The sequence below is a fragment of the Pseudoalteromonas sp. SCSIO 43210 genome (assembly GCF_054133285.1).
Genome location: NZ_CP087225.1, coordinates 2,652,889 through 2,768,231 on the forward strand (window position 1 = coordinate 2,652,889; position 115,343 = coordinate 2,768,231).

Annotated in this window: 79 protein-coding genes and 2 pseudogenes (2 of these 81 only partly in view); 57 read left to right on the top strand and 24 right to left on the bottom strand. The window is 39.1% G+C overall.

Going from position 1 to position 115,343, the window contains the following annotated elements; genetic code table 11:
- The 4 genes in view from tkt to xylB are tightly spaced (at most 58 nt apart) and all read right to left on the bottom strand, a layout consistent with a single transcriptional unit that may run on beyond the window.
- A protein-coding gene (tkt, locus tag LOS73_RS11420) for a transketolase (RefSeq protein ID WP_457933666.1) crosses the window boundary here: on the bottom strand, positions 1 to 1,441 show its 5' portion. 578 nt of this gene lie to the left of the window's left edge; only the first 1,441 of its 2,019 coding nucleotides appear in the window; it begins with the start codon at positions 1,439 to 1,441; the stop codon falls past the left edge of the window.
- Positions 1,442 to 1,499: 58 nt separating this feature from the next.
- Positions 1,500 to 2,441 (bottom strand): transaldolase, encoded by a 942-nt coding sequence (gene tal, locus LOS73_RS11425; protein ID WP_457934962.1) that lies wholly within the window; start codon positions 2,439 to 2,441, stop codon positions 1,500 to 1,502.
- Between the two features lie 36 nt (positions 2,442 to 2,477).
- Positions 2,478 to 3,797, bottom strand: coding sequence for a xylose isomerase (gene xylA / locus LOS73_RS11430; protein WP_007375167.1), 1,320 nt, complete (start codon positions 3,795 to 3,797; stop codon positions 2,478 to 2,480).
- Positions 3,798 to 3,827: 30 nt separating this feature from the next.
- The gene (gene xylB, locus LOS73_RS11435; RefSeq protein ID WP_457933667.1) at positions 3,828 to 5,285 is read right to left on the bottom strand and encodes a xylulokinase; all 1,458 of its coding nucleotides are present in this window, start codon (positions 5,283 to 5,285) and stop codon (positions 3,828 to 3,830) included.
- Positions 5,286 to 5,447: 162 nt separating this feature from the next.
- Between xylB and LOS73_RS11440 the strand changes: the two genes are divergently transcribed.
- Entirely contained in the window at positions 5,448 to 6,404 is a 957-nt protein-coding gene (locus LOS73_RS11440) for a Gfo/Idh/MocA family protein (protein ID WP_457933668.1), read from the top strand.
- Between the two features lie 105 nt (positions 6,405 to 6,509).
- Here the strand turns inward: LOS73_RS11440 and LOS73_RS11445 are convergent, their stop codons facing one another.
- Positions 6,510 to 8,120 (bottom strand): glycoside hydrolase family 43 protein, encoded by a 1,611-nt coding sequence (locus LOS73_RS11445; protein WP_457933669.1) that lies wholly within the window; start codon positions 8,118 to 8,120, stop codon positions 6,510 to 6,512.
- Positions 8,121 to 8,331: 211 nt separating this feature from the next.
- Between LOS73_RS11445 and LOS73_RS11450 the strand changes: the two genes are divergently transcribed.
- From LOS73_RS11450 to LOS73_RS11460, 3 genes are all read left to right on the top strand, one after another.
- Complete coding sequence (locus tag LOS73_RS11450; RefSeq protein ID WP_341601465.1) at positions 8,332 to 9,372, top strand: LacI family DNA-binding transcriptional regulator; 1,041 nt, start codon at positions 8,332 to 8,334, stop codon at positions 9,370 to 9,372.
- A 59-nt stretch (positions 9,373 to 9,431) separates the two neighbouring features.
- On the top strand, positions 9,432 to 10,835 hold the full coding sequence (locus tag LOS73_RS11455) for a sugar porter family MFS transporter (RefSeq protein WP_457934963.1): 1,404 nt from the start codon (positions 9,432 to 9,434) through the stop codon (positions 10,833 to 10,835).
- Positions 10,836 to 11,417: 582 nt separating this feature from the next.
- The gene (locus LOS73_RS11460) at positions 11,418 to 14,174 is read left to right on the top strand and encodes a glycosyl hydrolase family 8 (RefSeq protein WP_457933670.1); all 2,757 of its coding nucleotides are present in this window, start codon (positions 11,418 to 11,420) and stop codon (positions 14,172 to 14,174) included.
- 517 nt (positions 14,175 to 14,691) lie between these two features.
- Here LOS73_RS11460 and LOS73_RS11465 read toward each other — a convergent pair.
- On the bottom strand, positions 14,692 to 15,552 hold the full coding sequence (locus tag LOS73_RS11465; protein ID WP_033028784.1) for an alpha/beta hydrolase: 861 nt from the start codon (positions 15,550 to 15,552) through the stop codon (positions 14,692 to 14,694).
- A 279-nt stretch (positions 15,553 to 15,831) separates the two neighbouring features.
- Here LOS73_RS11465 and LOS73_RS11470 point away from each other — a divergent pair, with 279 nt between their 5' ends.
- From LOS73_RS11470 to LOS73_RS11500, 7 genes are all read left to right on the top strand, one after another.
- Positions 15,832 to 16,209: a BlaI/MecI/CopY family transcriptional regulator gene (locus LOS73_RS11470; protein WP_033016230.1), complete on the top strand. Its 378-nt coding sequence runs from the start codon at positions 15,832 to 15,834 to the stop codon at positions 16,207 to 16,209.
- A 197-nt stretch (positions 16,210 to 16,406) separates the two neighbouring features.
- The gene (locus LOS73_RS11475; RefSeq protein WP_457933671.1) at positions 16,407 to 17,564 is read left to right on the top strand and encodes a peptidoglycan DD-metalloendopeptidase family protein; all 1,158 of its coding nucleotides are present in this window, start codon (positions 16,407 to 16,409) and stop codon (positions 17,562 to 17,564) included.
- A 42-nt stretch (positions 17,565 to 17,606) separates the two neighbouring features.
- The gene (locus LOS73_RS11480; protein WP_007375157.1) at positions 17,607 to 18,275 is read left to right on the top strand and encodes a hypothetical protein; all 669 of its coding nucleotides are present in this window, start codon (positions 17,607 to 17,609) and stop codon (positions 18,273 to 18,275) included.
- Between the two features lie 84 nt (positions 18,276 to 18,359).
- On the top strand, positions 18,360 to 19,382 hold the full coding sequence (locus LOS73_RS11485; RefSeq protein WP_457933672.1) for an acyltransferase family protein: 1,023 nt from the start codon (positions 18,360 to 18,362) through the stop codon (positions 19,380 to 19,382).
- A 439-nt stretch (positions 19,383 to 19,821) separates the two neighbouring features.
- Complete coding sequence (locus tag LOS73_RS11490; protein ID WP_237113700.1) at positions 19,822 to 20,238, top strand: alpha/beta hydrolase; 417 nt, start codon at positions 19,822 to 19,824, stop codon at positions 20,236 to 20,238.
- Between the two features lie 426 nt (positions 20,239 to 20,664).
- The gene (locus LOS73_RS11495) at positions 20,665 to 21,003 is read left to right on the top strand and encodes a MerR family transcriptional regulator (protein ID WP_008138200.1); all 339 of its coding nucleotides are present in this window, start codon (positions 20,665 to 20,667) and stop codon (positions 21,001 to 21,003) included.
- A 72-nt stretch (positions 21,004 to 21,075) separates the two neighbouring features.
- On the top strand, positions 21,076 to 21,546 hold the full coding sequence (locus tag LOS73_RS11500) for an NAD(P)H-dependent oxidoreductase (protein WP_457933673.1): 471 nt from the start codon (positions 21,076 to 21,078) through the stop codon (positions 21,544 to 21,546).
- On the opposite strand, the pseudogene LOS73_RS11505 reads toward LOS73_RS11500, so the two are convergent.
- The 4 genes and pseudogenes from LOS73_RS11505 to LOS73_RS11520 form a co-directional block, all read right to left on the bottom strand.
- Positions 21,513 to 21,851 (bottom strand): annotated as a pseudogene (locus tag LOS73_RS11505) (integrase core domain-containing protein); the annotation flags it as partial. The gene LOS73_RS11500 and the pseudogene LOS73_RS11505 sit on opposite strands and share 34 nt — an antisense overlap.
- A 17-nt stretch (positions 21,852 to 21,868) precedes the next feature.
- Positions 21,869 to 22,983 (bottom strand): IS3 family transposase gene (locus LOS73_RS11510; RefSeq protein WP_457933674.1). Its coding sequence is split into 2 segments (ribosomal slippage): positions 21,869 to 22,731 and positions 22,731 to 22,983, totalling 1,116 coding nucleotides; the frame shifts between segments, so codons are not numbered across the junction.
- Positions 22,984 to 23,053: 70 nt separating this feature from the next.
- A pseudogene (locus LOS73_RS11515) lies at positions 23,054 to 23,898 on the bottom strand (IS3 family transposase); the annotation flags it as partial.
- A 686-nt stretch (positions 23,899 to 24,584) separates the two neighbouring features.
- The gene (locus LOS73_RS11520) at positions 24,585 to 25,469 is read right to left on the bottom strand and encodes a LysR family transcriptional regulator (protein WP_033028778.1); all 885 of its coding nucleotides are present in this window, start codon (positions 25,467 to 25,469) and stop codon (positions 24,585 to 24,587) included.
- A 164-nt stretch (positions 25,470 to 25,633) separates the two neighbouring features.
- On the opposite strand from LOS73_RS11520, the gene LOS73_RS11525 reads away from it, so the two are divergent.
- The 13 genes from LOS73_RS11525 (at position 25,634) to LOS73_RS11585 (ending at position 48,596) form a co-directional block, all read left to right on the top strand.
- Entirely contained in the window at positions 25,634 to 26,134 is a 501-nt protein-coding gene (locus tag LOS73_RS11525; RefSeq protein ID WP_007375151.1) for a nuclear transport factor 2 family protein, read from the top strand.
- Between the two features lie 528 nt (positions 26,135 to 26,662).
- Complete coding sequence (locus tag LOS73_RS11530) at positions 26,663 to 27,103, top strand: hypothetical protein (protein ID WP_033022888.1); 441 nt, start codon at positions 26,663 to 26,665, stop codon at positions 27,101 to 27,103.
- Between the two features lie 159 nt (positions 27,104 to 27,262).
- Positions 27,263 to 27,778 (top strand): ClbS/DfsB family four-helix bundle protein, encoded by a 516-nt coding sequence (locus LOS73_RS11535; RefSeq protein WP_007375148.1) that lies wholly within the window; start codon positions 27,263 to 27,265, stop codon positions 27,776 to 27,778.
- 400 nt (positions 27,779 to 28,178) lie between these two features.
- Positions 28,179 to 29,327 (top strand): N(5)-(carboxyethyl)ornithine synthase, encoded by a 1,149-nt coding sequence (locus LOS73_RS11540; RefSeq protein WP_033022886.1) that lies wholly within the window; start codon positions 28,179 to 28,181, stop codon positions 29,325 to 29,327.
- Positions 29,328 to 30,483: 1,156 nt separating this feature from the next.
- Entirely contained in the window at positions 30,484 to 32,910 is a 2,427-nt protein-coding gene (locus tag LOS73_RS11545; RefSeq protein WP_007375145.1) for an alpha-amylase family protein, read from the top strand.
- 231 nt (positions 32,911 to 33,141) lie between these two features.
- Positions 33,142 to 34,665 carry a sulfatase-like hydrolase/transferase gene (locus LOS73_RS11550; RefSeq protein ID WP_457933675.1) on the top strand — a complete coding sequence of 508 codons (1,524 nt, stop codon included), beginning with the start codon at positions 33,142 to 33,144 and terminating at the stop codon, positions 34,663 to 34,665.
- A 68-nt stretch (positions 34,666 to 34,733) separates the two neighbouring features.
- Positions 34,734 to 36,176, top strand: a complete 1,443-nt coding sequence (locus tag LOS73_RS11555) for a sulfatase-like hydrolase/transferase (RefSeq protein ID WP_457933676.1) — start codon at positions 34,734 to 34,736, stop codon at positions 36,174 to 36,176.
- Between the two features lie 25 nt (positions 36,177 to 36,201).
- Complete coding sequence (locus LOS73_RS11560) at positions 36,202 to 38,073, top strand: CRTAC1 family protein (protein WP_457933677.1); 1,872 nt, start codon at positions 36,202 to 36,204, stop codon at positions 38,071 to 38,073.
- Between the two features lie 92 nt (positions 38,074 to 38,165).
- The gene (locus LOS73_RS11565; protein ID WP_007375141.1) at positions 38,166 to 39,296 is read left to right on the top strand and encodes a Vgb family protein; all 1,131 of its coding nucleotides are present in this window, start codon (positions 38,166 to 38,168) and stop codon (positions 39,294 to 39,296) included.
- A 603-nt stretch (positions 39,297 to 39,899) separates the two neighbouring features.
- Positions 39,900 to 43,610, top strand: a complete 3,711-nt coding sequence (locus LOS73_RS11570) for a TonB-dependent receptor (RefSeq protein ID WP_457933678.1) — start codon at positions 39,900 to 39,902, stop codon at positions 43,608 to 43,610.
- Between the two features lie 62 nt (positions 43,611 to 43,672).
- Complete coding sequence (locus LOS73_RS11575; RefSeq protein WP_457933679.1) at positions 43,673 to 45,460, top strand: Ig-like domain-containing protein; 1,788 nt, start codon at positions 43,673 to 43,675, stop codon at positions 45,458 to 45,460.
- Between the two features lie 151 nt (positions 45,461 to 45,611).
- The gene (locus tag LOS73_RS11580; RefSeq protein ID WP_165724994.1) at positions 45,612 to 46,655 is read left to right on the top strand and encodes a family 16 glycosylhydrolase; all 1,044 of its coding nucleotides are present in this window, start codon (positions 45,612 to 45,614) and stop codon (positions 46,653 to 46,655) included.
- A 12-nt stretch (positions 46,656 to 46,667) separates the two neighbouring features.
- Positions 46,668 to 48,596, top strand: a complete 1,929-nt coding sequence (locus tag LOS73_RS11585) for a CRTAC1 family protein (protein WP_457933680.1) — start codon at positions 46,668 to 46,670, stop codon at positions 48,594 to 48,596.
- Positions 48,597 to 48,672: 76 nt separating this feature from the next.
- On the opposite strand, the gene LOS73_RS11590 is transcribed toward LOS73_RS11585, so the two are convergent.
- The 4 genes from LOS73_RS11590 to LOS73_RS11605 form a co-directional block, all read right to left on the bottom strand.
- Positions 48,673 to 51,213 carry a TonB-dependent receptor gene (locus LOS73_RS11590; protein ID WP_457933681.1) on the bottom strand — a complete coding sequence of 847 codons (2,541 nt, stop codon included), beginning with the start codon at positions 51,211 to 51,213 and terminating at the stop codon, positions 48,673 to 48,675.
- A gap of 344 nt (positions 51,214 to 51,557) precedes the next feature.
- Positions 51,558 to 53,693, bottom strand: a complete 2,136-nt coding sequence (locus tag LOS73_RS11595; protein WP_457933682.1) for a multiheme c-type cytochrome — start codon at positions 53,691 to 53,693, stop codon at positions 51,558 to 51,560.
- A gap of 853 nt (positions 53,694 to 54,546) precedes the next feature.
- Complete coding sequence (locus LOS73_RS11600) at positions 54,547 to 55,161, bottom strand: GntR family transcriptional regulator (RefSeq protein WP_096793019.1); 615 nt, start codon at positions 55,159 to 55,161, stop codon at positions 54,547 to 54,549.
- A 172-nt stretch (positions 55,162 to 55,333) separates the two neighbouring features.
- Positions 55,334 to 57,673, bottom strand: a complete 2,340-nt coding sequence (locus LOS73_RS11605) for an agarase (RefSeq protein ID WP_457933683.1) — start codon at positions 57,671 to 57,673, stop codon at positions 55,334 to 55,336.
- A gap of 321 nt (positions 57,674 to 57,994) precedes the next feature.
- Here LOS73_RS11605 and LOS73_RS11610 point away from each other — a divergent pair, with 321 nt between their 5' ends.
- The 15 genes from LOS73_RS11610 (at position 57,995) to LOS73_RS11680 (ending at position 80,830) form a co-directional block, all read left to right on the top strand.
- Positions 57,995 to 59,590, top strand: coding sequence for an MFS transporter (locus LOS73_RS11610; RefSeq protein ID WP_457933684.1), 1,596 nt, complete (start codon positions 57,995 to 57,997; stop codon positions 59,588 to 59,590).
- Entirely contained in the window at positions 59,587 to 60,525 is a 939-nt protein-coding gene (locus LOS73_RS11615) for a sugar kinase (protein WP_033031699.1), read from the top strand. The genes LOS73_RS11610 and LOS73_RS11615 overlap by 4 nt, the downstream gene beginning before the upstream one ends.
- Before the next feature lie 9 nt (positions 60,526 to 60,534).
- A complete protein-coding gene (locus LOS73_RS11620) occupies positions 60,535 to 61,617 on the top strand; it encodes a glycoside hydrolase family 117 protein (RefSeq protein WP_457933685.1) in 1,083 nt (360 codons plus the stop codon).
- Between the two features lie 12 nt (positions 61,618 to 61,629).
- Positions 61,630 to 62,685, top strand: coding sequence for a UDP-glucose--hexose-1-phosphate uridylyltransferase (locus LOS73_RS11625; RefSeq protein ID WP_033039538.1), 1,056 nt, complete (start codon positions 61,630 to 61,632; stop codon positions 62,683 to 62,685).
- Entirely contained in the window at positions 62,682 to 63,836 is a 1,155-nt protein-coding gene (galK, locus tag LOS73_RS11630) for a galactokinase (protein ID WP_457933686.1), read from the top strand. The genes LOS73_RS11625 and galK overlap by 4 nt, the downstream gene beginning before the upstream one ends.
- Before the next feature lie 10 nt (positions 63,837 to 63,846).
- The gene (gene galE / locus LOS73_RS11635) at positions 63,847 to 64,875 is read left to right on the top strand and encodes a UDP-glucose 4-epimerase GalE (RefSeq protein ID WP_007376625.1); all 1,029 of its coding nucleotides are present in this window, start codon (positions 63,847 to 63,849) and stop codon (positions 64,873 to 64,875) included.
- Positions 64,876 to 65,068: 193 nt separating this feature from the next.
- Positions 65,069 to 68,542 (top strand): TonB-dependent receptor, encoded by a 3,474-nt coding sequence (locus LOS73_RS11640; protein ID WP_457933687.1) that lies wholly within the window; start codon positions 65,069 to 65,071, stop codon positions 68,540 to 68,542.
- A gap of 148 nt (positions 68,543 to 68,690) precedes the next feature.
- A complete protein-coding gene (locus LOS73_RS11645; RefSeq protein ID WP_033039547.1) occupies positions 68,691 to 69,965 on the top strand; it encodes a family 16 glycosylhydrolase in 1,275 nt (424 codons plus the stop codon).
- A gap of 4 nt (positions 69,966 to 69,969) precedes the next feature.
- Positions 69,970 to 71,655 (top strand): sodium:solute symporter family protein, encoded by a 1,686-nt coding sequence (locus tag LOS73_RS11650; protein WP_457933688.1) that lies wholly within the window; start codon positions 69,970 to 69,972, stop codon positions 71,653 to 71,655.
- Positions 71,645 to 72,859 (top strand): glycoside hydrolase family 117 protein, encoded by a 1,215-nt coding sequence (locus tag LOS73_RS11655; protein WP_007376621.1) that lies wholly within the window; start codon positions 71,645 to 71,647, stop codon positions 72,857 to 72,859. Before LOS73_RS11650 ends, LOS73_RS11655 begins: the two co-directional genes overlap by 11 nt.
- Positions 72,852 to 75,137: an FAD-dependent oxidoreductase gene (locus LOS73_RS11660; RefSeq protein WP_457933689.1), complete on the top strand. Its 2,286-nt coding sequence runs from the start codon at positions 72,852 to 72,854 to the stop codon at positions 75,135 to 75,137. Before LOS73_RS11655 ends, LOS73_RS11660 begins: the two co-directional genes overlap by 8 nt.
- 14 nt (positions 75,138 to 75,151) lie before the next feature.
- On the top strand, positions 75,152 to 76,300 hold the full coding sequence (locus LOS73_RS11665; RefSeq protein ID WP_457933690.1) for a lactonase family protein: 1,149 nt from the start codon (positions 75,152 to 75,154) through the stop codon (positions 76,298 to 76,300).
- 9 nt (positions 76,301 to 76,309) lie between these two features.
- Positions 76,310 to 76,894, top strand: coding sequence for an RNA polymerase sigma factor (locus LOS73_RS11670; protein ID WP_007583017.1), 585 nt, complete (start codon positions 76,310 to 76,312; stop codon positions 76,892 to 76,894).
- A 2-nt stretch (positions 76,895 to 76,896) separates the two neighbouring features.
- The gene (locus LOS73_RS11675; RefSeq protein ID WP_457933691.1) at positions 76,897 to 78,447 is read left to right on the top strand and encodes a LamG-like jellyroll fold domain-containing protein; all 1,551 of its coding nucleotides are present in this window, start codon (positions 76,897 to 76,899) and stop codon (positions 78,445 to 78,447) included.
- A 64-nt stretch (positions 78,448 to 78,511) separates the two neighbouring features.
- Positions 78,512 to 80,830 (top strand): beta-galactosidase, encoded by a 2,319-nt coding sequence (locus LOS73_RS11680; RefSeq protein WP_457933692.1) that lies wholly within the window; start codon positions 78,512 to 78,514, stop codon positions 80,828 to 80,830.
- Positions 80,831 to 80,832: 2 nt separating this feature from the next.
- On the opposite strand, the gene LOS73_RS11685 is transcribed toward LOS73_RS11680, so the two are convergent.
- Entirely contained in the window at positions 80,833 to 82,293 is a 1,461-nt protein-coding gene (locus LOS73_RS11685) for a helix-turn-helix transcriptional regulator (RefSeq protein ID WP_457933693.1), read from the bottom strand.
- Between the two features lie 252 nt (positions 82,294 to 82,545).
- Between LOS73_RS11685 and LOS73_RS11690 the strand changes: the two genes are divergently transcribed.
- Both LOS73_RS11690 and LOS73_RS11695 read left to right on the top strand, forming a co-directional pair.
- Entirely contained in the window at positions 82,546 to 83,958 is a 1,413-nt protein-coding gene (locus LOS73_RS11690; RefSeq protein ID WP_457933694.1) for a sulfatase-like hydrolase/transferase, read from the top strand.
- A gap of 15 nt (positions 83,959 to 83,973) precedes the next feature.
- Positions 83,974 to 85,416, top strand: coding sequence for a sulfatase family protein (locus LOS73_RS11695; protein WP_457933695.1), 1,443 nt, complete (start codon positions 83,974 to 83,976; stop codon positions 85,414 to 85,416).
- Positions 85,417 to 85,478: 62 nt separating this feature from the next.
- On the opposite strand, the gene LOS73_RS11700 is transcribed toward LOS73_RS11695, so the two are convergent.
- Positions 85,479 to 87,434 (bottom strand): CRTAC1 family protein, encoded by a 1,956-nt coding sequence (locus LOS73_RS11700; protein ID WP_457933696.1) that lies wholly within the window; start codon positions 87,432 to 87,434, stop codon positions 85,479 to 85,481.
- 291 nt (positions 87,435 to 87,725) lie between these two features.
- On the opposite strand from LOS73_RS11700, the gene LOS73_RS11705 reads away from it, so the two are divergent.
- Genes LOS73_RS11705 through aldA form a run of 3 tightly spaced genes read left to right on the top strand, consistent with a single transcriptional unit; the run spans position 87,726 to position 90,997 of the window.
- A complete protein-coding gene (locus LOS73_RS11705; RefSeq protein ID WP_033039573.1) occupies positions 87,726 to 88,748 on the top strand; it encodes a (R,R)-butanediol dehydrogenase in 1,023 nt (340 codons plus the stop codon).
- 31 nt (positions 88,749 to 88,779) lie between these two features.
- Positions 88,780 to 89,544, top strand: coding sequence for a 2,5-didehydro-3-deoxy-L-galactonate 5-reductase (locus tag LOS73_RS11710; protein ID WP_033016439.1), 765 nt, complete (start codon positions 88,780 to 88,782; stop codon positions 89,542 to 89,544).
- A gap of 4 nt (positions 89,545 to 89,548) precedes the next feature.
- Positions 89,549 to 90,997, top strand: coding sequence for an aldehyde dehydrogenase (aldA, locus tag LOS73_RS11715; protein WP_007376607.1), 1,449 nt, complete (start codon positions 89,549 to 89,551; stop codon positions 90,995 to 90,997).
- A gap of 80 nt (positions 90,998 to 91,077) precedes the next feature.
- Here the strand turns inward: aldA and yfaE are convergent, their stop codons facing one another.
- The 5 genes from yfaE to ubiG form a co-directional block, all read right to left on the bottom strand.
- Positions 91,078 to 91,350: a class I ribonucleotide reductase maintenance protein YfaE gene (gene yfaE / locus LOS73_RS11720; protein ID WP_008139206.1), complete on the bottom strand. Its 273-nt coding sequence runs from the start codon at positions 91,348 to 91,350 to the stop codon at positions 91,078 to 91,080.
- Positions 91,350 to 92,480, bottom strand: coding sequence for a class Ia ribonucleoside-diphosphate reductase subunit beta (gene nrdB / locus LOS73_RS11725; RefSeq protein WP_007376605.1), 1,131 nt, complete (start codon positions 92,478 to 92,480; stop codon positions 91,350 to 91,352). Before nrdB ends, yfaE begins: the two co-directional genes overlap by 1 nt.
- Before the next feature lie 66 nt (positions 92,481 to 92,546).
- Positions 92,547 to 94,829 (bottom strand): class 1a ribonucleoside-diphosphate reductase subunit alpha, encoded by a 2,283-nt coding sequence (gene nrdA / locus LOS73_RS11730; protein ID WP_008139207.1) that lies wholly within the window; start codon positions 94,827 to 94,829, stop codon positions 92,547 to 92,549.
- Positions 94,830 to 95,241: 412 nt separating this feature from the next.
- On the bottom strand, positions 95,242 to 95,922 hold the full coding sequence (locus LOS73_RS11735; RefSeq protein ID WP_033031672.1) for an HAD family hydrolase: 681 nt from the start codon (positions 95,920 to 95,922) through the stop codon (positions 95,242 to 95,244).
- Positions 95,922 to 96,632 carry a bifunctional 2-polyprenyl-6-hydroxyphenol methylase/3-demethylubiquinol 3-O-methyltransferase UbiG gene (gene ubiG / locus LOS73_RS11740; protein WP_457933697.1) on the bottom strand — a complete coding sequence of 237 codons (711 nt, stop codon included), beginning with the start codon at positions 96,630 to 96,632 and terminating at the stop codon, positions 95,922 to 95,924. Before ubiG ends, LOS73_RS11735 begins: the two co-directional genes overlap by 1 nt.
- Positions 96,633 to 96,808: 176 nt before the next feature.
- On the opposite strand from ubiG, the gene gyrA reads away from it, so the two are divergent.
- The 10 genes from gyrA (at position 96,809) to LOS73_RS11790 (ending at position 107,761) form a co-directional block, all read left to right on the top strand.
- Complete coding sequence (gyrA, locus tag LOS73_RS11745) at positions 96,809 to 99,508, top strand: DNA gyrase subunit A (RefSeq protein WP_007376601.1); 2,700 nt, start codon at positions 96,809 to 96,811, stop codon at positions 99,506 to 99,508.
- Between the two features lie 158 nt (positions 99,509 to 99,666).
- Entirely contained in the window at positions 99,667 to 100,749 is a 1,083-nt protein-coding gene (serC, locus tag LOS73_RS11750; RefSeq protein WP_033016435.1) for a 3-phosphoserine/phosphohydroxythreonine transaminase, read from the top strand.
- Positions 100,749 to 102,026, top strand: coding sequence for a 3-phosphoshikimate 1-carboxyvinyltransferase (aroA, locus tag LOS73_RS11755; RefSeq protein ID WP_008139215.1), 1,278 nt, complete (start codon positions 100,749 to 100,751; stop codon positions 102,024 to 102,026). The genes serC and aroA overlap by 1 nt, the downstream gene beginning before the upstream one ends.
- Before the next feature lie 106 nt (positions 102,027 to 102,132).
- Positions 102,133 to 102,843: a (d)CMP kinase gene (cmk, locus tag LOS73_RS11760; RefSeq protein WP_007376598.1), complete on the top strand. Its 711-nt coding sequence runs from the start codon at positions 102,133 to 102,135 to the stop codon at positions 102,841 to 102,843.
- 95 nt (positions 102,844 to 102,938) lie between these two features.
- Complete coding sequence (gene rpsA, locus LOS73_RS11765; RefSeq protein WP_002961176.1) at positions 102,939 to 104,606, top strand: 30S ribosomal protein S1; 1,668 nt, start codon at positions 102,939 to 102,941, stop codon at positions 104,604 to 104,606.
- A gap of 66 nt (positions 104,607 to 104,672) precedes the next feature.
- Complete coding sequence (gene ihfB, locus LOS73_RS11770) at positions 104,673 to 104,960, top strand: integration host factor subunit beta (protein WP_007376597.1); 288 nt, start codon at positions 104,673 to 104,675, stop codon at positions 104,958 to 104,960.
- 21 nt (positions 104,961 to 104,981) lie between these two features.
- Entirely contained in the window at positions 104,982 to 105,263 is a 282-nt protein-coding gene (locus LOS73_RS11775) for a lipopolysaccharide assembly protein LapA domain-containing protein (RefSeq protein WP_007376596.1), read from the top strand.
- 2 nt (positions 105,264 to 105,265) lie between these two features.
- Positions 105,266 to 106,402, top strand: coding sequence for a lipopolysaccharide assembly protein LapB (gene lapB / locus LOS73_RS11780; RefSeq protein WP_149614875.1), 1,137 nt, complete (start codon positions 105,266 to 105,268; stop codon positions 106,400 to 106,402).
- Between the two features lie 187 nt (positions 106,403 to 106,589).
- A complete protein-coding gene (gene pyrF, locus LOS73_RS11785) occupies positions 106,590 to 107,294 on the top strand; it encodes an orotidine-5'-phosphate decarboxylase (RefSeq protein WP_008139217.1) in 705 nt (234 codons plus the stop codon).
- Between the two features lie 92 nt (positions 107,295 to 107,386).
- On the top strand, positions 107,387 to 107,761 hold the full coding sequence (locus tag LOS73_RS11790) for a hypothetical protein (protein ID WP_033031666.1): 375 nt from the start codon (positions 107,387 to 107,389) through the stop codon (positions 107,759 to 107,761).
- A 107-nt stretch (positions 107,762 to 107,868) separates the two neighbouring features.
- Here the strand turns inward: LOS73_RS11790 and LOS73_RS11795 are convergent, their stop codons facing one another.
- Both LOS73_RS11795 and LOS73_RS11800 read right to left on the bottom strand, forming a co-directional pair.
- Positions 107,869 to 108,699, bottom strand: a complete 831-nt coding sequence (locus LOS73_RS11795; RefSeq protein ID WP_007376592.1) for a CvfB family protein — start codon at positions 108,697 to 108,699, stop codon at positions 107,869 to 107,871.
- A gap of 2 nt (positions 108,700 to 108,701) precedes the next feature.
- Positions 108,702 to 110,030 carry a DEAD/DEAH box helicase gene (locus LOS73_RS11800; protein ID WP_008139225.1) on the bottom strand — a complete coding sequence of 443 codons (1,329 nt, stop codon included), beginning with the start codon at positions 110,028 to 110,030 and terminating at the stop codon, positions 108,702 to 108,704.
- A gap of 208 nt (positions 110,031 to 110,238) precedes the next feature.
- On the opposite strand from LOS73_RS11800, the gene trhO reads away from it, so the two are divergent.
- From trhO to LOS73_RS11815, 3 genes are all read left to right on the top strand, one after another.
- Positions 110,239 to 111,246, top strand: coding sequence for an oxygen-dependent tRNA uridine(34) hydroxylase TrhO (gene trhO / locus LOS73_RS11805; protein WP_002961191.1), 1,008 nt, complete (start codon positions 110,239 to 110,241; stop codon positions 111,244 to 111,246).
- A 148-nt stretch (positions 111,247 to 111,394) separates the two neighbouring features.
- Positions 111,395 to 113,290 carry a DUF294 nucleotidyltransferase-like domain-containing protein gene (locus tag LOS73_RS11810; protein WP_457933698.1) on the top strand — a complete coding sequence of 632 codons (1,896 nt, stop codon included), beginning with the start codon at positions 111,395 to 111,397 and terminating at the stop codon, positions 113,288 to 113,290.
- Positions 113,291 to 113,293: 3 nt separating this feature from the next.
- Positions 113,294 to 114,004 (top strand): 3'-5' exonuclease, encoded by a 711-nt coding sequence (locus LOS73_RS11815; protein ID WP_007376590.1) that lies wholly within the window; start codon positions 113,294 to 113,296, stop codon positions 114,002 to 114,004.
- A gap of 90 nt (positions 114,005 to 114,094) precedes the next feature.
- On the opposite strand, the gene LOS73_RS11820 is transcribed toward LOS73_RS11815, so the two are convergent.
- On the bottom strand, positions 114,095 to 115,343 hold the 3' portion of the coding sequence (locus LOS73_RS11820; RefSeq protein ID WP_007376589.1) for a BCCT family transporter. 332 nt of this gene lie beyond the right edge of the window; 1,249 of the gene's 1,581 nt are visible here — the last part of the coding sequence; its start codon lies off the right edge, out of view; it ends in the stop codon at positions 114,095 to 114,097.

Here is a 115,343-nt window from a genome sequence, read left to right on the forward strand (position 1 = left end):
TAGGTTGGTGAGTTGGACCGTCTTCACCTTGGCCAATAGAGTCGTGGGTATACACAAATATATTTTGAATACCCATAAGTGCCGACATTCTTACTGCGTTACGGGCGTATTCCATAAACATTAAAAACGTAGCACCGTAATTAATAAAGCCACTGTGCAGTGATATGCCATTCATAATGCCGCTCATACCAAACTCGCGCACGCCATAAAACAGGTAATTACCGCTGGCGTCATCTGCGCTTATGCCTTTAGAGCCAGACCACAGCGTTAAGTTAGAACCGGCTAAATCGGCAGAGCCACCCAGTAATTCTGGTAAATGCGGGGCAAAGGTTTCAATGGTGTTTTGCGAGGCTTTTCGGCTGGCAATGTTAGCGGCGTCATTGTTGCACTGTGCAATATAGTTGTTTGCAATAGCTTCAAAGTTGTCAGGAAGGGTGCGTTTAATTACGCGTCGCTCAAATTCTTTGCCAAGCTCTGGGTGGCTTTTGGTGTAGTCGCTAAACAGTTGTTGCCATTGTTTTTGTTTTTTATCACCGCTTTGTTTAGCGTCCCAATGGGCGTAAATATCATCACTGATACTAAATGCTTCATTTGGGAGGTTTAAGAATTTACGTGCAGCAGTTATTTCGTCATTACCTAATGGCGAGCCATGGCAGTCGTGCGAGCCTGATTTATTTGGCGAGCCAAAACCAATCACGGTTTTACAACAAAGTAGAGTAGGTTTATCGTTCACTTGTTTCGCTTGCGCAATGGCGCTGGCAATTTGCTCTGGGTCGTGGCCGTCTATATCTTTTATTACATGCCAGCCGTAAGCGTCAAAGCGTTTTGCGGTGTCGTCGGTAAACCAGCCCTCAACGTGTCCGTCGATAGATATACCGTTATCGTCCCAAAAAGCAATAAGTTTACCCAGGCCTAATGTACCTGCAAGCGAACATGCTTCGTGCGATATGCCTTCCATTAAACAGCCATCACCCATAAAACAGTAAGTGTAATGATCTACAATATCAAAACTCTCTTTGTTAAATTGTGCTGCTAGGGCTTTTTCGGCAATAGCCATACCTACGGCATTTGATAAACCTGCGCCAAGCGGACCTGTGGTTGTTTCAACACCTGGGGTGTAACCGTATTCAGGGTGACCTGGGGTTTTTGAATGCATTTGTCTAAATTGTTTAAGTTCGCTAAGTGGTAGTTCGTACCCGCTTAAATGCAATAAAGAATAAATAAGCATAGATCCGTGACCGTTACTAAGTACAAAGCGGTCTCGGTTTGGCCAATTTGGATCGGTTGGATTGTGGTTTAATAAATCGTTCCACAGTACTTCGGCTATATCGGCCATACCCATAGGTGCGCCCGGATGCCCTGAGTTTGCTTGCTGTACCGCATCCATACTGAGTGCACGAATGGCATTAGCAAAAGGCGCACGAGAAGAAAGTTGAGTCATGTATTACCTCAAATAAAATTAAAAAAGCCCGCACGTTATGTAGCAGGCTTGAGGGAAATTAGTTTAGTAAGTCTTCAACCAATTTAGCCAAAATACGCTGATCTTTGGCAAAGTTACGAATACCTTCACCGAGCTTTTCGCTGGCCATTGGATCTTCGTTGTGCTGCCATAAAAATTGCTCGTGGGTGAGTGGGGTTATGTCGCTTTGCGGTGCTTTGGCAATGTTTGCAGCGTCAAGCTTTGTAACCAGTTCACCTTCTTGGCTTTGTAAATCATTGAGTAATGATGGCGAGATAGTCAGTAAATCGCAGCCAGCAAGTTCGATTATTTCCTGGGTGTTTCTAAAGCTTGCACCCATTACCACGGTTTTATAATCGTACTTTTTATAGTACTGATAAATACCTGTAACCGACTGCACACCAGGATCTTCGCTTGGGGTGTATTCTTTATTATCGCGGGCTTTGTACCAATCAAGAATACGCCCAACAAACGGAGATATAAGCGTTACGTTAGCTTGTGCGCACGCAATGGCTTGAGCCATCGAAAAAAGCAGCGTTAAGTTACACTTAATGCCTTCTTTTTCTAACTGCTCGGCGGCTTTAATGCCTTCCCATGTTGAAGCAAGTTTAATAAGTATGCGGTCTTTTGAAATACCCGCTTGCTCGTAAAGTGAAATAAGCTTACGCCCTTTAGCAATACTTGCTTGGGTATCAAACGATAAACGCGCATCTACTTCGCTCGATATACGCCCAGGTATTACTTTTAGTATTTCACAGCCAAAGTTAACAATAAGTTGGTCGCAAATAGCGTCAACGTTGTTGCCAGCTTTACTTATAGCGTCTTCAATTAAATGTTTATATTGAGGTAATTTTGCAGCTTGTAAAATTAACGAAGGATTGGTTGTTGCATCAACCGGTTGTAGGGCTTTGATTGACTCTACATCGCCACTGTCGGCAACGACTGTGGTTACTTTTTTGAGTTGTTCTAACAAGTTCATAATGATGTACGCCTCGGCTTTAAAACCGAGGCGATGTCCTTATACGTAGCGGTTAACAATATTCTCAAGCAGTTCTTGGCGACCAGAAACTTGCTTAGGATCGATGTTGTTCTCGTGCACTAAGGCTGAAAGGCTCTCAAGTGATTGCTCACCATTTAGAATGCTTTGACCTAGGTCTTCTTTCCAACCAGCGTAACGTTTTTCAACAAAATCAGTCAGCTCGCCACCTTCAATCATTGCTGCTGCATTGAGTAATGCTTTAGCCATCGTATCCATACCGCCAATGTGGCCAATGAATAAGTCATCTCGCTCACACGATTGACGACGAAGTTTAGTGTCAAAGTTAAAGCCGCCCGTTGTAAAACCACCCATTTTTAAAATTTCGTAAACAACAAGTGTGCACTCAGCTACGTCGTTAGGAAATTGGTCAGTATCCCAACCGTTTTGCATGTCGCCACGGTTAGCATCAATACTACCCATAATGCCTTCTGCGCAAGCAACTGCAATTTCGTGGTGGAAGCTATGACCCGCAAGTGTTGCGTGGTTTGCTTCAATGTTTACTTTAATTTCGTCTTGTAAGCCGTGCTTGTATAAAAAGCCTGCAACCGTTGCTGTATCGTAATCGTACTGGTGCTTAGTTGGCTCTTGTGGTTTTGGCTCAATTAATAATGTGCCTTTAAAACCAATTTTTTTCTTGTGCTCTACAACCATTTTCAAAAAGCGTGCGTACTGTTCGCTTTCTTGTGCAAGGTCTGTATTTAGTAGCGTGTCGTAACCTTCACGCCCACCCCAAAGTACGTAGTTTTCGCCGCCTAAACGATGCGTAATTTCCATTGCATGTTTAACTTGTGCTGCTGCATATGCATACGTATTAGGGTTAGGGTTTGTTGCACCACCGGCACAAAAACGCTGATTTGAGAATAAGTTAGCAGTACCCCACAGTAGTTTTACACCTGTGCGCTGCATTTCTTTTTCGATAATGTTAGCTATGTGCGTTACGTTATCGTGGCTTTCTTGTAGTGTTTTGCCTTCAGGGGCAATATCAACATCATGAAAACAAAAGTAAGGAACGCCTAATTTTTCATAAAATTCAAAGGCTACTTTTACTTTTTGTTCAGCAAGTTCTAATTGATTGCCTACAGGTTGGATCCAAGGACGGTCAAACGTACCTTCACCAAAAATATCAAACCCTGTAGAACAAAAGTTATGCCAGTAACAGGCTGCAAAACGTAAATGTTCTTTCATTGTTTTGCCAAGCACTACTTGGTTTTCGTCGTAGTAACGAAATGCAAATGGGTTTTTAGAGTTTTCACCCTCAAATTTAATTTTTTCAACGTTTGTAAAAAATTGTTCGCTCATAATGTGCTCCATTAATTTTATAATAGTGTATTAAAAGTATGTTTTTACACTTTGGTAAAGTGCTTTGTATGTTGTGTATTGCTGTGCGTAAAAGTTTTGCATGACTGGGTCTGGCTCAATTGTTTGCGTTACTTTGCCGTTAACACACACTTGTTGTGCAGGGAGTTGTGTTACTGCTATTCGGGCAAGTCTTGCTGCGCCAAATGCGGGGCCAACTTCTGAGCCTTCTCGGTAAATTAGAGTGCGGTTGAGTACACTTGCGATGATTTTTCCCCACAGTGGGCTTTTAGCGCCACCACCAATAACGGTTACATCGTCAATTTGTGCGCCGGCATCAAGCAGTACTTGTTGGCCATCGGCAAAAGCAAAAGCAACGCCCTCGAGTACTGCGCGGCCAAGGGCTGCTGCATCGGTATCGCTATCTAAACCAAAAAATACGCCTTTGGCATCGGGGTTATTATGCGGCGTACGCTCGCCAGTTAAATAAGGTAAAAATATCACTGAGCTTGGTTTGCTAAAATCGCATTTACTTACTTGTTCAAGCAATGCGCTTTCGTTTTTAAAACCGGTTAATTTAGTGACCCAGGTTAAACAGCTTGCTGCGCTTAACACCACTGACATTTGGTGCCAGGTGTTTTCAATGCAATGACAAAAAGTATGTACAGCACCTTCTGGGTTAGGCAGGTATTTATCGTTAGCTACAAAGTAAACGCCCGAAGTACCTAATGACAAAAACGCTTGTTTAGGCCTTACTACGCCAACACCGGCAGCGCCTGCGGCATTATCGCCACCACCTGCAACAACAGGTACTTGTTCCATACCCCATTTAGCAGCAACTTGGGCTGTTAATTTGCCAGTAATTTGTGTGCCCTCAAAAAGGGTAGGCATGTGTTGCTCTGTTAAGTCGCAGGCGCTAAGCATTTTTTGCGACCATGCTCTTTTTTCTACGTCTAGCCACAGTGTGCCTGCTGAGTCAGACATGTCTGATGCAAAATCACCGGTCATTAAAAAGCGTAGGTAGTCTTTTGGTAATAATACTTTGGCTACTTTTGCAAAGTTTTCTGGTTCAAACTCTTTTAACCACACCAATTTAGGTGCAGTAAAACCAGGCATTGCTATGTTGCCGGTAATATTACGAGAATTTGGTTCGCGTTTTTCAAGCTCTACACATTGTGCAGCACTGCGCCCGTCGTTCCATAAAATGGCTGGGCGAATAATATTATTGTTTTTATCAAGCAGCGTTGCGCCATGCATTTGCCCAGAAAGGCCCACAGCCTTTACCGATTTTAGTAATGCAGGGTGAGTCTTTTTAAGATCCTCGATTGCACTACAGGTAGCAAGCCACCAATCTGTAGGGTTTTGCTCAGAAAAAAGTGGTGCTGGGCGTGAAACGCTTAAAGAGCCACTTGCTTGAGCAAGCAATTGGTCTTGCTCGTCTAAAATAATTACTTTTACACCTGAAGTGCCTAAATCGATACCAAGGAACATAAATGTGATACTTAATGTTGTTTTAGTGTTAGCGCTAACATTAATGATTTGATATTGTTAAGTCAAGCTAGTTTTAAACTATGTTTAACAATTAATTTGCAAGTTTATTGCTTGGTTGTTGGAGTTCACTTAAATTTCTTTTTAAGATCATAAGGAAACACTATGAAAAAAATAAACTGGGGTATTGTTGGTTGTGGCCGAATTGCCGCACAATTTTGTGAAGACTTAGCACATACAAATAATGGTGTTGCGTACGCAGTTGCAGCAAGAAATGGGGATGATGCAACCGCTTTTGCGAGCAAGTATGGTGCGGCCAATGCCTACGAAGGGTATCAGGCATTATTTGACGATAAAAACGTTGATGTAGTTTACATTGCGACCCCGCATAACTTTCACTTTAAAAATGCCAGCGATGCTATTAAAGCAGGTAAGCATGTATTGTGCGAAAAGCCCATTACGGTTTCGGCTGAAGAGTGTAAGCAGTTGTCTTTACTGGCTAAAAAGCACGACGTATTTTTAATGGAAGCCATGTGGACGTACTTTTTACCTGCAATACAAAAAGCAAAACAATGGGTAGAGCAAGGGCGAATTGGCACTATTAAACATGTTAAAGCTGACTTTGGTTACCCTGTGCCTTTTAACCCCGACGGGCGTGAATACAACCCAGATTTAGCGGGCGGTTGTTTACTCGATATGGGAATTTATCCGCTTGCCATTACCAATTACTTTTTAAATAACGACCTTGAAAACTTACACGTAAGAGCAAATATTCGCTACAAAGGCGTGGAAGACGATGTACTTATTACTGCTAATTGTGGCGATGTAATGGTGAGCTTAGCAACGTCGTTTCAATGTCGATTGGGAAATGGCGCGTATATTATTGGCGACAAAGGTTATATAAAAATACCCGATGCATTTAGGGCTTACGAGTGCTCTTTGTATGAGCTTGATGACTTAATTGAGCATTTTGAAGATGGCAGGCAGTCACAAGGTTATAGCTTTGAAGCGCAAGAAGTAGGGCGCTTACTGAGCGAAAACAAACGAGAGAGTGACATTATGAGCCACTCTCAAAGTTTACTTTTACAATCACAAATGGAGCGTATTAAAGCCCTGTTTTAAAATAGTTTTAAGAGAACTTTAATAGAGCTTTAAAAGAGTTTTGAATGAGCTTTAAAGCAGTTTCAAAAAGCTTTCAACCAAATAATAAACTTAACTGGCGGCGATTTATTCGCCGCTAGGTTCGTCATAATTAAAAAATGAATAGTGAGCTTCTTTATTTTGTCCCGATAAGTCTTGGCAGGCCATACCAACAAAAGCGCCGGTAAAACACGGGCGATACCCTTGCGGTGATTGCTGCACGTAATCATCAGATAAAATGCTGCCATCGAGCACTGGACCAAACTTTATCCAGCAGTTTTTCTCGGTAGCATAATAAAACTGTAGCTGCGCGCCATTAAAATCAGCTTTTAAGTAAACAGGTTTGTTTGTTTTAAGCAAAAGCGGTGCAACAGGCGTACTTGTTTGGTATTTATCGCAGCTTATTATATTTAAATAACGCGGTGTGGTTTCATCGCCTACATCGCCGCCGCTTATATGCAAATAGTAGTAATGCGCGGTGTTGTAATAACATACTAGCCCCGCCATTTGCTGAAAACTGCTTGGTGCAAAATCAACGCATGTGCTGCTAACAGTATGATGAGCCTGTACACGCCTGGCAATAAAACTTTGCTGATGCAATGAGCTTAAAGACTCTTTACCTACTAGGGTAAGCGATGCTTTTTGAGTGTTTTTATACACCCAATTTTTGCACATAGGTATGCGCAATGACTGAAAATCAACAGTAAGCCCATCGTTACTAAAATCAATATGTGTTGAGGGTTGCGGCTGTGGGTTCAGCGTTAAACCTTCAACGGGTACGTGTATTCTCGGGGCTTTATTTGTGTGTTTGGCATAAGGCCAGTCATCGTCTTTCCAGATTATTTGCTCAATCCCTGTTTCACGCCCTGTAATGCAGCGGCCACGCTCAGTCAGTGGTCTAGATGTTAAAAATACCGTGTACCAATCACCGGCTTGCGTTTGAAAAAAATCTCCATGGCCACATTTTTGTAGCGTATTACTCGGCTCGTGGGCTGCTGTAATAACGGGGTTGTGCGGGTGTACTTGGTAAGGGCCAAATACGTTTTTAGCACGCGCTACACTAATGCAGTGTTCATACCCAGTGCCACCTTCAGCGGTAATTAAATAGTAGTAATCGCCGCGTTTTAAAATATGTGGGCCTTCAGTGCAACCAAGTTTTGTGCCTGAAAATATAGGTTTAACATCGCCTATTAATTTATTGGTTTTTAGGCAAAGCTCTTGCATTACTATGCCACCAAATAGTGCGTTGTTGCGGTGATCAACCAGCATGTTTAGCAAATAGCTTTTACCGTCATCATCGTGAAAAATAGACGGATCAAAACCGCTAGAGTTTAAGTAAGTCGCTTGTGACCAGTTACCGGTAATATCAGTGGTTGATACAAAATAGTTTGGTGTGTCTTTGTAAGGGCCATCAAAGCTTTTTACATTGGTATACACCAAATAAAAACGGCCATCATTGTAACTAAGTTGCGGTGCCCATACGCCGCAAGAGTCGGGCACTCCTCGCATATCGAGTTGCTCTACGGTATTAAGTGCTTGGCCTATAACTCGCCAATTTACTAAATCTGTAGAGTGGTGAATTTGTACACCGCCAAACCATTCAAAGGTTGAGGTGGCTATGTAGTAGTCGTTATTAACTCTGACAATGTTGGGATCTGGGTTAAAGCCTCTTAGAATTGGGTTTTGCAGCATGCTCATAATATAGGCCTTTTTAAGTTTTTTATATTATTGGGTGTGAGTATTATAAATTTGTTGTTAGCGCTAACATTTTCAGTGTAGTATAAGACTTTGTCAATAAGTAATCATTTAAAACGCGCTGTAAACAATATCAAGCTTTACAATTATGTATAATGAAAATTAAGAAAGTTAATTATAACAATCCACTGATTGTGAGTAGGTAATAACAGTAATGGCCGATCCTAAAAGAGCAAGAATACAAGATGTAGCCGAGCAGGCTGGTGTATCAATGATGACGGTTTCGCGCGTGCTCAACCAAGACAAAAAAGTAAGCGACAAAACCCGCGAAAAAGTAATGGCGGTTGTTGAGCAATTAAATTACAGGCCAAATGTGTCTGCTAGGCGCCTTGCTAGTACTAAGTCATTCTTTTTAGGACTTTTATACGATAACCCAAGTGACTCTTACATAAGCCAGTTTTTGTTAGCAGCGCTTAAAAAATGCCGCGCACTGGGCTACCACCTAGTTGTTGACGAAGCGCATACCGATATTGACAAAACAATTGAATCGGTAAAGCAACTTATTGATGTTACACAGGTTGATGGCATGATTTTACTGCCTCCTATGTGCGATAACGAAGCGGTTTTAGATGTGCTTACTAAAGCAGAAGTACCATTTGTAAGAATAACGCCAGATACAAAATTAAATCGCTCCCCTTATATATGCATGGACGATTACCAAGCGGCGTTTGATGTTACAGAGCATTTAATAAATCAAGGGCATAGCAAAATTGCACATATTATTGGCGACACCAAACAGGGTGTAAGCCGTTTGCGTTACCAAGGTTATTTAGATGCGCTGCGCTCTAATAAAATAATAACGCCACCTGAGTATATAGAGCAGGGCAGTTTTACTTATCAATCGGGTATGGAAGCGGCAATAAAATTACTTTCGCTTGATGATAAACCAACAGCTATTTTTGCAGCTAACGATGATATGGCGGCCGCTGTAATCTCAATAGCTCAAAAACAAGGTATTAATATTCCAAGCGAACTGTCGGTTGTTGGCTTTGATGACACGCAACTTGCAACCATAGTTTGGCCAAATATTTCTACGGTAAAACAGCCCATTAATGAAATGGCTGAGCTTGCGATTACTTTACTTGCATCGGGTCAGTATAACGATTTAAGCAATGTAAAAAGCTTAGACTTAAGACATATTTTAGATTTTGAATTAATAGAAAGAGAATCAAGCTCAACCAATAAAAATAACTAAATAAGCACACCCTTTTGAGCTTCAAAATCTATATAAAATAACAACAACACACAATATGGATACTTATGAACGAGAAAGAAAATGTACTTTTAATAGTACTGGTTTGCTTTGTTGCGACTATTGGCGGTTTTTTATTTGGGTTTGACAGCGGCGTAATTAACGGCACTGTTGATGGACTCCAAACGGCGTTTGGCTCCAGTAGTGCAGGTACGGGATTTAACGTATCGAGTATGCTGATTGGCTGTGCCATTGGTGCGTTTTGCGCAGGTCGGTTGGCTGATAAATTTGGTCGGCGTCTAATTTTACTTTTTGCCGCTGCTTTATTTATTATAAGTGCTTGGGGTTCGGGTGTGTCAGTCACATCGTTTGAATTTGTGATTTATCGCATTTTAGGCGGCTTAGCTGTAGGGGCTGCATCGGTTATGACCCCAGCTTATATTAGCGAAATTGCCCCCGCACGATACAGAGGCACGCTCTCTACACTGCAACAAGTGGCTATTATATTTGGTTTATTTAGCGCATTTGTGAGTAACTATTTTTTAGCCAACACAGCTGGTGGCTCTACGGCTATATTTTGGCTCGACTTTGAAACATGGCGTTGGATGTTTTGGGTTGAATTATTACCTGCATGCTTGTTTCTAATCGCTTTATTTTTTATCCCCGAAAGCCCGCGATACCTAATTATGGCTGGTAAAAAAGACGCTGCTGCACGTGTTTTATCGTCATTATATGGTGCTGAAACTGCCGCTCTTAAATTAAATGAAATAGCAGAGTCTCTTGCTGGCGATAAACACCAACCTAAATTATCTGATCTTATTGATAAACCTAAAAAACGTTTACGCCCCATTGTTTGGATAGGAATTGGCTTAGCTACATTTCAGCAATTAGTCGGCATTAACGTTGTTTTTTACTACGGCGCGGTACTTTGGCAAGCCGCTGGTTTTACTGAATCTGACGCGTTACTCATTAATATAATAAGCGGCTTTGTAAGTATTTTAGCGGTGTTTATTACCATGTATTTTATAGACAAAATTGGCAGAAAACCTTTTTTGTTAACCGGCTCAATTGGTATGACGGTGACGCTTTCGGTTATTGTTTATGCCTTTTTAAATGCAGATATTGGCTCAACAGGCAACTTAGAATTAGGAGAGCAGGGCATAGTTGCTTTAATAGCCGCTAATGCGTATGTGTTCTTTTTTAACTTATCGTGGGGCCCTCTAATGTGGGTTATGTTAGGCGAAATGTTCCCTAACCAAATTCGTGGCTCTGGCCTTGCAGTTACCGGCTTTGCCCAGTGGATAGCTAACTTTTTAATTACTTGGTCGTTCCCTGTTATGCTCACAGGCATTGGTTTAGCTGGGGCGTATGGTTTTTACGCATTTTGCGCGTTTGTTTCAGTTATATTTGTATTTAAGTTTTTACACGAAACCAAAGGCAAAGAGCTTGAACAAATGAAAGGGTAAATATTCTCCCTTTAATAAGCGCCAAAACTAAAGCAATAGAACTAGAATAATAGAACTAAAGCAATAGTTTTGGCGTTGTTGACTGCTTCACTCGTTAAGCTTTTTTTTTACTAAACCCAAACACTTTATAAACTCGCAGCAACTATCTCATTTCTCAATAGTTAAATTACTAATGCACTTAAGTAAAGTGTGAGTCGCTTGTCCAATATCACGATTTGCAATAGCGTTTAACATCATTTTTCAATTTTTATTATTCCTATTTAATCTGCTTGCATCGCCGTCCCCCCTTAATTGTTAATATTTAATGACAAAAATGTTATTTATTTAAGATGTTATTGTCAAAATGACATTAACATCTATAATCATCTGTGCATTGATTGTTAATTATTCAAAAAAACAACATAAATAAACTAGGTGATATGTGAAATCTGGTTTTGCTGGTTGTGATATTTGAGTTGATTGTTGTACGCAGTGTTTTACGAGTTTATTACAAGTGTTTAGCAAGTAGCTCTACATTCATGTATTTCTAAATAATAAAAAATATGGATCGTAAAGTAATCAAATATTAAAAATAGGATTGTTATGAAAATTAATAAATTATTATTGCAGGTTTTAGGTATAAGTATATTAACAACAAGTACTTACGCTCAACAATTGGCAAGTGGTGAATTAGAAGGCGGTACATTACTACCTGGTTATTCTAGTGTTATAGATACACCTTTTAACGGTGTCGCGGCATTTGCTAACAATGATGGCGTAGAAGTAAATACCCAAGTGAGTGGCATACCGGGGAAATTTCGTTTAGATATTCGTGGTGCAAGTACCGATAACAGCGCTGCCGGTATTAGTGTATACCTTGGCGATAAAAAAGTGGGCGCAACCAGCTTTAGTGGTTCATCTGCTAGCGTATCGAGTATAGATTTTAAATTATCGAGTCAACCCAGTAATACAAAACTTAAGTTTGTTTTAGAATCTGATAATGGTGGCAATGACACCTTTTTAGATTTTTATGAATTACACCGTGTTGGCGACATTCCTGCAGCGCCTGCAGCGCCTACGTTACCAAGCCAAGGAGCATTCGACTCTGGTCAATATCGTAGTATGTTCCAAGAGTTTGGTTATTCTTCGTCAGAAGTAACAGCGCGTTTAAATAAAGTTTATGACCAATTATTCCATTCTACCGATACAGCTAATAAAGCGATTTTCATTCCTACTGGTAATGATATGGCTTACATTTGGGATGTGGGTAATAACGATGTACGCTCCGAAGGTATGTCATACGGTATGATGGCGGCTGTTCAAATGGATCGCCAAGATGACTTTAATAAATTATGGAAATGGGCCAATACTTATTCTTTAAATAAATCAGGCAACAATAAAGGTTATTTTGCATGGAAAGTAAGTACAAGTGGCCAAGTGCAAGATGCTGCGCCGGCGCCTGATGGTGAAGAGTACTTTGTAACAGCACTATTTTTTGCTGCTAACCGATGGGGTAATGGCTCAGGTATTTATAACTATGAAGCACACGCAAACCAAATATTAAAAGACATGGTTGGTAATGGTGAAACACGTTATAACAATCAAGGGCAGTTAGAACAATATACCTTAATTGATAAAGCGAACAAACAAATCGTATTCTCGCCATCTACCCCTACTGACCGTAACTGGACCGACCCTTCATATCATTTACCTGCCTTTTATGAATTGTGGGCTCGATGGGCTGATAATAATAATGACTTATGGGCTGAAATGGCGGTTGAAAGTCGTAAATTTTTTAAGACAACTGCAAATTCTAGTACCGGCTTATCACCTGATTATGCCAACTTTGATGGTAGTCCACATGGCAGTTTCCAAAAATGGAAAGAAACTTTTCAATATGATGCATGGCGTACTATTAGCAATGCCGCAATGGATTATTCGTGGTTTAAAAAAGATGAGTGGCAAGTTACGTGGGCAACACGTTTACAATCTTTCTTTAAAGGCAAGGGGATTGATACCTACGCAGGTTTATATAACCTAAATGGTTCATTATATGATCCAAATAATACCGACCATTCACCCGGTTTAGTTGCTATGAACGCGATAGCAAGTTTAGCGTCTAATAAGTCAGATGCTTGGGAGTTTGTTGATGCATTTTGGAATACACCTGTGCCGGAGGGAAAGTATCGTTATTATGACGGAACTCTATATATGTTCGGTATGTTAGCGATGAGTGGTAACTACCGAATCTATTGTCCAAATAACGGCTGTGAAGGTAGCGTAATTGATCCAGGACCTGGAGACGGTGGTAATAATGCACCTGTAGCCAACAACGACTCAATTTCAACAACCAAAAATACCAATGTATCTAAAAATGTGATTTCAAATGATAGTGATGCAGATGGTGATTCAATCAGTATTACTACTTACTCACAAGCGGGTAATGGCTCTGTTAGCCAAAATGGTAATAGTTTAGTTTATACGCCAAATACTGGATATACCGGTACTGATAGCTTTACCTATGCAATAACCGATGGTACAACAACAAGTAACAACGCAACCGTAACGGTTAGTGTTACTAATGATGGTGGTGGCATTACACCAACAGATCGCCTTTCTATTCCAGGAACTGTTCAAGCTGAAGCGTTTGTACGTGAAAGTGGTACGAAAACTGAAGATACTGGTGATTCAGGTGGTGGTTTAAATGTCGGCTATATTCAAAATGGTGATTATTTAGACTTTGCTGTTAATGTTGCAGAGGCGAGTACTTATACCGTTGAAGCGCGTGTAGCATCTGATTCTAATGGTGGTACATTAACGTATTTACTAAATGGAACAAACAGTATTGGTTCTATTAACGTATCAAACACTGGCGGATGGCAGACCTATCAAACGGTTTCTACAACAGTTGATTTAGCTGCGGGTAATCAAACTATTCGGACTAATTTTACGGGTAGCGGTTACTTATTTAATGTGAATTACTTTAAGTTCATTAAAAATGGTGGTGGTACTACACCTAATCCAGATCCTACACCAGCTCCAAGCAACAGTGTGACTTGTGAATTTGTATTAGGGGATGATTGGAATTCAGGTTTTTCAGGTAATATTAAAGTAACCAATAATGGTGATACTGCTGTATCAGGCAATTGGTCTGTTACCTGGTCATATCCTTCAGGGTACGGTCTTACTAATAGCTGGAATGGAACGGTTACAGGTTCAAATCCATATACAGCAACACCTAATAGCTGGGATAGCACGATACAACCAGGACAATCTATTGAGTTTGGTACACAGAACTCTAAGTCTACGAGTAGTTCAGCAGCACCAGCAATAAATGTTACGGGCACAATTTGTAATTAAAAAAGGTTTATTACTTAGTCTGTAATCTGAAAAAATAAAAGGTGTTAGCAATCAAATTGCTAACACCTTCTTAATACTTATCATTAAATCGTTTCATGATGTTTAACAAACAGCTAAAATAGAGTGATTTTTAATTTATCGCAGTGAATAAATTATGATATATAGTTGTTACCATTCAATAAGCCAATCAATTTGGTTGCATGAAGTCACTATCCTTTCTTTTATGCGACCATGATCTGAATCAATACTTTTGTAGGGATTTAATTGTCATTCCGTACCCTAATTTAGAATTGAATTCGCTTGTTAAGTGAGGGTTTTAGTAATTAGAGTGACTGCTTTGTTTATTGTTTTTGGTTGTTAACTGGGTTATCAACTTTCGGCCATGTTGTGAAAATGAATAACATTAGACGTGACGTAGTTTTTGTAAAAAGACGTAGTTGCGCAGTTTGTGTAATAAGCAACTAAAAAGCACATAAAGCTAATAGTCTGCAGTGAAAAGCAGACTATCGCACTAGCGTTATTTTTGTGATTCGTAAAATAGTACCAACCCTTTTGAAAGTCCAACAGGAAAAGTTGAGTAGTGATCTGTTCCTTTTACTACTTCATCCTCTAGTTTTAATCCTTGGTAATTGCGTGATCGTAAACGGTTAGCAAACTTCATATGACCTGCGACCATATCTTCTTTCATACCATTATCTAAAGTCTCTAATGCGCCAGTTGCCATAAACACATTGGCCTTCAAGGACTTATTCTTCTTGGCATACTTATCTTCTAATTCAAATATCCAATCATTTTTAAACCAAAGCGAAGGGCTAGTTAAGATGTAAGCAGAAAACAGCTCCGGCCTAGTTAACAGTACCCAAGCACCAAATAAACCTCCCAATGATTGCCCAGACAATATTCGTTGTTTAGCGTTAACTCGGTAATTGTGATCAATGTATTGAAAGACTTCTTTTTCAATAAACTCTAAATACTTGTTTGCTCCACCGGTTGTGTATTGTGTCCAGCTCTTGTTAACTACAGGGGTTAAATCCCTAACTCGACTGAATTGGCCATTTTCTCCATGAGCAAATGAAATACCAACCACAATGACGTTATCCATGTTTCGCATATGAGTTGCACCAGCAGCAACTTTGAAGGTATAAGGACCATCATTTAAGTAAAGTACAGGATACTTAAATGATTTATTTCCTTCCAAGAAGTAACTACGGGGCACTTTGATAAATAAATCATATTTCTTGCCCAGTACTTCAGAGTCAATCGTCACAACCTTGCTGCTAGCAATTTCAAAACTACGATCTTCAGCAACTGCTGCATTGTCGCAGCTTACGTTAAACATAATAATAAAAGTTAAGCATTTTACAAAAAACAGTTTCATCTGATATTTTTCCTTAATTTTGCTTTATAAGTTTAATATTGGAATTTTTAGCCGTATATCTAGCGATTAAAAAAGTAGTTAAATCAGTCTGCAAAAACTTGTTCGAAGTTGATTCTTCCGAGTGAAGGGTTACAAAAATTCAAACGGAAGCTATAAATCACATTTTTAAAATAAATTTTCATAAATTTCCAAAATCAAAGTGTGACATGTGTCACAAAGTTGCTTTGTAACATACCGAATGTTAAAGTGCGACACAAGTCACACTTTTTAAGTTTTTATATGAAGCCAAATTCAACAGAGTTAGAAATACTGAAATTACTTTGGAAAAAGCAGCCACGCACAGCCAAAGAAATCCATGAACACTTGGCATTAAAGTATGGATGGTCATACTCATCTACACGTAAAACCTTGGAAAGAATGGGCAATAAGGGAATTTTAGAAGTAGGTTCCTCAGGCAACAAAAAAACCTTTAAGGCATTAATTGAGAAAATACCGACGCTTGCATCCTACATGCAGGAGTTCGCAACCAATGTCTTAGAGTTAGATGAACCTCTACCTGTCACTATGTTCGCTGATAGCCGTTTAATAAATAAAGCAGAAATCGATGAATTAGAGGAACTATTAAATCAACTCTCAAAGGATGAAAAACAAAAGTAGTGGACTCTTTCATTATTCAATTCATAGTAAATAGTATTTTTCCTTGGCTTATATTTTCTGGCTTTGCTTATGCTTGCTCATCTTATATAACCAAGTACGATAATACCTCGCCAAGTATTTGGTGGTCAGCGCTTTTAGCTAGCTTTTTACCCTTTATCTCTTTGTCTCTTGGCACTCTTAATATACCTATTGCTGATTTGGATTATATAAACTCAAGCTTAGAAAGTGTACAAATAGTAAAACAAGCCAGTATTACTCATGCAAGTTTGCAGAAAGTAGATTTAATCGCAACAGCGCTAATTGTTGGTTACTTTGGTTTTACCTGCTTAAAATTAATTAAACTATTAGCTGTTTGGCAAAACCTCAAAAGCTTATCAAGAGCATCTGAGTTAATAAATGAGCTGTCGACTAGTAAAGTGAAGGTTGTAATTTCCTCGCTAAACCATAGCCCTTTTGTCATTGGCATAGCGGCGCCCTATATCGTGCTACCTAACTATTTTTCATCGCTAAAAAAGGATCAACAAAACATTTTGATCCAACATGAGCTAACGCATATTACAAACAAAGATCATATTACAATTCTTTTATGGAGGGTCTTAAGCACCCTTTTATGGATAAACCCATTTGTTAAAAAGATGGAATGGCAGTTTATTCGCGCTATGGAACACAAGTGTGACAGGCTGACAATATGTCGCTTTAATTTTAACAAACATGATTATGCCAAGGCACTGTTGCAATCATTAAAAAAAAGCGTTCAATTTGATAACAACAATCCAGTCGCTCAATTTAATTCTGGTGCGCTTTGCGCTGATGATTACAAAGCGAGGCTTACACACATTGCTTATCCAACGAATAAAAGCCGACTTACTTTAACTTTAAAGTTCTTTTTAATGTTACTTGTTATTTTTAGTCTGCATATATTTTTAAAAGATTCCGCAATGACAGGCAATCTAACTTGGCAGCACCCACTAGATAACCATACGATAAGCTCAACATTTCGTAGCATCAGCAAGGTTAGAGATTATAAGCCACATCGTGGTGTTGACTATGTTGGAGAAAGAGGTAGCCCTGTGCTGTCTGCTGCTGATGGAATAATAGTTATTTCAGATAACAAAACCTTGCATTCGAACTATGGAAATACTGTATTCATTCAACATAAGAATGGCTACCAAACGTTATATGCACATCTAGAATCGAGTAAGGCCAAAGTCGGTTCTTGGGTTAAAGCTGGGCAGGTTATTGGCGTTATTGGTGATACAGGTAAAGCGACAGGGGTTCATCTTCATTTTGAAGTAATTAAAGACAATCAAAGAGTTGATCCTAGTTTAGTGCTCGGCGCTAAAACTACAAGGTAATAGCTTCTATTTCAGGCACTTATAGCTTTATAAAGGTATGATATGTTTAAAGAAAAATGTTTTATTATTTTTACTATTCTTTTTAGTTCATTTAGCTATGGCAGTGAAATATTTGATAGCCTCCCAGACACAATAAATTCATCTGATAAATATGTTTTTTATTCTCACGGATTCATTGTAGAGGGCATAGATCCTAAACCTGTCCATGAGCGCTGGGGGCAATATAATTTTCCAGCTATTAAAAAGGAACTTGGTGACTCAAGCTATCATTTAATTGCTACTCATCGACCAGCGAAAACCCATCCTTTTAAATATGCTGAACAGCTATCTAAACAAGTAACTAAATTACTAAAAAATGGCGTACTTGCAAGTAACATAACCTTAGTTGGCTTTTCCCGTGGTGGGTTTATCACGGCAATTGCATCGAGTAATTTAAAAAACATGGATATTAACTTTGTAATCTTAGCGGCTTGTACAAGCGGATTAGCTAAAAGAGCAGAAATCGCTATTTATGGTCATTTATTATCAGTATATGAAACATCTGATTCTGTTGGTTCGTGTGACAATGTAGTTGCTAGGAATCTTGGCACTGTTAGTTCTTATAAAGAAGTTTCGATTTCAACGGGTAAAGAACATGGCGCTTTTTTTATCCCCAGAAAAGAATGGATAGTACCCGTTAAAGCCTGGTTAAAACGTAAAAAGCCTCAGTAGTATTGTATAAGATCTAAGATCATACAGCCGATAATTCAATTTGAACAACTTAAAAAGTAATAAGCTAAGGATTAAATCAACTTCATGGAAATTAGAAAATTAAACTCTTTAAGAGCTTTAGCCGCCCTTATTGTATTTGTTACCCACTTTTCAGATATAACTCATTGGTTAAATGGCTCTCTAGGGGGTGGTTCTGGAGCCTATGGTGTAATGTTATTTTTCCTTCTTAGTGGGTTTTTAATGTCACTTCTTTATTTAGACACTAAGTTTAGCAGAGCAAATATTGAACGATACTTATTAGCCAGAGCTGGCCGAGTTTTACCCCTATACCTTGTAATTTTATTTAGCTCTTACTTATTAACACAAAATAACTATGATATTTTATACAACATAACTGATCTTAATTCGTTAATAGGGCACCTTTTGTTTATACATGGCGAAAGTGTGCTTTGGTCAATTCCACCAGAAATACAATTTTATATTATATTTGTAGCTTTCTGGTCTTTAGCAGGCGAAAGGAAAGGGTATATATATTTATTAATCGTAGCCTTTATGATGTTTTGGTATTTAGCTGATTTCCCAAGGTTATTTGGTGAAATTGAAAGTATTCCTTACAACTTTTTTAGTACTTTAAGAACGTTTCCGTATTTTTTTATTGGCGTTATATTTGGTTTGCATTACAAATCACTTAAAGTGCCAAGTTATATGAAAAGTAACTGGTTTATATTAGCTTTATGTTTAATACCTCTATTGTATCCTGAGTTTTCACCTATTAACGAGGGCGACAAAAAAAAGATGTGGCTTAGTTATGAAGTTTTATTTGTTATGAGCACAGTATTCTTTTGTGTTGTTTTTTTAGTACCAAATAACAATATTGTTTTAGCAAATAAAATTGGTGACTTTTTAGGGAAGGTGTCTTACTCATTCTATTTATTGCATATGCCTATTATCGGAATAGTTAATAAATTAAATTTAAACAATGAACTTAAGCTGTTGTTATCACTGAGCTTAAGTGTGTTTTTTGCGTATGTATCGTATGTTTTCTTCGAAAGGCCTATTGCAAATAAAATTAGAAATCTTTCGAATAAAAAGCAGCAAAAAATTTAGTTCTTACACATTTAAGGAAAAGAAAGAATGTTTTTAAGCTGGCCTTTGCTGTTGTTTTTTGCTCTATAGCGTTAAGTGCGAAGAAGAATACAGAAGTTAAAATTCGAAATACGCATACCTTGAATCAAATCTGAAAAAAGTGGATTAGAATATGAGCTTTATATACGCTTGCCCAACAATTATTCACAAAGCAATAAAAAGTACCCTCTGGTATTATTGAAAGACACGGGCTACTTCGTTGCAGCGGCGAGTGGCATTGTACATCTAATGGGGGCAGATATTTTAAGGATGTCATTATAGTCGGGATTTCATACTCCAAAGGACATGACCTTTTGATTAGTCGTACAAGTGACTACACACCAACATATGCCTCAAATGAAGGGGGCACTCGCTCCAACCTCAAAAGCATTCTGGTCAAGCCAACCAGTACATAAGTTTCATTTCAGATGAAGTTTTACCTCTTATTAACCATATGTACCGAATTAAGCCGGACAAAAAGATATTTGTTGTCTACTCATATGGCGGGTTGCTTGGCGCCAACATTTTGATCACTCATCCTGAATTGTTTGAGTATTACATTTTAGGTAGTCCATCGTTCTGGTATGACAATAAAGCGATGTTTCGGCTGGAAAGTAACTATGCAAAAAGCAATAAGGCCATGAAAGCACAAGTGTTTATATACATTGGTAGTGAGGAGGGCAGCATGGTTGAAGAAATGCTAGCATTTGAGACTCAGTTAAAGTCACGAAATTGTCGAGGGTTAAGTATCCAATCCAAAGTATTAGCAGGGTTGTCTCACCGCAGTGCTTTTGCAGTGTTATTAACCTATGGTCTTCAAAAAGCTATTTCTAAATAAAGCAAAGGTAACTAACCAGTGGCTAAGATTTTTATGGCCACTAATGGCACCCAGTAGTACTTCAGCGAATAGCGGTCATTGAGGATTAGTTGTCATTAGCTAAATGAAACTTTACTCACCTTTACATGATAAAACAATCTAGCCCAAGCATAATATTTATTAATAGCAATAGCTTATACTTTTTGGTATTAATAAAAACTTATAAAATAAGGATATTTTCGCGCTAAAATAGGGAAGGTGTCCTCCATTTTTGGCCTCCTAAAGGTAAAGTGAAAGAATAAATAGAGGCTAGTAGTGCTTCTAGTAGGTCTTATAGATAGTCGGCATTACGTCAATAAAAATGCTTAAAGTTGATTATAGGACTCGTTTTTTAATTGAATCTGGCTGTTGAAGTTATTCTACGGCCTCGTTATAAGTCGGTATTATATGTACATTGGTGAAGCATCAAAAAAAACAGGATTATCTATTAAGGCAATTCGATTCTATGAAGAAAAAGGATTGATAAGGCAGCCGGAAAGAAAAGGCCGCTATAGAGTATATGATGAAACAGATATAGAGCTTCTCATATTAATTAAAGAGGCAAAGGATTTAGGAATAACGCTGTCTAAACTTAGAGGCGTTATCGTTTACAATGATAACAAAGTTGACTGGAAAAAAATTAAACAATTTTTAAGCGAGATAAGAAAAGAATTAATTAGCAAAATTGAGGATATAAATAAGCAAGTCAATAATATTGATAAATGCTATAACCAGATAAATCCCTAAATAAACATTTGACTCTCCCCTAATGGGGAGACGGTAAACTCCATCTCACATAATTAATTATTGGATAATGAGATGAGTAAGCGGGTATTAGTTCTGGTGGGAAATCCTAAGAAAGATAGTTTTGTAAGTTCTTTAGCTGAGGCTTACTTAGATTCAGCTAAAAATAAACACGAGGTCCAGCTGATAAAAATATCAGATATGGAGTTCAACATCGATCTTTCCAGCGGATATGATGAAAAAGCCTCCTTAGAAGATACGTTAAAGTCATTTCAGGCCTATATTGAGTGGTGCGATCATTTAGTTATTTTTACACCCATTTGGTGGGGGGCAGTACCTGCAAAATTAAAAGGACTTATTGATCGAACATTTCTGCCTGGTTTTGCATTTGAATACGAGAAAGGTAAATCTATTCCCAAAAAATTACTTAAAGGGAAAACAGCCCGAATTGTGATGACGATGGATACCCCACCATGGTATTACTTTTGGATTCAAGGTGCCCCATGTAGTGGTCAACTAATTTTGGCCACAGTTTTAGAATCTTGATATCTAACCTCAGATTCATTTGGCGCTAAACCAGCATTATAATGATGCGGCCTAACATTGTTGTAATATCCATTTATGTAATCACTTACGCTATATTTAGCGTCTATAAAGTTTCCATATCCAATCTTTGGCATCCATTCCGTCTTAAAGCTTCTAAAAAATCGCTCCATTGGCGCATTATCCCAACAATTTCCACGTCTACTCATACTTTGTGTGATTTTATAGCGCCATAAACGTTGGCGATATTTTAAACTTGTATAATGGCTACCTTGGTCTGAATGGAACATGAGTCCTGTCGGTTTCCCTGGTAATCCCCCCATTTTTAATGGAGGCTATCTGTAGAATTTTCGTTGTTTAACTTTTCCAGTTTTTGTATGGGTGTTATTCCACCTATGCCCATGTTAGGGCGTTCATTATTATAAGTCCATAACCAATCGGTTGCTTTATCTTGTAACTCACTAATATCCCTGTAAATATAATGACTTAGCCAGTCATACCTAACCGTGCGATTGAACCGCTCTACATAAGCATTTTGTTGCGGGTTACCTGGTTGAATAAATCGTAATTCAATATTATTATTTAACGCCCACTCTGCTAATTTATGGCTAATATATTCAGGCCCATTGTCACACCTGATAGCTTTTGGCTTACCACGCCATTCTATAATTTGATTGAGTGAGCGGATAACACGCTCAGCGGGGAGTGATAAGTCAGCATCTATTGTGAGTCCTTCGCGATTGAAATCATCAATCACATTGAACAAGCGACACGCTCTGCCATCAGATAATTGGTCGTGCATAAAATCCATTGACCAACATTCGTTAATGGCCTCAGGGACAGCCAATGGTTCAGGCTTCTTCCTTGTTAGACGTTTTCTAGGCTTTATTCGCAGATTCAACTCAAGCTCACGGTAAATACGATAAACGCGCTTATGATTCCATGTGTAGCCTTTAACATTGCGTAAATATAAAAAACATAAACCGAATCCCCAATTACGCTGACATTGGCTTAAATCCAATAGCAACGCTGCAATTTTCTCATTTTCATCAGACAGTTTTGGCGTATAGCGATAGCATGTTTCACTTATCATGAAAGTACGACAGGCTAAGGCAATACTCATTTTATTTGTGCTAACGACTTCATGAGCCAAGACTTTGCGCTCAGAAGCCTTTACCACTTTTTTGCCATTGCCTCCTGAATGACCTCAGATTTCAGCCGCTCTTCTGCATACATTTTCTTTAAACGGCGATTTTCATCTTCAAGCTCTTTCATTCGTGTCATTAAAGACGCATCCATGCCGCCGTATTTAGCGCGCCATTTATAAAAGGTTGAGTTGCCCATACCATGTTCGCGGCATAGCTCAGGAATAGGCACGCCGCTTTCTGCTTGTTTTAAAATGGCAAGGATCTGACTGTCTGTAAAATGTGCTTTTTTCATAATTTTCTCCTGTGTTTACAATAAGAGAAAATTCTACGTTTGGCATCTATTATTTTTCGGGGGGATTACCCCCTCTGCTTTCATATGCGAGTTCAAGCGCTTTTAGCGTTAAATTAGTATCTGGTGACAACGACATTGCCCAGCCAACCACTTTGCGTGCAAATAAATCAATAACCACGGCTAAATAAGCCCAGCGATTGCCTGTCCAAATATACGTCACATCACCGCACCACACGGTATCCGGCTCAACAACATCAAACTGTCTATCAAGCAGGTTTGGGATTTCAAGGTGTTCATTGCCACCACGTTTATATGAATGTTGAGGTACTTGGCAACTTTCGAGCTTTAATTTAACCATTAGCTTAGCTGCACGATAACGGCTCAATTCAAAATCATTGTTCGTTGCTATCGCTGCGATTGTCCGTGCCCCTGCTGAACCACCACTCATCGCATGTATTGCTTTTACTTCAGCCTCTAACCTTACTTGCTCAGGTGTCGGCGTTGTATCCCGTATGGCCCAGTACTTATAGCTGCTGCGATGCACATTGAATACGCTACACAGCAGACTAACTGGATAACGCTCTCGTTGATTTAACTTCTCGATTAACGAGAATTGTTCAGGGAGTCGGACATCAAGAGAGCGGTAGCCTTTTTTAATATATCCTTTTCTAATTCAATGCGTTGGATTTGCTTTTTAAGTTCGCGGATTTCAATTTGTTCGGGCGTCATTGGTGAAGCTGTGGGTGTCTGACCATTGCGTTCTAGCTTTAATTGAGTAACCCATTTACTTACGGTTGATTTACCCACCCCCATAGCTTTTGCTGCGTCTTCTTGCGTATAACCTTGGTCTACTACAAGCTGAGCCGTTTCTAATTTAATTGCCGCTGAATATGTTGCGCGTTTTAATTTCGTCATTTTTTCACCCAAATTTGTATGCTTATTAGCATAACATTTCTTTCTTAATGGGTGGCCAAAATCACTGTACCACTACACCAGCTATCAAACAATTAAAGACAACAACACTCAAATTCGTTGGTTTTGGTTCTGTGAAAAGTAAAATGATTGGCCCTATTATAAGCTCTACTAAAGAGTCTAGAATTAAATGGATTTATGATATGTCAAAACTAGGGGCTACTGCTAACTAAACTCACATCATATATGAGCCTTAACTCTGTCAATAGGTATTAATGTTATTTTTGACCATTTTTACCGTAATAAAAGATAAATTATTAACCTAAAAATTGAATTTAATGGTGCAATCTTGTTGCTTAATTAAAGTGGCTGTCTTGTTTATTTTATGGTTTTCAGATGCATTACCTAATGCTTTAAAAGCGCTTAGCGTTAATTACAGGAACTCGATTTTTAATTGGATTTTGCTGTTGGAGTTATTCTACAGCCTCGTTAGGCCGCAAGTGATGAGTGGCACACTTACAGGAGCTTTAAAATGATCCCATCGGCTTATACAGAGCTACTGGCCTCGAAAGCCGCTACATTGACCCAGGACTCTAAAGCCATCTGCTACTGAAGACGGGGAGACGTCGAATCTTGAATAAGTAGGGCAGGCACACGTTAAAAATTATCGAGTGCCGAAATCTCGGAGTTTAAGTGCCGAAACCCGCCAAACGAGTATGATCTGGCTTAATTGCTTCTTTCATAAAATCAAAAAATGCTTCTACTCTGGCAGACTTCTTAAGATCGCGATGCGTCATAATCCAAAGATCTATACTTTGCTGTTTTATTTCCACATCAACTTTTTGCAGAGTGCCAGAACTATCACCAATAAATCGGGGCAGGAACGCCAGCCCCATCTCTTGCTCCGCCGCGATTAGCAGAGGCTCGAAAGAGTCCGTTTTCATCACTATCTTTTCTTCCGATATGCGCTCAAAAAACTGCAGCGATGCTTTACTTTGGTGCATGACTAACCACGATGCTGAGTCGAGCAGATGCTTACCGTGAAGGCTGTTTATGTAATTTGGAGTTCCATATACACCAAAGGCAATCTCACACAACTTCATACCAGCTAAGGGATCTGGCAGCTCGCTAGCTGGGCGTATCGCTACATCTGCATCCAAATGGGCTATATCTAATCGACGTGACGTCAGACTCAGATCTAACTGAATTTTTGGGTAAAGCTGGTGAAAAGCAGCCAAATGATTACCCAATACTAAGCGGAAAAGTGCGTCTGTTGTGGTTATGCGCAGCAAGCCTTCCAGCTTCATTTCTTGTCCAAAAATCTTGCGCTCCAACTCCTTCACGGTCGACTCTAACGCAACTGCTGACTCCAAGAGTTTCTGTCCCTCAACCGTTAATTTGTATCCAGTAGGAAGCTTATGAAATACCCTTAACTTGTGGCGATGCTCAAAAGTGTCGAGCCGGCGCAAAACGGTGCTGTGATTTACCCCAAGTGACCGGGCAGCAGCAGACAACGACCCCTCATTTGCAACTGAGAGAAGGTATTGAAGGTCCCCCCACCTTATGTTGTGCATTTTTGCATACTTAATGTGTTTAATTAGCGAGTTTTATTAAAATTTAGCACAGGTATAGTTATTAGACAAATGCAATGAGCGAGAGCGAAACCTAAGCATACGCGACGAAAAGTTCCTGCTTCTCATGCATTCGACTTCGAATACTGACAACCAGGAGAAAGAGAATGACTAAAAAAACACTACTCATTGGCCTCGCTAGCCTCTTTGCTTTGTTCCAACTAACAGCTGTACAGGCAGGCGATGCAAAGACTGTTGACTCAACAAAAACCCTTGAAACGGCCCAAGCATTTTTATGGGCTGCGGGCTCTGGTGATATGGAAAAAATTAAGTCGTTAATGAGCGATGACTTTGTTTGGCATAACGAAGGCGACAAGTCATTGCCATGGATTGGTAATTGGGAAGGAAAAGACACAGTTCTAAATAAATTTTTTCCCGAATTTGGAGCAGCCCTTAAAACCACTAGCTGGACGACTGATTACAGCTTTGCATACGATAACCAAGCCGTATTTATGGGCACCATGAGCGCAATTCTTAACCATTCCGGTGTAGATACTGGCAAATTCAGCTGGGCGGTACGCGTTCAGGTTGAGGATGGCAAGGTTAAAAGTTGGAACTGGCTCGAGGATAGCTACGCAATCTCAAAAGCCTATCACGCCAAGAAATAAATTGTACTCACCAAAGTAATCTTAAAAGCTTGGCTCCCTCTGTCAGGATATCAAGCTTTTATTCAACATGTATAAAAATTAACAAGACACCTATCCTAAATTTTGAACAAAATCACCAATTAGGATGACACTCATCCTAATTATTACTAAAAAGCCAACAAAAACAGTATGAAGAGTGCATTGTTATAAATAATGAATCACGTAAAAAGCTGAGCTATGTAGACAAAATGAAAGTGAATGCCTTTAGTTTACGCTGCGGCAACTGTATTGCCTTGTTCATAATATAGAAAAGCTGAAAAACACGATGCATTGAGAAGGGTAAGCCCTTTTAACTTAAAATAAAGCCACTGAAACACCCGTAAACCCTTCCAAAACGCCAGTTAAAACAATACCAAACCAGCTTTTATATTCTATGAAAAATACAGTAATCGATTGAACCAAAATAGGAACTCAGCTATGGTTGATTTATCAATAAAAATAAATAAAAAACGAGTTAATCTACAGGCTCGTTAACTGCCAAGGGTAGCCATGAGTCAGAATCCCAAATATTCAGAACATCAAGAATCATTAATTGCTTTGGTTACACATTTATCAATGAGCAGTTGGTCTGCACGCACTCCATCAAATTTAGCAAAAGCACTATCAATAGATAAAGATGAAATTGAAGTAGTTCTTAGTTCTTTTAAAGGTCTATTTAGGAAATCGAAGAATAAAAGCAAAAAAACTGCTGACTATTTTTATAGCTTACAAATTCGGCATGCTAAACAGTGGCTAAACGAAACTGACGATGAGAATGAAGACTCTAAAAAACCTCCGCTTGAAGTGGAGTATTTAACTAAGCTTTTAGACTTTGTAATATTTAAGGCCGCCGAAGAACGGCGCAATAAAATTGCGCAATTAGGCCCTTGGATTACAGCTATTGCGTCGTTAATTGTGGCTGCGTTAGCAATCGTAGTAAAAAGCAGTTAACAAGGCACTTAAATGGAAGTAAAACAGCCTGTTTTATGGGATCCAAATGGATTACCTAATGCTCTAAAAATGCTTAGAGTTAATTGCTGGGGCTCGTTTTTTAATTAATTTTGGCTGTTGGAGTTATTCTACGGCCTCGTTATGTTAATGGAGTCACCCTTGTCATCTGTCCCCCAAAATAAACAAGAATTGGAACAAGCAATTCAACTAATATTTGATAAAATTCTAGCGGACTACTCAAGCATTCCTGAAGAGCTATCTAGAACTGTTAGAGTAGAAGGGAATGTTAAAGGAACAGAAATCAGTGTTAGTGATACGCTTGCTTATCTAATTGGTTGGGGAAAGCTAGTAATTCAGTGGAATAAACTTACGTCAGCTAAGCAATGTGTGGAGCTTCCTGCAACTGGTTATAAATGGAATGAACTAGGAAGGCTAGCTCAAAGTTTTTATTTTGAGTATCGTGATTGGAGCTACAATGACTTAATCTCTGAGTTTAAAATAACAACAAATAATATTTTGTCGCTAGTTAGTTCATTAAGTGAGCATGATCTTTACGGTGTTGCTTGGTATAAAAAATATACATTAGGTAGAATGATCCAGCTTAATACCTCATCACCAATGAAAAATATGCGCGCTAAAGTAAAAAAATTTAAGAAGAGCAATGATATAAGATAAAAATCACATAACAAGTGACTTTGGTGCCACCGTTCGCTCATGGGCATAGCCGAAGTTGATATAAAAGCTGAACGTTCAGCTAGCCCAATTTAAAGTGGATTAAATCTGCTCTACAGGCTAGTACTCTCTATATTTCATTTTGAGATACTCAAGTTAGTAGTACTTATTTCTGATATACTCAGTCAGCACTTTTACTCAAAAGGTAATAGTCTTCAGCTTGCAACTTAATGCAAGTTAACTCACTGCTCTTCATTATTTATTGCCAAAATTACACCTTTGTAAAATAGAGTTGGTTCATCCGAGCCAAAAACGTACATAAAAACACCGCCTAAGTTTATTGGCGAAGTATGATGATTCGTTGGTGAACTCAAGCGTACTTACTTTATAAACAGGACTTAGCATGAGTGAATTAACTATCGGCGTTATCGGAACATCCCGCAAGACAGATGAAAGACGGTATCCTATTCACCCAGAGCACTTATTACGAATTCCAGAAAACCTTAGAAAACAAATGGTGTTTGAACAAGGCTATGGCACCGCTTTTAATGTTAGCGATGAATATATTGCAACGTTAACGGGTGGCATTGCATCGCGCAGCGAAATACTTACCCATATTGGAACGGCCATTATTGCAAAGCCTGTACTTGCTGATTTAGAAGAAATGCGCGAAGGAGGCACTATTTGGGGTTATGCCCACTGCGTTCAACAGCATGAAATAACACAAGCGGCAATTGAACGTAAACTTACCTTAATTGCTTTTGAAGATATGTATGTGTGGTCACCAAACGGAAATGTAGGGCGCCATACTTTTTATAAAAACAATGAAATGGCAGGGTATTGCGCAGTAATACATGCTTTGCAACTTAAGGGTATTGATGGTCATTATGGCGATCAACGTAAAACGATTATATTTAGTTTTGGTGCAGTGAGTAGAGGCGCTATTTACGCTCTTAAAGCGCATGGCTTTAGAGATATTACAATTTGTATTCAGCGTCCTGATCACGAAGTGCGTGAAGAAATATTAGATTGTCACTATGTTAAGGTACGAGAAGGTATTGAAGGAGAGTCTCGCATGATGGTTGTTGAGCATGATGGGACTAATCGGCCACTTAGCGATCTTATTAGCGAAGCCGATATTATAGTGAACGGGACTTATCAAGAAACAGCTCATCCGGTTAACTTTGTCATTGAATCAGAAGCCGAGTGCTTAAAACCAAACAGCTTAATTATTGATGTTAGCTGTGATGAGGGGATGGGATTCTTTTTTGCAAAGCCGACAACGTTTAAAAACCCTTTATTTCGATATAACAACACGGATTATTATGGCGTTGATCATACACCGAGTTATTTATGGGAAAGCGCGACGCGTTCAATCTCTGCGGCGCTCATTGTATATTTACAAACGATACTCAAAGGTGCTTTGCAGTGGCAAAAAGATGAAACCATTCGCCGTGCAATAAACATTGAGCAAGGAATAATTAAAAATACGGCAATTTTGGCATTCCAAAACCGCGAAAATATTTACCCTTATAACGTAATAACACAATGATTATACCAATCCGCAATAATACTTAATCATTTTACGGGGCTAAACGTGTCGCTACCTGTGTTAAAAAACTCTCATTTACGACTGCATGGATGCAGAAGGTAGAGCAATGCAGGAGCAATTGCCGAGAACAACTAAATAGCGAATTTTTTGCCTAGCTATCAACACGTTTTTCCATCCTCAAAATAGATCATTTAATTAAGCGAACTGGTATTAAATTTATCTCTAATCTAATTTTACATAAGGGTTTATTGAACTTTAGAGGTTAAATTTGCAGTAGTCTGTTTGGTATTTAGGCAAGGCAGAGCCTATGCAGTGTGGTTATTCCCCATAAATGGGCAATAACGTAGCATTAATGCCAAACAGGCGCTGCCTAAAGGGTTCTTTCTAGGAGCTACTTATTCTTACATGGATGTAAGCCATTAGAATAACGCAGGAGCTATCGAGCCCACTCGGTTACAAATCTCGCGTCGCGATTAAATAGCGCCTAGTTTGAACAAATTTTAATCCGCAAAGATCAACAGACCATAGATTAATTAGGGGTGTGCACTTCGTTTTAATGCAAGTAATTTTAAGGCGAAGTGTTTGTTAGTCGATATTAAACTCTTAAATTCAGAATGTTATTTTAAGTAGTTGATGACTACTTTGTATTTTCGAGTAGGTTGAATTGCCACTTTCTACCATGTCAAAGTAGCGCATGAACCACGTAATTAAGTTCGTACTACTATTTATTTGTCCTTAAATTTTAATACCATTATAGATTACATTATCACTACAACAGTACTTTGTGAAAAACCAAATTGAGCATTCGATCTTCAGGTCGATTCTCCTACGAACGTACAAAAAAGATTGATGTAGATGGCACCAATGACCTTGAAAATATAAGCGCCCAGATAAACTTCTCTCTATCAATGCCCTAATTTATCATCAACTAGAGTGCCAATCGAAATACAAAAAGTATTCATATATAAATTAGATATAAAGTATTTCATATTTAAATATTTATTATAAATAAGTGTGGGATCCCACCATGAAATATTTTACTTTTGGCAAAGAAAAGGAATTACAAATATAAACATATGATGTATGTTGTCGATATTAAATAATAACAACAGTGCAAAAACCTGTTAACAGATAACGACCTCAACGGGAGAAAAATATGAGACAACATCTTTTAGGCTTCACACTAGCCCCCTTATTTTTGCTTACAACAGCATGCTCGCAGCAAGAAAGCGTAGCTAAAGTTGATAACAATGAAACGCTAAGCGCAACGCAAAATAAATACGAGCAAACTGCGACTCTAAAAATAGCAAAATTAAAAAAAATGATGCAACAAGCACAAAGTAAGCAAATTGATGTAACGCGTGAGCAGAGCATTATCTGGTTTGCAGAACAGTTCTTAAAATTTGCTAACTGGGATGAAAATAATTACGACGCAGTTGTAAAGTTATTTGGCTACGAGCGTCATTACGCTGCCGACAAAGAAAAACTAGCAAAAGAGTTACCAAATTTTGAGCGCGAAAAAGTCATCCAAATTTTAGATAAAGGCATTAAAGAGCTTGGGCAAGAGCTTTCAGGTGAAATTAAACGTCGCCCTGTAAATAAGGTTGATTGGCAAAACACAAAAGCACAAGACAATATGTTTGTTAGTAATGATAAGCCTATTTTTTTATATGACTATTTTTCAAAGAGTGTTGGCCAGCCACTTACTAATAAAGATGTTTATAACGATCATTTAGGTGCGCTTTACCATGGTGGTGAAGATTTGTATCCGGTGGATCATGACCGCGCTATTAATTCATTTTTAGTACGTGAAGATGGCACCTTTGACGAAGAGTTAATGAAAGAGCTAACGCGCATCCCTGATACCAACATTGGCTTTTTGGTTTATTGGTTAATGGGCATTCCAAAGTGGGTTGAAGAGCAAGAACCAGAAGTTAGAAAAGGCCGCTCGTTATTTACTGGATTCGATATTGATAACCCATTAGCGCGAGATATTTGGGGTAAAATAATCCGTAAAACGGGCGAGCTTACTAAAGGTAAAAAAGTAACTGAAGTAGGGTTTGTGTTAGCTAATGAACCACACTGGTATGCTGAAAAAGGCCACTGGACACAAAAATTCCAAGAAATGACCAGTATTTCTTCATACACATTAAACAAGTTTAGAAGCTGGTTAGATAAAAAGTACCAAGGTGATATTAACGAGTTAAATGAAAACTGGGGAACGCATTTTAGTCAATTTTCAGATATAGCTATTGAGATACCTATCGATCCTGCGATTAAAGGCGAGCCTAAGTGGTACGACTGGACACGTTATAATATGGACAGAAGTACTGACTGGTTTACTTACGTTCAAAATGAGCTGCATTCTGTAAATGAAAACGCCGATACCCATATAAAAATTATGCCGCGCATGTTTATGGATGATTCGCGTTCTGGTGGTATTGATACAGAAGCATTGGCCGAGTTAACAACTATGGTAGGGCACGATGCTAAGTCTTTTGGAAGCGAAAACATCCGTCCTGGTAAGTCCTCTAAGTGGATTGAGAAATACGCTTACAATTGGGGCATTGTAACGATGTTTCATGACTTTATGGAATCAGTTGCACCTAATAAAATTAATGTAAATTCAGAATCTCACTTTTTATCTTCGGGTCAGTGGCGAGATTTAGATACACGTACAAGTTATGTTCGAAGTGTTTATTGGCTTGCAACTCTACTTGGAATGGATGCCAATATGGGTTGGTTTTGGGCGCGTGATCCAGATGGTTCACCTGAGGATCGCTTAGAAGGTGATCTCGACTTTTTTGACCCAGGTCTTGGTGGTGCATTTGCAGGCTCTAATAACATGCAGCCACATGTAACTAACGAAGTTACTCAAGTGATGTTTGATCTTAATAGTTTTTCTGAGGAAATTATAGAACTTAGAGAGCAGCGTCGTCCTCTTCGATTGTTTTATTCTGAAACAACAGCGATCAATACAAATGACTATATGACGAAGGGTTATAAGCTTTACGAAAATCTATTTTTTGAAGGTTTCCCACTTGGTTTTGTCACTAAAAATGTAATTGAAAAGCAAGATAACAACAATTGGGATGCAATACTGGTTTATCGCAATAACTTTGTTACAGATGAAGAGTTTAGTGCGCTTCAAGGGTACTTAAATAAAGGTGGTACCGTTATTTTAGACTCAGCGAAAAGCTTGTCTTTAGATGAGTACGGACATACGCGTAATGCTAAGTTGTTAGCCAATAAAGGTAAGCTTATTGTTATGCCTAAAGGTGCAGACGTTGAAGCCATTAAACAAACTGCACTAGCAGAGGTTTCGAGCAGCACGCCTGATGTTATTGTAAAAGTAGACAATGGTGAGTCATTTAAAACCACAACATGGCGTACGGTTAAGCAAGACAACGGCAGCTACCTGGTTAATATTTTAAATTTGGGCCATGGAACAGCAAATTTAAAATTATCACTTACAAACGGCAAAGCGATTACAGTTAAAAATTTAATGACGAGTAATCAATTAGAGAACACGTTCGATATCCCTTCAGAGGGTGTGCTTTTATTAGAAGTTACAGCTAAATAGCAAGTGAAAATTAACCAGTATATATTTTATATGCTGGTTTTTTTGTAACTCATAAATCATTGCTTTTAACGTAGTAGGTATTTTTGTTGCAAGACTAAACATCATATGTTTATATTGTTTTTATCAATTTGGTGTCGAATAGATACACTCATTACAATATTGTTTTTTAAATAGCCTACGGGGCTAAGCATATAGGCTTAGCATAACTTTCAGCATAAAAGGACACACACAATGAAAGTATCCAATATAAAGTTATTGATGCTTATCGGGTGCTGCGCGCTAACCGCACCTAATGTATATGCAAATAATTCTGAAAATAAGCGAGCAGAAACCAAAAAACCTAATGTGCTTATTTTAATGTTTGATGATATGCGTTTTGACACATTTTCATACCGTAATGGGCCAGTTTCAACGCCAAATATTGATGCATTAGCAAACGAAGGCACGCGATTTGATCAAGCGATGACTTCTACTGGATTATGCTCACCTTCGCGCGCGGCTATGTTTACTGGGCGCTGGGGACATAAAACGGGTCTTGACGATAACGTAGGTCTTTATCACTCTCGTCTTTCGGAGTTATCACTTAGTGAAGGCAGCGTAATTAAACGTGCAACCAGCATAGGGTACGATGTTAGCTATGTAGGTAAATGGCATTTAGGTGCACAAGGCCCAGCACTGCGCGGTGCAAACTTTATGTGGGGGCACGATAAAGATGAAGAGCGTAACGGCCGTCCTTTTACGCCTTATCAAACGCAAAAAAATGTAGCCCGTATGAACGCAGGAGAACGTGATAAAAATGGCGAAAAGCATGATTACTACAAAACACTTGCGGGTACATATGCTGATACAGTAACGGCTAAAGAAGTAAACGAAGGCAAACTAATGCTGCAAAATGCGGCTAAATCAGACAAGCCATTTTTTGGTATTGTTAGCTTTGAACAACCTCATCCACCGTACCGAGTACCAGAGCCTTACGCCAGCATGTACGACTACAAAGATATAAAACTTCCCAAAAACTTTGGTATAAAACGTAAACATAAACCAATGGCGCAAGATGATATTTGGTGGCCTTGGCATGACGTAAGTCATATGAGTGAAACCGATTGGCGCAAAGCACATAGTTTTTACTATGGTGCCATTGCCATGATTGACCACGCAGTTGGCGAGCTTATTAATACGGCTAAAGAAGAAGGTTTATACGACGACCTGCACATTATTTTAGTCGGCGATCAGGGCAGTATGTTAGGTGAGCATAACCTTTATGACAAAGGCCCATATGCGTATGACGAATTAATGCGTATGCCACTTATTATTCGTGACCCTAGCCTTGAGCCTAAAATAATTAACCGCCAAGTGTCTATGCTCGACATAGCGCCAACACTTCGCCAGTGGATGACACTACCACTTGATGGCGACGAAGATGGGCGTTCACTTTTACCATTAATGAAACAAGGTGATAGTGCGGATGCTGGTAAAGATGATATTTCGTTATATGCCTACGAATGGTACAACGGCGGATGGTTTGGTATTAGAGCTATACGTACCCCTGAAATGAAATTTGTATGGAATCCAGGTGATAGCCGCGATGAATTATACGACTTAAAAAATGATCCGTACGAAATCACAAACCAAATAGATAATCCTAAATACAAAAAACAGCTTACTGATTTAGTGCATAAAATGGCGGGAGAGTTAAACCGTATTGACGACCCATCATTAACAAAATTTAACCACCACATGAAAGCTTTTTTATAGCCGAGTAATGCCCTTTGGTAGGCCATAATTGGCCTACTATTTTTATTTTCAAAATTGAGATTGGCACTATGAAAACACACACAAAATTATTGAGCGCTTTATCATCGCTTGCATTATTAATTGGCTCTGCGGGGGGACACGCAAGTGAACAAAGACCCAATATTATTCTTATTGTTGCAGATGACTTAGGTTATGCAGATGTTGGTTTTAATGGCTCTAAGGACATTATTACCCCAAATATTGATGATCTTGCTAAATCGGGTACCTCTTTTTCAGACGCTTACGTAGCGCACCCATTCTGTGGCCCAAGCCGAGCGGCATTAATGACCGGTCGTTATCCACATAAGATTGGCTCACAATTTAATTTACCTACACGCGGCTCAAACGTAGGCGTGCCTACTGACGCCAAGTTTATTAGTAAACTACTAAACGAAAACAACTATTTTACCGGTGCATTAGGTAAATGGCATATGGGCGATGCGCCGCAGTATCATCCAAATAAACGTGGTTTTGATGAATACTATGGCTTTTTAGGGGGTGGGCATAATTACTTTCCTGATCAGTACCAACCCCAGTATAAAAAGCAACAGGCACAAGGCTTAAAAAATATTTTTGAGTACATTACACCGCTAGAGCACAACGGCAAAGAAGTAAAAGAAACGCAGTACATTACTGATGCACTTTCGCGCGAAGCCGTTAATTTTGTAGACAAAGCAGTGAACAAAAAAAATCCATTCTTTTTATATTTAGCTTACAACGCACCGCATGTGCCATTGCAAGCTAAGGATGAAGATATGGCGATGTTTCCTAATATAAAAAATAAAGACCGTAAAACCTACGCAGGTATGGTTTACGCAGTTGACCGCGGCGTGGGTAAACTAGTAGAAACCCTGAAAAAAAATAATCAATATGATAATACGCTTATCGTATTTATGAGTGATAACGGTGGCAAATTAAGTAAAGGTGCTAATAACTTCCCACTTAAAGCAGGTAAGGGCAGTACACAAGAAGGTGGCTTTAGAGTCCCTATGTTGTTTCATTGGCCTAAGCATGTACCTGCGGGCAAACGCTTTTCGCATCCTGTATCGGCACTTGATCTGTACCCAACATTTGCAGCTTTAGCGGGCGCTAAAGTTGAAGAAAACCAACATTTAGACGGTACAAATATGTGGCCTGCGTTTATTAAAAATGAAAACCCACATAAAGATGAGCCTATTTATGCACTTCGCCATCGTAAAGGTTACAGCGATGCTGCAATTCGTATGAACCAGTGGAAAGCATTAAAAGTTAACCAGCAACCGTGGCAGTTATTTAATATCGAAAACGATATTTCTGAAAAACATGATGTAAGTAAATCTAACAAGGCACTGTTAACCGACATGGTTCGCGAAATGGAAAAATGGAGCTGGGATAACCAACAGCCAAAATGGTTTCACGAAACTACTGAAGGTGCGAGTTGGCGATTAGATGCCATGCCACGATTTGATAAAACGTTTAAGACAACCAAGTAAGTTTCATCAAATTCAAGGAGGCTTTATGAAAGTAAAAACAATTGTATGGCATGTTTCTTTATTATGCATGAGCGCAAGCTTACTAGGTTGTCAACGAGCGAGTGCCCTAGCGGGCGCTCAGCTAACAACTAGCAGCACATTATTTACTGAGCAACACCAAGCAATTAAATTAGAAAACAAAAACCGCCGTAAATGGGATAACGCATTAATAAGCGATTTAGACCAAGACGGTTACCCTGATTTATTACTTACTGATCATGGTTATACCATTCGTTTGTATTGGAACAATAAAGGCGTTTACGACAAAGGGCGCGATCTTATTGTGGGTGATATGCACGGTATTGGCGTAGGCGATTACGATAAAGATGGCAAAATGGACATTTTGCTTTCGCGTGGTGGTGGCTCTGGCGATAACGCGCGTAATGCTAAGTTATTTCACTTTAACAAAAGAGAAATTATTGAAGGCGGTGATTTTTCACCCAAATTGCCAACGTTACGTGGGCGCACTAGTAAGTTTTTTGATGCCAATAACAACGGCCACTTAGATTTATTACTAATGGGATTCCCGCAGGCTAATAGCGGTAAACAAACCAGTAATTTTATTTATAAAAATGATGGTACTGGCAATATAACCCACGCAACTGATTTACCAAAAACTAATCGAGACGGTCAAAAAGTCCTTATTACCGATTTTAATAACGATAAAGTTGACGATTTAGTGATTTACGGCGACGGCGCTTTACGTATTTTAAAAGGCAATGGCGACTTTACCTTTAGTGACGTAACCGGCAACATTTTACCTAATAAAATAATGGATGCGACGGGTGTTAGCGAAATCGATTTTGATAACGATGGTGACTTTGATTTATATATAAGTCGTGCTAACCCATTACAAGCAGGCGATACGTTTTTTGATGCTAAAAGCAAAACATTTGGTTTTTATACTAAACGCGGGTCATTTAAATTCAACGACTTACTTATTGGCGACACGCTCAATATAGTTAATTACCAATCCCCTTATCCGAATCAAGATGTGTTTGTAGGAGAAGGTGCCTATAAATACAAATTTGAAGGTGAAAGGCACAGCGGTCAAAACGTTAATATTGTTAGCAGTAACGGCTTAGGATGGCCTGATACTCAACCTAATAAAGGACTTTATGTTGGTTATATAGGTAATAATAAGTGGCGCATGGCGGGTAATACGTTTTCACCGACTACGGGAGTGGTAACCGGTGTTAAGCACTATGCAGAAAATAAAAAGCCAGTGGCACCATCAGATTTGTTATTAAAAAATGAAGGTGGAAAATTCGTTGATGTAAGTGATAAAGCCGGTGTTAAAACCAATTTAAATACCACGGGAGTGAGTGTAGGTGATTTTAACAACAGCGGATATCAAGATTTATTTGTTGTTAAACAAGGTAACTTGGTAACCCCCACGTCGCAAATACTGTATTTAAATAATGGCGATAATACATTTAGCCAAGCTACTCATTCGGGATTAATTACAAATACCTTAGGTACCATTGGTTCAGGCGCAAATGTATTTGATTACAACTTAGACGGCCAGATCGATATTATTATGAATAACGACAGAGGTCAGTGGCACTTATTTAGTAATCAAGCCAATAACAGTAATCACTATGCATTACTGCGTATAAGTAATTCACTTAAGCATAATACAAGCCCAATTGGTGCTATAGCGACACTTAAAGGCTGTGGTAAAACCCTAACAAAGCGAGTATCGCCTGATGCAGCACCTTATACACAATCATTTGATAACGTGGTTCATTTTGGTTTGGGTCAGTGCAACGAAATAGATAACGTGAGTGTGCGTTACAGCAATGGCGAAGTGATAAGTAAATCTAAGATTGGTATAGATAAAGTAACCAATCTTTAATGCAAAAGAGTTAACTATGAGAGGTAAAAAGCAAGGTTTGGTAACAAGCCTTGCTTTTTTTTCGCAAAAATTAAGAGCAAAAGAGAGCAATAATGAATAAAAACAACATCACTCATCTTAAAAATAAATTAGCGGGTTTAGTGTGCTTATTTACTGTGTTTGGTTGCAGTACTCACATGGCTCAAAGCAATAATAAAAGCATAAATAAAGGGGAAGTAAGTGCATCTTTAGCGTCTGTTAAAACGTCTAATACAATGCTTAATAGTGCGAGTTTATTTGCATCACTCCCTGATTATTGCCCAACCCCAGACGCTTTTGCTGTCTCTCCTACAGGAGAACTTACTTTATCGTGCGTTAACTATGCCAATAAAGGGCTACAAGCGGGTGTGCTGGTTAATATTAATAATGACAACACGTTTACTAAAATAGCCCAGTTATCGGGGCCAAATAATAAAGGGAAGGGTCGTCCTATGGGCCTTGCCTATGCCCCCGATGGTTCGTTATTTGTAGCCGATAACCAAGGCGCTGGCAGAGCCCGATTACTTAAACTTACCTTAAAGAATAATGCAGTTATTAACACTCAAGTCGTTGCCAAAGGCATGAGTTCGCCAAACGGTGTACGCTATCAAAATGGCTATATTTACGTAACTCAATTGCGTGTGCCAAGTAAAAATAAGGCCGAGACTCTCAGTGGGATATATCGTTTTAAGGCCACAGATACGAATATATTAGTGACAAACAATATAAATGATCCACATTTATTGTTTTTAGCTAAAACTGTTAATAAGCAACGTAAATTTGGACTTGATGGCTTAGTGTTTGACGCACAGGGTAACTTGTTTGTGACCAACTTAGGTGACGACTTAATTTATAAATTAACGCTTGATGCAAACAATAACCTGCTTAGCCAAAGTACCTACGCAACACTTCCAAAAGGAAGCGGACCTGATGGCCTTACTATAGACCCTCAAGGTAATTTATACGCTGCAGGTTTTTTAACTAATCAAGTTATAAAAATTGATACAAACCAAAATGTAACCGTTATTGCATCGTACCCCGATAACAATTCAGAAAATGGCGAGTTAGACCAACCTGCCGATATTATTTATTATAAAGGCTCTTTGCTTATGTCGAATTTTGACTTGCTTACAGGCCCAGGCATTACCAATACTGGGCATAGTAAGCCTTATACAGTAAGTGAAATTAAGTTATACGATCAATAACAGTTACTCTTTAGGTTAGCACCATAAATTTGCTTCTAAGCTATCTCTTTAAATTACCTGTAAATTAAAAACGTGTGTATTGCCATGTAATGTCTGAGCTTAAGATTTATGGGCAATACATTTGGTTTATCGCTATCAAAAGCTACTAATTGGCAGCTTTTGGTAGCTGTAACACTCTAATCCGCATAAATTAATAGTTTAAACCTTTATAAATTTCTTCTAAACAACTCAATTTTGGTCATTTTGAACAACATTTTTTATTTATTAATAGGGCTTCTGTCTCTTTATTTTTGCTTTGTATAAAAAAATAAAATATCTACGCCACTTTTACTTAAATATTAATGAATTTTAATTATTTAAAACAATAACTTAAATTTATTCGTTTGAAAAAGAAACAAAAATGTAAAAAGCAAAGTAAACAACTTGTAAATACAAACATCATATGTTTAACTTGATCGCAAGTTAAGCAACACTATGAAACGAAATTAGGATACCAGGACGTTGATTCATTTTATCTGTGGCGCTTAACTAACAATAAAAACAGACAACATCATCACACACTGGCATTGAGAAAAAGGATGCCGATAAACAGGAGAGCACACAATGCAGCATAACTTTAGGTTATCAGCAGTCTCTGCAGCTATTATTGTTTCGCTTATTTCATCATCTGCTTTTGCACAAGAAGATGAAGAAAAAGAGAAAATAAAACTACAAAAAGATATCGAAATAATTGAAGTCCAAGGAATCAAAAGTAGCTTACGAAAAGCGGTAAACGCAAAGCGCTTTTCCGACAACGTAAGTGACTCAATTCATGCTGAAGATGTAGGTAAATCAACAGATCAAAACATCGCTGATGCACTATCTAGAGTAACAGGGGTGAGTATTCAAGAAGAAGGCGGTGAAGGAACACGTATATCAATTCGTGGTGCCGGACCTTCTTTAAATCAAATATCAATGAATGGTGTAGCGCTTACCGGCGGGCTAAGTACCGATGGCTCTAGTGCGGGCGCTACTAACGATAACAGTGTAGATTTAAGCTCTTTTTCGTCAGATATATTGTCATCTATCGATGTAATTAAAACATCCTCTGCTGATAACGATGAAGGCTCACTCGGCGCAAGTGTTGTACTGAGAACTGTAAAACCGCTAAATTTAAACAAACCACGTCGTTCTTTTACGGTTGAAGGGCGCTACAACGAGTTTTCTGATGAAAGTGACTCACGCATTAATTTTAGCTTTTCTGATAAATACTTTGACGACACCTTTGGCTTTATTATCACCGCCTCTAAAGATACACAAAAAACACGACAAGATCGTATCAATACCGATTGGGCTAACGGCGCAATTCCTATCGTTGATTTAGATGATGCGACAGGCCGTACAGCACATGACACCTTTACAGGCAAAGCAATTAGGGTACTTGGCAATCAACGTGATGCTGATGGAAATAAGCTTTTTGGTGAGAATGGAGAAGCATTATTAAACCCACTGAGTTCACTTAATAATTACGACCCTGAAACGCAAATATTACATGAAGGTGATTTATTTGTTTTAGCGCGTGAGGTTATTGATTTTACATTAAATAATGACCAACGAGATCGCTTGTCAGTATCTACAGGTTTTCAATACCAACCAACAGAGTCACTTGATATTCAGCTAGATGTAACTCATACAGAGCAAGATGTGTTAACCGACAGTCAACGATTGCGTTTAAACATGGGACCTGTAACACCTTTAATTTATGCCGGTGATGACAATACAGCACTAAACGGGGTTGATTTATCGACCAATACCTTGCAGCAATCAAGTAGCCGCTCTACAGGCGGTAACTTTGTTCGCTCCTACGGACTTAGAGAAATTGATACTAATGTAGCGTCACTTGATATTGATTATCAGGTAACTGATTCATTAAATATGAATGTAAGAGCTGGTTTTTCTAAAACAACAGATGAAACACCAGACGATGATGAGAAAGATCGTTTTATCTCTATTAGTACAGCTACATGGGGCACGGCAGGTCGTCAAATAGTTGAATCAATGCCCGATGGCAGCCACGAAATGGTTGGCTATGACTGTGGCGGCAGTGGAGAATGTAGTTACTCAACTGGCGTTACTCCAGGTGAGTTTGATGCCTTTGATGGTACGTCTAATGCGGTATACAGCCGTTTTAATCCGTATGACATGCAGCACAATCACTTAGGTAGTTTAGTGCTGCGTAAAAATAAATTAGCGGATACAAACAAATCACTGTTTGTTGATTTTGACTATGCGCTTGATGGCGACTTTATCAGATCGATCGAGTTTGGAGTTAAGTGGACAAATCGTAAAAAAGATGTCTCTATTCAAAATAGAGCAACCACAAATGGCAGTGACTTAATAGATTTAGAAGACCCTGATCAAGCTTTTGAAGTACGTGGGCTTGGTACAATTCGCTTAGCCGATATAATCGCTGATAGTGCCTATCCTTACGATAATTTTGGTGAAGATATTCAATCAGACCGCTCTGCAGAGTTTTTTAATGGCTGGCCGTTACTTGATGCCGAAAAAGCGCTTGAAATTGTTTCAGGCAAAGATGCAGGTGAAGTAGGTATACGCGAAACCATTACAGGCAGTCGTAATATTGAAACCGAAACAAAAGCCGCTTATTTTAAAGCAAACTTTGAGCTGATGGATGGCAAGCTAACAGGTAACTTAGGCCTTAGGTATGTAAAAGATGACACAACAGCAACTGGTGTAGGCGGTATTAACTATACGCGTTTTCCACAAATGGTTGATGCGTACAATTTGTTAGTTGAGCGCGGTTTAGCAAATACAAATTTAGATGCCTGTCCGGCAGCTGTTATGGGGGTATCTGACACGGGTCAGCCTGATCATCGTTACACACCAGCAAACGATGCTGAGCTACAAAACTGTTGGGCATGGCAAATCACCCATGCGTATAACCGCTCAAACCCGGCTACTTTCCCTGTTGATCCGCAAACGGGTCAGTTTGTAATTCCTGGGGCTGATGGCAACACCGGACTGGGTGTAAATCAGCAAGTGTTTGTAGATGAAAATGGCAACATTATAGCTAACAATGCATTACCTTCTTTAATTTACGACAGCAACGGAAATTTAGTTCCAACGTCAGCTAATGCGTGGGCACACTTTGCAAGCAACGGACAAATTTGGCCGTTTTTAGACAGAACAACCTCATTTACAGGGACACAAGGTAGCGGACGTGAAGTACAAGACCGCGTTGCATGGGTAACTAAAAAAGGCGGACATGACGCTTATTTACCTAGCTTGAACTTAAACTATGCAGTTAACGAAGAAATGATTGCACGTTTTGCTGTTAGTAGAACAATGACACGTCCTCGTTTTGATTCATTAAACCCACGTACACAAATTTTTGAACAACAATGGGACTCTGCTAATGGCTCAGCAGGAAATGCAAATTTAAAACCGCTTAAATCAACCAATCTCGACTTGTCTTATGAGTGGTACTTTAGTGATTCAGGCTTGCTCTCGGCAGCGTTCTTTTACAAGGATATGAAAGACTTTGAAGAAACGGTTGTGGTTCCGTATCACTACAAAGACGTTAGGACTGAATACGATTTACAAACAGCCGATTTATTACTTGATTACGATGAGAATAGAACACCAGGTGGCGAAGAAGATTGTATGCCACTTAGGCAAGTTGCGGGCTTTTTTGACCAATGGCGCATTGAATGTGACGTTGTAAACGTAACCACAGTAACCAATGGCAAAGGCGCAGATATCAAAGGTGTTGAACTAGGTTACAACCAAAACTATGACTTTTTACCAAGTTATTGGGGTGGCTTAGGTTTAAACATGAACTATACCTATCAAGATTCAGAATCTGATCGTCAGCAGGTAGGTAATACCGATATATTTTTAAAACCACTACCACAACCTTACACTCCAAAGCATTCCCTAAATACAACACTGTATTGGGAACAAAAAGGGATTCAATTACGTTTAGCGAGTCGCTATACCGGGGAGCAATTAGTTAACCGAGGTTTAGTTGGCGGTGCTACATGGCAAGAGGCAACCCATCGTTTGGACTTTAGCTCAAGTTATAAAATTAATAAAAACTTTAGCTTAACTTTTCAGGCACTTAACTTAACTGATGAAACTAACCGAATTTATTACACCAGTTCATTTACGCGCAATGCGTTTGAAGCTAACTCGCAAGAGGTTGTGCTTGATGAAGGCAACGCAATTGAAGATGGCAGTGTAACTACTTCGCGTACAGCATCAGTTTGGAAAACAGGCCGTCAGTTCCGTGTTGGTCTTCGCGGCACCTTTTAATTGAGAAACTATTAGCAGCGGGCCACATTATGCTCGCTGCCTTACAAATTTTGGAGAGTAAGATGAAACATAACTTACTAATAAAAACAGCAATTAGCAGTGTTATATTTTCAGTATTAACAGGGTGCGGCGGAACGGATGAAGGTTACGATCCGCAGTTTAAATCTGATTTAGTACTTGTAATCGATACCGCAGTGATTACGAGCACATTAAATGAAGAGTCCGGAGTTCAAGAAATTGATTTACTGCAAGGCGTAACAATCGACGGTAAACCAGCCTCTGAGTCAGGAGCAACCATAAACGTAAGTGAGCTAGAGTTTGTGGTTAATAATAATTTCACTACCCCACAAACAAGCGCTAATACCATTGCGTCACACCGAATTTCACCTTTCACGCAATCAAGTGATAGCACTAAATTAGTTATAAATACCGATGCGTTTTCGGCGGCATTAAGACAATGCGACCAAACCGATATAAGAGGCGCTTTAGATGGCGAAGGTAACCCTATTGCTGATGGTAACTTAGACTTTCCGAGCCAAGTTATTTATAACATTACATATTCTATCAATAATGGTGCAGCTATTGCTGCGGGCGGAGCACTGCCTACACGTACATTACAATTAACTGTCAATGCGATTGATGATGTTGTAACTGAGGTCAGCGTCTCGCCGATTGAAATCCCTGCTGGTGGCCAAGCAAGTGTATTCGCATCAGCGATACCAAGTTACGCGTGTAACCCCGCACTTATTTATTCAATTGCAGATGAAGATATCGCAACTATAGATGAAAATGGCCTTATTAGCGCTAAAAATACCGGTGAAACGACTATTACAGCCACAAGTGTTGATAACCCCGAAGCTTCAGCAAACGCCACACTTACAGTGACAGGTGCTTTTAGTCTTGCAATAACAAACGACGATAAAAACGAGTTAGGCGCTTCTTCAGGTAACAAGGACGTTCCAATCTGTGTGGCCAGTGGTGTAAAAGTGCAGCCTGCTTTACTAAACGCAGAGTTAAGTGGCGAATATACTTTTGATTGGACACTTGGTGATGAGGTTTCATTTACGAAAAGCTTAACCGCTAAAAGTGGCTTTGGAGAAGTACTTGCCGTTAAAGCACCTACAACAATAGACAGCTCAAATACGGTAACGGTTGAACTTATTGATGGCGATACAGCAAGCACACCTTTATCACTCATTTCGCAAAAAAGTATTACGGTTAATACTGTTAATAACCAAATGTGTGAGCCGGGTGTGTCTGAACACGAAGCAGGCTTTAACACTGACTTTAACCTAAATGGTGAAGGCGCACCTTATAAAGGCAATGCCACTTATAGCGTATCGGCAACCTCTGTGTCGGGTAATGGTCGATCGCTTGAAATTACAGCGGGCACTGCTACTCAAGGTGAAGCGAATACACCGTACTCTTTTGCAACTCAGCAAGTATGGAATAAACAACGTAACTGGTATAGCGCCAACTATGGGCGTGGTGCTGAATCTGTTGGTAAAACATACCGTTATGCCGTGTGGGTTAAGTTAAATCAAGTGCCAGTTGAACCCGTTACGTTACGTCATGTTGTTGTACCGTGGGTTTATGACGGCATACCTGAGGATGCAAATGGATTTACAGGTCGTTACTCAGAAGCCGGCTTATTTAGCGCAGCACTCGCAGCCACTACGCAGTGGCAATATATCGAGTTTGAAGAGGATTCAACTAGTACACGTGAATGGGCTATTCCAGCAACGTGGAGCTCAGTAACCGATGTGTTTACTCTTTGGGAAGTGTATGGATTACCAACAGGGAATTCACTTTTAATAGATGATTATGCTGTTATTCGTACCGACATTTAGGTAACACGTGTACAAAATAGTATTTGTTAAAGCGATTTTAAACTAAATAAGTTTAAAGTCGCTTTGTTTGCTTATAAGCCTCGATGAAAAATCTATTTATACACCAACTTCTAACTTTCACACAAATTTACATACAAAATGATGAGACATCATGAACAACGCACAAAAAAATATAAAAACACATCAATTGACGCTCACAGCAGCATTATTGTCGGTAATAACCATTGGCGGTTGTAGCAGCGATTCGACGACTAATATGCAAAAGCTTCCCCAAACTAAAAATAATCAACTGCCATTAACGGATCCGCAAAATACTGGTAAATGGGTACTTAACACCCAAGTAAGTGATGAATTTGAAGCCAGCACTATCGATGAAGAACGTTGGTACATTGTGGGTAAACTAGAAAACGGTAAACCCGTTTATAAGCACCCAGATAAGCCAAATAAAAAAGTATGGAAAGGCCGAGCACCTTCGCAATTTTCGGGTAATAACTACCGTTTAGAAGATGGTAAGTTAAAGCTTGAAACACGTTGGGAGCCAGACTTTCCATTTGAAGAAAAAATACATAAGCCCGTGTTTGGCGATGCACTTAAATACGAAAACCTGACAACGGCATGCTTTATTGGCAGAAAGTCATTTCAGTACGGGTACATAGAAATTAAAAGTAAAGCCGCTGATGCGCAAATAAGCAGCGCATTTTGGTCGATGGGTGAAAAGTTAGAAGTTGATTTTTTTGAATTATTTGGCGACTCGCTTGATCCTAAAAAAGATCACATAGACAGTGAATTATGGTGGTCAATCCGCGATTGGAATAAAAAGGTGATGGGCAAGCCCACTTATACAGAGCGAAAAGACTTAGGTTTTAGAGTGGCTGATGGCTTTCATGTGTATGGAATCGATTGGAGGGCTGATGGAATTAAATACTATGTTGACGGTAAATTATTTAGCGAAGTATCTGCAGCACAAGCTGATGCCTGGGCTAAAGAGCATCGTGGGGTTGATACAGGCTATGTAGCCACTAAGCCACTGTTTTTATGGCTTGATCAGGAGACTTTTCCTTGGCATGGCGTACCAAAAAGTAAAGAAGAGCTTGAACGTAATAGCCCTGAAGGTAAAAAAGATGATGGTGTAGTCGACTTTGAAATTGAATACATCCGTGTTTGGCAGCAAAAACCAATACAGTCAGTTAAGTAAGGAGTGGGTTAAATGAAAAAAAATACTAAGCCAGCAAGCACATTATTTTGTTTATCACTGATTGCTACAAGTATTCTGCTTTGTGGATGTAACACTACTCAAAGGGTAAGCAATGAAACACTAAGCGACAACCGCAGTAATAAATTAATGTTTAGCGAATCGCAAAACATTATACCTTTTGAGCCGCTATCGCGCCGTAAGTGGGATAGCGCGCTGATTGCAGACTTTGATAAAGATGGTTATCAAGATGTATTAATTACTGAGCATACCCACGCAGTAAAAATTTTTTGGAATAACAAAGATAATACCTTTTCAGCACCACAGATAATTATTAAAGGCGACACACATGGTGTTGCTGTTGCTGATTACGACTTAGATGGTCGTATGGATTTAATAATTGCCCAAGGAGGTGGTGGTGGCTTAAAACCTCGTTTACCTGTGTCGTTTCAAATAAATCATGACCGCACTGTTGAAGGCGGAAAAACGTTTGATGATTTTGAACGTACACGCGGACGTGCGGTTAAATTAGTTGATGGTAATAACAGTGGCGTACTAGATTTAGTACTTTCTGCTTTTCCATTAAATAGGCAAAAAAAGGGAGCGAACCATATATACAAAAACGAAGGACATAATCATTTTAAGTTTGTCGATTACTTACCTAATGCTAAATGGCTTGGTTATAAAACCTTAGTAAGTGATTTTAATAATGACGGGCACGATGATTTATTTTTTTACGGTGGAGATGACATTGTTGCAGTGCAGAGCAAATCTGATTTAGGCTATAAAAATAAAAGTAAGGCTGTATTAGGAAATAACCGTAATATTAGTCATGTAAGTAGCATGACCGAAATCGACTTTGATAATGACGGTGATTTTGATTTATTTTTAACGCGCGCTAAACATCAATTTGAACAACAAACCTTTTACGATGCTCAATCTCAAAACTTTGCTTTTTTTGCTCGTAACGAAGCATTTAAATTTGAAGACTTTAAAATATCGGGTGACTTTGAAATAGAAAACCTGCAAATGGCTTACCCTCATTTTAATGTGTTTATTGGAGAAAATAGCGCACCTTTAACATTAAAAGGGCACGGCGGCAGTGAACGTACGGTACATGTAACAAAAGAGCAAGCAACCGGCTGGCCTAAAAATTTAAGTAAAAAAGGTTTATATATAGGTTACTTAGGTAATGATACTTGGCGCGTCGCGGGGGATACTAAATCGCCTACAGCGGGTGTTATTAAAAGAGTGATTAATTCACCTAACGTAAAAGGGCTTGAGCCATTACCAGCGGTATTATTAGAAAACCAGCAAGGTAAATTTGTTGATGCAACAGCCAAGCTAAATATTAATCTTAGCGAGCCTACAACCAGTGCAGTAGCCGGGGATTTTAATAACGATGGTTGGAGCGACTTAATTGTATTACGTTATGGTAATCCAGCAAGAGCTAACGAGCAGGTACTGTATTTAAATCAGCACGGTCAAGGATTTGAGGCTTTACAAAATCATGGTCTTATTTCAACTGAACTTGGAGCAACCGGGGGGAGTGCACAGGCCTTTGATTACGATAATGACGGCGACCTTGATTTAATCTACTCAAACGAGCGGGGCCGTTGGCACCTATTTACTAATAACAGTGTTTTAGATGCACAGCATAATTTTTTGATCACTAATATTGGTTACTCACCTAACGCTGGCGTGTCTGCATTGGGAGCTACTGCTACTATAAAAGCGTGTGGGCATACTTATAAGCGTGTTGTAGGCGCAACGGGTGCAGGTTTTTCACAAAGTGAAAATAACAAGCTACACGTTGGTTTAGGTACGTGTACACAGATAAATAATGTATCGGTTCGTTGGAATAATAATGAGTATATAGATATTAGTAATGCGGTTATAAATGATGCTAACGGGGAGTTAGTTGGTAGAAAAGAGCCGTTGTAAGTAATTAAGTGTAAGTAAGAAAATGAAGAAAAAAATAGCGCTTATTAAGCGCTATTTTTTTGTATTGATACTTTAATTAAAAGCTATATTGAACACTTGCACCCACATAACGACTCCAGTCACGAGGATAGAATGCTTCCCCGAAACCTTCAGAGTTTATACGTTGGCGAGTAGTGTACGACTTATCAAATAAGTTTTTAATGAATACACTAAACTGAAGGTTATCTTTGCTTACACTCAAGTAACCATCCCAAATGCTTGACGATGGGTTAGCTGATTCGCCAAAGGCAAGTTCATTAATTGATTGCGTATGGCTACCATTATAACGCCAAACTGCACTAGTATTTGCTTTCCAGCCAGTATCAGCAATTTGTGTATTGTATGAAATAGTACTTAAAAATTGTTGCTCAGCATTATTAGGGAAAGATAAACCCGTTTGATCAAAGCTCTGACGACCTGTTGAATCAGTAGTACAGCGAGAAGCAAGTAAACCACCATCACCAGCAGGACAATTTATAGGTGTATCAGCAAAGTCTTCGTAACGTGCATCAAAATAAGCGTAGTTAAATGACCACTTCAATTTATCTGATATTTTAACCACTACATCGGCTTCAATACCGGTTGAACGCGCTTGTGCTGCGTTCACGTAGCCTGCAAAAATAATGTTATTTTCTTCATCTATTACACGGCTGGCACGTACTTGATAATCGTCAACTCTCATATCAAAGTAGGTAAAGTTAAACAGTAAATCGTTATCAAAATACGCTGAACGCAGGCCTACTTCAAAGTTTGAAGAGTTTTCAGGATCGGTAGGGAAGTTGTCTGCATCAGCAGGGTCTGTATTTGTTGTTACAAAGTAAGAAGCCCCTTTATAGCCGGTAGAATAATTTACATAACCGCGAATATCATCGGTAAAGTCATACCCTACAACTGCTTTGTAAATAAAGGCTGTGTCTGAGTTATCAAACTTAGTTGGCGCGTCTTGGCGTAAAATAAGCGATGGATCTGTTTGAGCAAGTTCTAATACTTCATTGAATGTTTCCATTCCAACACCCGTAGAAGGTGTTGCCAAATCTGTACGAGCAAAGGTCGCATTACTTTTTTCGTGTAATAATCTAAAACCGAAAGTAGCATCTAATTGCTCAGTTATTTGATATTCAAGTTGTCCAAAAATAGCGACGTTTTCAAAGCCAGTTGTAAAATCACCACCATTTAGTAAACGAGATGGCGTCAATAATGAGCGGTCGTCATCGCCAGTGGCTGCATAGTTAGCTAAAAAAGCATCTGTTGACTGTCTTGAATAACAACCAGTTAATTCGCCGCCTTCAATAAATCCTCGGTTACCTGCAATACAGCCATCGCGTACCTCTGAGCGTTGGCCGTCGGTATCATGATAAAAAAGACCTAATACCCAATCAAACCTTTCATTGTTAAACGATGAGATACGAAACTCTTGCTGAAGTACATCAACTGATTCGTTTCCACCAAAGGCGGTACGTTCTACAGGGAAATTAATAGTGAAAAATGCTGAGCTGTTATATAAATCAAAGTCTCTATAACTACCATTATAGCTAAGCGTAACTTCATCATTTAGGTAGTAATCAGCAGATATTGAAAAGCCAAAGTTTTCTGTTCTGCCAAAATTACCTTCAGCATTACGTGATGTTACCGGGCCGCCGGCTTCTTCAAAAGTAGACTCAGGATTAACACGGTTATAAGTGGTACCTTCAATAGTGCCATCGTCTTTCACATTAACGATTGGACGAGGGCCAAAATCTGGGTTTATTCCACCTAAACGAGTAAGAGAGCAACAGTTTGTGTCTGTTTCTGAATATTCTAAGCGAAATAGAACATTTAATTCTTGGCCGTTATCGTATAAAAGTTGGCCGCGACCAGCTTTTGTTGTTTGCGCGCCAATAGTGTAGTCTTCTTCACCAGGCATGGTGTTTTTTATCCAGCCATCAATATCACTGTATTGTGCATTAAATCGAGCTGCCCAGTTTTCGTTAAGTGGTACATTTACAGTACCGCTAAAATCAGTGCCATCAAACTCAGTAACTTGTGCTCTAACCGTACCTGAAACCCTGTCATCTAGTTGAGGTTTTTTAGTTACATAATGTAATAGGCCTGTTGATGTGTTTTGGCCAAATAAAGTGCCTTGCGGCCCGCGCATCGCTTCTACACGCTTTACATCTGAAATTGGTAAGTTAAGCATTGATTGACGTGGTAGCACTTCGCCATCTATAACGACTAAGTTTGAAGACTGTAAGCCAATGGAGTTTGTAAAAGTGCCTATACCACGTGTTTTTAATGTTGTAGTTCGTATTTCACTGCTGTCATCAATACCAAAGCCAGGTAAGTAGGTGACTAAATCAAACCCATTATCGATGCCAATTTCTTGAATTAAATCACCGCTAAGTACTTCAATTGAAGACGGTACTTCTTTTAGTGATTGATCGCGTTTTTGTGCGCTTACTAAAATAACTTCAAAATCGTCTGAATTGCTTTTAGCTTGCTTTGCGGTTGTTTCTTCTTGTGCATATGCAGTGTGTGTGAAAGCTGATAAAGAACAACATGCAAGTAATATTGCTGTATGCAATTTACTGTGTTTAAGCATTTTAACCACTCCGTTTCTTCATAATTACTGTGTGTGCAGATAATGCAACGGCAGTATCTGTTATTTAGAATCAGGCTAATTAAACAGCGATCCTTAATTGCGATAAAGCTATAAGCAATCAAGAAATGTAAATAATCAGGAATGATTCATTCTAACAATTTAAACATATGATGTTTGCAAGTGCAATGTGTTGATTACTTGTTTATTAAATGTTGCTTATAATATTGAGGTTATAACCTTGTATTACCGTTTAAGTAACACAAGATTATTAAGTTAAGTGGTTGAATTTTAATCTCTAATCTAAAGTACAGATTCAGAGTGAAAAATAATTTATTTTCAAAAAATTATTTTAAACGAGAAAAAAAGTGGTAATCCTCAGCATTTTTAAGCTTTTGAGCAAAACTCATCCCTAAGTTTTTGAGCTGCTGCGCGTTATTATAAGTACTAATTTTAAGTTTTAACTCACTCACGGCCTGCGCTGTTGCGCCAATGCTATCAAGTGCTAAAAAGTACAAGTAAGCGTATTGCACGTTGTTACTTTCAAGTGCCATTGCGTGTTTGAATGAGCCAACAGCAGCGGGTTTGTTACCGCTTCTAATAAGCGCCATACCATTTGCATAATGTAGCGGCGCAGAGCTAGGCACTGCTGTTAAACCATTATTAAGCACGCTTTGCATTTTTTCTGTTTGGCCAAGTCGGTAATAAATGTCGGCTAGATTCACATAACTTGCATCAAAGTAAAAATCAACGCTAATGCCTTTTTGTAACGATTCAATGGCGCCGTTTATGTCTTGCTTGTTAAGCGCGAGCATACTTTGATTGATGTTACCTTCACCGCGCCATGTATTTACGTTATTAGCGTGTGCAAGCTCTATAATTGATTGATTAAGCCCGCTTATTTGCGTTGCTGTTTGGCTTAGGTTTTGCGCTGCGGCAACACGCACCGACTTTAATTTGTCGGTTAATAGTTGTTTGTAGCTTTTTAAGCGCTCTGCTTCGGGCAGTAAAAAACCTACTTTAGCAATCGCCAAGCGAATAAGCGGAAGCGGTGAATTAACCCAACTTTTTACTGTGGCATCGTTTAGCTCAGCTCCTGAATTGCCTAAATAAGAAATTGCACTGGCGCGATCTATTTCGTTTAACGAAAAGTCATTAATTAAGCGCATATGTGCATTTTGCGATATGGCTTTGAGTGAGCGTAACTCAAGCATACTGTGCTCACTTGCACTTAATGCCGGTGCTTTACCATGCCATTTTTCAAGCGTGCTTGCTGCCCATTCGTTTGTTTGACCGTCGTGGCATTGCACACACGCATTGGGTGTATCGTATTTTATTGATATATCAGGGCGAGGAATTTTAAAGCTATGGTCGCGCCTATCATCAACGCCCATGTACCTAGTTGTAGGCATATGACAGCTAACACATTGTGCACCGGTTGATTGTTCTTTATGACGATGATGCTCGGGTTTGTTGTATTCACTGGCACTGTGACACTGCAAGCACAGCCCATTTGTTTTTGTTTTAACTTTCATAGTGTGTTTATCGTGGCAGTCAACACAGTTAACACCGGCTTTGTACATTTTACTTTGTGCAAAAGAGCCAAACACATACACTTCTTCTTTAATTTGACCATCGGCGTGATACAAATTAGGTTCTAAAAATGAAGGACTAAATTGGTCCAAAAACGCTTGGTTGTTATCAAAACCATCAGTAAGCGGGCTTCTAAGCGAGTGGCACGCATAACAGCCTTGCATAAAGCTGTTATCGCGGGGCTCACCTTGCCAAGTAGCAATTTTATTATCGCCGATAATTTTCCACTGCGACATATTGGTTGGGCTTGTTTGAGCTGCCTTTATGATTTTTTTAGTTTTATGTTCGTCCGTTATATTATTGTGGCAAGATTTACAGCCCACATTTATATTTGAAAAGTGCGTATCAAAGCTTTCTTTTTCAGTATTGTAATTACGCTTTAAATTATCCGAATGGCAATCGGCGCACATCCCGTTCCAGTTTTGCAGTGGTTGCAGCCAATGTAGACGGTCGTTTGGTTTTACATCTTCGTTAGCGTAGTTTGCATACCAACGCTGCCCGCCAAGTGCTTTGGCGCGACTATCCCATGCAAAAGGAAATACTTGGTACTTACCTTTTTCAACTTCAATTAAATACTGTTGCAGCGGGTCAAAGCCAAATACATAATTTACGGTGTACGTTTTTTTAGTACCTTGCTCGGTTAAATTAACTAAAAAGGCATCTTTTTCTTTATAAAACACGGCTTTTTGGGAAAAGTGGGTCGCCGTTACATTATTAAAATCACCAAGCACGGTATCTTTATTGGCTAAAGCCATTGAACTTGCATGGTCTGATTGTTTCCAATCGCTGGTTTGTTTTTGATGACAAGATTGGCATTCATCGTTTGCACTAGCTGAAAAACAGCTGCATAAAAAAAGAATAGCAAAGAGGCTCTTTATTATATTTATCATTTTGGACTCGATCCATAGTCTTTATTTATATTAGCAAGTATTAAATTCTCGCTTGATATTTATTCATGTATTTCATTGCAATCAACAGAGCTTGTCTTGGTAATAGTTGAAAGTGAGACTCGCCGTTATCAAGCCCTGTATAACTAAAATAGTTATTTTTAAGTGAAACTTTATAATATTAGTGGTTTTATTTGCATATTTATTGGTGCTTTAAATCCTGATCACACTTGCAACCCTTATCAAATACTCTATTCCTCGTGATTTGAAATAGTACGACCCTTAATATTAATTAGTTCGAGTTGGAGATTTATATTGACCATTGATAAAAGCATGATTGTCAATCGTTAACAATAACAAAAAGACATCAAATATTAAACTTCATTAGCATTAATATTTAAGAGTAATTAGATGTTAGATAACACAGCGATGCAGCTTTATAAGTTATTAAGTTACATCGATATAATGACCTTAGGCATAAACGCTAATAGTCGGGTATAGCTGACTAAATTGTAAAATTCATTTTTTTATATAAGTGAGACATAACTAAGGTCATAACTTCACTGGTCGTTGACATTTTTGAGTGTGATCGTCGAGTAATTGTTTGTTTCATTGAGGGCAGTATTTTGCAAAAATCGTCGACATCGACATCGACATCGACATCGACATCGAAAACTAATTCAACAGTTTTAATCATGCCTATTCCTTGTTTATCCAATCACTCTTGAGCGAAAGTTCGGAGCTCGGGACAGGCACTTAGTTCAATTTCTTAAACAAGATTCAGCTTAGTTAATTTATTACTACTGACTTTAAATTCGATTTGCAGTGGCGTTGATTAAGCATAAAGTTTATTTCATCACTTAATATTATGTTTTACGGCTTTAATTGCTGCGGCGCTATCTTGTGCTTTTAGTGCTTCTAAAATAGCGCGATGCTCATTTACACATTCAGAGCTTGAGGTGATGCGTTTATAATTTAAACGCATACGCATGACATACGGGTACCAAATATTAACTAACTCTTCACCACCCGCTTGATAAATTAAATATTGGTGAAATGATATATCGATTTTAGTTACTTCGGTGTAATCTTCGCGGTCGAGGGCATCTTGCAGTGAGACTAAAATACTTTCAAGTTCAGCAATGTTTTGATCAGTTAAATTACCGTTTAACTCTGTGATTGCGTACTCTTCTATGCTGCGACGAAGTTTAATCATTAAACGCTGTAGCTTAGGCTCTAGTACGCTGTTGACTGATGCGCCACAATTGTTTCGCGAAATCAACAGACCTTCTTTTGTTAACTGCAAAATCACATCTCGAATTGGACCTCTGGAGAGACCAAAGCGCTCTGCCAGCTCTTTTTCATTTAACTTAGTTTGTGGTGGCATTTCACCAGAGATTATATCTGAACGTAATTGTTCAGCGATTTGATCTTTTACAGACAAAATTTTTGTTGCTCTGTTACCAGCCATATTTATTCCTAGATTTAATTTACTTTATGTGACCTTAGCTACGGTTAAAAAATAGTCGTTATTCGAGTTAAGATCATGTACTTATCTCAGTGTATATAAAAAAAAAGGAATGGTCTATTGTTAACACATTACAACAGACCAATAAATGTACAATTAAATGATGAATGTGCAATTATTTTTTAAATCGTCGCTCATACATAGACTCATTCATCGCTTTAGCGGCTTCAATCATTTCAATGTAGGGTCTATCAGTGACACTTATAAAGCCTACGTTATAATTTTCGCCATCGTAAGCTCTGCCTGTAATCGGAGAATCTATATACTGAAACCAATGAGCACCTATAAAGTAGGGGTTGTCGATCACTGAGTTCATATAATCGGTATACATATTTGCTCTGTCTTGTTGATTAGCAGCATGTATTAACCCAGGATGAAATAATCCTGAATCAGATGAACCAACATGAAACTCACCAATTATAGCGGGTTTGTCAAATTGTGATAAAAACGCCCACTTGTCATCCCTTAGACCTTCTTTGTATGCGTTAAAACTTATTACATCAACATATTTAGCCGAGGCTTTAACAACTTCTATAGGCATGCCCCAATCAGGAAAACGCGCACCTAAATACATATGATTTGGTAGGTATTTATCCATGGCGGCATTTACCACACTAAAGTACTTATCAGCATAGGCGGTGAGTAATATAGAAAAATCGACAAGCTGCTCTTCATTTTTTATATCAACCGTTACACCTTTGTCAAACTCAACCCATGAGGCTAAGTTTAAGTGCCATACCTTATTAAGTTTAGCGACATCAGTATATTTTTCTTTCATTAAGCGAGAAAATTCAGCTTTAGTAGGCACTGTTTTAGCATCACGGCCTAATGTGTTTATTACAATACCATAATGGCTTTTAACAGAATCAGGGCGGCCAAAGCTTTTTTCGTTATCAATGAATACACCTACTGCCCAAGGCGAATTTTTAACTTCTTTTGCAACAACACTAACGGTTTCGTTAGCACGCACTGTAAATTCAGGGTCGAATACATCCGGCATGGCTCCCCAAAAATCGTTGCCGCTTGATACGGTTTTAAAATCACCTATAATCCAACCATTGGCAAAATAGGGCACTTTTTGATTATCGTAGTAGCTCGGATCTGTCCAGTTGCCTAATGAACTAAAGCCCCATGTAATCATTCTATCGAGGGTAACTTCTCGCCATTTTTGCATGTAATCTGCATTATTTTGACCATATTTGCGTTCTAAATTAGCAGCGTAGAAGCTATATGTTTCACCGTGTTCTAACGGACCCGAATGCGCACTTTTACGATAGCCAAAATGTTTACCGAGTGGATCGCTATAATCAGGTAGCCATTCAAATAAATTTTTACGCACTTGTGACGCTACAAAGCGGCTTTTAAGCGCTTCTTTATTTACTTGGTTTAAACCTTTTGAATCCTCAGGTGTTACACCGGCATCAGCTGGTTTAGCTAACAACGCTTGATCAAAATCGTAACCCGTCAGTGTTGTTGAGTTTGCAAGACGAATAATATCAATGCCAGTTGCAAGATATAAATAGCCATCAGGGTCGACTAATGACCATTTATCATTGTATTTAGCCGTTCTAAAATAACCAGTCGCTTCTAATTTTGGACCTTTTGCCCAGCCACCAAAGCGTGAGCGATTAGTAGGGCGTTTAGAAAGTAACTGTGTTGCTTCTTGTTTTTTGTCGCTCAATAGCTCGGCTTCTGAATGTACTTTCCCTGCAAATTCTTGTTTTGCATTTTGGCCAAATTCATCAACAATTTTGGTTAAAAAAGCGGTATTAAATTGAGGGTTTTTACGAAGTGAAATAGATTTTATTGCCAGCTCTTTGTCATGTAATGTACTTTGCACGCTAATTGCTATTTTAGCGATGCCTTTTAAGTTGAGATTTTTTTTACCCCACATAGAAATAAACTGTACCTCATCAGACTCCCACGTATCTGGGTTAGAGCGAAGACCAGAAGTAAAGTTAAGTTCTACATTTTCTTTGCCATCGGGCGTTGCAAGGTCGTGGCCGTCAAGTTTTGCGTAATACGTGTTGTATCCACCTACCGGCACATTAACGCTACGCGTATAGTTAGCACCGTCAATATCGGAGATATCTAAATAAATTTGTACAGAGTGTGTTCCCGGGTTTGCCAATTCAAAGGCAAGATTGAAATCATTAAATTCACTCCAATCCCAAGGTTTTTCCGCTGAAAAAACAATACTAGCGTACGAGTTTTTCTTAGATTGAAACTGTACATTTAAAACCGAGTTTTCATTTTTTACTATAGCGGAATTACTTTGGTAATCAACAGACGTCGCTGTATGGTGAGTGTCATCTGCAAATAAATACATTAATGTATTAGTAGATTTAATCTGTACGGCATCTGTTGTGGGGCGATCAACTTTAACGTCTTCTTGATTACAGGCACTTAACGCAAGCAAGAGCGATGTGAGGAGTATGTTCTTTTTATATGTCATTGCTGTTTAACCTTTAATTACAATTTAACATACCATACATTAAAAAAACAAATTTGAAAATTGTTAACAATGTGCAATTTTGACTTTTTAGAATATACACCAGTAAGGTAATGATTTTATTTAATTATTTTTTTATATTTATTACAAAACAAATGAACATAAAGTAACGTTCTTTAAAATATAGGTTGCAAGTATATTAATTTTAAAATACTCTCGAAATCACACTCATGGTTAATTGTTAACAATATATAATTTAGCACAACCCCTTACTTTATTCTCTACATAAAGTAACACACAATAACAACAAAGTTGGATTGAAGTATGAATGGTAGTAAACGTAATGTGTTTTTCTTTGCATTTATTGTCGCCTTTGGTGGCTTTATATTTGGATTAGACGCTGCTCTTATTTCAGGTACGGTTCGTTTTGTATCGGCAGAATTCAATTTATCAGACATTCAAATTGGCACAGTCGTGAGTGCACCTGGTTTTGGTGTGCTATTTGCTTTAGTCATTACCGGTTACATATGCAATATGTTTGGCCGAAAAAATACTTTAATAGGCATTGCGTTTATATACATACTGTCGGCAATTGCATCGGTTTTCGCGCCAAGCTACGAGCTATTAGTTGCTGCTCGTTTTATAGGTGGATTAGCATTCACGTCTTTATCGGTCGCTGCTATGTATATAGGTGAAGTTGCACCGTCTAAGTACCGTGGTAAATTAGTGTCTATGATTCAAATAAATATTGTTGTTGGATTATCCGCAGCGTATTTTGCTAACTACTTACTTGTTGATTTAGCTCACAGTAATTTTGAGTGGGTAACACAGTGGAATGTGCAAGATAATTTATGGCGCTGGATGCTAGGCGTTGAGATTGTTCCTGCTATTTTATGGTTTTTATTATTATTTACTATTCCTCAAAGCCCGCGTTGGTTAGTTATGAAAGGCAACGAAACACGCGCTATAACTATCTTGCATCGTTTAAATAAAAATACTGAATTGGCCCAAGAGCAACTTAAGAGTATTAAAGAGAGCTTGGTTGATTACAGCGAAACAGGTGGGTATTTTTCTTCATTTAAACAACTACTCGAAAGTCGTGTTCGCGCCGCTGTCATTATTGCTTTTACTATTGCTATTGTGCAGCAAGTGACGGGGATTAACGCCATAATGTTTTATGCTCCAACGGTGTTTGAACAACTGGGAGTCGGCACTGATGCGGCTTTTTTTAACGCTGTTTTAATTGGTTTAGTCAGTATTGTATTTACTGTGGTAGCTATTGCTTTGATAGATAAGTTAGGCCGCAGACCCCTTGTTATTTGGGGATTAGCAGCTGCAACAATTAGTTTGTTTATGTGTTATTTAGGCTTTAGCCAGGCAGAATATAGTTTGTCGGCTGAGGATATAGCCTCGTTTTCAGCGTTAAATTCTATTACAGGACTGGAGCACATAATTGGTACTGTGTATCACAGCGATATTGAATTTAAGCAAGCACTAGCGAGCGTACTTACTGCTTCGCAACAGCAATTATTTGAAAGCGATTTAATTTCACGCGCAGCAACTATAAACGCGCCACTTATATCATTTGGTATAGCGGGCTTTATTGCAGCCTTTCACTTTTCGATTGGGCCAATTATGTGGGTGATATTTTCTGAAATATTCCCGACTCGTATTCGAGGTGTGGCCATTCCTACCTTCGCATTTATTGCCAGTGTAATTAGCTATTTTGTTCAGCAGTTTTTCCCATGGCAGCTAAGTAATTTAGGCGCTGCAAACATCTTTTTACTTTATACCGTATCGGGTGTTGCCGGCTTTGCATTGCTATTTAAGTTTATGCCAGAGACTAAAAATAAATCGATAGAAGAAATTGAAGTCTACCTAGAAGGTCTACACACTAAAAAAGTACAGGAGGGTGTGTGAGTACTTTACTCGCTATTGGCGAATGTATGGTCGAGCTAGTACCAACAGGTATTAGCGAATGTAAGCAGTCTTTTGCGGGCGATACTTACAATGCTCTTGTGTATGCAAAGCGTTTTGCAAACACACTAAATTGCGCGCTATTTACAGCTGTAGGTAGCGACGTACTGAGTGCCAATATGCTCAAATGTTGGCAACAAGAAGGTATTAGCACGCAAAACGTGATTACAACAGCAGACTATAACGTGGGTATTTACGCTATTTCAACGGATGCTGATGGTGAGCGAAGCTTTGATTATTGGCGTAATCAATCAGCAGCGAAGCATATGATGAGTTTATATACTCAAAAGCCATTTAATTTAGGTTTGAAAGAATCAGACTGGGTGTTTTTCAGTGGCATTAGTTTAGGTATTTTAGATGATGAATCTAAACAAGGTTTACTCACATTATTAGCTGATTTTAAAAAACAAGGCTGCACAATTGCGTTCGACCCTAATTATCGCGCGCGTATGTGGCAATCAAAAAGCCACGCTATTGAATGGCTAGAGCGTGCTTATGCGCTTAGTAATGTAGTTTTACCAGGTCTTGATGATCACCGTGTGTTATTCGGTCATTCAAGCAGTGCAGAGATTGTTAAGTACTGTACACAATTTGATATCGACGAAATTGTTATTAAAGCTGGTAGTGCCGGGATGCAAGTTTATTGCAAAGATGATCTTAAAGCGTCATGTCCGTTTACACCCGCTGCAAAGCAAGTTGATAGTACAGCGGCAGGTGACTCATTTGCGGGAACCTACTTAGCCGCCAGAATGTGCGCCCAAAACCCTCAAAATGCATTAGAAATGGCTGACAATGTTGCCTCACAAGTTGTGCAGCATCAAGGCGCGATTTTACCTCTTGACGTATACCAGTCGCTAAATATAAGCCTAGGTAAGTAAGGAATTAACATGTCTGATAAAAAATTAAGTTTAGCAAGTAAGCGTGCAATAGAGCGTGGCTACGATAAATATGGCCCGCAGTGGCTGACAGAATTTGATGTAGAACCTTTGCTGGGTGATTTTGCCTATGAAGAAGGGGTTATACGTCGCGATCCTTCATCTGTTTTATACATTGATGGTGTTTATCATTGTTGGTACACCAAAGGTGAGGGAGAAACAGTTGGTTTTAATGCACAAGACTCAAGTGCAAAAGTGTTTCCTTGGGATTTAACGCAAGTTTGGCATGCAACGTCAAAAGATAGCATAACGTGGCAAGAACAAGGGATCGCTGTGAGTCGAGGCGACGCTGGTAACTATGACGATCGCGCTATTTTTACCCCTGAAGTATTTGCGCATCAAGGTAAGTATTACTTGGTGTATCAAACGGTACAAACACCGTACACTAATCGCCAATATGAGCATATTGCCATAGCGCATTGCGATACCCCTTTTGGTCCTTGGATTAAATCACCTGAACCTATTGTTAGCCCAAGTAAAGATGGTCAATGGCACGGTGATGAAGATAATCGCTTCGCAGTAACAACTAAAGGTAGTTTTGATAGCCATAAAGTACACGATCCGTGTTTGGTGTTTTTTAATAACAAATTTTACTTGTATTACAAAGGTGAGACCCAAGGTGAGGGAATGAACTTTGGTGGTCGTGAAATCAAACACGGTGTTGCTATTGCTGATGATGTATTAGGACCTTATGTTAAATCGCCTTACAACCCTATTTCTAATAGCGGTCATGAGGTCGTTGTTTGGAATTACAAAGGTGGTATTGCTAGTTTGCTAACAACCGATGGCCCTGAAAAAAATACTATTCAATTTGCTCAGGACGGTATTAATTTTGAAATTATGGCGCATATAAAAGGCGGTCCAGAAGCAATTGGCTTATATAGACCTGCACAAGGGTTTGATCAAAACCCAGCGCCAGGCATTAGTTGGGGCTTGTGCCATAAATACGATGCCAGTTGGAACTGGAACTATATTTGTCGTTTTACTCCTCGTAAGCAAGTGCTCGACGCCGGTACCTTTCAAAACAGTAACTAGGGAAAGTAAACAATGAGTGAGCAACAAAATCAATTTGACCCGACAGAGCATCCACATCGGCGTTTAAACCCATTATTAAATGAATATGTGTTGGTGTCGCCACACAGGGCTAAACGACCATGGCAAGGTCAAGAAGAAAGTGTAGATATTGAGGTTAAACCAGAATACGACGAAAGCTGCTTTTTATGTAAAGGCAATACGCGTATTAACGGCGAAGTAAATCCAGATTACAAAAACACCTTTGTGTTTACTAATGACTTTGCCGCCTTACGTGAAGGTGTGCCTGATGTGGAGCAAACCGATCCCCTATTTAGCATGCATACAGAGCGTGGCACTGCGCGTGTTATTTGTTTTTCGCCTAATCATGCAAAAACACTACCAGAGCTCAGTGTTTCGCAAATTACAAATGTAGTAAGCACATGGCAAGAGCAATGCCAAGAGTTATCAAAAACTTACAACTGGGTTCAGGTATTTGAAAATAAAGGTGCTGTAATGGGATGCTCTAACCCGCATCCACATGGTCAAATTTGGGCACAAAATAAATTACCGAGTTTGGTTGCACGTAAACATACAAACCTTAGTAACTATTATAAACAGTATGGCAGTAGTTTATTGCTCGATTACGCAAAACGTGAGATGGAATTAAATGAACGCGTAGTATGTGTAAACGATGATTGGCTTGTGGTTGTTCCTTATTGGGCTGCATGGCCATTTGAAACGCTGCTATTACCTCGGTTTGCGGTTACTCAAATGATAGAGCTGACAGACGCTCAACAAAGTACTCTAGCTGAAATTATTAAAAATATAACGACTCGTTACGATAACTTATTTCAGTGCTCGTTCCCTTACTCTATGGGCTGGCATGGCGCGCCTTATGATGGTCAAAGCCACTTATTTTGGCAATTACATGCGCAGTTTTTACCGCCATTACTACGATCAGCCAGTGTTAAAAAATTTATGGTTGGCTACGAAATGATGGCCGAAGCACAGCGTGATATAACACCTGAGCAAGCTGCCACTATTTTGAAAAAACAATCACTAACGCATTATAAAGAGAACACTAAATGAATGTTGAACAAAGCGCACGGTTAGCTTTTTTAAACCACTTTGGACGCGATGCCGACTTTGTTGTCAAAGCCCCTGGGCGTGTTAATTTAATTGGTGAGCACACCGATTACAATGACGGTTTTGTACTGCCTTGTGCCATTGAATACGCTACTTACATTGCAGTGTCACCTCGAACTGACGATGTAGTAAATGTACTTGCACTTGATTGCGATAACCAAACCGACAACTTTTTAGTAAATAAACCGCTTAATAGCCACAGTACGCAAACGTGGAGTAATTATGTTCGCGGCGTAGTTGATGAACTGCAAAAACGAAATCATCAACTCAGTGGCTGCGACATATGCATCACAGGTAATGTCCCGCAAGGAGCTGGTCTTAGCTCATCGGCTGCACTTGAGGTAGGTATTGCTTATGCGTTTAATCATTTATGTGAATTGTTTATTGAACGTAAAGAGATTGCAAAAATAGCACAAGCAGCAGAGAACAACTTTGTAGGGTGTAACTGTGGAATTATGGATCAGCTTATATCGGCGTGTGGTACACAAGGTAAAGCACTAGGGATAGATTGCCGCTCACTTGATTTAGTGGAAGTGAGCATTGACCCTGCTATGACCATTTTAATGATTAATTCCAACGTTAAACGCGGCTTACTCGATAGCGAGTATAACCTTCGACGCGAGCAATGCTATAGCGGCGCTAAAGCTTTTTCAAAGTCAAGTTTACGTGAGGTGAGTATTGAGGAGTATGAATCGCAAAAACATATGCTAAATAAAGACGTTGCTAAACGTGTAGAGCACATTGTTTATGAAAATCTCCGCACCCTTGAAGCTATGCAGGCTTTTACTCATAACGACATAACGAAACTTAGTACATTAATGGCTCAAAGCAATGGCTCTATGCGTGATTTATTTGAAATAACTACACCGCAAATAGACACATTGGTGGATATTATTAGCCAAGTAATACAAAACAATGGTGGTGTAAGAATGACTGGTGGAGGCTTTGGCGGGTGTGTCGTCGCATTTGTACCCAATATACTGGTAAAAGATGTTATTGCTGCTGTTGAGTCGCAATACGAGCGTTTAACAGGCTTGAAAGAGTCTATTTATACCAGCTTACCGTCTGCTGGTGTATCACTCATAAGAACGTGAGGAAAATTCAATGAAAAAAGTACTGGTTACGGGAGGCGCAGGCTATATAGGTAGCCACACTGTTTTAAGCTTATTAAAAGATGGCTATAACGTTGTTGTGATTGACGATTTAAGTAACTCGAGTCGTGAATCGTTAACTCGTGTTGAAGCTTTAGCGCAACGTAAAGTTGAATTTATTCATGCCAGTTTACTTGATTACGATAAGTTATGCGCCGCATTTACAACGCATCAGTTTGATTCGGTCATTCATTTTGCAGGTTTAAAGGCGGTGGGTGAATCAATAGAAAAACCGTTGGAATATTACTACACCAATCTGGTCTCTACGTTAAACCTATGTCAGTGCATGCTCAAATTTAGCGTGAATAAATTAGTATTCAGCTCATCAGCCACCGTTTATGGGCAAGGCGCATCAGTACCTTACACCGAAGATTTACCGCTTGGTCGCGCGGCTAGCCCTTATGGGCAAACAAAAGTAATGATTGAGCAAATACTACAAGAAATAGTGGCTTCTAAGACGGGACTACAAGTTGCAAGCTTACGCTACTTTAACCCAATTGGTGCAGATATTAGTGGTCAAATTGGCGAAGACCCATTAGGTATTCCAAATAATTTAATGCCCTTTATTGCTCAAGTTGCTGTAGGGAAGCGTGAAAAATTAGCTATTTTTGGTGGTGATTATCCAACTAAAGATGGTACGTGCGAGCGCGACTACATTCATGTAAGCGATTTAGCGCATGGTCATATAAAAGCGCTTAAATGGTTAAAGGATCAAAGCCATTCATTATATGAAGCATTTAACTTAGGCACAGGGACACCGTATTCGGTATTACAAATAGTTAATGCATTTGTACGCCACACAGGCATTAATATCGACTTTGATATTGTTAAGCGACGCGAAGGTGATTTAGCTGCATTTTGGGCAGATTCATCCAAGGCTGAAAAGATACTAGATTGGCAGTGCACGTTTACCTTAGAAGATATGATGATCGACACATGGCGTTGGCAAAGTAATAACCCCACTGGTTATATTGATTCATAGTACTCAATGTATTTTTACTGAAAAATGTTTATAACAAAAGGTCAACACGCCCTAATGTTCATACGTTAAATATTTTTTATAATTAAACGAATATTGTTAACAAAATACAGTTGACAATTGTTTGGTTATTATATTATTGTTTACAAAAGATTAACCTGCCAACATAATAAAACCTTAGAAAGGGAACACACACATGACAATCATCAACAAAGCGTTCAAATTGAGCGCGATTACGGCCGCAGTACTTGCAACACAATTGGTGTATGCCAAGCAAGACGAAAGCACACAAGAAAAAACGAAAGTAGAAGCCGATATTGAAATAATTGAAGTAAGCGGTTTAGCGGCGAGTCTTAAAAAATCCATTAATGATAAACGTTTTGCTGAAAACGTTGTTGACTCCATAAACGCTGAAGACATCGGTAAGTCCACTGATCAAAACATCGCTGATGCGCTTTCACGCGTAACAGGGGTATCTGTACAAACTGTTGATGGTGAAGGCGCACGGGTAACTGTTCGTGGCGCTAATTCACAACAAAACAATATTAGTATGAATGGGGTGCAATTGGGCTCAACTGGCTATAGCCAAGGTGTCGATTTATCACAGTATTCTTCAGATATCTTATCTAAGATAGAGGTTGTAAAAACCCCAAGTGCAGATCATGAAGAAGGTGCGTTGGGCGCAAATATTAACCTTAGTACAACCAAGCCACTTGATTTAAATTATGAAATAAATACGGTAACACTTGAAGGCCGTTATAACGATCTGTCTGAAGAAGATAACTACAAAGTATCAGGTACTTTTTCAAGAAAGTTTTTTGATGATACGTTTGGTGTGGTGGTTACCGCAGTTAAAGAAACAAATACTTATCGTAAAGACCAATTTTCAGCAACGGAGTGGTATGCATTAGAGTCGCCTCTAGCTACAGATACAAACGGTAATATTGTTGAAAACGTTGTCGGTATAGCCCCTCGTAATGTTCAGTATCAATATCATGAAAGTGAAAATGATAGAACTAATTTTAATATTGGTTTGCAATGGATAGCATCAGAGAATACTGAATTTAATTTTAATGCTATTTTGGGTAAGCAAGATATAAATAACTCAATGCATGGTATTAACACGCGCTCATCTCAATATGGAAATTTAATTGAAGGTGTTGACCCTGGCTTGGGCGGTACAGGCCCTGCATTATTTACAGATCCCGAAGCAAGTTGGCTAACTATTGATCTTGAAACGAATACGTTTACAAAATTTGTAAACCGTTTTAGTAATGGTGGACTTGTGCAATCTGAAGGCGATTTTGAAAATAAAAATCAGATCCTGTCATTAGATATGAATCATAGTTTTACCGATTCATTTGCGATGAAAGCAGGTGTTGGCTATTCAAAAACACAGCAAATACCTAATAACTCAGTTTATGTTGCATTACAAAACTTTGGAAATATTAATGCGTGGATAATCAATAATGTACCGCCAGAAGATATAGAGCCTGTTGGTTATGATTGTACTAGCAGCTCCGTGTGTACGCTAGTTGCGGGTCAGGGTTTAATTGATTATGGCCCTAATGACAATTTTGGTGATCCGCTGAATGTGTGGGATAACTATAGTACAACAGGTTTTAATCCTGATGAACTAAGGGCTCAACATCTTTCATATATGAGCCGTTCATTAAATGAAGTTGAAGATACCCAAAAATCATTATTTGTAGATTTTGATTACGCTCTTAATTTCGATAATTTTAGATCGATTGAGTTTGGTGCTAAATGGTCAAACCGTACAAAATACGTTGATGCGCAAATTGGTACATTCAGCTCAGTGGGTGAGGGCGTTGTGGTAACAAACCCTTACACTGGTAACCCGGCTGTATTGGGCAGTGGATTGCGCGATATTTCTGGCGATTTGATAACTGATGGCGAAGAGTTTCCAGTTGATGACTTTATGGCTGGTCTTGGTTATGCTCGTGATAGCATTACAGATGGTTGGAACCGTTTTTCAGCATTTAAAGCATTTGAAGTTGCCCAAGGTAGTACCGAAGTTGCTTTTAATACGGATGATTCGAATACACGCAATACTGAACTAGACAACTTAGCATTTTACACTAAGTTAAACTTTGAATTGATGGATGGTAAGATTTCAGGTGATTTTGGCGTTCGTTATGTTAAAACCACAGTAGAGGTTCAAGGTGCATCAGGAGTACAGTTTGCATTTGACCCATCTAACGCAGCTCGTTTAATGGACCCATTTAAACTGGCAGAGCTACGCGATACGAGTTTACCTGAATGTGCGCCAATTTTATTCTATGGTACTGATTATAATGCAGAAACACGTTGGTCTCGTGTAGACGGTTTGGGCTACGACACAAATGCTACAAAAGACTTAAGAGATGATACTGCGTTAGCTGACCAAGGTGCATGTCACGATCCTAATGCTGTACGTGGGAATCCAAATGAATCTGAGTGGTGGTTATGGCGCCATTCTGATGTATCAACAGAAAAAAATTATGTTTATGGCGAACGCAAGTTTGATGATAATGGCAACTTATTACCAACTGAGGATCGAAGCCTTCGTTCATTCAGTGTGACAGATGAGCATGACTATGATTTATTCTTGCCAAGTTTAAATATTAATTATTTGTATGATGAAGATACCATAATCCGTTTTGCGGCCTCAAAAACAATGGCTCGCCCTCAAATAGACTCGTTGCGCCCAGGCTTCAAGGTAAGAGAAACACAGTGGGGTGGTGAAAATCGTAATAATACTATCACGCTCACTAACCCTAAACTTGATCCATTAGAATCAATTAATTTAGATATTTCTTATGAGTGGTACTTTAATGAGTCTGGTCTGTTAGCTGCAACTTTGTTTTACAAAGATATGACTAATTTTGAAGAGTCAGAAACTATTGTGACTTATATGGATGATTTACGTGGTATAGGTTTAACTGAAGGTGAAACTTACGACCCGAATGATCTTGTACTTATTTCAGGACAAGACAGCCTTGAAGGATGTATGCCTAGACGTTTTCAAGGCAGTACAGACTACCAAGAAGAATGGCTATATTCTGATGATTTAGAACAGTTGTGTGCCAAGTTCAATACTACGCGTATTAAAAACGGTAAAGGCGCGTCGATCAAAGGTCTAGAGCTACAATACATGCAAACTTACGACAATTTGCCAGGTATTTGGTCTGGTTTGGGACTACAAGCTAACTACACATATCAAGATAGTGAGTATGACCAAGAAGTATCATCAATTGATAGCAATGTTAAGCTACCATCGCTTGCTGTTGCTTATACACCAGAGCATAGCTACAACCTGACAGGTTTTTGGGAAAAGGACGGTCATCAACTTCGTCTATCATACCAAGGTACAACTGATCAGTTAGTACAACGCTCTTGGGAAAATGGTTCTTTGTGGGAAGAGGGACGCCAGACGCTTGATTTTTCAGCAAGCTATAAAGTAAATGATAAAATGACGGTTTCACTGCAAGTAGCAAACTTAACGGATGAGGGCGTACGCCAGTACTTTACTAGTCGCTTCTTATCCGCTGGTGGTCAGACTTTCTCTGAAGGGAGTCCACTTGAAGGCGAAGCAACCAAGTCGCGTACGGTTTATCAATACCATACTGGCCGAACACTTAGACTTAATGCCCGTATTAATTTCTAAAACGATAAGATAATGAAAAAGCCCGCAGTATTACTGCGGGCTTTTTTATTTTTTAATAAAAATAGTGTCATTTTGATTTCTCAAGACAATACCTAGCATGAAATAAAACTTATAACTCGTTAGATAAAACAACAAGAAAGGGTAAAACATGTTTAAAGTATTTTCTAAATGTACGCTGGCAACAATAGTTGTCACATCGTTTTTTGCTGGTGCTGATCAACCACGCGAACTTGACTCCTCAACATGGCAATTACAGTGGAATGATGAGTTTAATTATGCAAATGCTGAATTAGATAAAAACTGGGTTTCTCAAAATGGGCCGACAGAAAACCCATGGGTATTAAGTAGTCGCTGGCGCGATAATGCACAAGTTAAAGACGGAATACTGCACTTATTAGCAAAGAAAGAACCTCGAGGTGGCCAAGACTGGACGACAGGTAATATTTGGTCAAAACGCTCATTTCATTATGGCTATTTTGAAGCTCGCTTTAAATATGCTGGTGCCTATGGCACGAATAACTCATTTTGGTTTTGGCCAAAACAAGGGGTTAAAGATGGCTTAAAGGCATGCGAGATTGATATTAATGAAGGGCATTTCCCTAATATAATTAATACCAACGTACATAACTGGACTGATACTTATACACTACCAAATGGCCGTGTTACTCACAGTGATAACCAGTTACACCACACTTTAATCGGCAAGCCTGATCACACTGTTGAGTTTAACAAGCCAGTTAAAACTAAAAAAATACGATTAACATCGACTAATCCTACGTCTCTTCATATTTCTGAATTTAGAGTCTTTGCGCCTAGCGCTCAATACCCTGATGCATTTGACGAAGAAAAAATAAAGAATATAAGCAATTTAGCGCAAGCTGACGATGTTTCTATAAAAACGAATGGGTTATTTAATAAGTTAATATCAGAAGAGTCTTTTGCTATTGATGGTAATCCGCAAACACGCTGGGTGTCAGAAAAGCATGGTGAAAAGTTTTTAGAACTCAGTTGGGATAAGTCGCATGAAATTGGCGCTATTCAATTTATAAATGGTTGGTTGCAAGAGCATGGTGTTGATAAAGGTGCTTATCGCAATTTAATTTCCGATTACAACATCGAGTATCACGATGGAGAAAATTGGCAAAAAATCACTTCATATAATGCCGCTAACGTTGCTGATTTTTCAAAAGAGTTTCATACCTATGGGCTTGAATGGGATAAAGATTACTTTAATTTTTATTTTGACGGTGAACTCTATTACACCATGAGAAATGATGTCTGCTTTAGTGAAACAACGATGTTATTTAGTTTAGCTATTTTAAAAGCGGCGATTGCAGGTCCTGTAAGTGATGATATTGATGGTACCAGCATGGCGATAGATTGGGTTAGGTACTACACCCGAAAAGAAAATAGCGAGGACTAAGGCTATGCATATTATTGATATAAGTGTCGTCGTTATATTTTCTTTATTGATCATTGGGTGTGGTTTAAGTTTTTCTGCTGCTGGAAAGAATATGAAAAGCTTTTTCTCTGCGGGAGGTGCGCTACCCTGGTGGATGAGCGGGTTGTCATTGTTTATGAGTTTCTTCTCGGCAGGTACATTTGTTGTATGGGGAGCTATTGCATATAAGCATGGCTGGGTGGCGATTACTATTCAATGGACTATGTGTTTAGCAGGGGTCTTGATTGCTTTATTTATTGCGCCTAAATGGCAGAAAACCGGTGTATTAACCGCAGCCGAATTTATTAAGCAGCGCCTTGGCTTAAATGTACAAAGAACTTATACCTATATTTTTCTCTTAATTGCGAGCTTTTCGACTGGTGCTTTTTTATATCCAGTGGCAAAAATAGTTGAAGTCGCTACGGGTTTATCTCTTGAATATACCGTCATCATTTTAGGACTATTGATCTTAGCCTATACCGCTGTTGGCGGTTTATGGGCGGTGATAATTACCGACATTTTGCAATTTGTGGTGCTCACTGCAGCGGTATTAATTGTGGTACCGCTATCATTTGAGGCGATTGGCGGCATTGAGAACTTTATCGACAAAGCACCTGATGATTTTTTTAACTTAGTAAATGATGAGTATTCATGGGAGTTTATCTTTGCCTTTGGGCTCTATAACTTATTTTTTATTGCTGGTAACTGGTCTTATATTCAACGCTTCACCAGTGTGAAAACACCAAAGGATGCAAAAAAGGTTGGGGGACTATTTGCGATTCTTTATCTTATTTGCCCAGTAGTTTGGATGTTAGCCCCAATGATTTACCGAACGATGAACCCCAGTCTAGTTGGGTTTGAAAGTGAAGGAGCTTATTTGCAAATGTGCAAAGAAGTATTGCCAGTAGGGATGCTTGGATTAATGCTAGCAGGAATGGTATTTGCGACATCAAGCTCAATTAACACGTCTTTAAACATCGCCGCAGGTGTTATCAGTAATGACATATATAAAACTATAAAACCAGATGCTTCCCAAGCTACGCTAGTTAAGGTCGGTCGAATTGCAACTGGGGTACTCGGGCTAATTACGATTATTGTTGCGTTACTAATTCCCTTACTTGGTGGTGTAGTTGAAGTGGTAATGACCATGGCTGCACTCACTGGTGGACCGTTGTTTTTACCACCCATTTGGTTGCTTTTTTCTCGTTATCAAACTGGAAAAACGATTTTAATAACCACTATTTTTAGTTTACTGGTGAATGCTTTTTTTAAGTTTGTGAGTCCTTGGTTATTTGATTTTAGCTTAGATAGAGCGCAGGAGATGATGATGGGGGTGTTATTTCCTGTATTGATGCTAACTGTATTTGAGTTGTACTTAAGAGCACAAAGAAAAACACCTGCGTGTTATGAAAACTATTTAGTCGAATTAAGCCAAATTAAACCGACGGCCGAATTAATAACTCCAGAAAAAAGTGCGGATAACAATCATGGTATTCGAGTTTTAGGGTTTGGTATTCTCTCTACTGGCGCGATTATGCTTTCGTTGGCCGCAATTGCAACCACCGGAAAAATCGAAATAACAGTAATAAGCGGTGGCATTTTTATATTAGGGGGTGTTTTAGTTTTTAAGTTTAGAAGTAAGGCAGTAAAGGTACGTATCAATGAGCAATAGCAATAACAAATTAAAGCAGCAAAGTTACCCATGGGATATTCCAGCTAAAAAACCAGCACGAGAATTGAGTGCTGCAATGTCGAGGTTGTATGACAACTATTTAACCCCTCGTCCGGAAGACAATCCTTTATTTACTAGTTTTAAGTACACTGAGCTCACTGGGTTTAGCTATCATAATAATGATGGGACTATTTCAAGACGCGACCCATCTAAAATTATAAAAGTTGATGGTCTTTATTATGTTTGGTACACAAAACGGTGCACTCAATTCCCACCAAAAGGGGCGCAGCACTGTAACGAGTTGACTCCCTCCACTGATTGGGATTTATCCGAAATTGGCTATGCCATTAGTATTAATGGATTTGACTGGGTTGAACAAGGTATCGCCGTCACCAGGCCCAAGCACCCGCAGTTAGGTTGGCGCTCGGTTAGTACACCAGATATCTTGATTTATGAAAATAAATATTATCTTTATTATCAAGCCTTTAATGAAGCTAGCGGTAAAAAAGGTGATCATTGTCCGGTAACACTATCAGTTGCCGATACGCCAGATGGACCGTGGTTGCCACATGGTGAGGTTATTATTGAAAATGGTGAGCCGGGAAGTTGGGATCAATTCTCGATTCATGACCCTTATTTATTAATTTATAACGGAAAAATACATTTATACTATAAAGCCGCCTACGGAGATAGACCTGATTACTTAGTGGGTAATGGCTTGGCAACCGCGAATAATCCTTTTGGGCCTTTTGAAAAACACCCTCTGAACCCTATTTTAAACTCAGGCCACGAAACTACTTATTTTCCGTTTAAATCAGGAATAGCTGCTTTTACTATCAGAAATGGCAATGAAAGTAACACCATTCAATATTCACCTGATGGGGTGAACTTTTCGATTGCCGCAGTGACCTCCCTCATGCCAATTGCAGCAGGTCCTTATGTTGCCAATGCATTTGACTGTGCAAGCAAAGCAAACGGGATTGAGTGGGGCTTGTGCCACTTTTCAGACAAACAAGCGCGCAATAAACACAGTTTTTTAGCCAGATTTGATTGTAGTTTAATGGTAAATGAGCTTGAAAAAGAATTAAAAGTCACGGATGTACCTCACCAGCCTAGTGTTTATTTTGCGCAGTCATTAAGCCCAGAATTAAAAAATAAACGCTCATATCAAAAACAAGAAAAAGAGATCAAGAGTTATGATTAAGCAAAACTTTAATGAAGCTGCACGCGAAAATAAGAAACAACAATTAAATACTCAGTTTGTGGTTGCCGGTGGTGGCTTAGCAGGTACATGTGCAGCAATCAGTGCGGCGCGAGCGGGTAGCAAGGTTGTGTTAATTCAAGATCGTCCCGTACTCGGTGGTAATGCGTCAAGCGAAGTAAGATTATGGGCGTTGGGGGCAACATCGCATATGGGCAACAATAATCGCTGGTCACGCGAGGGTGGGGTTATTGATGAAATCATGCTGGACAATCTTAAGTTAAACAGACACGGTAACCCATTAATTTTCGATACCATTTTGCTCGACAAAGTGATTGCCGAAAAAAATATTACCTTGTTGTTAAATACCTCTGTGTTTGATGTAAATAAACAGCACAGCACTAAGATTGCCAGTGTAGAGGCATTTTGCAGTCAAAATTCTACTCATTACATTATTAGTGCGCCGTTATTTTGTGATGCGACCGGTGATGGCCTTGTTGCGTTTAATGCTGGAGCGGGGTTCAGAATTGGTGCTGAATCAAAAGCAGAGTTTGGTGAGCTGTTAGCATCTGATGAAGAGAACATGGAGTTACTTGGTCATACATTATTTTTCTACAGTAAAAAAATGGATCAGCCTATTAGTTACAAAGCCCCTGATTTTGCTTACTCGTATGAACAAATAGAGGCGATACCTCGCTGTAAAGATATTGCCGGAAGTGACTCTGGCTGTAAGTTTTGGTGGATAGAATTTGGCGGAATACGCGATACTATTTATGAAACGGAGGATATTAAATGGGAGCTTTGGAAACTCGTTTACGGAATTTGGGACTATATAAAAAATAGCGGCAGGTTTGATGATGTCGAAAATCTAACTTTAGAATGGGTAGGCACAATTCCTGGCAAACGCGAAAGCAGGCGCTTTGAAGGGGAATATATGATAAAACAGCAAGATATTATTGAGCAAACCCAGTTCAATGATGCTGTATCTTTTGGTGGATGGGCGATTGATATTCACCCCGCTGAAGGCATATACAGCGAACGACCTCCTTGCTCTCAATATCATTCAAAAGGGGTTTACCAAATACCGTACCGCTGCTTTGTTAGCCGTGATATAGAAAATTTATATTATGCAGGACGAATAATCAGCGCAACACATATGGCGTTTGGTTCAACACGAGTTATGATCACCTGCGCACACGGCGGACAAGCGGTGGGGGCAGCTGCTGCTATGTGTAATAAACTCAATATCACACCCAAAGAGCTATTACAGCCAGAACACATAGCACAGTTACAGCAAAACCTGAATCTAAATGGCCAAAGTATCCCTGGGATCCGTTTAAATAAGCACAATAATTTAGCAGCCCAAGCCTCTATTACTGCATCGAGTGAATTAGTGTTCAATGGTTTTCAACCTAGCGGCCGTAGAATGCAATTAGATTCATCGTGTGCACAGTTGGTTGCTTTTGCAAAAGGCCAAGGACCAACAATTAGCATAACGGTTTTTGCTCATAAAGAGACAGAGTTAACGTGCCAATTACGCACTAGTATCAAGCATGAAAACTATACGCCAGATGTTATAAATAAAACTATCAGTTTGTCTGTCACGGCGGGCGAAAGTACGCTCGAGTTTGATTTTAGCGATTGCAGCTTAGAGATGCAGTACGGGTTCATTTGTTTTTTACAAAACAGTGATATAGAGCTTGCTACCACAGAGCAGCTTATTACGGGCACTATGGTTGTGTTCAATAAAGTTCACAAAGCGGTATCAAATAAAGGCAAACAAACAGTACCTGAAAATAGTGGTCTTGAAGAGTTTGAATTTTGGACACCAGCGCGGCGGCCAAACGGTCAAAATTTGGCAATCGGTATATCTCCCGCCATTCATAATCACCAAGCGACGCAGATAATTAACGGCTTTGTGAGGCCTTGGCTACAAACGAATGCATGGGTTGCTGACTTAGCAGAACCATCGCCAACCCTAAGGTTAGTATGGCCAGAAAAAGTAACGATGAGGCAAATAGTTCTTTATTTTGATAGTGACTTTGACCATGCGTTAGAAACCGTATTAATGGAGCATAACGAAGACCAGGTACCTTATTGTGTGCAAACCTATACAATTAAAACAGATTCTGGTGAGGTAATTGCACACGTTACGGGTAATTATCAAAGTATTAATAAAATCGATTTAGTAGAGCCTATAACAACGCAACACTTGATTCTAGAATTCGCTCATCCATCTAAAAATGTGCCTGCAGCACTGTTTGAAATTCAAATTAAGTAAAGGGAATTGAATAAATGAGTTTATGGCTAACAGGATTACTTATACGACTTGAAAAGTGCGCTCAGCTGTTTGTTTTTATATCCTTTATTTTTTGCCTTGGTGGTTGTCAAAGTATCAGCGATGAACAATCTCGACTTAATTATTTTTTAGTCGGCAGCTACACAAATGAGCCTGATCAGGGCGTTTATTTAGTTTCTTATAACGAAAGTGATGATCTATTAATTAACGAACGCGTCGTTGTATCGACAACCGATCCAAGCTATCTAAATTGGCAACCGACAATAAACAAATTGTATAGCATTGGCAGAGGGCTTGATAAAAAATCTGTTATTAACGTGTATGACTGGAAAAGTAACGCGTTTACAAAGCTTAAAACGTACCCGATTGAAGGAAAAGGGCTATGTCATATTAATATTTCGGATGATCGCCAGCAGTTAGCTGTTGTAAATTACACGACAGGTAATAGTGAACTGTTTAATATTAATAAGGCAGGATTATTAGTATCACGGGGTCAATTTACTAATACAGGAAGTAGTATTACGCCCAGACAACGAAGTGCTCATTTACATTTTTCGGGGTGGGATAAGCAAAGTCGCTATCTGTATTTGACGGATTTAGGTACAGACGAGATTATTGTTTTTGATAGCTTAAAAAGTGATTTTACGCCAGTACACCGCATTGAATTAACGCCGGGGGATGGGCCTCGCCATCTTGCTTTTCATCCGGCTAAAAAATTAGTGTTTAGCTTAAATGAATTGAGTAACAGTATTAGTATCTTCAAAATATTACAAAATGGTGCGTTATTACACGTTTCAAAAACAAATATAATGCCCGCAAAAGTTGGCGAGCAACAAAACCTTGCATCGGCAATTCGTATTTCTGAGGATGGTCGCCATGTTTATGTGGCTGTGCGCGGTGAGAATGCAATTTATGGTTATCAATTAATGGCAGAAACCCGACTACAATTAATTAATAAAGTCTCAAGTGGCGGTTTACATCCTCGTGATTTTAATTTTTCAAAATCACAAAAGCAGTTATTAGTGGCTAATCAATATAGTAATAATGTTGTGATTATTAAGCGTGATTTAGCATCTGGGAAGTTATTTACGACTCAAAGTCAATTGCAAATTGACGCACCATCTTACGTCAGTTATTTCAATTAGGACTCTGATTTGAAAGAAAATATAATATCGTTAGATGGTAAAAGTGATGGTTCTATAATTGACGATATATTACAAGGCAATGTTGCTGCATATTCTCTGTTAGTTGAGCGTTATCAGTCTGCTGTGAGGGCCTTTTTAGTTATTCGACTAAATACCCCTCACGAAGCAGAAGATTTAGCACAAGAGACCTTTATTATTGCTTTTAAAAAAATCGCTGAGTTTAACAGTGAAAGTTCCTTTTTAGCTTGGTTGAGGGGGATTGCTGCTTATTTATTAAAAAACCATCAACGTAAACACCGAGCTGTGGCATTAGGCAGCGCTGATGAGTTAGAGCACTTAATAAATCAACACATTGATGAAAATATCCATGAAGGGGTCGAGCTTGATATGTTTGATAATTTAACTATTTGCCTTGAAAAATTAAGCGAGAAAATGCGCAATTTATTAACTGAACATTACACATTAGGCGTTTCATTGGCTGAGCTATGTCGAAAATATGAAGATAAACATTCTACTATGACTATGCGCTTATTTAGAATTCGTCAATCATTGAAAACATGTATTGATAAAAGAATACAGCAGCAGCAACGATGAGCATGACTGAACAAATGACGAAGCACCAACAACAGCTATTAGCCGCGTATTTGGCTGGCGAAGATGTTGCCGACGAATTGCTTGAAGCCTGTCAGCATGATGTTAATTTACTTGCACAAGTGAGTAAATATGTGACGAGTGAACGTTTATTAAAAGCACATCATCAATCGGATACGCGACCAGACAATTTTACCCGCAGTGTAATGGCAAAACTAAGCGAGCAACAAAAAACGATTTGGCCGAAAAGTACAATGAGCTGGTTTTCAAGCCCGTATTCGCTTGCTGCAAGTATTATGCTTTTTGTCAGCGTTATATTTTTGGCAGAGCACTTGGACTACACAAATAAGTTTGCTGAAGTCACAAAAATGACTGCTTCGCATAACGCTAATTTTTCTGTTGGCAGTCAATTAGGTCAAGGAGATATTATTCTTGAGCATGGTTACAGTGAAATTTCACTCGAAAATGGCGTGGTACTCGTTTTAGAAGCGCCGGTTAAAGTGAATTTGCAATCCAGAGATAAAGTAACGCTTCATCATGGTAAGTTAGTGGCCCGAGTACCACAAAATGCAATTGGCTTTAGAGTTGATACCCCAAGTTCAGAGATAATAGATTTAGGCACAGAATTTGGCGTCGAAGTGTCTAATAGCGGTGAATCTCAAGTACATGTGCTCGATGGTGAAATAAAAGCGCGTGGCAATAAAACGCAGTCTTATCAACATGTGAAAAAAGATCAGGCATTAGCGTTTGATTTAAATCATCAAATTACCAGCTTTGTTAGCGTACCTTCTGATTTTATGCGTGTATTACCTGGAGACTCAATAGAAGAGCCTCACTTATTACATTGGTCATTTGATGATAAGCAGCAACATAATTATCTCTCCAGCGGCCGTGGTATTGATGGTCAGCAGTATGTAGCCAAAGATAAATCACCCATTGATGAACCGTTAACAGAGGTAGCGGGTGTATATGATAAGGCAATTAGCTTTAATGGTGAAAATAATTGGTTAGAAACACAGTACCCAGGTGTTGGCAGTGATAACCCCAGAACGGTCGCCTTTTGGCTCAAAGTGCCTAGTGATTTTTTACCAGAAAATGCATACGGCATTGTGAGCTGGGGATTACAGCAAGATTATTCAGCGTGGCAAATTTCCCCTAATCCAGAGTTAATTGACGGGCCTTTAGGTAGGATCAGAATAGGGACCTATAATGCTCAAATTGTGGGTAATACCGATTTGCGAGATGATGAGTGGCACCATATTGCAGTGGTTTTATACGGTGGACTAAAGAGTAACTTAGCGACACATGTTTTGCTATATGTTGATGGTAAGCTTGAAAAAACGCAGAAAAAGTCAATCGCTAAAGTCGCAACAAATTTACAGCACCCAGCTTCTCGGCCACTGACGATAGGAAAAAATATTGGTTACATAGAAGGCGCAATACATGAGAAGCAAATGTTCTTTAAAGGCGGACTCGATGAGCTTTATGTAGTAGAAGCGGCGTTGAATCAACAGCAAATAATTCAACTAATGACTCATAACCAGTTAAATGAATAAAAATATGTGTCAGAGTGCGTTTTCATAACATTACCTATTACTCGTTAAAGTATAAGGTAATAAAATGAATAAAATAATTAGATGCTTATCTATCTTTGTATACTCAACGTTAGTTTTAAGCGGTGAAGGTGTGGCAAGGGAATTTGACTTGCAACACGATAACAAGACTATTTTAATTGACGATTTTGAGCACGCTAGTAACAGTTATAAACTAACAAATAAAAATATAAAAACGACACAAGTAATTAAAAATAAAAATAAAGCATTAGAGCTTTCGTTTTCCACTAAGCATAAATTCTCTGGGATCACACTCAAACCGAATAAGTTATGGGATCTGAGTGTTTTGGGCAATAGCGCTTTATTTTTCGATGTTTCAAACGTAAGCGACTTTCCAGTGATGCTCAGTGTGAATATCACAGGTAAAGATAAACAAGTCCAAAGACGTACAATTGGGCTAACAACTAACGAGCACGCTACATTATATTTTGAGCTCAACTCCCAGACTTTAAATGTTGATACAGGACTCAGAGACACTCCTGCTAGCTTTAAAACAACCGCACGAAAAATGATCTTGAGAGGTGCTAAACTCAATGTAGATTTTAGCCAAGTTGAAAGTATCGCTATCTATACAGAAACTCAAATAAATCCAACGGCTGTAACCGTCGATAATTTACGATTCGAAACGATACCCGATGCAAAACCAGATTTTTTAACAAACATCGTCGATAAATTTGGTCAATCTACACAGGTCAACTACCCGTTAAAGGTCAGCTCTGAACAACAATTAAGAGCAATCGCAAATAAAGAGTTAAATGATTTGTCGAAAGTAACCCCGCGGGCGGATAGAAGTAAGTTTGGCGGTTGGAAGCAAGGGCCTAAGTTAAAGGCAACAGGTTTTTTTCGTACGGAAAAAGTAAATGGCAAATGGGCGTTAGTTGACCCCGAAGGTTATTTGTTTTTTTCCTCAGGCATTGCCAACGCGCGAATGGCTAACACAACAACATTTACAGGTGTAGATTATCGCGATGATGCGGTCAGAGCGCGTGACCCTGATGATGTAACGCCAGAAGATTCAAAGGGCTTAAATAGTAATTTAGCTAAATATCAAAAATCAGCCTACATCGCTTATCCAGACCGAAGAGCCATGTTTAATTGGCTACCACAGTATAATGATAAGTTGGCAAATCACTATAGTTACAAGCGCTCATCTCATCTTGGACCAATCCAACATGGGGAAGTTTTTAGCTTTTACCAAGCAAATTTAGAACGTCGTTATGCTCAGCAATACCCAGATTCTTATATTGATAAATGGCGCGAAGTAACCTTAAAAAGAATGCAAGATTGGGGCTTTACTTCATTTGGGAATTGGACCGATGCTAGTTTTTATAATAATCAACAAGTTCCCTATTTTGCGAATGGGTGGATCATCGGCGACTTTAAAAGGTTGAGTTCTGGTTTTGATTATTGGGGAGCCATGCCTGACCCTTTCGATCCTGAATTTGTTAAAAGAGCTAACATAACCACTCAAGTTATTGCCCAAGAAGTACAAAATAACCCTTGGTGTATTGGGGTGTTTATTGATAACGAAATGAGCTGGGGAGGAGAGGGCTCAACAACCTTACGTTATGGCATTGTACTTGATGCACTATCTAAAACGACTGGGAATAGCCCGACCAAATCAGTGTTCAGTGATATGTTAAAACAAAAGTATAAAACCATTAGCCAGCTAAATAAGGCATGGAATAGAAATATTAAGTCATGGAAGGTATTTGATAATACTGGCGTTAACTATAAAAAAGACAGTAATTTTAATAACACTATGATTGCCGATTTGTCGTGGTTGTTAATTCGTTTCTCCGATGAATATTTTAAGGTTGTAAACCATTCTTTAAAATCAGTATTGCCTGACCATTTATATATGGGCGCGAGGTTTACTTCTTGGGGGACATCGCCAGAAGCTCGCTGGTCTGCTAAGAAGTATGCCGATGTGATCAGTTATAATTATTATCGTGAAGGACTAGACCCAATGACATGGGATATGTTGAAAGAACTAGATATGCCTACGATTATTGGGGAATTTCACATTGGTTCAGGTGATACTGGTCAACCGAATCCAGGCATTATCCATGCTGCTAATCAACGCGATCGTGCTGATATGTACAAAACCTATATGAAAACGGTTATTGATAATCCGTATTTAATTGGTGCTCACTGGTTCCAATATATTGATTCGCCAATTACCGGTCGGGCGTATGATGGCGAAAATTATAATGTTGGATTTGTAACAACAACAGACATTCCCTATCCAGAGTTAGTTGAAGCGGCTAAACAAGTTCATAAATCGTTGTATCAGCAGCGTTATGGTGATGTGAAAATTAAATAAACTCATTTAGCAGCCCTCATTGATGATTTTAATTGGCATTGTTGTTGGTATTCTTTTGGTGATAACTCGGTGTGTTTTTTAAATACTGTTGAAAAGTACGCTGAGTTATTAAATCCTACCGCATAGGCTGTTTCGGTGACTGTTTTAGTTAACAAGAGTAATTTAGCTTGGTTTATCCTCACATCAGCTAGATATTGATTAATCGTTGTTGCCGTTAATTGTTTAAAAATTTTCATTGTGTGAGAACGGCTCGCACCCACAGCACTGACAATATCTACAATGGATATATCATGGTGGTATTGCTCAATAATATACGCTTTTACTTTATCAACCAGCTGCATGTCAGGGGTGTTACTATTTAACTGATTAATTGCGTGGTGTAATACTGTGATCACTTGATGCAGGGCACTATCAATATTGATGATAGTGTTAGCATCATCAAGGTGATTACCGATATTCTCCAGTTCACCAAGTAATGCTTTACTATTTCCGCAATGAAAAATGACCCTATCAAATATCATAAATGCGATTTCTTTTGCCCTGATCTGATAACAGCTTAACGAATTGTCACAGTAAATTTTTAGCTTAACTAATAGTTCGTCTAACTTGGTCGCTGTTAAATGTGGATTAGCAGTGCAGATAATCTCAAGTAGATCAGCACGCTCTTTCAGTGGATATGCTTTATTCAATTTGTCTAGGTAATATTGGCTAAAGTCGCGATTATTAGCTGCTGTAAATTGCGCTATGGCGAGTGCATTTTGGTGTTCTGTGTGTTGTTTAATTTTATCATTAGTAAATTGAATATCGTTATAAACCGCCCAGCTCCAAATTAGTGCACTTAAGCTTGCACCAACATAGTAAATCACCCACAGCTCAAATGCGTTACCAATGCACATAAAAACACTCAGTGTGAGCGCGCCATAAACATGGGTTGCAACATACGCTTTGAGATTTGTTTGTAATAGTAAAATACAAGGGAGCAATAATTGCACGCTGATTAAAAGCAATTGGGATGAGTAAATATGCTGTGCGTTTATGTTTTCTAACTTAACTAACCAAGGTAGCTCATTGGGACTGTAAAAATATAAGGGGGCTGCACAAAGGAAAAAGCACGACCATGCAATCCCTAGTATAACGGGTGCTATTAATAAGGTTTTTGGTAATTGCAACTTAGCTTGTGTTAATAGTGCATAAAGTAAGCAGGGGGTGCCAATACTAAAAAGCAAAATGTTTCTAAAAAAATCATACCATCTTTTCCCTTCATTAAGTGGCATTACATTAATAATTGGGCCGCATAAAAAAAGAATAAAACAGATTATAAAAGCGCAATAAAAAGGGTAGGCATCACCAATGCGTTCGCGCACAAGCGTAAAATAAATGAGTACCATAATGAAAATGTTGGCAGCCGCAAATGGGATCACCGTACGTAAAAATATATCCCAGTTTAATTCGGTGTAATACATAGCTATTTTTTATTTTTATAAGGCAAGAACCAAAACAATAGTGGTGATGGGGGTTACAAGTCAAGCTTTGTTAACAATTTACTTTTTTAGTATGGTAAATTTAAATTACCCCTCTTTTAGTCTGTTGATTAATAATGAAAAGATTATTTTATAACTCGTTATGGAGGATATTGAATGCAGCAAAACCAACACTTAATTTAAAGTAACGCATTATTTAAATATCAATTTAGATGTTTGTTATAAAGGGACTATATGCGTATTAATTTAAAATCTGTCTATTGGTTATTGCTGCTTAGTGTATTGAGTAATGTATGTTACGGCGAGGAAAAACCTAATATATTGCTGGTTATTGCGGATGATGCGGGTTATCACGACTTTGGTTTTCAGGGCAGTGAAGTAATGCAAACGCCAACAATCGATAAGTTGGCAAGTCAGAGTGTTGTATTTGAGCAAGCCTATGTTACAGCGGCTGTGTGTGGGCCTTCACGCGCGGGCTTGTATACGGGGAAATATCAACAAAGATTCGGTTTTGAAGAAAATAATGTGCCAGGTTATATGAGTAAATCAGGCTTCACTGGCGACAAAATGGGCTTACCTTTCACTCAAATTACTATGGCCGATCACCTCAAAGAACTGGGTTACCACACGGGATTATTTGGTAAATGGCATCAAGGTAATCACGATGATTATCATCCAACTAAGCGTGGCTTTGATAACTTTTATGGCTTTCGTGAAGGTGCGCGTGGTTATTTTGCATACAGTAATGAGGAACAACAAGCTTACCCTTCCCAAAAGATGGAGCGAGACTTTAAACACTATATTGAACACGAAGGGTACTTAACAGATGAACTGGCGACTCAAACCAGTCATTTTATTGGTCAATCCGTCGTCAATAAACAACCTTTCTTTGCAGTACTATCGTTTTCAGCGGTGCATGCGCCGATGCAAGCAACGAATGCTGATTTAGCTCAATTTCCACATTTAACAGGTAAGAGAAAAATATTAGCTGCGATGAATTTCGCTATGGATCGCGCTATTGCTGTCGTATTAGATAAGCTTAACGCACTTAAAATTAGTGATAACACTCTAGTGGTGTTTATTAATGATAATGGCGGACCGACTGATCAAAATTATGCCAATAATTATCCATTAAGTGGTACTAAAGCCAATCATCTTGAAGGCGGGATCCGAGTACCTATGTTATTAAAGTGGCCAAAAAGGCTTTCAAATAATAATACGCGCTACACGTATCCGGTGAGTTCACTCGATTTATTACCGACTTTTATTCATGCTGCTAATGGCAAAGTGACTGAGCAGATGCAGCTCGATGGCGTTGATTTGATGCCATTTTTATTATCAAAGAGCACACAACGACCTCATCAAACCTTGTACTGGAAAAAGGAATCTCGAGCCGCTATTCGAGACAAAGACTTAAAGCTACTGCGTTTTCCTGACCGGCCCGCTGAATTGTACGATCTTTCTGTCGATGTATCAGAGAACCATAATTTGGCATCGTCGCAGCCAAACCAAGTAGCGAACTTGATGAAAAAACTATTCCAGTGGGAACTAACACTAGAAAGACCTTTATGGCAATTAAAGCGTGAATACGAAGGTCATGCAATGACACGTATGGATAGCTATCGCATACATCAAAAAAATAATTAAAAAGAGGATTAAATAATGAGACGACACGTGTTATTGATACTGATAACTATGTTTATGAGTATAAACAGTTTTAATGTCAATGCCAGCGAGCAAAAACCAAATATAGTGGTGATCCTCGCCGATGATTTAGGGTATGGTGACTTAGGGTTTACTGGTTCAAAAGAGATTAAAACACCTAATATTGATGCATTAGCGAGTAATGGCACCCGCTTTAAAAATGCGTATGTGACACACCCTTACTGTGGTCCTTCACGTGTAGGCTTACTGACTGGGCGTTATCAAGCGCGTTTAGGTATGGAAAACAATGTAAGTTATATGCCACAAGATAAATATATGGGACTACCACTATCTGAAAATACCTTTGCTAATCGTTTACAAGACGTTGGCTATCATACATCGGTATTTGGTAAGTGGCACTTGGGTGGCGCACCGCATTTTCAGCCTAATAAGCGTGGCTTTGACTATTTCTATGGTTTTTTAGATGGCGGGCATAATTATATGCCTGATCAAGTGACGGTAGGCGGAGATGGTTATTCACTGCCGCTGATGCGTAACACTCAAGTGACCGAATTTGATGAATATTTAACGACAGCGCTTAGTCGTGATGCCGTGAAGTATATTCACCGACAGCAAGAATCACCATTTTTTATGTATTTATCTTACAACGCACCTCACACGCCACTACAAGCACCCGCTGAATATATTGAAAAATATAAGCATATTGAAGATGAAGACCGACGTGTTTATGCAGCCATGATTGATGTTATGGATGAAGGAATAGGTATGGTAGTCGATGCACTTAAAGACATAAATCAGTTAGATAATACACTTATTATCTTTTTATCGGATAATGGCGGGGTATTTCCTGAAAGCTGGCAACCGACTAGCGATTGGGCTGACAATTCACCTTTTAGAAGAGGTAAAGTGGCTTTACTAGAAGGCGGGATCCACGTTCCTTTTATCGCTCATTGGCCAGGGGTAATTCCTAAAGGCGAAGAGTTTACTGGTTTAGTATCGTCACTTGATATTGCTGCAACCTCAGTTGCACTAGCGGGTGCTGATAATAAGAAATTAGATGGTGTTAATTTACTGCCATTTTTACAAGGCACTAAACAAGGCAGCCCACATCAGGCGTTATTTTGGCGCTTAGAAGAGGCACCGAATATTTATGCTGTACGTACCGCTGATTATAAATATATGAACCAACCACTACCGAATGTAGGCCGTAGTTTTTTTGATATGAAAGCGGATCCGTATGAGCAACATAACTTGGTTGATACATTACCCGCTGAACAAGCGAAATTAGCCAAGCTGTGGAATGAGTGGAATAAGCACAATACAAATAATGTATTGCAGCAATCATGGGAATACAAAGCACAAATAGATAAGTTTTTTGAGCAGTTAAATAAGCAGAATATTGAACAGGCAAAACAAACCCCAAATTACATTATCAAGTAAATATAATAAGCCCCCTGTCGTTATTCGCTTAATTAAGGGGGCATGAGAGTTGCGGCTATGGATTAGTTATTTAAGTTACCAACACTTATCAATTGATCTGTAGGTTGTTTATTTAAATGCTCAGAGCTGCCATCTCGCCATGTAACAATAACTGATGAGATTGAATCTGCCTGTGCTAATCCAAAATGTACAATATTAAGTAAGCTTTGCGAGTGGGTAGCACTTTGTGAACCAATAACTTGATATTGGCTCGCAGTTGCTGTTTTAATTTGTACTTTTGCACCATATGGATCAACCCCACTTTTTGAGTACCCAACTCGAATAAGGGTGAAGTGGGCGTGACTTAACTCTGTGGTATTTTTATATAAATGCCATTGGCCGTTATCTTCATCTCCGCTTAGTAGGTCGAGTTTTCCGTCTAGGTTGAAGTCAAATGCGGCTCCCATATCGCCGTGTGAGTCTAAGCCACGTTCGGTATCGGCGTTATGAGTGATTGTTGCTTTAAAGTTGTAATCACCTTGGTTAATGAGTAAAATATCGGCAACTCGCTCTTTTAGTTCACCAAAGCGATAGACCATAAAGTCTATTTTTGTGTCGTTATTAAAATCGCCAGGTACAACTCCCCAGTTATTACTGTTTGTTAATGCTGGTAATTTAGATGAAATATCAACTAGCTTACCATTATCGTTACGTAGTAATACATCAGGAAGTGCGAGATTTTGTGGTTGCCAATCGCTTTGATAGCCTTTTACATTTTTGAATGATGCGCGTACATCCCATGCAAGGTTATCGGTAAGTACCCATTCTACTCGCCATCTATTATTCCCTAAATACCCAATGTACCAGCCAGTTTTATCAAGCTTAGTTGGAAACCCGCGCGCTCTTTTCTGGCTAATGGTTGTGTTTTTATTGGGTGTATTTATTAATTCTTTTTTCTCGCCTATGTATACATCCATATGGCTTAATAGCTTGGCACGCGGGAAGTGATAAAAGTCACTTAGTATAAGGCTTCCTGAGTTTGTGTTGTCGGTAATGAGTGTTATGCCATCGTGACTTTTATTACCTTCATCACGCAGGTCTAGTCGTTTGCTGCCTTTATTAAACGATAGACTGTTATTAGCGATAGTGTAGCTTAGCTTTCCGCGAGCAAGGTAGTAGTCCATATCGCCGTCGTTATCTATATCAGCTTGCGCAACTGCGAGCGTGCCTTTGTAGGCTTCACTATTTGCACCTAATAGATCTTGAGTCGTATTGGCGAAGGTAAAGTCGTTATTACCTTGATAAATAGCTAAATTGTTGTATCCATCAAAAGCAAAAATATCGAGTATGTCATCGTTATTGTAATCGGTTAATAATACACGCTCGGCTTTTATATTTTCAAAAGTAGCTGATGGGTGATAAGTAAATTTTCCATTGCCGATATTTTCAAAAATGATATTACGAGGGGAGTTTTCGTGAATTAATTTTTCGGCGTTTACTTGGATAAAATCAAGATCACCATCGCTATCTATATCAACCCAGCGCACAGAACGCCCGCGAGCCCCCATTTTAGATAAGCCAGCTTCGACGGTTTTATCTTCAAATTTACCATTATTGTTTTTAAGTAGTCGCTGGGGTTGAGGTGTAGTGCCATTTCCACCACCTAGTGCAATAAGTACATCGAGATCACCATCGTTGTCGTAATCACCGGCCGACATACCGTGTAGATCTGCTCGTGGAAAAATATCGTTTTGTAGTGTGTATGTGCCATCTCCATTTGCCATAAATAAACGAATAGGAGTGGTGTCGTGATTTGTTAGCAGCAGGTCATAATGACCATCACTGTTTATATCGGCAATGGTAGGGCCGCCATATTTCCAGTTTTTTTGTGTTATTAAGCCAGCTTGTTCAGACACATCAGAAAATACAACGTTGTTACTTGTTTGGCTACTGGGCGTTTGTGTGGTTTGGCTGCATCCCGCTAAGTTCATAGCGCTAATTATCACTAAGCCAAAAATTGATTTTTTGTTTTTAATCACTATTGTGCCTCCTTACATTGTGTTAATTGTTGACAATATAGATTGAAAGTAAAACATACAAGTAAATTTTATTACCCAAGCCTTAATGTTTTTAACTGACTCGCTTTACTGCTCTGAAGTTATATTAAATATTAAGAGTGGCTTTACAAATCACATACCTAGGTGTAAATTGTTAACAATAAACCATATCAAAGATATGATAGTTCACTTTGATATTCCTCGTATCGGCATTGTTTTAATGATGCATTACTTGGTCACTATTTAATTAAACATTCTTGAAGGTATAAAAATATGCAAGCTGCACAATATATAGGTAACAAGTCATTTAACATTGTTGAAGGCACATCTATTAAACCTAAAGCGGGTGAGATTAGATTGAGTGTTGGATACGTTGGGATTTGTGGTACTGATATGCACATATACCATGGTGTGATGGATCAACGAGTGTCTATTCCGCAAACAATTGGCCATGAAATATCAGGTGTTGTTGCAGAAATAGGTGAAGGCGTTGAAGGCTTTGCTGTCGGCGAAAACGTAGTAGTACGTCCACTAGATTGGTGTGGCGATTGTCCTACGTGTAATGCAGGGCATACGCATATTTGTCAAAACTTAAAGTTTATGGGAATAGATACGCCAGGTGCTTTTCAGTCAAGCTGGACAGTTAAAGCGCGTACTTTGCATAAATTACCAGCAGGCGTTGATTTAAAACAAGGCGCATTAATAGAGCCGTTATCGGTTGCGTGCCATGATGTACGACGCTCGCGCTTACAAGCGGGTGAGAAAGTTGTTGTGCTTGGTGGTGGGCCAATTGGGCAATTAGTTGCTGCGGTTGCTAAAAGTGTTGGCGCAGAAGTACTCGTGTCTGAGCCTAACGAAAGCCGCCGTGCTTTTGCCGATGAGCTAGGTGTTAAATCGGTTAATCCCATTGAAGAAGATTTAGCTGCCTATGTAGATAGCTGGACGCAAACAAAAGGTGCTGATGTTGTATTTGAAGTATCAGGCGTAAAACCCGCAATAGAGGCTATGACTGAAATAGCAGGGCGCCGGGGTCGTATAGTCATGGTGGCTATTCACAGTGTTAAACCTGAAATCGATTTATTTCAATTCTTTTGGAAAGAGTTGGAGTTATTAGGTGCACGTGTATACGAAGCGGCCGACTTTGATTGGGCTATCGAATTAATTTCATCGGGCCAAATAGATCTTAAACCTTTTATTAGTTCGGTTAGTTCGTTAACTGATATTGGTAGTGCATTTGCGAGTATGGATGGAAATCCAGAAGGTATGAAAGCGCTTGTTGAATGTAACCCACAATAATAAAAATTATAAAGGTATGAAAATGAATAATATGTTAGAAAAATTTAGTTTAGAGGGCAAAGTAGCCCTTGTTACAGGTTGTAAGCGCGGTATTGGTAAAGGTATTGCTCTAGGTTTAGCACAGGCTGGCGCTGATATTATTGGTGTATCTGCAAGCTTAGAGCTTGAAGGATCTGAAGTAGAAAAAGAAGTTAAAGCCCTTGGCCGAAATTTTAAAGCCTACCAATGTGATTTTGGTGATCGTGACGCGCTTTATTCGTTTATTAATGATGTAAAAAGTGATTTTCCAAAAATTGATATTTTAGTCAATAATGCAGGTACAATCCTTCGTGCTCCTGCGGCTGAGCATGGCGATGATTTATGGGATAAAGTGATTGAAGTTAACTTAAATGCTCAATTTATTTTAAGCCGCGAAATAGGCAAACAAATGATAGAGCATGGCGAGGGTAAAGTTATTTTCACGGCTTCTTTGCTCACTTTTCAAGGTGGTATTACAGTACCAGGTTACGCAGCTAGTAAAGGTGCTATTGGGCAATTGGTTATGGCGCTTTCTAATGAATGGGCTGGCAAAGGCATTAATGTAAATGCGATTGCGCCAGGTTACATTGATACCGATAACACTGAGGCATTACGCAATGACAAAGAGCGTAATGCAGCCATCTTAGCGCGTATTCCACAAGGTCGATGGGGAAATCCTGAAGACTTTAAAGGGCCTGCTGTGTTCTTGGCTTCTGAGGCTGCTAGTTACGTAAACGGCGCTATTTTATTGGTTGATGGCGGATGGATGGGGAGATAGTTCAATGAACTTTCATAATAATGTGAATTTTATAAATGGCGAATATGTTGCTTCTAAAGCAAGTGGCACGATTGAAATATTAAGCCCATCTACAGGTAAAAAAATTGGTGAAATACCAAAAGGCTGTATAGAAGATGCGCAGTATGCACTTGAATCAGCGAATGTAGGGCAGAAAAAGTGGGCTAAATTGACAGCTCGCACACGTCAAAATATATTGCGTGTGTTTGCTAATAAAATTCGTGAAAATAAAGATATTCTTGCGCCAATGCTTGTTGCAGAGCAAGGTAAATTACTATCAGTTGCACAAATGGAAGTCGACGTAACAGCGACTTTTATTGACTATGCATGCGACCATGCACTTACTATTGAAGGCGATATTTTACCTTCAGATAACGATGATGAAAAAATATACATTCATAAAGTGCCACGAGGCGTAGTTGTTGGTATTACTGCGTGGAATTTTCCGTTGGCATTGGCTGGTCGTAAAATTGGACCTGCGTTGATCACAGGTAACTCTATTGTATTAAAACCTACTCAAGAAACACCTTTAGCAACCACCGAGCTAGGTCGTTTAGCAAACGAAGCGGGTATTCCTGCTGGCGTGCTAAACGTTATTAATGGATCAGGTTCTGTTGTTGGCCAAGCATTGTGTGAAAGCCCAATTACTAAAATGATCACCATGACAGGCTCTACTGCTGCAGGTAAGCAAATCTACAAAACTAGCGCAGAATACATGACGCCTGTAATGCTTGAACTTGGCGGTAAAGCCCCAATGGTTGTTATGGCCGATGCCGACCTTGATGAGGCTGTTGAAGGTGCGCTTTGGGGTCGTTTTGCTAACTGCGGGCAAGTATGCACCTGTGTTGAGCGTTTATATGTTCAAGAGTCTGTGTACGATGCGTTTATGGCTAAATTTATACCAGCTGTAAAAGCACTTCGTGTTGGAGATCCTATGAACCCAGATACGCAAATGGGTCCTAAATGTAATCAACGCGAAATAGACAACATTGATCACATAGTTCAACAAAGCATTCAACAAGGCGCTTCTGTCGCCACTGGTGGTAAAGTTGCTTCTGTTGAGGGTTTTGAAGGCGGTTGTTGGTACGAACCCACGTTACTTGTAGACGTTAAGCAAGATAACATTGCAGTGCACGAAGAAACTTTTGGCCCAGTACTCCCTATTGTTAAAGTTAAAGATATGGAGCAAGCGATTGAATACTGCAACGACAGTATTTATGGCTTAAGCGCTTATATATTTACGCAAAACTTTTTCGATATTAATAAAGCCATTAACGAATTAGAAGTGGGTGAAGTTTATATTAACCGTGGTATGGGTGAGCAGCACCAAGGTTTTCATAATGGCTGGAAACAGAGCGGCTTTGGCGGCGAAGATGGTAAATTTGGTCTAGAGCAATATCTAGAGAAGAAAACCGTTTATTTGAAAGAAAAATAATATTCCAAAATTTAGCCGTAATGCAGCTTGAGCAAAAAGCCAATAATGTTTTCATTATTGGCTTTTTATTTGTCAGCAGATTACTTTAAATTAATACTTATATCGCCATTGGGTTTACAGCAGCACAACAATATTTCGCCTTCTCGCACAAACGCAAGTGGCTCTTCGTTATACTCAACACTGCCAGACACTAAAGTAGCTCTGCAAGCTCCACAGTAGCCTTCACGGCATTGGAATGCGACGTCTATTTTCATGGATTCTAAGCAGTGTAAAAGAGAAGGGCAGCCAGTATTAAATTCTATACACTGGCTGTTTTCTGCAAGCGTTATGCTTGCAGTAGACTTGTCACTCATTATAAATCAAAATCACCAAATTCTGATGCATCAACTTGAGAGTCTATTTGACCAACAAGGTATGAGCTTATTTCTGCTTCTTGTGGTGCTACTTGTACATTATCAGACACGAGCCATGAGTTGATCCATGGAATAGGGTTACTGTTGTTTTCAAACTGTGCAGGTAAGCCAATCGCAGTCATACGGGCGTTGGTTATGTATTCAACGTACTGACATAAAATATGTTTATTTAAACCAATCATTGAGCCATCTTTAAACAGGTATTCTGCCCATTCTTTTTCTTGCTCTGCGGCTTCAACAAACATTTTAATTGCTTCGTCTCGGCACTGAGCGGCAACAATCGCCATTTCTGGGTCGTCTTTACCGTCTTGCATAATATTTAAAATATGCTGAGTACCCGAAAGATGCAGTGCTTCATCGCGCGCAATAAGCTTGATGATTTTAGCGTTACCTTCCATCAGTTCACGCTCAGCAAACGCAAACGAACATGCAAAGCTTACGTAAAAACGAATCGCCTCTAAAATATTTACCGACATCATTGCAAGGTAAAGTTTCTTTTTAAGCTCAAATAAATTCACGATAACGGTTTTACCGTTAATTTCGTGTTTTCCTTCACCGTATAAATTGTAAAGTGATACAGAGTTAATTAGGTCATCGTAATATTTTGTTACCGCATCAGCACGTTCGCTAATTTTATCGTTGCTAACAATGTCATCAAAAATAAGCTCAGGTGCTTGTGTTACGTTACGGATAATATGTGTGTATGAGCGGCTGTGAATTGTTTCACTAAATGCCCATGTTTCTATCCATGTTTCAAGTTCTGGTAGCGATACGATAGGCAGTAGGGCTACGTTTGGTGAACGCCCTTGTACACTATCAAGTAATGTTTGGTATTTTAAGTTACTTAAAAATATGTGCTTTTCGTGATCTGGTAATGCCTGAAAGTCTAAACGGTCTTTACTTACGTCCACTTCCTCAGGACGCCAAAAGAAAGACAATTGTTTTTCGATTAGCTTTTCAAAGATAGGGTACTTTTGTTGGTCGTAACGAGATACGTTAACTGTTTGGCCAAAAAACATTGGCTCTTGCATTTGGTTATTATGGTTTCGGCTAAAAGTAGTATAAGACATGTTTATCACTCAAAAAAACTATCAGAAAAAGCGGGCTAAATGCCCGCTTAAAATAAAAATTAGTAACTATATTTTACACGCGCCGCCTTCACAATCATCATCTTCCACTTCTGGAGTGTCTTCTTGTGAATCTGATGCGCCATCACGGGTGTTGTGATAGTACAACGTTTTAACGCCCAGTTTGTATGCGCTCAGTAAGTCTTTTAATAAGACTTGCATAGGTACTTTACCGCCTTCGAACTTGTTTGGATCATAATTTGTGTTTGCTGAGATTGTTTGGTCAACAAATTTTTGCATTATGCCTACAAGCTGTAAGTAACCATCGTTTGATGGGATATCCCATAATAACTCATAGTTATTTTTTAAGCGTTCATACTCAGGAACTACTTGTTTTAAAATACCATCTTTGCTTGCTTTAACACTAATATGACCACGTGGAGGCTCAATACCGTTTGTAGCGTTAGAGATTTGCGACGATGTTTCTGATGGCATTAACGCACTTAATGTTGAGTTACGCATGCCGTGCTCTTTAATGTTTGCACGTAATGTATCCCAATCAAGATGAAGTGGTTCATCACAAATCTTATCTAAATCACGTTTGTACGTATCAGTTGGCATAATGCCTTGAGAGTACGTTGTTTCGTTAAACTTAGGACATGCACCACGCTCTTTAGCAAGCTCGTTAGATGCTTTCATCAAGTAGTATTGAATCGCTTCAAATGTTTTGTGAGTCAGGGCGTTCGCGCTGCCATCTGAATAACGTTTACCGTTTTTAGCTAGGTAGTATGCGTAGTTAATTACACCTATTCCTAACGTACGGCGTCCCATAGTTGCATTTTTAGCTGCCGGTACAGGGTAGTCTTGGAAATCAAGTAAGTTATCAAGTGCACGTACAGCAAGCTCAGCTAATTCTTCAAGCTCATCAAGTGATTCTATTGCACCTAAGTTAAACGCAGAAAGTGTACAAAGGGCAATTTCGCCTTCTTCGTCATTTACGTTATTAAGTGGCTTAGTTGGCAATGCAATTTCTAAACATAAGTTAGATTGGCGAATAGGCGCAACTTTAGCAATGAACGGGCTGTGTGTATTACAGTGATCCACATTTTGTAAGTAAATACGACCAGTACTTGCACGTTCTTGGGCAAACATAGAGAAAAGCTCAATGGCTTTGATACGCTTTTTACGGATAGACTCGTCTTGTTCGTATTTGACGTAAAGCGCATCAAATTCTGCTTGGTCTTCAAAAAATGCATCATAAAGGCCAGGCACATCTGATGGGCTAAATAACGTAATGTAATCGTCTTTAATTAAACGAGAATACATTAATTTATTAAATTGTACGCCGTAATCTAGGTGACGAACACGGTTGTCCTCTACACCACGATTATTTTTAAGTACCAGTAGGTTTTCTACTTCTAGGTGCCAAAGCGGGTAGAACAATGTTGCAGCGCCGCCACGTACACCACCTTGCGAACAACTTTTAACCGCTGTTTGAAAGTGCTTATAAAAAGGAATACAACCAGTGTGATACGCTTCGCCATTACGAATATGGCTACCTAGCGCACGAATTCGACCTGCGTTAATACCAATACCCGCACGTTGTGAAACGTACTTAACAATAGCTGATGATGTTGCATTGATTGAATCGAGGCTGTCGCCACATTCAATTAATACACATGAGCTAAATTGACGAGTAGGGGTACGAACACCTGCCATTATTGGTGTAGGCAATGAAATCTTAAATAACGATACCGCATCATAAAAACGTTTAATGTAATTAGTACGCGTTTCACGTGGGTAGTCAGCAAATAAACTTGCCGCTACTAAAATATATAAAAACTGTGCGCTTTCGTAAATTTCACCTGTTACACGGTTTTGAACGAGGTACTTACCTTCAAGCTGTTTTACAGCAGCGTAGCTGAAGTTAAGATCGCGAGAATGATCAAGGTACGCATCAAGCTCATCTAACTCTTGCTCTGTATAATCTACTAATAAGTGAGCATCATAGCGTTTGTCTTCAACCATTTTAGTTACATGATCAAATAAACGTGGTGGCTCAAATTGGCCATAGGCTTTTTTACGTAGGTGGAATACAGCTAAACGCGCTGATAAATACTGGTAATCTGGCGATTCTTTTGAAATCTGATCTGCAGCTGCTTTAATAATGGTTTCGTGAATATCTTTGGTACGAATACCATCGTAAAATTGAATGTGTGATTTTAATTCAACTTGCGAAACCGAAACGTTATTTAAACCTTCGGCGGCCCATTCAATAACGCGATGGATCTTATCAAGATCAAGCGGCTCTTTACGCCCGTCACGTTTGCTTACAGATAACTGTTGGTTCATAGCTTTGCCTGTATTCCTTGGGGATTATGTATTTTGACCAATGTTTACACCTCAAATTAGCAAGGTGTAGTGCTCATTTATTATAGGTTTCACCAAATTAGTGAATTTAATTGAATAACATTTGGCCACAATATCTGGTGTTGTTCAATTTAGAGATCACAAGATAGTGTGGTCTGCATTGTTTTGCAAGGGACATAATTGCCCCTGTTTGTGGATAACTTTGGGATAACGCATTTGTGTTAGTAGACACTCACCTTCGAACAATCATTTAAGTTGAAATATGCAAAAATCAACTAATGATCTGCTAAATTTACGCATTTAAAAAATAAATTTTGACTGCTTTTTTTATCAGCAAGCTTTGCCTAAAAACTAACACAATCACAATATATAGTGTTTATTAATTAACATAGCACTATATATGGTTAAAACCATCAATTGGACTTAGCCAGTTTAAATTGGCTTTCCAGCTTAATGCCTCATCTTCACTGGGAATGTAACCCCAAAGTGCAGTCGCGGTATGCATACCTGCTGCTTTGCCTGCTTGTATGTCACGCTGTGCATCACCAATGTATAAACAACGCTTTGGCTGTACTTGCATAAGCTTTGCACAATGTAGCAGTGGTAAAGGTGATGGCTTAGCCTCTGCTAAAGTGTCACCACTTATTACTACACTGGCATTTTTTAAAGCAGGAATAGCTGCAACTAAAGGATCGGTTAAAAACCCTGGTTTGTTAGTCATGATCCCCCATTTGATCTTTTTATGATCTAGGGCGATAAGTAACGATTCAACTCCGCTGAAGCAGCGTGTGTGATTTGCTATGTTTGCAGCGTACTCGTCAACTAATTGCTTTATAAGCTCGCTTTGGGGTTGTTTGTCCCATAACGCTTTAAAACCAGCCTCTAATAATGCGCCAGCGCCGTTAGATGCAGCAGGACGGTATATATCACTACTAACAGGCTCTATTTTATTGCTAATAAGCACCGCGTTTAAAGCGGCACCTAAATCATCCGCAGTGTCGAGTAGGGTGCCGTCTAAATCAAATAAAAATGCATCGTACTCAATAAGGGGGTGGGGGGCTTGAGAGTTAGCCATTAAGCTAACTTCTCAAAATAAAGTATGTAATTTACGCTAACGTCGTTATTAAGCGTATATTGCTTTGATAGTGGGTTATAAGAAAGGCCTGTACTTGCACGAACTTTTAAACCCGCTTGCTCTGCCCATGCAATGAGCTGTGCAGGTTTTATAAACTTTTTATGGTCGTGTGTACCTTCAGGCACCATTTTTAAAAGCTTTTCAGCACCAACAATAGCGTATAAGTATGCTTTAGGTGTTTTGTTCAGGGTTGAAAAAAACACGTCTGCGCCTGGTTTGGCTAGTGCGGCTACGGCATGAATGATAGATGCCGGGTCGGGAACGTGCTCAAGCATTTCCATACAGGTTATTACATCAAAGCGCTCTGGATTTTGTGAAGCAAACTCTTCTGCAGGCACTTTTATATAATCTACATTTACGCCAGTTTCTAAACTGTGCAACTTAGCAACACTTAAAGGCTCTTGCCCCATGTCGATGCCAGTTACTTTTGCGCCCATGCGCGCCATGCTTTGGCTTAAAATACCGCCACCACAGCCAACGTCGAGTGTTTCTTTATCGAATAAGCCTTGCGTTTTGTTTGCTATAAAGTCTAAACGTAACGGGTTAATTTCGTGAAGAGGTTTGAATTCTCCGTCTAGGTCCCACCAACGCTCGGCGATGGCTTCAAATTTTGCTATTTCTGCGTGATCTACATTTTGATGTTCGGTCATAAAATACTTCCTCGTCAATCTGAGGCCATTATATAGGGCTAAATTGATAAATCGCAAAGTTTTGCGCCTGTAAATTAAAATTAATTGTGATAGCATGGCTGTTAGAAATAATAACAATACTCTTAATCCCCAATACCGGGTCGTTGAGAGCTGATACTGAAGGAATGTGATATCAAATGACTGATCTCGCCAATGAAATTCTGCCAGTCAATATTGAAGACGAGTTAAAAAACTCCTACTTAGATTACGCGATGAGCGTAATTGTAGGACGTGCATTACCAGACGTACGTGACGGCTTAAAACCTGTTCATCGCCGCGTTTTGTTTGCAATGAACGAGCTTAGTAATGACTGGAACAAGCCTTACAAAAAATCGGCCCGTGTGGTCGGTGACGTAATCGGTAAATACCACCCACACGGCGACAGTGCAGTTTATGACACGATAGTTCGTATGGCTCAGCCATTCTCACTACGTTATATGCTTGTAGATGGCCAAGGTAACTTCGGTTCGGTTGATGGCGATTCAGCTGCGGCAATGCGTTATACAGAAGTACGTATGGCAAAAATGTCGCATGAGCTATTAGCTGATCTTGAAAAAGAAACGGTTGATTTCGTTCCTAACTACGACGGCACAGAACAAATCCCTGATGTTTTACCAACAAAGGTCCCTAACTTATTAGTTAACGGATCATCAGGTATTGCGGTAGGTATGGCTACAAATATCCCACCACATAACTTAACAGAAGTTATTAATGGTTGTTTAGCGCTTATAATCAATCCTGAATTAACTATAACTGAGTTAATGGATTATATTCCGGGCCCAGATTTTCCAACCGCTGCAATTATCAACGGTAAGAAAGGTATTGAACAAGCATACCAAACTGGCCGTGGTAAAGTGTACATGCGTGCACGTGCTGAGATTGAAACGGATGAAAAAACAGGCCGTGAAACAATTATCGTTCACGAAATTCCTTATCAAGTTAACAAAGCACGCTTAATTGAAAAAATTGCTGAGCTTGTTAAAGATAAAAAAATTGAAGGTATTAGTGCACTACGTGATGAATCAGACAAAGACGGTATGCGTATCGTTATTGAGATCAAACGAGGTGACGTAGGCGAGGTTATTTTAAACAACTTGTATGCGCAGACTCAGTTACAAACTGTGTTTGGTATGAATATGGTTGCGTTAATTAACAACCAGCCTAAGTGTTTCAACTTAAAAGAAATGCTAGAAGAGTTTATTATTCACCGTCGTGAAGTAGTAACTCGTCGTACAGTATTTGATTTACGCAAAGCCCGCGATCGTGCACATATGCTAGAAGGTTTAGCTATTGCGCTTGCAAACATTGACCCTATTATCGAACTTATTCGTAAATCCCCTACACCTGCAGAAGCTAAAGTTGCTTTAACGGCACGTTCGTGGGAATTAGGTAATGTAAAATCAATGCTTGAAAAAGCAGGCGAAGATAATGTTGCACGTCCAGATTGGCTCGCTGCTGATTTAGGTATTCGCGACGGTCAGTATTTTATTTCAGAGCAACAAGCCCAAGCAATCCTAGATTTACGCTTACACAAGCTAACAGGTCTTGAGCATGAAAAAATCCTGAGTGAATATCAAACACTATTAGATTTAATTGCTGAGCTTTTACATATTTTGGCAACGCCAGAGCGTTTAATGGAAGTTATTCGTGATGAGTTAGTTGAAATTAAAGCACAATACGGCGATGAACGTCGTACTGAAATTAATGCAGCGGCTCACGATATTAGCTTAGAAGATTTAATTACCGAAGAAGACGTTGTAGTAACGCTTTCTCACGAAGGTTATGTGAAATATCAGGCATTGTCTGATTACGAAGCACAACGCCGTGGTGGTAAAGGTAAATCAGCAACGAAGATGAAAGATGAAGATTTCATTGAACGTCTACTCGTTGCAAATACGCACGATACTATTTTATGTTTCTCTACGGCCGGGCGTTTATATTGGCTTAAAGTATATCAGTTACCACTGGCAAGTCGTGCAGCGCGCGGTAAGCCAATTGTTAACTTGTTACCACTTGAAGCTGATGAACGAATTACCGCTATATTGCCAGTACGCGAGTACGCAGAAGATAAATACATCTTTATGGCAACAGCATTTGGTACAGTTAAGAAAACACCATTAACGGCTTACAGTCGTCAACGTGCAAGCGGTATTATTGCTGTTAACTTAAATGAAGGCGATAGCCTGATTGGGGTTGATATTACCGATGGTAGCAACGAAATTATGTTGTTCACTGATGCAGGTAAAGTTGTACGTTTTAAAGAAGCTGAAGAAACAACGGTTGTTGATGAAAACGGTAATCCAGTATTAGACGAAGAAGGTAACCCTGAGATTCGCTTCAAAGGTGTTCGTCCTATGGGTCGTACTGCTACAGGTGTTCGTGGTATTAAAATGCCAGATGAGCAACGCGTAGTATCGTTAATTGTACCAAAAACTGACGGTGCTATTCTGACGGTAACTGAAAACGGTTACGGTAAGCGTACGCAACTTGAAGATTACCCATCGAAGAGTCGTGCAACACAGGGTGTTGTATCAATTAAGGTGAGTGAACGTAACGGTGCTGTTGTTGGTGCTGTGCAAGTTGACGACAACGATGAAATAATGATTATTTCAAATCGTGGTACCTTAGTACGAACTCGTGTTAATGAAGTTTCTACGGTTGGACGTAACACTCAAGGTGTTATTTTGATCAGAACTATTGACGAAGAGCAAGTAGTTGGTTTACAACGTATAGAAGAGATTGAAGTTACTCAAAGTGACTTGATTGATATTGAAGACGTTGAAACTGTAGATACGGTTATTGATGAAGTAGCGGATGATAATCCTCCTTCAGAATAATTGATATTGAAAAAGCGGCCTTGGCCGCTTTTTTTAATGTTGTTGAAAAAAATTAATAGAGTGTGAAATTATATTCATTCATTAAAATCGTAAGGTTGAGTGGATGGGGATTATACGTTCATGCTTAGTAGTTAAATTACTGGAATGAGGCAAAGGTAATGAGTAAATATAATTTTTGTGCGGGACCGGCTATGCTTCCGCAAGCGGTTATGAAAAAAGCGCAAAAAGAGTTTCTAGATTGGCAAGACTTGGGTGTTTCTGTAATGGAAATGAGCCATCGCAGCAAAGAGTTTTTAGCATTAACTGCAAAGTGTGAAGCGAGTCTTCGCCGCTTAATGAATATCAGTGATGAATTTGAAGTGTTGTTTATGCACGGTGGAGGTCGTGGCCAATTTAGTGCTGTTCCTTTAAATTTGCACCAAGAAGGCAAAACAGCGTTTTATTGCGAGAATGGCGTGTGGTCGAAAAGCGCCAGAGATGAAGCGAATAAGTTCACTCAAACGTCTTTTACGGATGTACGTAATGATGCTGATGGTGAATTTTCAATTAAAGACGTTGCTGACTGGGAATTACCAGAAGATGCGGCGTACATTCATTATTGCCCTAACGAAACGGTAGATGGACTCGAGATTTTTGATGTACCGAGTCACCCAACTGCGCCGATTGTTGCTGATATGTCATCGACTATTTTGTCTCGCGAAATAGACGTGAACAAATTTGATTTAATTTACGCTGGTGCGCAAAAAAATATCGGTCCATCGGGTATTTCAATCGTTATTGTTCGTAAAACACTACTTGAGCGTGAAGGGCTAGCAAAGCCTGGTATTTTAGATTACGCCCTTGAAGCAAAACAGGGCAGCATGTTTAACACGCCACCTACTTTTGCATGGTATTTAGCTGCTGAAGTCTTCGAATGGTTAGAGAGAAATGGCGGCGTAAAAGCCATGGAAACACAAAATATTGCAAAAGCTGAGCTACTGTATAATTTTATTGATAATTCTGACTTTTACTCAAATATAGTCGCTAAGCATTGTCGTTCACGTATGAATGTTCCTTTTTGGCTAAACGATGAAAGCTTAAATGAGCAGTTTGTAACTCAATCCAATGATGCGGGTTTACTTGCACTTGAAGGGCATCGAATTGTAGGCGGTATGCGTGCGAGTATTTATAACGCCATGCCACTTGAAGGTGTTCAAGCCCTAGTAGACTTTATGGCTGCCTTTGCTAAGGAGCACAGTTAATGGAACAGCTTCGTTTAGAACCAATTACAAAAGTAAATGGCACGGTAACCCTACCAGGCTCAAAGAGCTTATCGAATAGGATTTTGCTCTTAGCAGCACTGGCAAGCGGTACTACCGTTGTTGAAAATTTGCTTGATAGCGATGATATACGCCATATGTTAGGTGCTTTAAAATTATTAGGTGTGCATGTAACTTTAAATGATGAGCGAACAGTCGCGACAGTAAACGGCGTTGGTGGGGTATTTAAAACGCCTAGCGAGCCATTGTTTTTAGGGAATGCCGGCACTGCTTACAGACCTTTAACGGCTGTACTTGCTGCTGTTACTGGTGAATATGAGTTAGTAGGCGAGCCGCGCATGGAAGAGCGTCCAATAGGGCATTTAGTTGATGCTCTTCAAGCATTGGGTGGTGATGTTACTTATACTAAACATAAAGACTATCCACCACTTAAGATTATGGGTGGGCAAATTAAGGGCGGCTCAGTTGAAATTGACGGTAGTATTTCAAGTCAATTTTTAACTGCATTACTAATGGCTGCACCTTTGTTTAGTGGTGATACAAATATAACCATTAAAGGTACCTTGGTTTCTAAACCATATATTGATATTACGCTTGATGTAATGGCACGTTTTGGTGTTAATGTTGAACACAGTAATTATGCAACTTTTAAAGTTAAAGGTGGTCAACAGTATCAATCACTCGATCGAATTATGGTTGAAGGGGATGCGTCTTCTGCTTCTTACTTTGTTGCTGCAGCTGCGATAGCGGGTGGTGAAATTGAGATTAAAGGTGTAGGTGCTAAATCGGTTCAAGGTGATATAGGCTTTGCCAAAGTAATGGAGCAAGTAGGCGCGAAAATCGATTGGTATGATGAGCGTTTAGTTGTTCGCAAAGGCGAATTAAAAGGCGTAGATATTGACGCTAATGCAATTCCTGATGCAGCTATGACACTCGCAACAGTTGCTCTTTTTGCTAAAGGTCCAACTGCCATTCGTAACATTTATAACTGGCGAGTAAAAGAAACAGACCGTTTATATGCAATGGCAACTGAGCTTAGAAAAGTAGGTGCAGAAGTTGTAGAAGGGCATGATTTTATAGAAATTACACCACCTGAACATTTCAATGATGTAGCAATAGATACCTACGACGATCACCGTATAGCCATGTGCTTTGCCATGGTTGCTGTTGGCGGGAAACCTATAACGATTAATGATCCAAAGTGTACTTATAAGACATTTCCTACATTTTTCAATGTTTTAGCGTCAGTCAGTGAATAGGGCTTTTATAACTAATTATAAAAAGTTACACACTAATAGCAGATATATTTTTATAACTGGCGTATAATATGGCGGTTTATTTAGGTGTGCATTGCAGGAGGTTTAAATGCAGGCGTTATTAATGCCCGTGATCACCGTTGATGGCCCAAGTGGTTCAGGTAAAGGAACTGTTTGTCGCTTGTTAGCCGACAAGTTAGGGTGGGATGTATTAGATAGCGGTGCGATTTATCGCGTTTTATCTTTAGCTGCACTTCATCACCAAATTGCATTAGACAATGAAGAAGGGCTTGTCCCTCTTGCTGCAAATTTAGATGTGCAGTTTTTGGTAGATAGCCAAACTAATGCAGGAAAAGTTATTTTAGAAGGCGAAGATGTAACGACTACTATTCGTAATGAAGAAGTAGGCGCTGCGGCATCAAAGGTTGCAGCATTACCTCGCGTTCGTGAAGCATTATTACGTCGCCAGCGAGCGTTTCGTACTGAAAGTGGCTTAATTGCCGATGGTCGCGATATGGGGACTGTGGTTTTTCAAGATGCGCCGTTAAAAATTTATTTAACAGCAAGTGCAGAAGAGCGTGCTCGTAGGCGTTTTGTTGAGTTGAATACGCGCGGCCTTGATGTTACACTGAGTGGTCTATTACAGGACATTCAAGCTCGTGACGAGCGCGATATGAATCGTGCCGTTGCTCCGCTTGTGCCGGCAGACGATGCTATTGAGCTCGATACTAGCGAACTCAATGCTCAGCAAGTGTTTGATAAAGTTATGACTTTATTAGATGTTGCAATATCTGAAGGTAAGCTTCCTAAACGAAGCTAAACACATTTTATGCACCAGCAGGATGCCAGTGCTATTTTAACAACCCCATGCAGCATGGTTGCTTATTGGTATTAATATATGAGACGTATATTCGTATGTCAGAAAATTTTGCGCAGTTATTTGAAGAAAGCTTAAAGGGTTTTGAAGCAGAGCAAGGCTCTATTGTTAAAGGTACAGTAATCTCTATCGAGAATAACATTGTACTTGTAGATGCTGGTCTTAAATCAGAAAGTGCTATCCCTGCAGAGCAGTTCAAAAATGCTGCTGGTGAACTTGAAGTTGCTGTTGGCGACGAAGTAGATGTTGCACTAGATGCAATTGAAGACGGTTTCGGTGAAACTATCCTTTCTCGTGAGAAAGCGAAGCGTCACGAAGCGTGGATCCGTCTTGAGAAAGCATGTGAAGAGCAAGAAACTGTTACCGGTGTTATCAACGGTAAAGTTAAAGGCGGTTTCACAGTTGAAGTTGATTCAATCCGTGCTTTCCTACCTGGTTCACTTGTTGATGTTCGTCCAGTACGTGACACAACTCACCTTGAAGGCAAAGAGCTTGAATTTAAAGTAATCAAGCTTGATCAAAAACGTAACAACGTTGTTGTTTCACGTCGTGCAGTTATCGAATCTGAAAACTCACAAGAACGTGAAGAGCTTCTTGCTAACCTTGTTGAAGGTCAAGAAGTTAAAGGTATCGTTAAGAACCTTACTGACTACGGTGCATTCGTTGACCTTGGTGGTGTTGATGGTCTACTACACATTACTGATATGGCTTGGAAGCGTGTTAAACACCCTTCAGAAATCGTTAATGTTGGCGACGAAATCGCAGTTAAAGTTCTAAAATTCGACAAAGATAAAACTCGTGTATCTCTAGGCCTTAAACAGCTTGGTGAAGATCCATGGGCAGCTATCGCTGGTCGTTACCCAGAAGGTTCTAAACTTTCTGGTCGTGTTACTAACCTTACAGATTACGGCTGTTTCGTGGAAATCGAAGAAGGCGTTGAAGGTTTAGTACACGTTTCTGAAATGGATTGGACTAACAAGAACATCCATCCTTCAAAAGTTGTAAGCCTTGGCGACACTGTTGAAGTTATGGTTTTAGAAATTGACGAAGAACGTCGTCGTATTTCTCTTGGTCTTAAGCAATGTATTGCTAATCCTTGGCAGGAATTTGCTCGTCTACAGAACAAAGGCGATCAAGTTACTGGTAAGATCAAATCAATCACTGACTTCGGTATCTTTATCGGTCTTGACGGTGGTATTGACGGTCTTGTACACCTTTCAGATATTTCTTGGAATACACCTGGCGAAGAAGCTGTACGTGAATTCAAGAAAGGCGACGAAATCACTGCTATCGTATTGCAAGTTGACCCAGAGCGTGAACGTATCTCTCTAGGTGTTAAGCAAATCGAAGCTGACCCATTCAATAACTACCTTGATGCAAACAAAAAAGGTGCTATTGTTAAAGGTAAAGTGACTGAAGTTGATGCGAAAGGCGCAACTGTTGAACTTATCGAAGGCGTTGAAGGTTACATCCGTGTAGCTGATATCGCTCAAGAACGCGTTGAAGATGCAACTACTGTTGTTTCTGTAGGCGACGAAATTGAAGTTAAATACGTTGGTGTTGATCGTAAGAACCGCACTTTAAGCTTATCTGTAAAAGCTCTTTTCGAAGCAGAAGAGAAAGAAGTACTAGAGAAGCTTAAGAAAGAAGAGCCAGTGTTTGAAAACGCAATGGCAGCTGCTTTCGCAAATGCACAAAAAGACTAATATATAATTAGTTTTAGTTGGAAGGGCATCTTTTGCCCTTCCTATATTTCTTTTTAAGGAAACGATATGACTAAGTCAGAATTGATAGAAACACTTGCGGAACAACACGCACACGTTCCAGTGAAAGATGTTGAGAATGCTGTAAAAGAAATTCTTGAACAAATGGCCGGCTCATTATCTACTTCAGATCGTATTGAGATCAGAGGTTTTGGTAGTTTCTCTTTGCATTTCCGTGCTCCTCGCACAGGTCGTAACCCTAAGACTGGCGATACAGTTGAGCTTGACGGAAAGCATGTACCTCATTTTAAACCGGGTAAAGAATTACGCGACCGCGTGAATGAAAGTATTGCCTAGTTAACTTAGTGGAGTAGTTACTTGTTTAAGGTCTTAAAAATTATTCTGGTTGCGCTATGCCTAATTAGCGCATTTGTATTGGGTTCTCAAAATCCACAATTAGTACAAATTAATTATATTATTGCCAGTAATACATTACCTTTAGCTGTAATAATAAGTATTTGCTTTTTACTAGGTGTTTTGATCGGTTTTTTTATTAGCTTTAAGTTATTTTCACAATTGAAGTGGCAAAACTATCGGTTGAAAAAGTTATTAGTACCTGAAGAAGATAAAAAAAAGCTTGCTGCTAATAAAGACATTTAATTATGATTGAGCTTTTGTTTTTATTACTCCCTGTTGCAGCCGGTTACGGTTGGATTATGGGGAAAAACAGTGCTAAAAACCAAGCTCACTTACTTAATCGTCAGATTACCTCTGAATACAGTAAAGGCTTAAAGTTTTTACTCGATAGAGAAGAAGACCAGGGCTTAGAGCATTTAATTAACTTGCTTGAAGTTTCGGCTGATTCAGTCGAGCACTATTCTACACTTGCCACTATGTTTCGCCGTCGAGGTGAACTAGACCGCGCAATAAAAATCCATGAACTACTTTTAAAACACCCAAGCTTAAATGAACAACAAGCTGCAACAAGCCGTTTAGAACTTGCTGAAGACTATATTATGGCTGGTTTACTTGATGGTGCTGAAGAACATTTAGTCTGGCTAGTTAAAGCAGGGCATGTTGAAGCGCTCGAACCTATTATAACTTTGTATTCGCAAACTCGCGAATGGGAAAAAGGTATTAATATGTTTGAAGCCCATAGCGAACTATTTTCTAAAGAACAGCAATTCAAAGCTATTGCTAATTTTTATTGCGAATCTGCTCTGAGTGATGATAATCCACAATTAATGAGAAAAGCAATTAGCTTAAATTATAAAGCAGTGCGTCCTCTTTACGAATTAGGTTTATTGGCTTATATAAAAGAAGACTACGTTAAAGCAATTTATTACTGGCGTGAACTTGTTACTCAATTTACTTTGTTTGCTCCTCTATTTATTGATCAGCTCGCACATAGTTATAAACAATTAAATTTAACGCATCAATTTCATGAGCTAGTAGGTGACTTGTTAGAAAAGGGCGGTGTATTAATAAAAATAAAACACTGCCAAGCTTTGCTTGAGCAAGGGCATACAAAAAAAGCTTTTGATTTTTTAACTGATAGTTTAAAACGTCAACCTACTATTCGTGGTTTTAGTTTTTTACTGCAATTGATGGGTGATCAAAACAAAAACACAAAAGAAGTACTGAATCAAATTGATAAATTGGTTACTTCTTACATAGCGACTAAACCTGACTTTCAATGTCAGCACTGTGGCTTTACTAGCTACACGATTTATTGGAATTGCCCTTCTTGTAAACATTGGGAAACTATTGTTCCAAGCAGAGGATTAGACGGATTTTAATAACCCCTTTAATAATACTGGATTTAAAGATGATCATTTTAGCAAATTAAACTGAGTGTTTACTTAGTTGAAATTTTTGTAAAACACAGTCTATATAAATTTCATTTATCAACACTTAAAATCACCTGCTGAAGATATCGCATTAGATCTATTTATAGTTACTTTATAGCCATACATTAGGATAGTTATGTCTTTTGAACACTCAAAAAAAATTCTTATAGCATTAGATTACGACGATCAACAAATAGCTCTAGACTTTGTTAAGCAACTTTCACCAGAGACATGTCGCCTTAAAGTTGGCAAAGAGATGTTTACTTATTTTGGTCCTACTTTTGTTAAAGAACTAATTGATTTAGGCTTTGATGTTTTCCTAGACTTAAAGTTTCATGACATTCCTAATACAGTTGCAAAGGCTGTGACTGCAGCTGCAAAAATGGGAGTATGGATGGTTAATGTACATGCATCTGGTGGCTTTGAAATGATGAATAAAGCTAAAATGGCCCTAGAAAAATTTGGTGATAAAGCACCTTTGCTAATTGCTGTGACTGTTTTAACAAGCATGGATGAAAAAGAGCTTGAGCGTTTAGGTATTGATAAGCCGGCGAAAGAGCAAGTTATCTATTTAGCTAAACTTGCTCAAGAGGCTGGACTTGACGGTGTTGTATGTTCAGCGCAAGAAGCTGAGGTACTTAAATCCGAGCTGGGGGAAAGCTTTAAACTTATCACTCCAGGTATTCGTCCAGAAGGGAGTGCAGCAGGCGATCAAAAGCGTATCATGACACCTAAGCAAGCCATTGATGCTGGTAGTGATTATTTAGTGATTGGACGGCCTATAACGCAATCTGAAAACCCTTTGAGAGTATTAACTGATATTAACAAGTCCATTGCTTAATTCAATAAAAAGTAGTTGTTAAGTGCTATGCCCTTACTTAATTGGTATATTATGCTACATTAATAGTATCAAAATTCAGTAGGGGATCTATTTTGAAGTCGTTTTTTGGTTTGGTTTTCATTATTATTGCGGGTTTTTTAGTTAACAAGTATGTTCTTTCAAGTAAAGCTTATGATGGCGTGACAAAGGTTACAGATATTATTTCTAGCTACCCTATTAACGTATATGATTTTAAAAAGACGATGGCTGATTATGCTTATCATTTATGTTATAAAAATGAAAGCGTCTTAAGTAACCATAATATTAGTATAAGTGAATGTGTTGATAATCACGATCAGCGAAAACAAGACTGTGACAAAAAGGTATTTCGTTTAGCACCACTTAATCTAGAAACTAAAGAAGATGCGCTTGATTATTCCAGGCAATATACGCAATGCACTTTACCTTATAAGTATATTTTAGGTTGATACACTTTCATTAATATTTTAGGTTTAATAAACGATAAAAACCTTATTTTCAAATCAACTAATCTAAAAAATTAAAGCGTTTAGTAAGTACACTAAACGCATTTTTGTTACTTCAAACGGATTGATTTTGCTTCAATATCTATTAACTCTTGTTTAAATAAGCCACCAATTGCTTTTTTATAATTAGCCTTACTGGTAGAAAACATCTTTTTTATTGCTTCAGGATCAGACTTATCACCAAGTGGAATAACACCGCCTTCGTTTTTAAGTTTTTGCATAATAGTTTCACCAAGGTCACTTACTTTTCCCATACCTGGCTTTTCTAGTACAACATCAATTTTTCCGTCGTCACGTACTTTTTGAATATAGCCTTTAAGCTTTTGACCCACAAATAAGCTTTTAAATACCATATTGTAAAAAACAACACCGAAGTGCGACTCTTCAATTAATACTTTGTAGCCAATATCTGTTTTTCCAGCAACAATTAAATCCACTTCTTGTAAGTGAGTATATTGCGGCTCATCTTTTGACAGGAAACGATTAAAGTTGTTTGAGGCACAAATACGTTGGCTTGCATTATCAAGGTACAGACGTACTAAATAAGAATGGCCTTCTTGCATGCGTGGCTTTTGTTCATTAAAAGGTGCAAGCACATCTTTCTCAAGCCCCCAATCTAAAAATGCCCCAATACTATTTATTTCTTTAACGCGTAGTAGGGCATACTCGCCTACTTGAGCATGTGGTTTCTTTATTGTTGCTGTGGCTAAATTAGCATTGTCTAAAAAGATAAATACACTAATACTATCGCCCGCTTCAAGCTCATGTTTTATTTCTTGTTTTGGTAAAAATACTTCACCTAAATCATGGCCGTCTAAGTAAGCACCTTCGTTACTCACTTCTTTTACAAATAATGTTTGTGTGGTTCCTAGGTAACTCATAATTATTCCTGCTCAGGCTTTTTTTTACGGCGCATTGGTGTATCGCCATCAATGTTCATCGGTGCTTTAATTGGTGCTGTAGGCTTTTTAGGTTTAGCTTTGCGCTTAAATGCAGGCTTTTTAACAGCGGCGGCTTTTTCTTTAGATTTGTCCCACGCTGCCTCAGGTTTTTTCTCTTTTAAACCTTTAAACTTAGCTTTTAAGCTCTCTACGCTCGCAAATTTTAATTCGTCATTTAAAAATGCTTTAATAGCTAAATAACTTGCCCAATCTTTTGGGCCAACTAATGAAATTGCGTTACCTTTAAAGCCAGCACGTCCTGTACGACCTATGCGGTGTACATATTCTTCAGCGTGTTTTGGTAAATCAAAGTTAATAACATGCGTTACGCTTAGTAAATCTAAACCACGAGATGCAACGTCGGTGGTGATCAATATTTTAAAGTTTTCGCGACTAAACGAATCCATGATATCTAAACGTTTACTTTGCGTTAAATCACCAGCAAGCGCTACAGATTTGAAGCCTTTAGCATTAAGCGCTTCACTCAAACGGCTCGTGTCAGAACGCGTTGCTGTGAAGATAATACATTGACCAACATCATCTTGGTTTAAAAAGTGCTCTAATAGCGCTTCTTTATGATCAAGGTGATCGGCAAGGTATAACGTTTGTTTAATATCGCTATGTTGCTCATTTGCTGCACTTAGCGTAATTTGCTTTGGTTTTTTTAATAGGTTACGTGATAGAGCATCTACTTGTGCATGGTCAAGTGTTGCAGAAAACAATAACGTTTGACGTAAACGGTGATTAGCTTGCTCGTTAATCATTTTTAACTGCTCAGTAAAACCTAAATCTAAAATACGGTCGGCTTCATCAAAAATAAGCAGTTCTAGTCCGCTCAATTGTAATGAACGTTTTGTAATGTGATCAGCTAAACGCCCTGGTGTAGCAACTACGAATTGTGGGTCGTTTCTAAGTGCTTTTATTTGGTCATTAAAGTTTTCGCCACCAAGTATTTTTACGGCCTTAATGGCTGTGCCTGCAATTAATAAACGTAGCTGAGTAAATACTTGCGTAGCAAGCTCACGCGTAGGAGCAACAATAAGTACACGAGGATCGCGTTTACTGAGTGCTTTTTGTTTCATAACCCTTTGTACAGCAGGTAATAAAAACGCCAAGGTTTTGCCCGACCCAGTTTTAGACTGAGCGAAAATGTCATGCCCTGCAAGTGCGGTAGGCACTGCATGCGCTTGAATATCGGTGGGCTGGGTGATCCCTTGATGTGCTAATTGTGTTTCAAGGCGTGTATCAATCCCAAGATCAGTAAACTGCAATGTGTGTTTCTCCAAAATGAGCAAATTAACTCTATAAATTTATTAGCGCATTATAGCTTACACAGCTAGGTCGCTAACAGTAAAAACCAATCTATAGCGCTATTTTTTGCAATTAAACTAAAAAAGCGTAAAATACGCGCCCCATATGCGCCGGATTTACGATTCGGTAAACGCCAATATTGGCTAACAAGGCAAAATAGGAAATATAATGACTGTTGTTCATAAAGATAATGTAACGGGCGATCACTTTGTAGTATGTGCGCTGTATAAGTTTGTAGGTTTACCTGAATTTGAAGCTATCCGTAAGCCATTACTAGAAGTGATGGAAGCAAATGAAGTCCGCGGTACTTTATTGCTCGCTGCCGAAGGTATAAACGGCACTGTTTCTGCAAAACGTGAAGGGATAGACAACTTATTAGCATGGCTAGATGAGCAACCAAATCTAAAAAACATCGTTACAAAAGAATCTTACGACGATGAATGTCCGTTTTACCGCACTAAAGTAAAACTAAAAAAAGAAATTGTAACGATGGGCGTTGAAGGCGTAGATCCGCTTAAAGTTGTGGGTAGCTATGTTAAGCCAAATGAGTGGAACGCACTTATATCTGACCCTGAAGTAATTTTAATTGATACACGTAATGATTATGAAATTGAAATTGGTACATTTCAAAATGCGGTTGATCCAAATACTAAAACGTTCCGTGAATTTCCACAGTGGGCAAAAGAAAACTTAGACCCTGAAAAACACAAAAAAGTGGCGATGTTTTGTACTGGCGGTATCCGCTGCGAAAAATCGACAGCCTACATGAAAGAGCAAGGTTTTGATGAAGTTTATCACCTTGAAGGCGGTATTTTAAAATACCTAGAAGAAGTGCCAAAAGAAGAAACCATGTGGGAAGGCGAGTGTTTTGTATTTGATAATCGCGTTGCGGTTGATCATGACCTACAAAAAGGCTCTTATGATCAATGCCACGCGTGTCGTATGCCAATTACAGAAGACGAAAAGTTAAAGCCTGAATACATGGAAGGCGTTTCTTGTCATCACTGTATTGAAGAAGTAACGGACGAACAACGCGCACGTTTTGCAGAGCGCCAAAAGCAAATAGAACTAGCGCAAGCGCGCGGTGAGGGCCATATCGGTAATGAGGCACAAGCTGTTTTACAGCAACGTAAAGAAGCTAAAAAAGCCCAAAAAGACGCTCAGCGCGGTAAATAAATTTATACAATAAGTGTTACATTTAAAGAGTCTATTTAGGCTCTTTTTTTGTGCCCCAAATTGTCCAGTAATTGTTTTCACACCCCGATGATAGTGTTAGTCTGCAAAATAGATTTAGTCATTTTAATGCGCATACAGGAAGGGATTTATGCAAGCCGAACAAGTTGAAATCGCACAATTTTTAGCACAACATCCTCCTTTTGATGACTTACCTCAAAAAGCGCTTAATGAGCTAGCTCAACAAGTAGAAGTGGCTTATTTTAGAGCAAAAACAGATATTTTGAGTTTTGGACAAGATATTTCTGATTTGTATGTAATTAGAAGTGGTTCTGTAGAAATGTATCGCCGAAATGGCGAGCTGTACAATCGTTTGGCTACCGCAGGTATATTTGGTCAAATGGGTTTATTGATGAACCGTAAGGTGCGTTTTCCTGCAACTGCTCTGGAAGATACGTTAGTGTATTGCATAAATGTTGAGCTATTTAATCGTTACTGTGATGAGTTTGATGCGTTTGCTGATTACTTCGAAACAGACGGTAACGTGCGTTTGCATCAAGCTATTGTCGAGCAAGCCGATGGTAATGACCTGACAACCGCGAAGGTAAAATCATTAATTCACAGAGATGTAGTCACCGTAGATGCAACTTTTACAATACAAGATATCGCTAAATTAATGACCGAAGAGGCGGTATCGTCAGTGTTGGTAACCGATGTAAATAAACCCATAAATGATGACCCAGAAGAAGATGATGGACAAGTAGTTGGTATAATAACTGATAGGGATTTACGCACTAAAGTAGTGGCTAAAGGGCTTGCCTTTAACACGCAAGCAAAAGAGATTATGTCCACTAACTTAGTGCTTTTAGATGCTAATGACTATATTTTCGAAGCTGTACTTGCCATGCTTAGAGATAACTTACATCATTTGCCAGTCGTACAGAAAAGACGCCCAATTGGAGTTATCTCACTCTCTGATATTTTGCGTTATGAATCCCAAAGCAGCTTACTGTTAGTGCGTGGCATACTGGCTCAACAAACAATAGAGGATTTGGCGCATTATGCGCGCCAATTGCCCAATGTGTTTGTTCGTATGGTGAATGAAGATGCAAACTCACACATGGTTGGTACAGCCATGGCTGTTATAGGGCGTACATTTAAACAAAGACTACTTGTATTAGCAGAAGAAAAGTTTGGACCACCCCCTGTGCCTTATTGTTTTATTGCTCTGGGCTCAATGGCTCGAGACGAGCAACTTATTGTAACCGATCAAGACAACGCGCTTATTTTAGATGACAGTTACGACGACGAAAAACATAACGCGTATTTTCAAAATATTGCCGATTTTGTGTGTGATGGCTTAGCGCAGTGTGGTTACACCTACTGTGATGGAGAAATTATGGCGTCGTTTAAAAAATGGCGTAAAACTCGCTCACAGTGGTTCGATCAATTTGCAGATTGGATAGCGCAGCCAAAACCACAAGCGCTGCTTAATAGCGCTATATTTTTTGATTTAGACGGTGTGTGGGGTAAAACTAAGTGGGCCGACGAGCTTAAAATATTTATAGCAAAACAAAGTAAAGTAAATCGCGTGTTTTTAGCTAATATGGCAGCAAATGCACGCAACAGAACACCTCCACTTGGCTTCTTTAAAGGCTTTGTTATGGAGCATAATGGCCAACATAAGCGTTCAATGAACTTAAAGCGAAGAGGGACTGCACCTCTTTCTGATGTTATTCGGGTGCACGCATTAGCCATTGGTTCACGCAAACAAAACTCGTTTGAGCGATTAGAAGATATTATTGACGCAAAACTTTTACCACAGGGCAAAGCGCAAGATTTACGTGATGCACTTGAGTACATTGCCATGATGCGAATTCGCCATCAAGCGTGGCAAATAGAGAAGGGCGAAGAGCCCGATAACGACTTAGACCCACATTTACTTTCTCCGTTCGAGCAACGAAACTTAAAAGAGGCGTTCGCTATTTTAGAAAAAGCACAAAGCTATTTAAAATTTAGCTACACAGCAAACTCTGGTATGAAGTAGCCTATGAATCCGCGTAATCATAAAGCAATTAATTGGCAAGCTAGGTATAACGAGCTTGCAAATAGCACCAAAAATAAACTCTTAAAACACTTTTATGCGGGTGCTTATAATCAAGACAAAGCTGCAATAAAAGACGTACCTTTTGTAGCAATGGATTTTGAAACAACAGGCTTAAATAGCCAAAACGACGATATAGTGAGTGTTGGTTTAGTGCCGTTCAATTTAGAGCGCATTTATTGTAAGCACAGTCGGCATTGGGTTGTGCAGCCTAGGCGTAATCTTCATGAAGAGTCTATTTTAATACATGGAATAACGCACTCTGAGGTAAATGAGGCCCCTGACTTTAATCAAATTATAGAGCCTTTACTTGAAGCGCTCAGTGGTAAAGTTGTCGTGGTGCATTACGCTGCAATAGAGCGCCACTTTTTAAACAATGCTTTATTACTAAGACTTAAAGAAGGGATTGAGTTTGCACTGGTAGATACAATGGAAATAGAAAAAAGAGCACTAAAAGCAAGGCAAGGGTTATTAGGGCGGCTGTTTAACACAAAATTAGGTTCTCTTAGACTAACAGATTGCCGTGCGCGTTATTCTCTACCTGCATATCAAAATCACAATGCGCTAACGGATGCACTTGCTACAGCTGAGCTTTTACAAGCGCAACTGAGTCACCATTATCGTGTAGACACGCCCATTTCAGAGTTATGGCTATAAGCGCATACAATTTAAAGTTATTAAACAAAAAAAACGCCGCAAAATTGCGGCGCTTTCGTTACTAGCTAAAAGTGTTACTTACTAAAAGTATTACTTAACTGGGCGAGGCTCAGTTCGTAAACCTAAAACTAAGCTTAAACACATAAACAACAATACAATAGTAAATGGCAACCCTGTAGAGACAGCGCCTGCTTGTAGTGCTTCAATTGCTTGTGTGCCACCAATCCAAAGTAAAGCAGCTGCAATTGCGCCCTCAACCGATGCCCAAAATATACGTTGTGGTACCGGTGCATCAATTTTACCGCCAGCTGTAATTGAATCAATTACTAATGAACCAGAGTCAGATGACGTAATGAAAAATACCAACACTAATAAAATTGCAATAAACGATAAAATATTAGATAGAGGTAATTCATCAAGCATTTGGAACATAGCTAAAGGTACTTCAGTTAAACCATTAGTGCCTAACGCACCAACACCATTAACTACTTGATCAATCGCAATACCGCCGTAAATAGACATCCATAAAACAGTAACTAGAGTAGGGATTAGTAAAACCGCAATTAAGAATTCACGAATTGTACGACCGCGAGATACACGCGCGATAAACATACCTACAAACGGAGACCAGGAAATCCACCAAGCCCAGTAAAACACAGTCCAACCATGCATCCACGTTTCGTCTTCACGGCCGTGAGGATTACTCAATGGAATAATATTTTCTACATAGCCCATTACGGTAGTTGGTACATTACCCATTGCTACAGCAAAGCCTACTAAACAAACAAACAATAATAATGAAAACGCAATTAGCATATTTACATTACTTAGCAGTTTCACACCACCGTCAATACCACGAACCACAGAGACAATGGCTAAAAGTGTTACACCCGCAATAACTAGAATTTGAGAGCCAATGCCACCTTCTGTACCAAATACGTGGTTAATGCCTGCAGAAGCTTGCTGCGCACCTAAACCTAAAGATGTTGCAAGGCCAAATAACGTAGCAAGTACAGCTAAGATATCAATGATATGACCAGGCCAACCCCACGCTCTATCACCTAATATAGGGTAAAAAATAGAACGAATTGAAAGCGGTAAACCTTTGTTATAGGTAAAAAACGCAAGAGATAAACCAACAACAGCGTAAATAGCCCAAGGGTGAAGACCCCAATGAAACATAGTTGCGCCCATTGCTAATTTTGCAGCTTCTGGTGTGTTAGCGGCTACATTAAGCGGTGTTTCGTACCAACCAGTAAAGTAAGCAACTGGTTCAGCAACGCCCCAAAACATAAGGCCGATACCCATACCCGCAGCAAATAACATAGCAAGCCATGAA

Coding starts and splice junctions, on each gene's coding strand:
- xylA (WP_007375167.1), bottom strand. CDS start 3,797: ATGAGCGAACAATTTTTTACAAACGTTGAAAAAATTAAATTTGAGGGT.
- xylB (WP_457933667.1), bottom strand. CDS start 5,285: ATGTTCCTTGGTATCGATTTAGGCACTTCAGGTGTAAAAGTAATTATT.
- LOS73_RS11440 (WP_457933668.1), top strand. CDS start 5,448: ATGAAAAAAATAAACTGGGGTATTGTTGGTTGTGGCCGAATTGCCGCA.
- LOS73_RS11445 (WP_457933669.1), bottom strand. CDS start 8,120: ATGAGCATGCTGCAAAACCCAATTCTAAGAGGCTTTAACCCAGATCCC.
- LOS73_RS11450 (WP_341601465.1), top strand. CDS start 8,332: ATGGCCGATCCTAAAAGAGCAAGAATACAAGATGTAGCCGAGCAGGCT.
- LOS73_RS11460 (WP_457933670.1), top strand. CDS start 11,418: ATGAAAATTAATAAATTATTATTGCAGGTTTTAGGTATAAGTATATTA.
- LOS73_RS11465 (WP_033028784.1), bottom strand. CDS start 15,552: ATGAAACTGTTTTTTGTAAAATGCTTAACTTTTATTATTATGTTTAAC.
- LOS73_RS11470 (WP_033016230.1), top strand. CDS start 15,832: ATGAAGCCAAATTCAACAGAGTTAGAAATACTGAAATTACTTTGGAAA.
- LOS73_RS11480 (WP_007375157.1), top strand. CDS start 17,607: ATGTTTAAAGAAAAATGTTTTATTATTTTTACTATTCTTTTTAGTTCA.
- LOS73_RS11485 (WP_457933672.1), top strand. CDS start 18,360: ATGGAAATTAGAAAATTAAACTCTTTAAGAGCTTTAGCCGCCCTTATT.
- LOS73_RS11495 (WP_008138200.1), top strand. CDS start 20,665: ATGTACATTGGTGAAGCATCAAAAAAAACAGGATTATCTATTAAGGCA.
- LOS73_RS11500 (WP_457933673.1), top strand. CDS start 21,076: ATGAGTAAGCGGGTATTAGTTCTGGTGGGAAATCCTAAGAAAGATAGT.
- LOS73_RS11520 (WP_033028778.1), bottom strand. CDS start 25,469: ATGCACAACATAAGGTGGGGGGACCTTCAATACCTTCTCTCAGTTGCA.
- LOS73_RS11525 (WP_007375151.1), top strand. CDS start 25,634: ATGACTAAAAAAACACTACTCATTGGCCTCGCTAGCCTCTTTGCTTTG.
- LOS73_RS11530 (WP_033022888.1), top strand. CDS start 26,663: ATGAGTCAGAATCCCAAATATTCAGAACATCAAGAATCATTAATTGCT.
- LOS73_RS11540 (WP_033022886.1), top strand. CDS start 28,179: ATGAGTGAATTAACTATCGGCGTTATCGGAACATCCCGCAAGACAGAT.
- LOS73_RS11545 (WP_007375145.1), top strand. CDS start 30,484: ATGAGACAACATCTTTTAGGCTTCACACTAGCCCCCTTATTTTTGCTT.
- LOS73_RS11550 (WP_457933675.1), top strand. CDS start 33,142: ATGAAAGTATCCAATATAAAGTTATTGATGCTTATCGGGTGCTGCGCG.
- LOS73_RS11555 (WP_457933676.1), top strand. CDS start 34,734: ATGAAAACACACACAAAATTATTGAGCGCTTTATCATCGCTTGCATTA.
- LOS73_RS11560 (WP_457933677.1), top strand. CDS start 36,202: ATGAAAGTAAAAACAATTGTATGGCATGTTTCTTTATTATGCATGAGC.
- LOS73_RS11565 (WP_007375141.1), top strand. CDS start 38,166: ATGAATAAAAACAACATCACTCATCTTAAAAATAAATTAGCGGGTTTA.
- LOS73_RS11570 (WP_457933678.1), top strand. CDS start 39,900: ATGCAGCATAACTTTAGGTTATCAGCAGTCTCTGCAGCTATTATTGTT.
- LOS73_RS11575 (WP_457933679.1), top strand. CDS start 43,673: ATGAAACATAACTTACTAATAAAAACAGCAATTAGCAGTGTTATATTT.
- LOS73_RS11580 (WP_165724994.1), top strand. CDS start 45,612: ATGAACAACGCACAAAAAAATATAAAAACACATCAATTGACGCTCACA.
- LOS73_RS11585 (WP_457933680.1), top strand. CDS start 46,668: ATGAAAAAAAATACTAAGCCAGCAAGCACATTATTTTGTTTATCACTG.
- LOS73_RS11590 (WP_457933681.1), bottom strand. CDS start 51,213: ATGCTTAAACACAGTAAATTGCATACAGCAATATTACTTGCATGTTGT.
- LOS73_RS11595 (WP_457933682.1), bottom strand. CDS start 53,693: ATGATAAATATAATAAAGAGCCTCTTTGCTATTCTTTTTTTATGCAGC.
- LOS73_RS11600 (WP_096793019.1), bottom strand. CDS start 55,161: ATGGCTGGTAACAGAGCAACAAAAATTTTGTCTGTAAAAGATCAAATC.
- LOS73_RS11605 (WP_457933683.1), bottom strand. CDS start 57,673: ATGACATATAAAAAGAACATACTCCTCACATCGCTCTTGCTTGCGTTA.
- LOS73_RS11610 (WP_457933684.1), top strand. CDS start 57,995: ATGAATGGTAGTAAACGTAATGTGTTTTTCTTTGCATTTATTGTCGCC.
- LOS73_RS11620 (WP_457933685.1), top strand. CDS start 60,535: ATGTCTGATAAAAAATTAAGTTTAGCAAGTAAGCGTGCAATAGAGCGT.
- LOS73_RS11625 (WP_033039538.1), top strand. CDS start 61,630: ATGAGTGAGCAACAAAATCAATTTGACCCGACAGAGCATCCACATCGG.
- galK (WP_457933686.1), top strand. CDS start 62,682: ATGAATGTTGAACAAAGCGCACGGTTAGCTTTTTTAAACCACTTTGGA.
- galE (WP_007376625.1), top strand. CDS start 63,847: ATGAAAAAAGTACTGGTTACGGGAGGCGCAGGCTATATAGGTAGCCAC.
- LOS73_RS11640 (WP_457933687.1), top strand. CDS start 65,069: ATGACAATCATCAACAAAGCGTTCAAATTGAGCGCGATTACGGCCGCA.
- LOS73_RS11645 (WP_033039547.1), top strand. CDS start 68,691: ATGTTTAAAGTATTTTCTAAATGTACGCTGGCAACAATAGTTGTCACA.
- LOS73_RS11650 (WP_457933688.1), top strand. CDS start 69,970: ATGCATATTATTGATATAAGTGTCGTCGTTATATTTTCTTTATTGATC.
- LOS73_RS11655 (WP_007376621.1), top strand. CDS start 71,645: ATGAGCAATAGCAATAACAAATTAAAGCAGCAAAGTTACCCATGGGAT.
- LOS73_RS11660 (WP_457933689.1), top strand. CDS start 72,852: ATGATTAAGCAAAACTTTAATGAAGCTGCACGCGAAAATAAGAAACAA.
- LOS73_RS11665 (WP_457933690.1), top strand. CDS start 75,152: ATGAGTTTATGGCTAACAGGATTACTTATACGACTTGAAAAGTGCGCT.
- LOS73_RS11675 (WP_457933691.1), top strand. CDS start 76,897: ATGACTGAACAAATGACGAAGCACCAACAACAGCTATTAGCCGCGTAT.
- LOS73_RS11680 (WP_457933692.1), top strand. CDS start 78,512: ATGAATAAAATAATTAGATGCTTATCTATCTTTGTATACTCAACGTTA.
- LOS73_RS11685 (WP_457933693.1), bottom strand. CDS start 82,293: ATGTATTACACCGAATTAAACTGGGATATATTTTTACGTACGGTGATC.
- LOS73_RS11690 (WP_457933694.1), top strand. CDS start 82,546: ATGCGTATTAATTTAAAATCTGTCTATTGGTTATTGCTGCTTAGTGTA.
- LOS73_RS11695 (WP_457933695.1), top strand. CDS start 83,974: ATGAGACGACACGTGTTATTGATACTGATAACTATGTTTATGAGTATA.
- LOS73_RS11705 (WP_033039573.1), top strand. CDS start 87,726: ATGCAAGCTGCACAATATATAGGTAACAAGTCATTTAACATTGTTGAA.
- LOS73_RS11710 (WP_033016439.1), top strand. CDS start 88,780: ATGTTAGAAAAATTTAGTTTAGAGGGCAAAGTAGCCCTTGTTACAGGT.
- aldA (WP_007376607.1), top strand. CDS start 89,549: ATGAACTTTCATAATAATGTGAATTTTATAAATGGCGAATATGTTGCT.
- yfaE (WP_008139206.1), bottom strand. CDS start 91,350: ATGAGTGACAAGTCTACTGCAAGCATAACGCTTGCAGAAAACAGCCAG.
- nrdB (WP_007376605.1), bottom strand. CDS start 92,480: ATGTCTTATACTACTTTTAGCCGAAACCATAATAACCAAATGCAAGAG.
- nrdA (WP_008139207.1), bottom strand. CDS start 94,829: ATGAACCAACAGTTATCTGTAAGCAAACGTGACGGGCGTAAAGAGCCG.
- LOS73_RS11735 (WP_033031672.1), bottom strand. CDS start 95,922: ATGGCTAACTCTCAAGCCCCCCACCCCCTTATTGAGTACGATGCATTT.
- ubiG (WP_457933697.1), bottom strand. CDS start 96,632: ATGACCGAACATCAAAATGTAGATCACGCAGAAATAGCAAAATTTGAA.
- gyrA (WP_007376601.1), top strand. CDS start 96,809: ATGACTGATCTCGCCAATGAAATTCTGCCAGTCAATATTGAAGACGAG.
- serC (WP_033016435.1), top strand. CDS start 99,667: ATGAGTAAATATAATTTTTGTGCGGGACCGGCTATGCTTCCGCAAGCG.
- aroA (WP_008139215.1), top strand. CDS start 100,749: ATGGAACAGCTTCGTTTAGAACCAATTACAAAAGTAAATGGCACGGTA.
- cmk (WP_007376598.1), top strand. CDS start 102,133: ATGCAGGCGTTATTAATGCCCGTGATCACCGTTGATGGCCCAAGTGGT.
- rpsA (WP_002961176.1), top strand. CDS start 102,939: ATGTCAGAAAATTTTGCGCAGTTATTTGAAGAAAGCTTAAAGGGTTTT.
- ihfB (WP_007376597.1), top strand. CDS start 104,673: ATGACTAAGTCAGAATTGATAGAAACACTTGCGGAACAACACGCACAC.
- lapB (WP_149614875.1), top strand. CDS start 105,266: ATGATTGAGCTTTTGTTTTTATTACTCCCTGTTGCAGCCGGTTACGGT.
- pyrF (WP_008139217.1), top strand. CDS start 106,590: ATGTCTTTTGAACACTCAAAAAAAATTCTTATAGCATTAGATTACGAC.
- LOS73_RS11795 (WP_007376592.1), bottom strand. CDS start 108,699: ATGAGTTACCTAGGAACCACACAAACATTATTTGTAAAAGAAGTGAGT.
- trhO (WP_002961191.1), top strand. CDS start 110,239: ATGACTGTTGTTCATAAAGATAATGTAACGGGCGATCACTTTGTAGTA.
- LOS73_RS11810 (WP_457933698.1), top strand. CDS start 111,395: ATGCAAGCCGAACAAGTTGAAATCGCACAATTTTTAGCACAACATCCT.
- LOS73_RS11815 (WP_007376590.1), top strand. CDS start 113,294: ATGAATCCGCGTAATCATAAAGCAATTAATTGGCAAGCTAGGTATAAC.